Origin of the sequence: Legionella massiliensis, from assembly GCF_000756815.1 — a bacterium.
Lineage (GTDB): Bacteria > Pseudomonadota > Gammaproteobacteria > Legionellales > Legionellaceae > Tatlockia > Tatlockia massiliensis.
The window spans coordinates 346028-461370 of the sequence record NZ_CCVW01000001.1; the positions used below are offsets into that span (position 1 = coordinate 346028).

Here is a 115343-nt window from a genome sequence, read left to right on the forward strand (position 1 = left end):
ACTATGACTGGCTTGAGTTCAAGCCTCAGCGAAACCGAGATCAAAGAATTAGCAGAGTTTTATGCCCGCCAACACCTGCCAAAGGGCAGCACGCCAGAAAAATATTTAAAACGCGGCGAACTCTTGTATCGTGGCGGTGATTTTGCTAAACACATAACTGCTTGTATAGCCTGTCACGGCCCCCAAGGGACAGGTAATGCACAGGCAGGGTTTCCAGTACTTACAGGACAGCATGCGCAATACACCATACAGCAATTGCAAGCCTTTAAGGATGGCAAACGGTCAAATGACTTAAATTCCATTATGCGCGATATTAGTGCGCGTATGAGTCAGGAAGATATGGAAGCGGTGGCCTACTATGTTCAAGGCCTACATTAACAAACGAGAAATAGAGAGAAAATAATTATGTTGAGGCGTCTTGTATCAATCATTTTGCTGGTTCTTCCTTTAATAGCAACCGCTGAAGATTTTGTTGCTGGGAAAGACTATGAATTAATTAGCAGTTCTTCTGCAACAACAGCCGAGAAAGGAAAGGTCTCTGTTCTCGAGTTTTTTAGTTATGGATGTCCCTGGTGCTATAAAATAGAACCTACTCTTATGGACTGGGTAAAAAAGCAGGGAGACAATATTCAGTTTTCAAGAGTCCCTGTCGTTTTCCACAAAGACTGGGTTTATTACGCGAAGGCCTACTATACCGCCAAATTGCTGAACCTTGATAGCAAATTCAATCCCCTCTTGTTTAAAGCCGTACAAGCTAAAAATGGTCCAACGATGAGTTCAAATGAAGCAATGATCAATTTCTTTGTAGCCCAAGGCGTTGACCCAGCCACAGCAAAGAGCGCCTTTGAAAATTCAACAACAGTCGATATGCAGGTTACACAAGGGCTAGCTCTAATGTCTCAAGACCATATTAATGGTGTCCCTGCGCTTGTGGTTAATAACCAATATAAGACTGACTTACAAATGGCAAAAGATATCAACAGACTCTTGCAAATCCTTGATTTTCTAGTTGCCAAAGCCAAAGAAAAAAATTAGTGTCTAACGCTCGCAGCTCGTTGAGGGCTGCGAAAATTAAGTAAAAAAGGAAGTGAACTAGAGATACGCTCGGCACTAACTACCTTAGGCCAGCAATTATGTTCATTAATAAGCTTCTCGTGCTGCCCAAATACGTCAGTAAAGGCAGTACGCATGGCCTCAGAGTCGGACCAGATGACTATGGGAAGCAAGGGATTTGTTAGCCATATAAGATTAGCAAGAGCAGGACCATTACAATGCAATCCATCGCTAACCCCCAAATCACCATCCAGGATTACCAGAGCCGGGTTATTTTCTCTAAGATATGAAAGTGCAGCAAAACTAGAGTTGACAATTCTTATCTCTAACTTCTTGTTAATAAATGCAAAAAGACGAGATAAACAATAGGCATTGAACGCATTATCCTCGACAATTAATATCTGCATGGTAGCTCCCTCCAACAATGACCAGCAGTATATTCTGTAAACCTTAAGAGAAAATTAAGAAACAAAACCAACTTTGTATGAGAAAAAGAAATCCTCTTACTTATACCGAATTCCTGGGATTACATATTTTTGACAACAATTAATATTCTAAATACTGGCTATTCGAAATTACCAACCTTTATTAAGCCTCCTCTAAGTTGTATACCGCATAATTATCCCTCATAAATGGTCATTTTATTTGATCACAAACAGAGCGACATGTTAATATTTGCGACTATTTTTAGAGCCAATATTTTCTTGCAAGACTAATAACCGATTTGGGGAATTTAACGATGAGATGGGCTGAATTTAAGCAAATTATAGATCTAGCTACTAATGCTTACCAAGCAGGCAGTAGCAGAGACAAGGCGACTCCTGCCTATAGGCTTTATATGAAAGAGTCTAGAAAAATACTTGGTTCTTACGCCTCATCAACCAGCTCCAAATCAGAAAAAGAAATGTATGAAAGTGCAAAAAGGCATGCGGATATGGCCAATAAAAGTGTTCGAGCTTTCCAAGAACAAATGGCGAGGGAAATAAACTTCTCCTATGGCCAAACACACTCCCTAGATGCTCCCCCACAAGAGATTCATCAAGTTCAAGATGTTCCATTGCCAGTTGTAGAAGAGGTGGAACAAGGGAGCCATCAGACCCAAGATGATCCTCTGTTTGTACTCAATAACTCTGAATCTGAATCTGAGAGCGACTCTTTGGGCAGCATAGTTAGAGACGAAGAAGAGGAAGAAATCGAAGCCGATATCGTAATTGTTGGTGGAGGCCCCATTGGATACGCGCAAGCGATGGGATTTAAAAAGTTAAATCCTAACTTGAAAATTGTTGTCCTGGAAAAATACCCCGAGTTTCAACGTAAGCATACGCTAGTGATGCAGGCTAAATATCTTAAGAGCCTAATGCGTGCTACTGACTCAATAAATGATCCCGAATTACAAGCTCTCCTTGAGTTGTTACCCCATATTCGTACCAACGTTCTGCAGGAAAAATTTAAGGCAATTGCAGAAAGAGAGGGGGTAATAACTAAAATAGAGACTGTTAACCCAGAGACCATTCAACAGCAGCTATCGCGATTTAAGCCTAAATTGATCATCGGTGCCGACGGGACTCACAGTGTGGTCAATCAAACGCTATTTCCTAAAGGTAATCAGGAAAAGCACGAAGTTGATTTTGCAATGCAAATTCGTTATGAAATTGATGGTGATGCCGAACATAGCATGGATAGCACCGCTAGATTTTATCAAGCTCTGGCACGTCAAGGTTTGATTGCAACCGAACAAATTGGCCGCCCTTCTGAGACAACTGGCAAAACGCCTGTCACCGTGCAACTTATTATTCCTAAAGAAGATTATGAGAAACTCACAGCAGCTACTGCTAAAAAACCGCTCAGACCTTTTGCTCATGAAAATAGAGAGAGCGCAGAAAACGAAGAACCCAGTTTAACCTTCAATGAAGTTCCTGCTCATCTGCAAAAATATATTACTAGCTATTTTGCTGATAAGGTTCGTGCTACCAACAGCGCCTCTCCTAGACTAGGAGACATTCGCATTAGTGTAAATGAATTACCTGCTTCACGAGCTCGTCAAACAGTAGCTCATTTTGATGGTGTGGATGTTGGACTAAATGGTGACTCAGCCTTAGGTTTATCTTATTTCAAAGGCTTAAATGCAGGACTTGAAGCCCTTGCAATGTTCTTTACCTTATTAAAACCGGCCATTAAACAGGGTTTAACTGATAAAAAACTGCTAGAAAAGAAAATGGATGAATATCAAAATTGGTTTTCACCCTATGCTGATAAAAAGGTAGAAGAGGTTAAGCAATATAGTACTTTCAAGGTACGCTCTGGGATGAAGCTCATTAAAGTCGTTCAAGGTTTTAAAAATGCATCTCATTGGCATATCGAGGGAGATGAGCGACCTGTTATTGAAACCTATCATCGTTTACTGGCCAAAGCAGGAGCGGATGAAAGAGTTGCCTTCATTCCCTACCCTCATCGCAGCTATGACCCTAATATTCGCTTAGGGCAATTTGCTTATATACCAATCAGCTATACGCTGAAAAAAATAGCTAAATTGTTCATTGACTATTTTAAACCCTATAAAGGGGACTATCAGTTCTATGATGACTTTAAACAGCCTTTTAGCGGCCTTAATAACACTGGCATGGGTATAGTCAAAATAATAGCGGGTATTTTTACTCTCAATATCCCCCGTTTTGGCGATGGTATTTTCACTTTATTACGCGGCGTAATCGAGCTGGCAACAACCCCTCTTGCCTGGTTTGTAAAACCCTTTACTCGTGGTTTTGTATCCTTCTTCTTTGACGAGCCTAAAATTGAAGAAGGCAGGGGCATCCAAAAACTGGTCGAGCTTGGTGAGCAATTACTGAGTGAGCAAAGCGATGACGATTTTTCCCTAGTCAAAATGCAAAATTTATTGGGCGTATGTAATGATTTGCACCGTAAATATGACAAAGGTCAACAACGTGAGCGGTTTAGCGATATTGATAAACAAAAGGAAACGAAATCTATTACAGAGCTTACAGATACAAGTCAGCCTTTAACTCGTCAAAGATTCAGCGATTATTTATCGCTCTTCGGTGGTCGAAAAAACAATTTTTCTGAGTCGGAAGATGAAGGCTTGGAGCTTGTCTCTTCAAAAGTGCTCTAAATGTCATTTTATTCTAAGGAAAACCTTGATTACGCTGCGCTACATCAAGGTTTCATTAAAACGTAGTAACTCCTCCCTCAGTGCCAACTATCACCTTATCAGCCAAGCGTTTTGCAAACAGCCCGCTTTCAACAACCCCTGGAATTAATTTAAGTTTTTCTTCCAGGCTAATTGCTGCGCTGATCTCAAAGTTCGACACATCAAGAATAATATTGCCATTATCCGTTACAAAACCGTCACGATATTCAGGGTCACCGCCTAGTTTCACAATTTCTCGGGCAACAAAGCTTCGGGCAATAGGCAGAACTTCAACTGCCAGAGGAAAGGCGCCCAAGCGTTTAACCACTTTGGATTCATCAACAATACAGATGAACTGACGAGCAACTGAGGCAACTATTTTTTCACGGGTTAGAGCCCCGCCGCCACCTTTAATCATCTCATAGCGCTCATTCACTTCATCAGCACCATCGATGTATATTGGTAAATCAGAGGTTGCATTTAAATCAATAACTGGGATGCCCGCAACCTGTAATCGAGCCTCTGTAGCCTTAGAACTAGCAACACAAGCATCTATGCGATGCTTAATTTTTGCCAATTCGTCGATGAAATAATTGACCGTAGAGCCTGTTCCTACACCAATGACCATATCATCTTCGATATAGGCCAGTACGGCCTTGGCCGCATTAGCTTTTAAAATACTCATGGTATAACTCTCTTATCCATAACTGCCGTTAATCTAATGCCACAAATTTGATTTGACTAGATCCAATACCTCTGTACCTTGGCCATTGATAATAGCTTTCATCATATACAAGCTAAACCCTTTAACCTGTGCGGCATTGATGGTCGGCGGCATCACTAATTCATTGCGATTAACTCGAACATCAACAAGAGCAGGGCCATTGTGGCTAAATGCTGAATTGAGGGTCTTAGCCAACTCAGCGGGTTCATCAACACGAAAGGCCTTGATACCTATTGCCTCAGCCATTTTGGCAAAGTTGGGGTTATTCAGTTCTGTACTATATTCCATCATCCCGCCAACATGCATTTCCATCTCAACAAAGCCCAGGGTTCCATTGTTGAATATCACAATCTTAATCGGTAATTTTTGTTGAATCAGGGTCAAAATATCACCCATCAACATAGAAAATCCGCCATCACCACAAAGCGCAACAACCTGGCGCCCTGGATAGGTCGCTTGCGCACCGATAGCCTGCGCTAAGGCATTTGCCATTGAGCCATGGTTAAATGATCCTAGCAATTGCCGCTTTCCATTCATTTTAAGATAGCGCGCAGCCCAAACGGTTGGTGTGCCGACATCGCAGCTAAAGATCGCATCCGTTGCCGCCTCTTCATCAACCAGACGTGCTAAATACTGTGGGTGAATTAGTTGTTTTCCAGGCTCGCTATGAGCAAGGGCATCCAGGCCAGCACGAGCGTGCTTGTAGTGAGTTAGGGCTTGCTCTAAGTGGCTAGAATCATTTTTCGTGTGCAATAAAGGCAATAAGGCTTGTAAAGTGCTATTGACATCGCCAACAGCGCCTAAGGCTATCTCACTGCGTTTGCCTAGCTGTTCACCATGGAGATCGATCTGAATTATTTCTGCTTTGCTGGGATAAAACTGTCTATAAGGAAAACTGGTTCCCAATAATAGCAAGGTATCACAGGCGTCCATTGCATAATAACCAGAAGAAAAACCAATTAGCCCGGTCATACCAACATCATAGGGATTGTCGTACTCAATAACTGCTTTGCCGCGTAGGGTATGTACTACGGGTGAACGCAATTTAGCACACAAAGCCATCAAGGATTGATGAGCTCCTGCTGCACCGAAACCACAAAAGACGGTTACTTTTTTTGCAGCATTTAACCGTTTGGCAATATCTTCAAGAACCGGCTTGGCAGGTATTACCTCAGTTTTTGGATTAATCGGCCAGGGAACTGTTGTTTGCTTGCGCATTTCCAGTAAAGCTATATCGCCTGAAATCACTAAGACAGCAACTCCTCGCTTGGAGATCGCTGTTTGCATGGCAATTTTCAATAATCGCGGCATTTGCTCAACAGAGCTAATAACTTCACAGAAGTAACTGCATTCTTTAAACAGAATATTGGGATGTGTTTCCTGAAAATAATCCCCACCAATTTCTGGCGTGGGAATATGCGCAGCAATAGCAAGTACTGGCGCATTGCTGCGTTGGCAATCATATAATCCATTGATCAGATGAACATTGCCTGGGCCACAACTGCCTGCACAGACAGCAAGCTCGCCTGTCAGTTGAGCCTCTGCACCTGCGGCAAAGGCAGCGACTTCCTCATGGCGAGTATGGACCCATTCAATCGTCCTCTTTTTCTGTAACGCGTTTGTCAAACCATTCAAAGAATCACCTACAATTCCATAAATACGCTTAATACCAGCACCTTCTAAAGTATCGATAAAAACATCAGCGACGGTTGTCATAGCAAATCCTTGAAAAATAGTAGCTAAGTTATTGAGCTACAGTTGGTGGAATCATAGTAGGTCCGCTAGAGGGGGCAGCAGGCACCTTAACTGTTGTACTAGTGGAAGTTGATTTAACAGCGCTATTAGTAGTCGATACGCCTGAAGAGTTAACAGTTGGCGCTGTACCAGGTACTGAAGTTGCCCCAGTATGAACAGATGGGGCCTCAACAGGAACGCCAGAGGTTGAAGTACTCCTTGTTACTTTATTTGTCGTTGTCACAGCTCGAGATGCAGAAGAGCCAGAAGATGATTGCGCTCCAGCATGATGCTGTGAAGTTGTTGTATGCGGATAAGTTTGATGATTGTAGTTTGGCTCACCAAAGAATTCACCCATTGATTCACAACCCGTCATTACTAGAGGCGATAAGCAAACAATCGCACAAGCTAATTTTGACAATAAAGCGTTCTTTTTCATATTACCATCCTTGAAAGTTAATGATTTATTCGCTTTGGCATTCTAGCTGGAGTCTGGCAACTTGTAAAACTTGGCCAATGAGCAACCAGAAGTTGGGGAAATTGAACGCCTCTCAGGGAAGGGTAACTCACACTGGCGACAAATCCCTAACATTCCATCCCCCACCCAAAGCCTTAACTAAACCAACAGCAGAAGTCATTTCTAAACCGATAACATCGTAGGCAGCTTTCTGGGCATTGTAAGCTGCAATCTGCGCTGTTATCACAGAGGAATAGGGTACTGTACCTGCTTTATATTGATTGATAACTAGCTTCAGAGCCTCTTGTGCACTTGCTGCCGCCGCATCCTGGACTACTGACTGCTCTTTAAGAAGACGCAGGGAAACTAAATTATCCTCAACATCCTGAAAAGCAGTTAAAACAGTCTGACGATAAGCAGCAATTTGTGCCATATATGCCGCCTTTGCTGCGCCTACTGTTGCATTGCGTAAGCCTGCGTCAAAAATAGTTTCCGCCAATTGCAAGCCTGAGGACCAGCCCAACGCGGGGGTATGAATCAGTCTATAAAAGTTTCGTCCAGAAGCGCTGGCAGTTGCTGATAAGCTTAAAGAAGGATAGAAGGCAGCAACCGCAACACCAATCTGTGCGTTAGCCTGCTGCATTAACCGCTCTGCCTGAGCAACATCAGGTCGACGTTCCAACCAAACACTAGGTATTGTCACTGGAATAACGGGAGGCCTAGCTCTTAGGGGCAGGAAGTGCATTGCAAAATTGGCTGGTGGACGCCCAATCAATACAGCAATCGCGTGTTCATATTGGCTTCGCAAGATTCCATTATTGATAGCCTGGGCTTGGGCTGTTTCAAGCTGGCTCTGAGCCTGAACAATATCGGCACGGGAAGCAACACCCGAGTGATAGCGATTTTTGGTGAGTGCTAAGGCTTTTTTATAACCAACAACGGTATCATTGAGCAGCTGTTGATCGCGATCCAAGGCACGCAACTCAAAATAAAACTGTGCAAGCGAGCCTTGCATCGATAAGGCGGTCACTGCTAATAAGGCTTGATTAGCTTGGGCTGCGGCAACATCTGCTTCAACTGTGCGCCGTACCAAACCCCAGATATCAGGTTCCCAGGACGCGGTTAAGAAGGCGGAATAGGTCGTATTGGTTCTTGCTCTGGGGATTACGGCTCCTGTAACTGCTGTCTGTGAGGAGGTTGTGCCATTTGAGGAGCTGAAAAATGAGGTTGCGCCCCCTGCCTGCCTTTGGCGGAAAATGTTAAATGCGCTTGCTACAGTAGGAAAATAATTTGCACGTGCTTCGTCAACGATGTACTGTGTTTGATAATAATTGGCTACGGCATTCGCAATATTCTGGTTATAAAGATTCAGCTGCTCTTCCAAAGCATTTAGCTCAGGATCATGAAATATTTTCCACCACTCGCCACGATTAACCTCATCTTGCGGCTTAGCCAGTTTCCAACCATCCTTAGGTTCAGGCTTAAATGCACTCCCCTTCGCTTCTTTAAATTTGGTTGAAAGAGTCACTCCCGGACGATGGTAATCAGGACCAACCGAACATGAGGTCAAGAATAAGCTAATTATTAATAATACCTTCTGCTTCCCGCACATCATTAATTCCTCATTTGCAGATCTGCCGGTTTTCTAAAGCGAGCCAAGAAATGGTGAAACCGGATAGTAACATTTTCCATGGCTAGATAAATCACCGGTGTGGTGTATAGGGTAAGCATTTGACTCACAATCAGTCCGCCAACTATTGCAATCCCCAACGGCCGGCGCAGTTCTGAGCCTAAGCCAAAACCAAAAACCAAGGGCAGAGCACCAAACATAGCGGCGACGGTAGTCATTGTAATCGGCCTAAACCGCATCAGCGCAGCCTCATAAATTGCTTCCTGCGGTGATTTATTTTGCTTTCGCTCAACCTCCAGAGCGAAATCGATCATCATAATCGCGTTCTTTTTAACGATACCAATTAATAAAATCATTCCTATCAAAGCAATAATACTAAAATCCGTTCGGCTTAAAAGCAGCGCTAATAAAGCACCGACTCCCGCTGAAGGCAAGGTTGAAAGGATAGTCACTGGATGAATAAGGCTCTCATAGAGCATACCCAAGACGATATAAACAGCTAATAAAGCGGCCAGAATCAGATAAGGCTGAGTCGCCAATGAATCCTGAAAAGCTTGTGCCGTTCCCTGAAAAGCGCCCTGTATAGCCGGTGGTAGCCCCATGTTAGCCACTGCTGAATTAATCTTTTTGACTGCGCTATCAAGCGCCGTTCCTGGCAATAAGTTAAAAGCGATCGTCGCAGCGGGTGCCTGGCCTTGATGGTTCACCGCTAATAAGGTTGTTGAGGGGTCAAAGCTGGCGAAGGCAGAAAGCGGGACAGCTTTTCCTGTTGTTGAAATAACATAGATTTCATTGAGTGTCTCTGGCCGTTGCCAATATTGCGGGGCAACTTCCATAACCACATAGTATTGATTCATATCCGTATACATCGTTGATACCAGACTTTGCCCGAACGCATTGTAGAGTGTTCTATCAATCTGGGCTGAAGTAATACCAAGGCTTGAAGCCCTATCCCGATCAACCTTCACAAAGACCTGCAAACCGTGATCGCGCTGATCGCTATTAACATCAGCAATGCCCTGTAGTTGACTCAATCGTTCTGTCACCAAGGTAGCCCATTTATTAAGCTCTGGTAAGGCATCCCCGGCCAAAGTGTATTGAAATTGCGCGCTAGCCTGGCGGCTACCAACCATCAAATCTTGGGTTGCCTGCAAATAAAGACTAGCCCCCGCGACTACAGCTAATTTTGGCCTCAGACGATTAACAACTGCGTCAGCCGAAATCTTGCGCTCTTCTAAGGGTTTCAAGGAAACAAATAAAGAACCCTGAGTCGTGCGGTTCGTCCCACCGATGAACCCTTCGACGATTGCAACCGCAGGATCTTGCAAAATAATATCCGTGAACTGCTTAAACTTTCTTTCCACTGCCTGGAAAGACAAGGTTTGGTCAGTTTGGATATTTCCTCCCAATTGCCCCGTATCTTGTTGAGGAAAGAAGCCTTTGGGTACAACAATAAAAAGTAGAACGTTTAGCAGAAGAGTTAAAAAGGTTAGAAATAACATTAGCTTAGAATGACACAGCGACCAGGCTAAACTTTTTTCATAATAGGCTCGTGTCAGGTTCATAAAACGAATAAAGGGCGTCTCGCGATGGCTACTTTTCTGATCCAATAAACGCGAACACATCATTGGCGTTACCGTTAGGGAAACAACCATAGAGATGAGAATCGCCAAAGAGAGACAAACCGCAAATTCGCGAAATAGGCGCCCAACCAAACCGCCCATTAATAAAATGGGAATAAAAACTGCAATCAAGGAGATGCTCATTGAAATAACAGTGAAACTTACCTCTTTTGCACCATCTACAGCCGCCAGAAAACGATCTTTTCCCATTTCCAGATGGCGGGAAATATTTTCCAAAACGACTACTGCATCATCAACAACAAAGCCAGTCGAAATCGTTAATGCCATGAGCGAAAGATTATCCAGGCTATAGCCAAGCAATTTCATCGCAGCAAAGGTTCCCAACAAAGACAGGGGAACAGCAACACCGGGAATTAACATCGCCCGCATGCTGCCTAAAAACAGATACGCCACCAGGATAACCAAGAGCATGGAAACAACCATGGTTAACTCAACATCGTGCATAGAAACACGGATGGTCTTGGTCCGATCCAAGCCAACAATCAGAGTAATCCCTGTAGGCATAGCGGCCCTAAGCTGTGGCAAGGCGGCCCTGATCGCATCGACCGTCTTGATCACATTGGCGCCAGGCTGTTTAAACACGACAACCAAGACCGCTGGTTTACCATTCTCCAATCCTGAATTGCGTACGTCCTGTACTGAATCATGCACTGCGGCTATATCAGAAATACGTACAGGGCTATTGTTGCGATAAGTGATGATTAGCGGTTTATATTGATAAGCCTTGAAGATCTGATCATTGGTCGTAATTTCAGATAGGGTTGTCTCTGCAATATTCACCGCTCCCTTGGCTTGATTGACATTGGCCGCAGCAATAGTAGAGGCAACCTCTGGCAAACTAATTCCATAACTGTTTAGTGCTGTTGGGTTTAACTCAACACGTACTGCCGGTAAAGAGCTCCCTCCCACAAAAGCTTGGCCCACCCCGTTAATCTGCGAAAGCTTTTGCTGCAAAATAGTTGAGGCAGCATCATAAATTTCACCCGTCGAATATTGATCCGAAGATAGCGATAAAACCATGATTGGCGCATCTGCCGGATTTATCTTTCGGTAAACAGGCTCATTCGGCAAATTTGTTGGTAATTGACCACGAGCTGCATTAATAGCTGCCTGCACATCACGTGCTGCACCATCGATATCGCGTGCGAGGTCAAACTGCAAATTGATTTGAGTTAGGCCCAAAACACTGGACGAGGTCATTTGTGTAATGCCAGATATTCGCCCTAGTTGACGTTCTAAGGGCGATGCAACCGAAGTAGCCATGGTTTCCGGACTCGCACCCGGTAAAGAGGTCGTAACACTTATTGTCGGGAAATCTATCTGCGGCAAAGCTGCGATGGGTAATAAATTAAAGGCTGCAATACCTGCTAGCGCTAAACCAATTGCCAATAAGGTTGTCGCAATGGGGCGGTGAATAAACAAAGAAGAACAACTCATCGTTTGTTACCGTTCAAAGGCTCCGAAGAGACTGTTTGTTTTCCTGATAATCGCTCTAAAATTCGAGCAAAATAAAGATAAATTACCGGTGTGGTATACAAAGTTAGCAATTGACTAACAATAAGCCCACCAATAATAGCGATACCTAAGGGCTGACGTAATTCCGCACCCATACCAGAACCAAAGGTCAGAGGTACCGCACCCAGCATAGAGGCCATAGTCGTCATCAAAATTGGCCGGAAACGTAATTGACAAGCCAGATAGATCGCCTCGCGCGGCGGTTTTTGATAAAGCCGTTCTTGTTCTAAAGCAAAATCAATCATCATAATAGCGTTTTTCATGACGATACCGATAAGCAAAATAATGCCTATCAAGGCAATAATACTCAAATCATTATTGGTCAACTCTAAAGCGAGCAAAGCCCCCATGCCTGCAGAGGGGAGGGTAGATAAAATGGTAATGGGATGTATATAGCTTTCATAAAGCACTCCAAGCACAATGTAGACAACAATGATCGCCGCCAAAAGCAGCCAACCTTCATTATGCAGCGAGCTTTGAAATATTTTTGCAGCCCCCTCAAAACCCACTTGAACACTCATGGGCATAGCCAGTTCAGCACTTGTATCATCAATTGCGCGAATCGCTTCACCCAGGGCAGCGCCGGCAGCTAAATTGAATGAAAGAGTCGTCACTGGGAATTGATTTTGCCGATTAATAACAATCGCCCCTAATTTTTGCGCTACCTGCGTGAAAGTGCTTAGAGGAATAGAGTTACCATTAGAGGCATTAAGGTAGGAATTTTTCAGGCCTAGGGGATTAGTCTGCAATTTGGGTAGCACTTCAAGAATGACTCGATATTGATTGCGCTGGGTAAACATGATGGAAACTTGTCGCTGGCCAAAGGAGTCATAGAGGGTGTCATCAATCATCTGCATGGTAATACCCAAGCGAGAGGCCGTATCCCGATCGACCTTGACCTCTGTTTTTAAACCAAGGTTTTGTTGATCAGAGGCAACGTCTTCTAGCTCAGGCTGCTTATCAAGTTTCGCCAACATTAGGTCACTCCAATGAGCAACCTCTTTGGCATCAGGCGAACTCAGACTATATTGATATTGTGTGCGACTTACCCTGGTATCAATTGTTAAATCCTGCACAGGCTGCATATACAAGATTGCACCAGGAACATTCGCCAATTTGTCCTGTAAACGTCGGATAATCTCCTGGGCAGATTCCCGCCGCTGCGACAGTGGCTTTAGGGTAATAAGAATACGTCCGCTATTGAGGGTAATATTGGTGCCATCAATGCCAATGAACGAGGAAATATTTTCCACACTAGGATCAGCCAGTACCACGCGGGCTAGGGCCTGCTGCCTCTCACTCATTGCCTTAAATGAAATCGATTGCGGCATCTGCGAAATCCCTTGGATCACCCCCGTATCCTGGATTGGAAAAAAGCCTTTGGGAATTAAGTACAACAAGGTCAGAGTAATAACAAGGGTGAGTACGGCAACAATTAAAACTAGAGGCTGATGGTCGAGAACCCAATCGAGGGAACGACGATAATTTTCAATAATTTTATCTTGAATTAAGGCAGAACGACGCTGAAAGCGATTCCCTTCCTGAGATTCCTGATGACGTAAGAGGCGTGCACAGAGCATAGGCGTCAAAGATAGCGACACAAAGGCTGAGATAAAAATCGCTATTGCCAGGGTCAGGGCGAATTCACGAAACAAACGGCCAACCAAGTCTCCCATAAAGAGTAAAGGAATAAGTACGGCAACTAAGGAAACTGTTAGGGATAAGATTGTAAAACCAATTTGCTTGGCTCCTTTCAACGCCGCATCAAAAGGCGTCTCACCATTCTCAAGATAGCGCGCAATGTTTTCGATCATGACAATGGCATCATCGACCACAAAACCAGTGGCGATGGTTAGAGCCATCAGGGTTAAATTGTTTAGACTAAAACCAAATAAATACATCGACCCAAAGGTACCAATCAAAGAAATAGGGACAGCAATACTTGGAATTAAGGTCGCCGATAAATTACGCAGAAACAGGAAAATAACCATCACCACCAAGGCAATAGACAGAATTAACTCAAACTGCACATCATGAACAGAAGCACGAATAGTAATGGTACGATCGGTCAAAACGACGATTTCAATCGCCTGTGGAAAATTAGGCTGCAATTGCTTGAGCAAACGCTTCACTCGTTCAACAACCTCTATTACATTTGCACCTGGTTGGCGCTGAATATTCAAGATAATCGCTGGCTCATTATTCATCCAGGCCGCCTGCCTCACATTTTCAGCACCATCTATCACCTCAGCGATATCTTGTATGCGAACCGGGCTATTATTCTGGTAACTAATAATGATGGGCTTGTAATCCTCACTCGAAAGTAACTGATCATTAGAGTTAATTGTGTAAGCAAGGCGATTTCCATCAAAGCTTCCCTTTGCTGCATTCACATTGGCGGTACTGATTGCGCTACGAACATTTTCCATAGTCAAACCATAGGACGCCAAAGCATCTGGATTAACCTGTACCCGCACAGCTGGGCGCTGTCCACCACTAATACTGACCAAACCTATTCCAGGTAATTGCGAAAGTTTGGGCACTAGGCGGGTATCAGCAAAATCTTCTACCTCAGGCAAGGGCAAGGTTTTTGAAGTTAAGCCTAGGGTCATAATCGGTGTATCAGCCGGGTTAACCTTACTGTAAATAGGAGGGTTTGGCAGATTGGTTGGCAGATAATTATTGGCTGCATTGATCGCTGCTTGTACCTGTTGCTCTGCAACATCCAGACTAAGATCCAAGGTAAATTGCAAGTTAATGATGGATGCCCCATTAGAACTAGTTGAGGTCATATTATCCAGGCCAGGCATCTGGCCAAATTGCCTTTCAAGCGGCGCTGTCACTGATGAGGCCATCACCTCCGGGCTCGCCCCTGGGTAATAGGTGGTAACTTGGATCGTTGGATATTCAATTTGTGGCAAGGATGAAACGGGTAATAATTGAAAAGCCAGGATACCGACTAGTAAAATTGCCAGCATCAGTAGGGAGGTAGCAATCGAACGCTGAATAAAGGGCGCGGAAATATTCATAATTCTTTGCCGTTTAGGCTTTCCTCCGACCTTTGCTAGCAACTTGCTCTGACAACTCAATACCTTCTGCTATTTTTACTTTCGCACCATTAACCAATTTATCCGCTCCATCGACAACGACCTGCTGCCCTACACTAAGCCCTTTCACAACGACTGTCAGATCCCCAAAGGTCACTCCTGTTTTAACCGCCTGTGTACTCACCGTAAAATCGGGATTTAGTACATAGACAAAATCACCCTTGTTACTATGCTGTATTGCCGCCGTTGCGACTGTTGTCGCGTTGGGCAAGGTTTTCACTAGTAATTTGATATTGACAAACTGATTGGCGAAAAGCTTGTCCTCATTATTATCGAAAATAGCCCTTAGTTTCACAGTACCTGTTGTCGTATCAATCTGGTTATCTATGGTCAGCAGTGCCCCCGTTGCCAGCAATTTATTTTGCTGTCGATCATAGGCTTCAACCTTTATATTCTTGCCAACAAAAGCCTGGGGTAAGAGCCTGCTTATGTCATCCTCAGGGATAGTAAAGATCACGGTAATTGGATTTAAGGTTGTGATAACAACAATGCCTGTCGTATCAGAGGTCTGTACAAAATTCCCTGGATCAACAAGGCGCAAACCAGCTCGTCCATCGATGGGCGAAATGATTTGGCAATACATCAGATTCACCTTTGTGCTTTCAATCTGCCCCTTATCAATCCCCACTGCTCCTTGATATTGCCTAACCAAGGCTTCTTGTGTTGCCAAAGTTTGTTGGGAAACTGAGTCTTGTTTCCATAAACGCTGGTAACGCTCCAGATCAACAAGCCCATTAGCAAGCAGGGCCTCATCACGCATCAGCTGCCCCTCATATTGCCTTAGCTGAGCTAAGAGAGGCCGCTGATCGATTTCTGCCAATAACTCCCCTTTCTTAACGAGTTGTCCTTCTCTGTATAAAACCTTCATCAGCAAACCATTGATCTGGGTTTTTACCGTCACAGTGTAGATCGGCACAACATTGCCCAGGGCGGAAATATAGATAGGGACGTTCTGGTTCTGCACAACAGTGAGCATTACAGCTGCAGGTTTCTTTGACTCTTCTTGCTTTGGGTTGCGATGCTTAATGAAATAGACCAGGAGAAGAATTATAAATAGTGCGAGTAATAGCCATAGACCAAAACGTCGATTAAGCACCTCAGGTTTTTTCGAAGTATCCGGGAAATTATTCTCATCCGAAGATAAAGGCTCGTTCATTCGCGTTTACAATCCCTACTGTTGAAGCATCTCGAAGGCTCTCCGTAATCTACCCTCTATAAGGGTCACTGCCATTAAGTTAAGGGTATTTGTCATTCCCGCGAAGGCGGGAATCTATCACCACATTGGCACCGTGCTAAATTAGAAACAGATTCTCGCCTTCGCGGGAATGACAAAAATTTTACTTAACTTAACGGCAGTATCTATAAGAGTACCTAACTAAAAACCCTTACATATTGCCCTGTATTCAACTAGTCTTCAACCGCGAAACACCTGGGTCTTACAGAAAACCTTGTTTCAGCTTATACTGATTCGCAAAATTTCTTAAAAGGCTTATCTCATGATCTATCAGAATATTCTCACGACTATAGGGCAAACACCGACAGTAAAAATCAATCGTCTCGGTAAAAACCTGGCCTGCGAACTTTATGCTAAATGCGAATTCTTCAATCCCGGCGGTTCTGTTAAAGACCGTATTGGTTATGAAATGGTAAAAAATGCCGAGAGTGAGGGACGCATTAAACCAGGCGATACCTTGATTGAACCCACCTCTGGTAATACAGGAATTGGCATTGCCTTGGCTGGCGCGGTCATGGGGTATAAGGTCATTATCACGATGCCCAATAAAATGAGTATGGAAAAGCAGGTTGCTCTCGAGCGCTTAGGAGCGATCATCTATCGTACTCCTACAGAGGCAGCTTGGAATGATCCGGATAGCCATATTTCCCTAGCTAAAGATTTACAGCAAAAAATCCCGAATTCCCATATCCTTGATCAATACTCAAATCCCGATAACCCTAATGCCCATTATCGTGGTACAGCTCAGGAAATTATTGATGACTTCGGTAAGGACCTACACATGGTCGTCGCAGGCGTCGGTACTGGCGGCACGATAACTGGAATAGCCAAACGCTTGAAGGAATACAATCCAGCTATCCAAGTTGTAGGCATCGATCCTGTCGGTTCTATTTTAGGTGGCGGTGACGAAATAAAACCCTACCTTGTTGAAGGCATTGGCTATGATTTTTTCCCGGATGTTTTGGACAATAAGCTCATTGATCGTTATATAAAAACCACCGACGCCGATTCATTTCGTGTTGCCAGACAACTCATCAGCGAGGAAGGTCTCTTAGTTGGAGGTTCCTCTGGTGCAGCAATGTGGGGTGCTTTGGAGGCTGCAGCATCATTAACCGCAGGGCAAAAATGCCTGGTGATACTTCCAGACTCTATTCGTAACTACATGTCCAAATACGCGAATGACGAGTGGATGAAAGAACAGGGATTTATCTGATACTCAGACGTCATCCTGAGCGCCAAGCCCCTTTGGGGCAAACATCGATAAAGACCTCGTCATCCCGAACATAGTGAGGGATCTCCGGGATTAGCACAGTGCTACACATCAGGAGATGTCTCTCTACGCTCGACATGACGTACGTCTTTGGGAGCGCAGCGAAGGATGACGGAATGCTGTTACATACTCAGAGAAGGCTTTTCTTCCGCTTCATAAACGAGGGAAATATCCATCTGGCCTGTGCTCACTTTCCGAGCTACAGCGCGAACTAGCTCACTAGTTACTTGCTCTTCATGATTTGCACCTGCAGATTGCATGGGGAGCAGCATTTTACGCGCAGTCAGGAGCTCCTCAAATAAATGCTGAGAACCGTGCTCAATACCGACATACTTTGTTTGCTCTTGATGCTCGCTACCCAGGTTTTTTATATATCCATTCAGCAAAGACTCTTTGCTCAGCTCACCAACTTGCAACCATTTGTTTAAGCGCTTTACTGTATGCTCATACTCTTGGACTAAATACTGATCTTCAGCAGCAATTTTCACATGAATCTCTTCAAGCAAAGGATCCTTGAACGATACCGCCTTTGGATGAATTGGCTCAATTTTCTGTCTATTCATCATTGAAAAATATTCTGGTCGATTGAGCAGTGCAAAATTATCGTCACCATGACGTAACAAGGCAATTGGGCTGGCTGAGTGCAGCTGTAGTCCCGCATTATAAACGGTAAGTTTTTGACCTTCTTTATTAGGTTCCACTTCATGAAGCTCAACTGGAACCTGCATAGCCGTTGATAAGGCTGCCATAGCACAAGGATGTAACTTGGTGGATTGCTGACGCATCTCTTCTGGGCTAAGGTTTTTGTTCGCTACAAAGGCAGGACGATACCTTACAGGATTGTTAACCATTTCACTCACAGTTTCCTGGCGCAAAGCATAGGCTAATTCATTAAGAAATTTAGCGCGAGACTGAGGTGCTTCTAACAATTTCGCCAAAATCTCTGCATGAGTCATTAAGCGTACTGGAATCTGTGTTTGCTCAAAATGGGTAGCATGTATTTCCAACAACTTCTTGGCAAGATCCTGATTAGCACGAGATCTAACAAGTAAAATATTATCAATCATTGCTGCAGCAACCGATCTGAAATCAGAATCAGCATCGCCACCAACGTCAACATAAGTTAATTTGGATGTCGTATTTACCGCACGTGTATTATGAGGAAGGTCTGTTTTAAATTTAGAACCAAAAAATCCTGATGTAACCGGCGTACTTATTTTCTCCGCCATGTTAATCTCCTAGCCAATTTCATCTATTAAGAATCATTGTAAGAAATTTAAATTAAGGAAATATTAACCAGTATAGTGCAAATACGAATCATATTTATATGAAAAAAAACAGATATACCAAAAAGAATTCGAATTCCCACAGATTGGCCACGTGGATTCGAAATATCTAAGAAAATTAAGCACAATATGTCTGAATAAAATGAATAACCGTTTTAGCAAAATCATCATCCCAAAGATTATTATGACCCTTATTATCAGGAGCAACCAGCCTCTTAGGCTCATTGGCCTGATTATAAAGCTCCAGCCCTTGCTCAAAAGGAACAATCTGATCCCGCTTACCATGTAAAATCAGTACAGGGGCTTTTATTGTCGAGATTCGTGCTAACGAGTCAAATTTGTCCAAGGGAGGGATAAAAATCCAGGGATAGTGATAACGAGCGACAGCTGACAATGAGGTATAAGGCGATTGCAAGACCAATGCGCAAATAGGAAATTCCGAAGCCATTTTTACAGCAACACCTGTTCCTAAAGACTCACCATAGAGCACCACTGAGCGCGAGGAATTGGTTTGCTCTTGCAAAAAATGCATTGCAGCTCGAGCATCTGAATATAAACTCTCCTCGGCTGGCTTGCCCTTATTGCCACCATAACCACGATACTCAAGAAGCAAGGCACCAAATCCTGCACGTAGAAACTGGCGAATTAAAGGCATTCGATTGCCAATATGGCCAGCATTCCCATGTAGAAACAATAATGTGGGTTGATTAGCTTGGGCTGGCTTATACCAAGCCAGCAAATTGAGCCCATCCGAGGTTTTAAGCCAAAGCTCTTGCATATCTTCCGCATGAAATACTTGGCGACTTGGCATCTCCCTTGCTGGAAAATAAATTAAATTTCTTTGGAAGAGATACATTAATAGAGTAAGAATAATCAGAATAGAACAACTAACAGTAAAAATGGCTTTAATCATTTTCAAAACCCAGAGAAAGGGCTCCTATGTGGCTTTTAATTTTAATAGTTATCGTCATTATTGTTGTAGCGTTTCTTTGCAACAAAAATAGTCGACGCAAACTAAACATTATCCGTTGGCGCAAAGCCTTGTCGCTCAATAAGCATGCTGCTGTCTTCGAACAACTTTATGCTGATGTTGACGGCTTTAGTTTATCGCGTCAGGAAAGAACTGTCTCTGATTCCCCAGAATATGTCTATGGCGAAATTATCTTTGAACCCTTTATTGCTTTGCTCTCACTATGCCAACCAAACCCCTCGACTGTTTTTTATGATTTAGGCTCAGGCACAGGTAAAGCTGTTTTGGCTTGTTCTATGGTCTTTAATGTCAAAAAATCTTGTGGGATTGAGCTCTTCCCCGGCTTACACAATGCTGCCACCTCACAACAACAGCGTTTAATGCTAAAAACAGAGTATCAGGAAAATGGCTCTTGTATTGAATTTAAGAACAATGATTTCCTCCAAGTTGAATTAACAGACGCATCCCTTGTTTTTATCAATGCAACCGCTTTTTTGGGTGAGGTCTGGCTCGCAATATCCAAACACCTAGAACAACTAAAACCAGGCGCCCTAGTCATTAGCACCTCCAAGCCGCTACGCTCCAAACAATTCCTCACTATCCACAAGACTAAGGTAGCAATGACTTGGGGCATTGTTTCAGCATTCATTCAACAACGCCAGACGATCAATCATCCCTAGAGAAATCATAGAAAGACGTATTTTTTTTACAAGTCACTTGTAATTTTTCTTAATCCCGCATGGGAAGGGGATTGCATTGCAATAGATTATATTGCTACAGTTAATTGATAAGATTGAATAATTTCTTTACCCGTCTATACTGAAATAGAGTAGTAAAGAAAGTCATCACCTTTGCTGTCTTGGTGCTGACCCCTATCAACGCGGCTAACCGAGGTGGGTATGATTAAATCGGAACTCATTGCAAACCTTGCTGCAAAACTGACACATCTCCCAGAGAAGCAAGTGGCTGACTGCATTAATCGTATACTTGAATTAATGAGTGAAGCTCTAATTAATAATAAACGGATAGAGATCCGTGGATTTGGTAGTTTTTCCCTACATTACCGGCCTCCCCGAAACGCCCATAATCCCAAGACGGGTGAAAAAGTGGTTACTGAAGCCAAATACAGCCCTCACTTTAAACCAGGTAAGGAATTAAGAGAACGGGTTGATGCCTCTCGCGGGAAAATCCCTTTAAAAGATGATGACTAGCGAAAATGAACTAAAACAGGGTCTTTGTTGTAAACAAAGGCCACGGTTTATGTGTTTTGCGTAGAAATTCAAATTCTGGATTTTTTCTAGTATTCCTCGTTATTGCTATTCAAGGAGTATTATAAAGAAAGATTGTCTCTGGTATTATTGCGTCCCAATCCCTGATCCTAAAAGCGCAGACGAATCATCGCGAGAGGAATTAATGTCAAAGGCTAAAGTGTTCTCTTTGTTATTGGCTTGGTTAATAGCCCTTGGTGGCATTTTTGCCAATTTAGGGAAATTACCTTTAATAGATCCCGATGAAGGACGAAATGCCGAAATTGCCAGAGAGATGAGAGAAGCTCACTCCTATATCGTTCCTCTATATAATGGCCTGCCTCGTTTGGACAAACCAGCATTCTATTTTGACACCGTTGCCCTCTCGTTTAACTTTTTTGGCGAAAATGAAACCGCGGCAAGACTACCATCAGCGATATTTGGCCTTTTCACTTTAATTTTGGTCTGCTTATTCTGTATTCATGTCTATGATCTAACCGTTGCAACACTTGCCGTATTAATTTTAGGAACCACACCACTCTTTATTATTTTTTCACGCACCACGATCTTGGATATGGAGTTAACTTTTTTTGTCACAGCAACCTTGTTCGCTGGTTATATAGCTATAGAACATTTGCTGAAGAATAATCAAACTAGGGTTAAAATCTGGACGCTGTTAACTGTGGTAAGCGCCGCTTTCGCGACCTTAGTAAAAGGTCCAGTGGGCTTTATTTTACCGGTGATTGGTTTATTCGCTTATTTACGCAGTTCTAAGATGAAAGGGGGTAAATACTTCCTTTCCCCCTTGAATATGTTTGTTTTTTTTACAATTGTCTCCATATGGTTTTTCTCCGTTCTTTGGCATAGACCCGATTTTGCTTACTACGGACTTTTTACCGAAACCTTCGAGCGCTTTTTTTCAACAGGAAAAATGCATCGAGCAGGTTCCATTTATTACTACATCCCAGTCCTTTTAGCAGTCTTCTTTCCTTGGAGTTTGCTCTTAACAGAGATGGGTATACATGGGTGGAGAGAAAGATCTAAAGCTTTACGGGCAGATCGTTTGTTGACCGTTTTTGCAATAATTGTCGTCCTCTTTTTTTCAGTGTCCAAATCAAAGTTACCGGGATACATTCTTCCAGCCATAATTGCTCTAGGGATACTCATGGCACGCGCCTTTAGTATCGCCCTGAAAAATCCACATGCGATTGCAAAGCAGGCCATTCAACGCTCTACTATGCTACTAGTATTTGTCTGCGGCCTTGCAGCCATAGCCTTAGCAACTTACCACTTTGATGTGTTCAATCTGCAACAATTGATTCATTTACAAGAAAAAATCTCTGCGCAACTGCAGTTGTTATCGCCATCCATGTTAGTTGTATTACCGATAATTTGCCTGGCAGGAATAGGGGCAAGGCTGAGCCGCAACACCCTCGCTATGCTTACTGTCTTTACATTAACCCCTATTTTATTGGGCATTGTAGGTACCCCAGGAATCAAAGAGTACGCAGAGCAGATTTCTTCGCGTCGATTAGCAGAAAAAATTCACACACTTATGCCGGAAGGAGGCAAAGTAGTGTGTTATAAATGCATGCCAACCGGGTTACCCTTTTATTTACGACAAAATGTGGTTGTTATTAGCACGGATGGTAGCGAATTAACTGGAAACTATATACGTTTCTTCTTGGAAGAAACACCGCAATGGCCTGCGCAAATAGTACATTTCAATAGCGCATTTCAATGGTTTTCTCTTGAAAAGGCACCTCTTTTCCTCCTCATTCACAAGCAATATAAACCAGGAAAAATTTTTGCAATGATGAACAATGTTGATTTGCAAAGAATAACGCCACGCTGGCTTGGCGGTCTTCATCCTCCTCTAGAACAACAGTCCTGATTGGTCGTTTTTTTGACAAAACCTAACTCCTGGCCTAAGGTTAACGTCAGTTATGGATAAGAGTCATTTAACATCGAGAGAAATCAAAGTAATCGAGGCAAAAGCGCAGGACTAGCAGGGCTAATTCGAGCATTTTTGGGCACTTTTAGCGTAGAGTACTTTAATTTATCGAAGATTTTAAATGACTCTTATCCATAACTGACGTTAAGGTTAAATCGAAATTAAAAAATGACTGAAGGAGCTAAATATGGCTACTATTCATGAATATCGCCAACGAATAGATCACCGATTAAGTTATCTAGAAATGGAAGCAACTGCCCTCGAGGATGATTTAACACATACCCATGAGCAAGTCTTGCAAAAATATGAAACCCTAATAATGTCTTTACGCAATAGCCTGGTCACTGTGAAACGTAAATTCAAAGAATACAAGCAGCTAAGCACCCAACAAAGGAACTTACTTCTTGATAAAATTGATAGAATTCAGGTACATCTCACCCATGCACAGGCAGAAACAGAACAAGGTATTAGAGACAAGCGACAACAAATCATGACTGAACTTAGGGAGCTTGAGCAACATATTGACAGCTGCTTCAAACAAAAATCGACTGAACTCACTGAAACCATGCTGCAAGCTATCGATAAATTAAACGCTGAGTTCGCTGCTTTGGAAATTTTCTTTAGTTTGCAGAGTAAACGAGCCATGGAGAGCTTTCTTAACAATAGAGAAAAACTCGTCAATCAACTCCACGAATTCAATCACAATCTGCTAGAAAAATATAATTCGGGAGCACGAAAATCCTTACAAATCGAAAGAGAACTAAGCAAGGGCTTAAATACCATTAAGAGTGCCTTTTTGCACTTAAAGGATTAAGCCATACCTCGTCATCCTGAGCGCAGCGAAGGATCTCCTGAATGCAGCACTGTGCTAATCTCGGAGATCCTTCGCTGCGGATGACAAAGGGGAATGGCTATATCTCACGTACGTGGCAGTGTTACGCCAGTCTGACCTTGATATTTACCACCTCTATCACGATAAGAAACAGCGCATACCTCATCTGACTCTAAGAACAACATCTGAGCTACACCTTCATGAGCATAAATTTTGGCCGGTAAGGGAGTAGTGTTTGAAAACTCCAGAGTTACATGTCCCTCCCATTCAGGCTCAAGAGGCGTAACATTCACAATAATACCGCAGCGTGCATAGGTCGATTTACCCAAGCAAATGGTTAACACTGTGCGCGGAATACGAAAATACTCAACTGTTCGTGCCAAAGCAAAAGAATTAGGTGGAATAATACAAACGTCCGATTTCACATCAACAAAGCTATTTTGATCGAAAGCTTTAGGATCAACTATTGCTGAATTTATGTTTGTGAATATTTTAAACTCATCTGCACAACGTACGTCATAACCGTAGCTGGAAACACCGTAGGAAATAATGCGACCACTATCAGTCTCTCGAACTTGACCTCGTTGAAATGGAGAAATCATTCCATGTTCCAACGCCATTTTTTCTATCCATTGATCCGACTTAATTGCCATAAATGCCTGCCTAATATATTTGACAAAGAACAACCTTCTACCACAAAGCATTTAGTAGGGGAAGCTGATTTCTTAAAATTTATCTAAAATTTGACCATTGTTAACCCTTCGCTTTACTTTCTCCTAGCTTCCGTAACAACTCACCTAACTCAAGTGGCATTGGAAAGATCACTGTCGAAGCATTTCCATTTGCTAAGGTGTTTAGTGTTTGCAAATAACGTAGCTGCATAGATTGCGGCTCCTGCGCCAACACCTGTGCTGCTTGGAATAATTTTTCTGAAGCCTGTAATTCACCTTCTGCGTTAATCACTTTTGCTCGCCTGTCACGTTCTGCTTCAGCTTGTTTGGCAATCGCCCGGATCATACTTTCATCAAGATCAATGTGCTTAATTTCCACGTTAGATACTTTGATCCCCCACCCATCCGTTTGAGCATCAACTATCTTTTGCACATCAGCATTGAGTTTATCTCTTTCAGCCAGCATTTCATCAAGCTCATGCTGTCCTAAAACCGAACGTAATGTCGTTTGTGCTAATTGGCTAGTCGCTTCAAGGTAGTTTTCCACCTGAATTATTGCTCTTTGCGGATCAACAACACGGAAATAAAGCACAGCATTGACTCGTACAGAAACATTATCTCGCGAAATCACATCCTGACTAGGTACATCCATAACCACGGTTCGCAGATCAACACGCACCATTTGCTGTACAATAGGGATAAGAACAACTAAACCTGGGCCCTTAACTCGCCAGAAGCGACCAAGCATAAACACAACTGCACGCTCATATTCACGTAAAACTTTTAATGCGGACATCCATAAAAAAGCACCAATAATAATCAAAAATCCTAAAAATGAAATCATGACATCCTCCTTATCCTTGGGCGCTTATTTCTTCCACTTCCAATTGCAAACCGTCTGTAGCAATTACCTTTATCCTACTATCTGCTACGATACGATCTTTAGCATGCACACTCCAAATTTCACCCTTGATAACTGCTTGCCCATACACATTAATTTCCCCTAAAGCCCTTCCTTCTGCACCAACTAGCAAATTTACCCCATGCTGCAATTGCTTTTTCCTCGCTTTAAGGGTCATTGTCACTATTCCTAACAGGATAATGAGATTCGTAACAGCCATTGCTAGAATGGCCGAGCGGGCAATTTGATAACTTTGCTGGTCACTATCGATCAATAAAATTGAGCCCAAAACAAATGCCAGGGTACCACCTAGCCCCAAAGCGCCAAAGCTCGGTGTATAAGCTTCCGCAATGATAAAGATTAGCCCAAGTATAATCAGGCCTAAGCCAGCATAATTAACAGATAGGAGCTGTAGTGCATAGAGTGCTACTAGCAAAGCGATCGCACCTACAACACCTGGCAGGACAAATCCAGGACTTAGAAACTCAAAGAAAATACCATAAATACCCAACAGCAAGATCATATAAGCAACCGTAGGATTTGTTATTGCCTCCAAAAATCTGGTTCGCCAATTGGGTGATCTGCTTTCAATCTCTGCATTCTTAGTTTGTAGCTGAATTTTCTGACCATCTTGCATAACCATTTGTCCATTTAATTGCGATAGCAAGTCTGTTTGGTTATTAGCAATAAAATTAATCACCTTTGCATTCAGCGCCTCACTAGCAGTCATGGTCGCTGCATTTTGTATCGCCTTCTCAGCAAAGATTGGATCACGCTCGCGTAGTTGAGCTAGCGAGCGAATATAGGCAATACTATCATTGGTTATTTTTTTATCCATTGTCGATTTTTCGGAGCCACCTTGCTCATCCATTTCAGACATTAAGTTAACTGGGCTTGCAGCACCTAAATGGGTACCGGGTGCCATTACAGCTAGCGTACTAGCATAAAGTAAAAACGTGCCGGCACTCGCGGCACGCGCACCATTTGGTGCAACATAAACCACAATTGGCACCTTTGAACCTAAAATTTCCTGTACAATTTGCCTGGTTGAACTATCTAGCCCTCCTGGTGTATCAAGATTAATAAGTATCAAACCAGCATTTTGTGCTTCGCCTATACCTTGTGATAAATAATCAGCCGTAGCAGGGCCAATAGCCCCATCCACAGTAAATTCCACTACTTTTGTAGCGCTACTGTTGGGTAAAATAAAGAAGACTAGAAAACAGATGGTCAGTAGGTAGCGGAGCAAGTTAGATCCTATCATCTTGCATTCCTTAATTAGATTTATTTGGTTTCTGTTCTTATGATGATAAGCATAGCAGCATTTTATGCTGAAAATGATTATTTATTTTTTGCTGGAAGACGTTTGCAATGAAATAGGCTCTTATCCCGTATGAAGCGAACCTCATACGGAGTTTAAGTAGAATTTAGAAATATACACCTATCTGGCCTATCAAAGCATCTGCTGAGCGGCCCGTTCCAAAGGTAGGCAGATTGTTGAAGCCCGGTGCTGAAATACCATTGGCAAACTGAGTGGTTCGGTAATCAACATCATGGCGATATTCAAGACTTTCAACCGTGTCTTTCCAAATGGAAATATTAAATACCCCACTAATTCGATGTTTTGGCAAATTAAGCGCTAAGGTATCCTTCGTCCACTGGTAGCTTGCTGCAAATGATGCAGGTTTTTTGAAAGCCATAAAGGTGACACCAGCTTCAAGTTGCGCCGCCTGAGGCTTTGCGCCTCTACCCATAAAGCTCAAATCTCTTGTTTTAAAGCCTCGAGATGCTCCTACCCACTCAGCGGTTAAGCTATAGCGGTCAAAACTGAGGTTTCCATGGACATCAACACCAGCTACTTTATGAATCAGCTCACTACCATTAGTTGCTGAAGCAAAACCACCAAAGGTTGTAAAGGGAGCAGATCCCGTATTTTGCATTCCTGCTGAATCAGTTAAAGAACTGATATAACTCACGCCAAGATCCCCTGAAAGCTCGCCTGATTTAACGGTATATCCTAAATTTACACCCCCAATCCCAGAGTGTCCTAAATCTGTATCAGACTTAAACCCATAAACAGCGGCATAGGGTCCATGATCGGCTTGTGACTTATAACCCACAACGAAAGGCCTTGACTTGGTCCTTGCCAACCGCAGTGGTAATGACGAACTGATCATAGAAGTAGAGTATCGTCCAAAGGGAACATACATCTGACCAGCAGTAAAATAGAAAGGTGTTTTATCTAGATTACCAACGTTGACAAATCCCATATTCAAACTGAAGACAGAATTATCAACACGAGGCCCAACTGGTGGTGGTGTATCATCGTATGCCACAGACATAAATGCCTCAACCTTATCATTTAAGGCTGCAGCAACATCAAGCTCACTTGATCCTAAATTGACATCGGACTGATATTTTCCAACATAGGGTTGATTAATCATTGCAACAGGTTCAACTTTACCGCTGATAGCGATAATAGGCATATTTGGTTTGGGGTAGCCTATACTTTCATACGCCCTATATAGACGCCTTCTCTGTTCCATCAGACGAATATCGCGATTAATACTTGAAATGTTGACAATATAATCCGAACCATCAAAAGCCGGCCTATCTCCAAGATAAGGTGCGCTAACTATAGGGGTCCCAGCAATATAGCTAATTACCCGACCATCTGCGATTAATGCGGTTGGGAAGAAGCCTGTTGTACTCTTGTCTTGATCAACTACATGCACCATTAGCTGACTAGAATGATAAGTCTTACCTTCTTCTTTTATTAGTTGAGGCGTCGATTTAGGTGGAGGACCTTTAGGTGTTTTCGCTGCGACCACCTGTTTTGCCTGTGATGGAGGAGGAGTTTTCGCTTTTGCTGGCCTAACAGGCGCTTTCTTAAGCGGTTTTGTAGCTGTTTGTGCTACTAGCTTTTTTTGCAAACGATTTAATTGAGATTGCAATTGTCTTGTTTGCTCTTGTAAAAGTTTAATTTCACGCTGTAACTCTTCATTGTCAGCTGCAAATAGTGAACTAGACAAGAGAGAAATGGCAATTACTAGTGCTATGTGCTTCACACGAGATACTCCTGACTATTTTTTTTACTTCCTGGATTTTATGGAAGAAGGAGTATATCGCGCAAAAATCGCAGTGCCTAGTATATAGACATATTTTTTAGTTATACTTTTAGAAATAGAAAACTCATAAAAAAAGCCCACTGTATTATGGGCTTTTTTATGGAGCATTCTTTTATGCTACGAGTATCTATTATTTAATTTTACTATCTTGCTTAGCTATTCAGGTTTTAAGAACGGGACAAGATAGTAGAATCACTTAGATTAGATTATACATTTCCTACCCATTTAGCACCAAAATAGGGTCCATAGAGGCCGAAGTCGTTATTAAATGTACCTGCGCCAAACCCTACTTGCCCTCTTGATTCAAATGCTTGGAAGTAATTTAGAGCCTGGAAACCACCTTCAATATTTAAAGTTCCTTGCGCACACTCGTGTACATATTTAAGCCCTAATTTAGCTTCTAAGCTAGGTACAACTACTTTGCGAGAACGAGTGCTATGAAACTGTATTAACCCTGATGGCGCAAAAACATAGCCTTCCGAGTAGCGGGTTGTTCCGTAAAGCAATGAAGAGGCGGTATTTGCAGTAACGCTAAAGCCTTTCACCAAATCATAGGAATAATCAATTCCTACTACTGGACCGACACCATCAACATCTGAGTTGCGATATTGTTCGAATCCTAACACACCTTGTGCTAAGAGAGCCGTTGGAACTGCCCTATAGTTATTAGCGATATCAACGCGAATTTTCGCATACTGCAAACCACCATAGAAGCGAGCTTTTTTCCACTCCCCCATATCTACGTGCTGCCCAAGAACTAAGTTTACTTGGTCAAATTTATTTTCTTCATGTATCCCATAGGGGACACTGGTACGTGCAAATCTTGTGGATCCAATAAAACCACCGATATCAGAATCTATATCATAGTGCATTAAGGTCATTGTTATATCGTTGCCAGTATGGAAATGATAAGACCCTTCTATACGATAACCCCAACCCCAATCTGGTTGAGTGCTTTTGTAATTAAAGTTTGGGCGAAGATCAACAAAGCGGCTTTCATAACCTTTTGCTGTAGTGTATGTGGGCTGCAAATATAGGGCTTGTACTCCAAGATCCCACTTTCTTTCTTCACATGGGACGGTAACATTACCCGGGGTACAGACGGGACCCATTGTACCAGCAAATACTGCACTGCTACTTAAACCAAAAACAGCTACAGCTGATGCGAAGCCACTGACGGCTAAGTTACGAATTGCTAAGGTTGTTTTTTTCAACATGATCACTCCATTTATCTAAAAAAAAGCCCATCAACAAGTGATGGGCTTTACTAAAGCATTGCTAGTCTAGCAATTATACGTTACCAACCCACTTCAGACCAACGTATGGGCCGCTCAGAGCAAAGTTGCTTTCTCGAGAACTGTAAGTACCATCGCTATGACCAACTAGGATGTGGTTAGCATTCCAGTAGTTAACCCACATGTAACCAGCGTCCAGAGTTAAATCACCTTGAGCCATTGCGTAAGTGTATTTAGCACCTAACTTGGCTTCCATTTCTGGAACCATAGTAGTTTTTGAACCATGACCTGGGATACCAAACAACGGAGTTGTCAGTGATGGAACATAACCAAATGAACTTCTGAATTTGCCTTGACCAATCAACAGAGCAGTTGCGCCATTTGCATAGACAGCGAAACCATTGCCGAGGTTGTAAGACATGTCAGCACCTACACGAGGACCGAAACCGTTGAACTTAGTTTCAGCAGAAGCTAAACGGAAAGGAACTCCTGCAACAACACCGTATCTTGGGAAAGAAACTGGAGTAGTTAGGTTCGCGTCATAATCGTGCTCGATTCTAGCGTATTGAACACCACCATGGAAACGGATTACTTTCCATTCGCTGAAATCAACATGCTGACCTAATTCTACGTTAACAGCATCCCACTTAGGTTCGAAACTTGTTCTCAAAGAGTTACCAAGTTGAATACCGTTTGCAGTGACGATGTTCAGGTTAGGCAGAACGAAATCACCGAAATGATTGTCAGTTGACTTGTTCATGTGGTACCAGCTAACAGTCAGATCGTTGCCAGTATGGAAGTGGTAAGAGCCTTCTAACTTGAAGCCCCAACCCCAATCAGGATCGAAATCATGGTAACGTCTTACACCATTGAAATCTGTATTGTAGAAGTCGTAACCGTTACCAGCGCTCAACGTAGGTTGAAGGTACAGAGCTTGTACGCCGAAGTCCCACGCAGTTCTTTCACAAGGTACGGTAACATTACCAGGGGTACAAACAGGTCCCATGGTACCAGCAAATACTGCACTGCTACTTAAAGCAAGAACAGCTACCGCTGCTTTCTTCAAATTTAACATGCTTCATCTCCACTTTTTTATTATTAATTTCCCGTTTAGCCGTCAAACCACATCATGGGATTGACCACAGTACGCAATCATCGCTCTATCCGAGAACGTACATAGGCAAATTATCAAGTGCTACTTTCTCAAAGTCAACACTATTTCCACATATTTTCTCTATTAATTCGATAAATTATTTAGCTTTGCAATCGACAATGTTTTTTTTATGCCCACTGTAATTAATTCTCTACCAATCATGTGATAAAGCAGATAACCATAAGTAGCACCTTTTTGAAAATTGTGACTGGATTGCTGATATAATTCAATTTTTCAAGCTATTTAACTAATTGGAATCAACAGGTTGGCTAAACCTGGACAAACTGTAACAGATAATAAAGTGAATTGCCAAGAATTTTAGATAAGATAATATTCTAGTAGACTTATGGCTTTAGTTACCCATTGATTTATTTAATTATTTTTATTATCACACGACGATTAATCGCCTTTCCAGCTTCCGTATCATTCGGTGCCGCTGGATTTTTAATGCCATACCAGGTTATTGATATATCCTCTTCCTGCACCCCCAGATCAAGCAAATACTCCTTAACGGCCTCAGCCCTGTCTTCTGATACAGCATTATTATAAGATTTACGCCCAGTATCATCGGTATAGCCGGCAATCTTAATACGCTTGACGGAGTGATCCGCATGGCTGTATTCAGCAACTTTTCTTAGTTGTTTTTTCGCAGTTTCACTGAGTTCATAGCTGTTATTTTCAAATAATACAATAGATTCTCTCACGCTTTCATAATCGAATGGTAGAAGTGCTCCAAGGCACCGCTGATATTTAGCATAGACCTTTTGAAAACGAATTGGAGATAGTGAGACAGAGGTAGGAAAACCTTGCTCTGACATATACTGGAAACTGGTTTGATACCCCTCTGCTAGATAATTTAACAATTTAATTGCGGGATCTCTTGGTAGATAAAGCGCATATTCTCCCGGGGTAATCGAAGTTTTTGCTACCAAGAATACTTGCCCGCCCGGCTTCCATACAGGAGGTTTAGCAACGACTGCCGTAGGACGTGGATTTTGCACCTGCTGCCAATAACTCATAATAAAGTGTGCAGGTCTTGCGGCATATTGTTCAAAATAAGCTATTCCATAGTTGGGGATTGTCAACGCCAGGCCGCAGCGTAGGCGATTGCCACTCATATGCCAATTTTCTGTTCCCATTGGGCTTATATAATTAAGGTTTACAGCCGCATGAAGACTATTTATCGATAAACTGTATACAATTGTCAACTTAGCTAACCATTGTGTGCATCTCTCCAATGCCATTTTTGCGCATCCCGCCTAAAATCCGTGTTATTCTCTATTTATCGGCAATTTTACCGGAACCTTTATTGTGCAATCCTTATTAATTACTCGACCCGATGATTGGCATGTCCATTTTCGTGACGGCTTGGTTCTTGAGAACACAGTTTCAGCCACAGCCAAACATTTTGCTCGTGCTCTGGTAATGCCTAATTTAAAACCAGCACTTATTTCGCTCGACGCTTTACTTGCATATCGGGAGCGAATTCTTTCAGCGCTGCAGCAAGACTATTCTTTTAATCCCTATATGACCTTCTATCTAAACGAACAAGTAAATCCTGAAGACTTGCAAAACGCAAAAAACTTTCCTTGCATTTTAGGTGCTAAATTATATCCCGCTGGTGCAACAACCAACTCTGATGAAGGAGCGCGCTCTTTGAAAGCACTCTATCCTCTATTGGATATTATGCAGCAACAAAATCTGGTATTACAGATTCACGGTGAGGTTACGCATGGGGATATCTTTCATAGAGAAGCTGAGTTTATTAAAACCTGTTTAGCGCCATTAGCAGCAAACTTTCCCAAGCTCCGTATTGTATTAGAGCATATCTCAACAAAGTCTGCAGTTGAGTTTGTAACCCAAGCATCAGAGAATATTGCCGCGACAATTACTCCTCATCATCTGTTTTATAATCGAAACCAACTTTTAGCGGGGGGTATTCGCCCTCATTACTATTGTTTACCTATATTAAAGAAGGAAACCGATCAAAAAGCTTTGCAACAGGCCGCAACTAGTGGTAACCGTAAATTCTTTGCCGGCACTGATAGTGCTCCACACGCCCAAACTTCGAAAGAAAGCGCCTGTGGTTGTGCTGGGATCTATTCAGCCCCTTATGCTGTCGCCATGTATGCACAAAGCTTTGCAGAGCTAAATCAGCTTGATAGACTTAACGCTTTTCTTGGGCACTTTGGTGCTGAGTTTTATCAGCTTCCTATTAATCAGTCAGAACTTTTATTAAAAAGAATTTCACAATCCATTCCCAAGGAACTCCCTTTGGGAAAGGAACAAGTTGTCCCTGTCGCCGCTGGCGAAGAATTGGAATGGAGCGTTTATGAATCTGCGTGATATTGCCTTTAGCAAACAATTAAAAGATAGATTTCGCGGATTTATGCCCGTTGTAGTGGATGTAGAAACGGCTGGAATTAATCCCCAGAAAAATGCCTTGCTAGAAATGTCTATTGTTTTAGTTGATATCGATGAGCAAGGTTTTTTTATTCGTGGCTCTACTTATTTTGAGCATATTCTGCCTTTTGATGGTGCGGAGCTCGATGCAAAATCGCTTGAATTCAACCAAATTGACCCTTTTCAACCACTTCGATTTGCTGTCGATGAAAAGCAAGCCTTGGAAAAGCTATTTATCCCTATTCATCAAGCTTTAAAGAAATCTAAATGCCAACGTGCCGTTTTAGTAGGCCATAATGCTTGGTTTGATTTGTTATTTGTCAAAGAAGCCATTAAACGGACTGGTGTAGCATCACCATTTCATTCATTTACCTGTTTTGATACGGCAACTTTGGCTGGTCTTATCTATGGGCAAACTGTTTTGGCGAAGGCGGTAAAGGCAGCAGGAATTAGTTTTGATCCTAATGAAGCTCATTCTGCCATTTATGATGCAGAGAAAACTGCGGACTTATTTTGTGCGATGCTAAATACTTGGCGTGAAGTTCATAAAGAGTAGACGTACTCGTCTTTATAGATGAGTACGTCCCAAAAACTTATAGATTTTCTGAATGTTCAGCAAGGTATTGAGCAACCCCTTTAGGTGAAGCCTTCATTCCTGCTTTACCTTTTTGCCATCCGGCTGGGCATACTTCTCCGTTTTCTTCAAAAAACTGTACTGCATCAATAAGACGAATAATTTCATCAATATTGCGGCCGATCGGCAAATCATTAACGATCTGTGAACGAACCATACCGTTCTTATCAATAATAAAAGCACCACGGAATGCAACACCTGCAACAGGATGCTCTACACCATAGGATTGACAAATTGTGTGAGTCATATCAGCTGCCAATGTGAATTTCACTGGTCCAATTCCACCATCTTTAACTGATGTGTTGCGATATGCATTATGAGTAAATTGTGAGTCAATAGATACAGCAACCACAGCAACTCCACGTTGATTAAATTCATCCATACGATGATCAAGAGCAATAAGTTCTGAGGGACAAACAAAAGTGAAATCTAAAGGATAGAAAAACACTAATCCGTATTTACCTTTCAACTCTTCATGCAGGTTGAATTTATCTGCAATTTCACCATTACCCAAAACTGCAGGAACTGTAAAATCGGGGGCCTTTCGACCAACCAAAACGCTCATCTATATTCTCCTTGATTAAGCACACTGTCTGTGTGTTAGATTAAAATTACGCTTGAGACTCGACCGCTTCACGCAATAAGGTCTCTAACTCGCCTTGTTGGTAAAGTTCTACAATAATATCTGAACCGCCAATTAATTCACCTTTCACGAACAATTGTGGAAATGTTGGCCAATCTGCATATTGTGGGAGGATTTGGCGGATATCGGGATTAGCCAAAATATCGACATAAGCAAAGGTTACTCCACAAGCATCGATACATTGCACTGCTCTGGCAGAGAAACCACATTGAGGCATTTTTGGGGTACCCTTCATATAAAGTAGTATCGCATTTTCAGCAATTTGCTGTTTTATTTTATCAATTGTTTCCACTAAGACACCTATTTCATAAGAAAAAATAAAAAACATCTCTAATTATGGCGAAAAGAGAACCATGAAGCAACCACGTTTGCCCAAAATTAGAGCAAACGTACTAAATGAGACTATATATTATAGACCTTTCTCAATTTTCTGCTTCCCGTTACGGCTCAGTCCACAATGAAAAGGGAAACCACCCCTAGCACTTATAATGAATCCTGCTAAACTTACAACTTCACTAAAAACTAGGAGTTTTTTCATGGCATTCACTTTACCAGCTTTACCTTATGCGAAGAACGCTTTAGCACCTTATATTTCAGAAGAAACGCTCGAATACCATTATGGCAAGCACCATAACACCTATGTAGTCAATCTTAATAAGCTCATTGCTGGAACTGAATATGAAAATCTGAGCCTGGAAGAGATTATAAAAAAAGCACCAGCAGGTGGATTATTTAACAATGCCGCACAAGTATGGAATCATACTTTTTACTGGCACTGCTTGAGCCCCAAGGGAGGCGATGAACCAACAGGAAAATTAGCTGATGCGATTATTAAAACCTTTGGCTCCTTCTCTGTCTTTCAAGAGCAATTCACACAAGCAGCAATCGGCACCTTTGGTTCAGGTTGGGCCTGGTTAGTTCAGGATAAAGCGGGTGAACTTAAAATTACTAGCACTAGCAACGCAGGAACCCCTATGACTGAAGGTCAAAACGCGTTAATGACTTGTGATGTTTGGGAACATGCTTACTACATCGATTATCGCAATGCGCGCCCTGAGTACCTCAAAGCATTTTGGTCTTTGGTAAATTGGGATTTTATTACATCTAATATGCGTTAATTGCAAAAGCACTGCCCAAATCCAAGATTTATAAGGATTGGGCGTGTGGTCATTGAGTATTAAGGAGTATACATGGCACTTGTCACAAGTTATAACCCCTTGCCAATTTCCTTTACCCATGGTGAAGGGGTTTGGCTCTATGATGAAGAGGGCAAAGCTTATTTGGATGGCTTAAGCGGTATTGCTGTCTGTGGTTTAGGGCATGCCCATCCAGATATTACCCGCACAATTCAGCAACAAGCAGCAAAACTCTTACATACATCGAATGCTTATATTATTAAAGAACAGGAACTGCTTGCTGCAAAATTGACTTCACTTTGCAACATGGATCAAGTTTTTTTTGGCAACTCAGGCGCAGAAGCCAACGAAGCCGCAATCAAGCTTACCCGTCTTTACGGCCATAAAAAAGGCATCGAAACACCATCAATCATTGTTATGGAGCGAGCTTTTCACGGCCGAACAATGGCGACTCTAACCGCATCGGGAAGCCGTAAGGTCCAAGCAGGATTTGAACCCTTTGTTCCTGGGTTTATTCGCGCTCCCTTTAATGATATTGATGCAATCCATACCATCGCGGCAAATCGGGATGACGTCGTTGCTGTCATGATTGAGCCTATTCAAGGAGAGGGCGGTATCTATGCTGCGGATGATTCCTATTTACGTGCCTTAGCCCAGCTATGTAAAGAGCATGAATGGTTACTTATCATGGATGAAATACAAACTGGTAATGGTCGTACAGGAAAATTTTTCGCTTCCATGCATGCCAATATTCAACCAGATATTATAACCACAGCAAAAGGTTTAGGAAATGGCATCCCCGTAAGTGCCTGTCTTATGCGCAATAAGGCTTGTGACCTTTTTAAACCCGGCAATCATGGCTCAACCTTTGGCGGAAATCCCTTTGCTTGTGCAACGGCATTAACCGTTCTAGATGTTATGGAACGTGATAAAATTTGTGAGTTGGTTACCCATAACAGTGCAATCCTAAGAGAAAAATTAATGCAAGCCTTTGGTGAGCACCCCAATGTCCAGGCAATACGCGGCAAGGGATATATGTTAGGCGTTGAACTCGATAGACCTGCCAATGATGCCCGTCTCATTGGATTAAAAAACGGCCTGCTTTTCAATGTGACTTCTGAGACTGTTATCCGTTTGCTACCACCTTTGATCATTAATGAAGAGGAAATCGATGAGCTTGTCAGCAGATTAACCATGACAATTAATCAATTTATCGGAAAATGAAGCTCATCAAACAATGGCGTTATTCAAACGCCATTGTTTGGCAAAACTCAGCAAAAACCTGCTTAATTTGCTCAGGATTATCGAACCAGGGGTAATGAGAGGCTGCAGCAATCTCTCGAATCAAAATATTATCTCGCTGAAAATCAACTGATTCAGAAAATAATTTAAGCGGTGTGAGGTTATCTTGCTCCCCAGCAAAAATTAAGGTAGGAATCGCTTGTGGCACCCATTTAGCTTCATAGGTTTGATCAAAATTGCTTTCTGACCAGAGATGGCTTTTATGATTAAAGGATAAGGTTTTAAGCATAGCCTCCATTTTTTCTCTGCTTTCAGCCTTAGAAAAATAAGGTAGGCAAGCAATAGTCAGTTCCTTTAACAAATCATTTGAAGGGCTTTCCTGATAGCGTTGTTGCAAAGGAGCGATTCCTGGCAAGGGATGCTTTTCTACATACTCAATAAAATACTGCTGCCAACCCGTATGAGGAGCAGAATCCATCAATACCAAACCAGTTAAATTAGCTTCTAAACCAGCGGTAGCCAAAGCAAACATTCCTCCTGAGGAGTGAGCCACCAAAATGACATTGTCAACCTGTTGTGTCGCTTCAATGAGCCCTTGCTGCCAATTGGAAAAATCCCACTGATCGGAATTATTTGATCCATCACCAGGCAAATCCAAATACCACAGATTACCTGGAAGGGTTAATAACTCGACAAGATTTGCTAAGGATTCTGAGCCCAACCCAGGGCCACCGGCTAAAAATAACCAGTTGAGCTTTTTCTCATTATTACTACTAATTAAGCGCATTCGCGCTCCGGACTCTGTCCAAAATAATGTTTTTTTCATATTACCTACTGTTTGTGTTAAACAACGAAACTTTCTCCACTATAACTAGCGCTTGTAGCCAAGGCAGAATCACTTTCTGACGGAGTGATACTTATTGTAGGCTCACTTGAGTGTGTCGCTATGAAATTGGAGCTGGAGTTGAAAAATACATTTCTCCCCACGCTTTTAGCAAATAAAAAAATATCTCTAAAGCTTTTAACTAGATGAGGATAACTGAAAAATATAGTTATTATTGAATAAACAGCAAGCTTAGCGCTTTTTATCTTTGATGATTTTTGCAAACTATAGAGAACGTTGTCGAACAACCTCATAAAGACAGACACCTGTCGCCACTGAAACATTCAAACTCTCAACGCTACCCAGCATTGGCAAAGCAAATAAGCCATCGCAATGCTCCCGGGTTAAACGACGCATCCCCTCACCTTCTGCGCCCATAACCAAGGCAATAGAAGACTTACAATCGAGATTGTATAACGTTTCATTGGCTTCACCAGCAGCGCCATAGATCCATACACCTTCTTGTTTAATAATCTCCATGGCCCTTACTAAATTGGTTACACGCACCAAAGGAATAGACTCTGCGGCACCACAGGCTACTTTGGAAACAACAGGGGTAATATCAGCATTTTTGTCTTTAGGTATCAGAACAAAATCTACACCAGTCGCATCAGCAGATCTAAGGCAAGCCCCTAAATTATGTGGATCAGTTACCCCATCCAGGATAAGAATTAAACAGGGTTGTTTAGACGCAGCCAATAATGCAGGCAAATCACTCTCACCATAGCTTGGTAATACACCAGCACTGGCGACCACGCCTTGATGTTTAAACTCTGAGAAACGTTGATTCATTTTCTGTGAAGACAAGCGCTCTATAACAATCGAGTAAGTCTCTGCAAGTTGAAGCAACTCTTCAAGGCGCTTATCAAGTCGCTCTTGATTTATATATAATTTTTTTGTGGGGCGATGACGATTTGCAAGAAGAGCCTTCACTGCATGTACACCATAAACATATTGTTCACTCATCAATATTTCCATTCTCGGCGGGTTCAAAGTCGATTTTACGCTCATCTAAATCGACTCGCGCCAGCAAGACTGTCATCTTGTCTCCTAAACGATAAACATGCCCACCACGCTCACCAACTAAGCGATGTTTTACCGGATCAAAAGCATAATAATCGTTTCTAAGTGAGGTCACATGCACCAACCCTTCGACATAAATATCATCCAATTCGACAAAAATACCAAAGCCAGTCACTGCAGAAATGGTGCCCTGAAAAACTTGACCAAGCTTATCTTGCATATATTCACATTTAAGCCAGGATACTACTTCGCGCGTTGCTTCATCCGCACGTCTTTCGGTTGAGGAGCAATGTTTACCGAGACGATTCATATCCTCGTGATTATAAGCAAAGGTCTCTATACTCTGATTATCGATAAGATGAGCGACCGCACGGTGAATCAACAAATCAGGGTAACGTCTAATTGGTGATGTAAAATGGGTATAGGCTTGATAGGCCAAACCAAAATGCCCATCATTTTCTTCAATATATTGCGCTTGTTTCAGCGAACGTAACATGACAGTCTCAATCAGGTGTTTTTCTGGCCTATCACCAAGCGTTGCTAATACTTTTTGAAAGTCTTTGGGGTGAGGCTTCTTACCGCCACCAAGTTGTAAACCAAGTTCTCCAAGGAAAAGTCTTAACGCGGTAATTTTATCTTCGTCAGGGGTAGCATGAACTCGATAAAGTGTCGGAATTTCTGCTTTTTCCAGAAAACGAGCAGTAGCAACATTGGCAGCTAACATACACTCTTCTATTAAGCGATGCGCATCATTACGTATGACAGGGACAATCCGTTGAATTTTCCTATTTTCATCAAATTCAATGCGTGTTTCTGTTGTCTCGAAATCCATTGCACCACGGCCTTTACGAGCCTGCTGTAAGGTACCATAAAGCGCATTAAGCGATTCTAACATTGGCCATAGAGACTTGTGTTTTTCATCTGTGCGGCCTTCTTGTAGCCATTGTGCAACCTGAGTATAGGTTAAACGAGCATGAGAGTGAAAAACGGCGCGGTAAAAGCGAGAACGACTAATCTTGCCATCCGCAGTAATAGCCATTTCCGCAACCAGACATAATCTATCTACCAGCGGATTCAGTGAGCAGATTCCATTAGAAAGCGCTTCAGGCAGCATAGGAACAACCTTTCCTGGGAAATAAACTGAATTTCCACGCCGCGAAGCTTCTTTATCTAAAGCAGAATTCACCCCAACATAATGACTTACATCGGCAATTGCCACATAGAGCTGATATCCGCCCTTAGGTTTCCTATAACAATAAACAGCATCATCAAAATCTTTTGCATCCTCACCATCGATAGTCACAAAAGGTAAATCGCGTAGATCTGTTCGCCCCTGTATTTGTTCATCTGTGACTGATTGAGGAATTTTAGCAACCTCAGCGCTCACATCATCTGGCCAATCAGCGGGAATACCATGAGCATGAATAGCAACCTCTATCTCCATACCTGGTGCCATATGTTCACCAAGAATGTGGATAACTTTGCCTATTGCCTGGTTGCGCTTAGATGGGAACGCGATGACTTCCGTCAGCACCATCTGACCGTTTTTGGCATTTGCTGCAAATTCAAGTGGAATTGAAATATCTTGGGTTAAGCGCTTATTATCAGGAATTACAAAACCAACCCCATGTTCAGTAAAGAAGCGCCCTACAACACTTATATTGGCATGCTCAATAACTTCGTGAATTTTACCCTCTGGTCTACCACGTCGATCCACTCCTGTCTGATACGCAAGAACCAAATCACCATGCATTACTGCCCGCATTTCTTTGGCGGACAAGATCATATCATCCGTACCATCATCTGGAATGAAGAAACCAAAACCGTCAGGATGGCCTTGCACTGTACCTCGTTGCAAATTAATCCGGCCCAACAAACAAAACCGGCCACGGCGATCTTGCATAAGTTGACCATCACGCAGCATTGCCTTTAGACGAAAGCCTAAGGCTTCTTGCTCAGCCTCATTATCTACCTCTAATTTGCTTATTAATTGAATGCGAGACATAGGACGGCCGTACTCATCCAGCACCTGCATAATCAATTCGCGGCTAGGTATTGGCGTCCCATATTTTTCTTTTTCCCTTTTATAAAAGGGGTCTTTCTTTTTTTTATTCACATTCACCACTTTTTTAACAAAATTCTATTTGAGTCTAGCACTTATTGCGTTAAAGCGGGTAATTCAAACCCACGCCCACCCAAATGGCTAGCCAGTGCGGACAAGGTCATATTTTCCCCGGCCCAAAAAGTCCCCTTCTCTTTTTCAGGTACAGCAATAGTGGACCACTTACAAATCGCAATAACGCCACTACAGGGTACCTGCTGTTCGTGCCCAGGTTTTGATTCTATGCAACTTAATTCAAAACCATCTTTGTCCAAAGCCAAAGCAGACCAGTTACCTGCTTGTAAACGACTGGACCAACCAGCACTAGCACTTGGATCAGAAACAGGATGAGTAATCCATAAATCAGTGCTTGATAAATTATGGATCATTACTAACAGAGGTTTTTTAGCAGATAGATTAGCAGATGCTTGCTTGATCCGCACAGGCTTACAAGTTGCAGGAAGGGTACTATTATCCGCATAAACGCCACCGACCAAACCAAGGAAAAAAATAAACAAAACAGCTTTCATAATAATCTCTCAGTAAATTGATGTGGAAATAGTTGCACAAAAGCGTGGCGCTGTCATCAATTCGAAATTGCTTTTGCGGAAATAAAAGAAATCAATGTTTTTCTTACCAAGGACGTAGCAATGTCACAATACCCTTGTAAAATAGAAAAAATATCTCAATTTGATTTAAAGGACTATTCTTGTGCGAGTACTCATTCTACTGCTCACCTTGTTACTATCCCCCTTTCTACAGGCGGAAAGACTAAATATCGGGACCCTGGTTTATGACCCTCCTTTTGAGGTAGAGGCCGATAAAAAGGAGCATTTTTTCGGTTTTGATGTCGATATTATGATGGAAGTCTGTAATCGCCTACACGCTGATTGTCATTTTACCCCCTTACTTTTTCTCAAATTTTTTCAGACCTATTAAGTAATCATATTGATATAGGGCTAGCTGCCATCAGTATCACCGAGTTAAGACAAGAGACATTTTTATTCAGTCTGCCGTATTTAGCCTCTAGTGGTCAGTTTGTAACAGCAACTTCCTCATCAATTTCCAGCCTTGCGGGCTTACACGAAAAAAGAGTGGGCTCAGTTGAGGGCACCCTGTTTAAAGCTCTAGTACAAGAGCGTTTTAAAAATTTAGTACAAATTGTTGAATATCCAACACTTACTGAAGTTTTCCAAGCCTTATCAAATGGTAAGGTTGATGCGGTGATCACGGACGAAGCAGCTGCAAAATATTGGGTTGCCACTAATAGCACTATGTTTAAACTAGTTGGAAATGGTATCCCTGTGGGAGTTGGTTACGGCATTATGGTCAATAAGAGCAAGGGCGAATTAATTGAAAAAATAAATAAAGCCCTTTTAGAGATGGAAACGGACGGCGCCTACCTAAAAATATATAATCGCTATTTTTCCAAATTTTCTAATGAGCAGTGACCATCTGGATTGATATTGATACCTGCCTAATACTGTGTCAATCCAGCAGTAAGCATGGTAATATGGCCGCTTTTTGCAAAGTTGATTAGAGGGGATAATGACTAATTTAGTTCAAGCAACTGAAATTGCTATTATGCAGCGTGATTGCATTGTTCTCTGGAAAAAGAGCGGCCTCAAGCTTAGTCAACAGGATTTTTTGGCACTGGCAGAAGAGAATCACTCATTTAATTACCAACTTTGGCATGCTGAGGATCGCGCCCGTCGCGATGATATGGGGCATGAATTTGTTTATTTAGCCAAACGCGAAATTGATCACTGTAACCAGCAACGTAATAATCGCATGGAAGCAATGGATGAATGGCTTTATAACAAGCTGCAACCCTCTACATCAGATGAATGTTTCGTACATTCTGAAACACCGGGAATGATGATAGATCGCCTGTCGATTCTGGCACTTAAAGCCTATCACATGAATTTGCAGAGCCAGCGTCAAGATGTTGATGAGACACATCGCCAGCATTGTCAACGGAAATGGCAAACCCTTATTACTCAGCAAAATCAGCTAGTTACCTGTTTACAGCAATTATTTGATGAGATAAGAGACGGTACTCGCACTTTCAAAGTTTATCATCAGTTCAAAATGTATAATGACCCTACATTAAATCCTCAGCTATATGATGCTAAAGTGTGACTGGACCTAGGGCTATTGGGCTGACTAAAAGCAGCATTTTCCTGGCTTTCATCTTGAATAGCACCATTAGTTTGAAAATTTCTTCTTACTGCTTTCCAACGACTTACTGGCTCTTCCGACGCCAAGCTAGAGTCCTCAACAGGATTGGTCTCCGAAACATCTGCCTCGCGCTGCTGCTTTCCACCACAGAAAAATGAGTACATAGAGCCAAAAAATGATTCTTGCCGCGGCGCGCTCACAGTTTGCTGCTCAGTATTATCTTGTGGTGTTAAGTCGTCTTCTGTTTTTGAGCCAGGGGTCATTTCCTCCAACTCTATCGCAGTATCATCATTTATCTTACTAGGAACTTGATCAATAGGAGGACGCCCAAAACCGCGAGAATGGGCTCTCAGGCCAAAGGCGGCGGCGTGTACAATTGCGCTTACAGCTATAAAACCCATCATAATTGGCGTTTCATGATAATGGCCATCTGTATCAGTTTTCTCTTCGAAAGAGTTCATAGCAAGATTTATTGCCTTTGCCCCTTTACCTACCCCTGAGGAGGATGATCGAAGTATTTCAAACCACTCTTGGAAAAAGAATTGAGGGGAAGGATCAACAACCATTCCATCAAGAATTGCCGTTCTGACTTCCTCTGGCCTAAGATCCTTAACCTGTTGTTTAGCATCCTTAAATAAGGGACCAATTTCAGCTAGCGAAACTTCTTTTGGAGTAATTTTTTCTTGTTGAATAACTTTTTCTTGTAGAATAACTTTGCTTTCTTCATTTTGCTGTTGTTCTACTTTTATACGATGGTAATAGGCATGAACTAAGGAATGGACAATAAAGCCGATCATAAAAACCATGCCAAAGGAAATACAACTTATCAATAAGGCAGGAGGGAAAGCTATCGACGATAAAGCAAGAATTGTCCCTACGGCAAATATTACGCTGGCAAGCGCACCATAGGCTGCCAAGCCATTTTTTGCACCTGCCAAAAATGCTGAGGTATAAGACAGGGTAGACAGGTCAAGAAGTTTCTTGCGTTGTTCTTTAAACTCCCAAGCCGCAACCTGAAATAAGTTGATAGCTACCTCTTGCTCATTAAGTAAATCGTGATTGTCGGGAGAGCTGGATAACTCCGTAGTTATCCTTTGTAACTCAGCGAATAATAGCTCTATTCGCTTGCCTTCGTAGGCCAGTTCTATTTTAGTTTGTGAAATCAATAGCTTACGTTGAAAGTCGTATTCTTCATACATCCTAGTAGCAATACAGGCGGCTAGATATATAGAACAAAATACCGTCATAGCAATTAATGCTGGTGGCGATAACGAACAAATACCTAATACTCCAATATAGAGATAAAGGCCATCAACAACCCCCCCGTAGGCCGCAGAAAGCATAGCCATGCTTCTGATGCTATCCGATTGTCTCTTTATGTCCCCTTTTAATTCCTCGAGGCGTTCAAGTGTAATGTCTGGAGAATTTTGAATGTCGTCTAATATCTTGGCATTCGCCTTCATCATTGCCTTGCGCTCGTTCACCATCCAACGAAACCATATACGGTTAATGACAGATAGGCCACCTAGCAACAAACCAACCGGCACAATAAGATACGAAAAATCGCCTCCACCAAGTATTTCGGCTACTTGCAGAGTACTTTTCAAGCCCTTATAAGCGTTTTTAAGGCCTTTCATGGTATCCCGACAATAAGGCCAGATCACCGCTATATAGCGTTTAAATACGTTCTGGTCTTCATCATCAAAATGGTTTGCAAGCATCGAGAATACAATGAGCGATATCGAGGTTGTTGCAGCAATTGCAGCCCCCTCGGGGGACGTCATCCAATCGTGCATTTCATCAGAAGAAGAGAGATCGCTATTTGCAAGGAGCATGTCAAAGTAATACTTCATCATGCTATATGAGAGGCTCAAGCCATCTAGCGCACCAAAAAGTACGTATATATAACCAAGTTCATGTAGTTTCTTTGCCAGAAGTCGGCTCTGAGCATCCATTCTCCCGGCAAGCAAGTCTAAACTACTTGGTTTGTGATTTGATGAGTCACCTTCAGAGAGAGTCTCGGTCGTCATGCTTATTGTCTGCAGCGGCTAAGATGGGGGAGATTGTACTCAATCAGACGCGAATTGGCAACTAAATTTTCATCCTGACCTAAAATAGATCAAAAATGGCATGCCCATCAACGATTTTATCACAGAGGAGGGATAAATATAGCCTTGAATAAAAGTATAGAGGGTGGTTTTACGTACTTATTACTATTTAATGAACAAATAATGACCAGAAAGCCTATCTCACAAGCGTATTTCTTCCTTAGATAGTGGTCATGAGAGATTATTAAAATGATTTTCCGGTTAGGATTTAAGTTATGGGTTAGTTTGTTCTGATGAAAATAGCTGTTCTAATTGCTAAATTAACGTCGGTTATGGATAGCAGTCGTTTAAAATTGAGAGAAACCAATATAATCGAGGCAAAAGCGCCCAAAAAGCGCAGGACTAGCAGGGCTAATTCGAGCATTTTTTGGCGCTTTTAACGAAGAGTACTTTGATTTATCCAAGATTTTAAATGATTCTTATCCATAACTGACGTTAAATTACCGGCGGCCTGTAATTCAACGCTGGGCGTAGACTAACAAATCTGCTAGCATTAACGGTATTTGCCCCGTTTAAAAGGTTTTTTGATGAGTCTGCGCAGCTTTTCTTTTATTCTTTTATTATTTTTTTCAGGGTGTTCCATGGCAGCCAACACAAAGATAGTCTATGGCTATGTTGAAAAAGCAACCCTTGTTGATAAAGGAATGGTCTTATCAGCGAAATTGGACACCGGTGCAAAATCGGCGTCATTAAGTGCGATAAACATTAACGAAATCGTACAAAATGGTAAAACTTATCTACATTTTACTGTTCTAGGTAAAAAGGAGCAGATGGAATTTACCGCTGAATATCTCGGCAAAGTAAAAATAAAGGCGCGTGCAGGCGAAAACCAATCACCACAAAACAAAATTGCATCTATAAGACGACCAGTTGTATTGATGACTGTTCAAATTGGCGATAAAATCCGCAAAATTCCTGTCAACCTAACCAATCGCAAACGCTTTAATTACCCTCTGTTACTTGGTAGAGACGCAATTATTGCCTTTGATGGTTTGATTGACCCAAGTCACGCATTTTTGATTAAATCTCAACAAGTTAAAGAAAATGAAGTCAAATAAGCGCCATGTTTATGGTTTAATTATCAGCCTTTTTGTTGTAGGTATAAGCCTGTTTTTATATCGACATCTTATACTTGATGTACCTCTAACCGATACAGAAACAGTGAATAGCTGGACGATTGAAGCTAATCTGCGTTTCATCGCGGATCGCAATGCTCCGGTGAAGGCAAGTTTCAATATACCTTATATGCCACCCTATTTTGCAATTCTCGATGAATATTTTGTCTCTCACAATTATGGTGTCACCACTAATCTAAATGGCTATAACCGTCAAACTGTATGGTCGCTCAGACGTAGCTCGGGAGCACAATCACTCTATTACCGCGCTATTTTTCGCGAAATAAATTCTAATGAATCCTCTTTGGCAAAACCACCACAGATCAAAGCTCAGCCACTTGATGAGACACAAAAATCTGCTGTTGATGCTATAACCAATCAAGTTCGCCAATCATCTGCAGATATACAAACCTTTGCCCAGGGCGTTATTAAAGAATTGAATAAAAAGGATGGGAATGCCAAGTTGCTTGTAGGTACTGACTTTAATGACGATAACGTAATCAGTGCAGCCATTACTGTATTGAATCAAGCGAAAATCTATGCCATGCCAGTAAAGGGGATCTACCTAAGCCAACATCAAAATCGGGCTGATTTTAAGTCCTTTATGGTTGTTCATAATGGCAAAGAATGGACCTACATTAATCCTCGCACCGGAAGTGCTGGCTTTCCTAAAGATTTTCTCGTTTGGCAATACGGCTTTGATCCAGTCTACGATGTGATTGGTGGCAAGAAGCCCATATTTAACCTTACTGTTTCGCCTACACCTGTTAATGCCTTAACTATTGCTAAAGCGAGAGGCTTACAGACTGATTCACAATTACTGCGATTTTCCTTGTTACAACTACCCGTTAATGTCCAGGAAACCTATAAAATTTTACTCACCGTACCAATTGGTGCCTTCATCATTTTATTGTTACGGAATTTTGTTGGGTTAAAAACCTTCGGTACATTCATGCCTGTTTTGATTGCTCTAGCCTTTCGCGAAACGCATGTGATTTGGGGGATAACTCTTTTTACCATCATTGTTTCCTTTGGTTTGCTCGCACGTTTCTATCTGGATCAACTTCGCCTCTTATTAGTGCCGAGGCTAGCTGCTATTTTAACTGTTGTTATTTTGCTGATGATCTTCATTAGTGTGATCTGCCAGAATTTAGGCCTGGACTCAGGCTTATCGGTGGCTCTCTTCCCAATGGTTATTCTTACCATGACCATTGAGCGCATGTGTATAACCTGGGATGAGCGAGGAGCTTCTGATGCAATCAAATCTGGTGTTGGTAGCCTTGTGGCTGCAGTCATCGCTTTTGGTGCGATGAATTACCCCCCGATGCAGTATCTGATCTTTGCCTTTCCAGAGCTTTTACTCGTCTTGCTTGCCCTGATTTTATGGTTCGGCCAATATCGCGGTTATAGGCTTTTTGAGCTATTTCGTTTTAAAGTATTGGGCGGGAAAAACTGATGTGGCATTTATATAGACGTTTACGTAAACGCGGAATCTTGAGCATTAATCAGCGTAATAGCGACTATGTCTTACGATATAACAATCGTAGATTGTACCCTCTAGTTGACGATAAGCTACAAACTAAGCAATTGGCGATTAAAGCAGGGATCGCTGTGCCCAAGCTCTTTGAAATTATTGAAAGTGAACATCAGATCAAAGAACTCGAAAAACTGTTAGCACCTTATAAAGACTTTGTTATCAAGCCCGCCCATGGCGCAGGTGGTGATGGCATTTTGGTCATTACGGATCGGGTATTTGGGCGCTATCGGCAGATCAATGGCAAGTTAACGACTACCACTGAACTGGCCTATCATTTATCTTGCCTTCTCTCAGGAGCTTATAGCCTGGGAGGACATGCTGATTATGCAATTGTTGAGCACCGTGTAGTTGTTGATCCCATTTTCAAAGAGGTTAGCTACGAGGGGATTCCTGATATTCGTATCATTACCCTACTTGGTTACCCGGCTATGGCAATGGCTCGCCTACCTACACGCCTATCAGGTGGGAAGGCAAATTTACACCAAGGAGCAATAGGCGTGGGAATCAATCTCGCGAATGGCAGAACCTTGGGAGGTGTTTTTCACAATGATGCCATTGATTTTCATCCAGACACCTTAGCACCTATTAACGATATTACTGTCCCTTATTGGGATAAAATTTTAGAAATTGCTGCCAGTTGCTATGAGTTAACCGGTCTTGGTTATCTGGGTGTCGATATTGTTTTGGATAAAGACCATGGCCCCTTGATGCTTGAACTGAATGCGCGTCCTGGCCTTAATATTCAAATCGCTAATAGAGAAGGCGGACTTTCACGCTATAAAATGATAGAAGCCCAAGCAGCCAAAGGTAAACAGACTGTAGCTGAGCGGGTTGCGTTTAGTAAACATCAATTTGCCCGCTGAAAGCTCCCCATCCTTTTGAGCATACAAATCTTTGAGATGATGCTAACCCTCTTGTATATTAAATTTAATCACGTTAGTCTTTGAATTATTGTAGCTTAATGGCTATATATGACCTCTACCCCACTTCAGATGGAACATGTTAATTAAAAGGAGAGATAAATGAAATTAAATAAGAAAGGTAAAAGTTTAAACTACTCAAGATCCATGATGGGAATATTGTTTGCATTAGCTAGTATAAACGGGAATGCTGGCACGATGGGCCCAACAGTAATCAATGTACCAGGAAAAATCTATTTCGGTGTTTTTGGTGGTGGTGGTTCATCCGAGAAAGTTGATATTAGACAGTATGGAACCGCCTTTTTCACAGAGGCAAATGGAGGTCCCTTAGCTGTAGATGCCTTTGGCCGGGCACACACTAGTTCTGTAGGCATGGTCGGCGGACATGTTGGGTTTCAATGGTTAGATATGTCTTCCAATCTTTTCAATTCGCAATGGAACCTAGCACCTGCTTTTGAATTAGAAGGATACTATCTTGGAAAAGACTCATTGACTGGGCATGATATAAACAATGATACCGCAAGATTGCCTGAGCACGACTTTTTAGTTAAATATCCAACAACTACAGGCGTTTTCCTTGTTAATGCAGTCTTAAATCTTAATTCCGCAGACAGCCGATTCCATCCTTATATTGGTGGGGGTATTGGTGGTGCCGTTCAATCTGTCTCCAGGGCAAAAGCCATACAGGTCTCACCACCTGAAATAGGCGTTAATCATTACAACTCAAGAACAAGTAGCACTGATTCGGCATTTGCAGCACAAGGAAAAGTTGGTTTAGGTTTTGATCTAAACAAAAATTTTAGTGTCTTTGCCGAATATAGGGGATTATATATTGCTGATACCAGTTATGTATTCGGTTCTACAGTATATCCTGGCCATGCTCCTACAAGTAGCTGGCAGGTGGAAATGGACTCCAAGTACTACAATCTGGGGGCTGTAGGGATCCATTATACAGTTTAGATTGTTATGTCTTTATTTAATTCCATGTGCCGACTTTGTTCGGCACATACTTGTATATAGTTTAAGCAGACTTACTCAGAAGTAATAGGTCACCCCCATCCCGAATTCCCACGGCTTGACCGCGGGAATTCAATATTGGAGCGGGGGTCGACCTATTACATCAGGTTTTTAAATGTAACCGCTCAATATTCGCCAGATCAAGATCAGGTAGGCTATTTAAGCTACCGTGAGACCTAGAAAAGGCATCGAGAATCACAGGAATATGGACATCAGGAAATTGCTTGAGAAGCTCTTCCTTCTGCATGAACAGGGAGAATGTTTTGCCATGCAATAAAGGAATTTCCTGGATTGTCAGTTTTTTCTCAATAATATTAAGGGCCAGCCAGGCTGCCGTATAGCCTTGCTCTAGGCTGGAAATTGCGATTGCCAGCATTCCGCCATCAATGATGAATCCTTCATAAACACCAACAACCGGAATTCGGCTATTTTTGTTCATCCAGCTTACTAAGCGCTTAGGATCGGCCCCCTGCTCCCCCTCCGAAATCGAGTGGTATACCGAGACAAGTAAAATATCCGCCGTTTTATTCGCTTCGTTCACAGCAGCCTTCCACTGTTCAAAAGTCTCGACACGCTTATGGGCAACTAGCTCAAAGGAGCCCCAGTCCTCATCGGTAATTGATTTATCAAGAGTTTGCGAAGCGGCAGAGTTATCCGAGAGGTAATAGATTCGTTTTTGATTGCGAAACATTAAGGATAAAATTTCGCGAATTGCTTTCACAGGAATTTGCTCGGTAATCCCGGTAATATTAGGGGTATTTTCATACTCCAACCAACGTCTTGAATCAGTAATTCCAGCGAGAATCACTTTGCTATCTTGAGAATTGGCAAATTCCAGTAGTGCCAAATTATGCGCATCATCATCAAAGGCGACAACAATATCCGGTTTCCAGTTCTTTATTGTTGCGTGCAAAGCTTTTGCAACATGTTCGATATAGCTTTGCGAGTAGCCGCGTTTAGTATCCATATAAAAATAGCGCAAGCTGATATAAGCCTTATCACCAAAGATCGTTCTGACGCCTTGGTTCAAGCTTTGCACCCATGGCATGTTAACATTGTAGCTGTGTAAGATAAGGATTCTTGGCTTATGTAGTCGCTGATAACCAAGGAAGGAAAATACAATAAGCAAAAACAACCCGGAGCAAATGAATGTTAAAGGTTTCAGATTCATAAAACCCCTACCCGATGCCAAAAAGGGATGCTAAGTAAAATAGCGAAAAGGCGTAATAAGGAGAACCAAGCATTTATCGATAAGGTTTTTTTCAAATCGTAAGACTTCGATTCTTTTACCCATTCTTCAAAACAGAGGTAATAACTGGACTGATAGGGAAAGATCCAGGCCTCTGTCGCCATTAAAATGATAAAAGCGACAAGCCAGGTACTAATAAACGCTTGCTGAGCTACTGGCATTAATAGAGTAAACATTAAAGCCGGAGCAGCCATAGTCCCAAACACTAATCCGCCGACCCAACTAATTATATAGATCAAAATAATAAATAAGACTTGTTGCTCATGAGCAATATCACCCAGCCAGTATAAGTAATTATTGATCCAGGCATCGATACCAATTTCCTGAACACAACGCATAATGCCGATAATGGCTCCAAGATAAAACAAAAAAGGCCAGTTAATACGATTTTTAAAATCGTCTTTGCCTAATACACCAGAGGTTAGCAGAATAAAGAAAATTGCAAAGCTAATCCAAGCACTGGGAATCTGGTGAACCGAAGAAAAGGCTAGCCCTAAAATGAGGGCGAAGATACTGAATATGGCAGCCCACTCATGAACCGTTAAGCGCCCCATCAGTTGTAGCTCATGTTTTATAGCGACAAGATTAACCTGCAAAGCATCCTGGTTGCGGAATTGTAAATTCAATAAAATGAAAAAACTAATAATCAAAATCGCGCCAGGTACGGAAGAAACGATAAGCCAGTTCATCCAACCAAACTGCCATTGTGCTTGTTCAGGTAGCATACCAAAAAGAACAAAATTGCTAGATTTCCCAGTCAAAAACATCACAGATAATAAGATACAACCATTAAAGGCTGAACAAGCGAGACTATTTGCGGCAATACTTTTAGGACTTAGACCAGCGGTTTTCCGCATATCTTCTAACAAAGGAGCTATCAATGACACGCGTGCGCTTTGAGCTGTCATCACTGGAGTCATCAACGCACCAATAGCAAACAACACAATTTGCAACAAAAATTTATTTCTAGGTAAATGATTCAAAATAAGCAAAGACAGGCGGTAAAAGAGACGAGACTTAACCAGGACCGCACCTATACCAAATACACCCAAGGCTAAAAAGAAGCTATCCGAGCCAAAGCCTGACAAAAGAACGGTTTGTTGGGCTAAACCTAATAGCATTGTGGCCAAGATCATAAAAACCGCGGGGACATATTCTGGGAGTAGGCGAAAAATCCACATAACCAAGGCGGCAGAGAAAATGACAACAAAATTGCTACAAGCCCAATTCATTGTTGTTTCTCTGAGAAAACACATTAGCAATGCAGGAACAATCAAAGCCATTAACCAGCCAATCACGTCAAAAGCATAAATGGGGAATCGCAATAATCGCATTCTTGAATCGCCAAACTAAAAGACTGTCCATTTTATTTCCAAATGGCTACAAATGCAAAGCAATTAATGTTCATAATGAGTATTAATAGCTTCTGAAGGTACTGTTTTGCCCAATTCTACGAATCAATTCACGTGGATCTTGTTCAGAGCAGCGAGTCGATTTAGTATTAGCCCCAATTTATTAAATTTCTATATAGATTCAAAAATGAAAATTAAATTCTCACTAGCAGCTATTCTGCTAACGCTTAGTTGCACAGCGTTCACCGCCCCCCAGATAATTAAATCAGCAAGTACAACTAATTGTGATCTTTTACTAAACCAAAGCAAAAACATACCTGACTCAACTTCGCAAATTATTGTCGTTAGATCGCTTGGGGATGTTCAAGCAGAAATGACCGCTTGCCAGCGCAAAAAACAGATTTGGAAACCGGTCTTTAAATCCGATTTTAAAGTTGTCATCGGTAAAAATGGAGTTATTCTTCCCGATGCGAAACAAGAGGGTGACCTTAAAACGCCTGCTGGCTTGTACCCCTTAGGTGAAGCCTTCGGCTCCGAACCCCTAGCACTCAAAATGGACTACCGCTACCTTACACCTGATGATAAATATGTCGATGACATTGAAGCCAAGGACTATAACCAGTGGGTGATTGGAGAAACAAAGGCAACAAGCTATGAAACTATGCTGATTGCCCCTTATAAAATGGGTATCGTTGTGAATTACAATAAAAACCCAACTATTCCAGGTGCCGGTAGTGCTATTTTTATTCACCTCTGGCGTAACCCCAAAACTGGAACTCATGGTTGTATCGCGACAGATGAGCGCCATCTTCTAGAGATACTCCACTGGCTTGATAAAAATCAGCATCCTTATATTTTTATTCGCTGAGAAACCGGGTTAAAGGCAATGCCCTTAAGGGTTTTGTCAGGAGCGAAAAGCGCTACTCTTAGCCAAATTAGCGCTTTTGTAGCCCAGCAATAACCTTAGGGGCCTTGCCTAGTGCCTTATAGATAAATTCATTAATTGGGACTAGATAACGCTGGATATAAGGCGATAAATACATAGCGCTTGCGGTTGCAACTAGAGCGACAAATACTGCGCCAATTATATCGAAGGGAAAATGAACCCCCACATAAATTCGAGCCCAGGCGATACAAGCCGTTGAAATTAGCAAGAGAGAACCCACGATGCTTTTGACCGCTTCCCGCCATAAGAAAACAAAGCTGATAGTACATAATACTGTTGTGTGGTCGCTAGGAAATGAGCTATCAGGCGCATGATTCAGATAGGTATGCCCTATCCCCATGACAAAGGGGCGTGGATGATACCAGAAATGGCCAATTAACCAACTTAATCCAGAGGCAATTAAGACCGCGCAAAAGGCCCATAGGAGGGTATTACGATGCTCTGATGTTCCCCATAGCCACATTGCAGCTAAGGCCATAAAAATAAAAATGATGAGATATTTTGCGATAAAAATTGATAGCCATAGTTGATAACCATGCAAATAAGCACCTGCATTAATATCAGCAAACCATAACAGATTTAAATGTTCCATACGCAACCAATCTTAGTGAAATTGTTCATATCCTAGAGGGAAAAGCGATAAAGGGTCAATCATTTAACTTGCATAACCTCTCAAGATCTTTACTTAATAGCTGTTTTAATAATTCAAGCGCTATCGCCCCCTTCTCTTGGGTTGCCAAGGTTGGGTTGCCCCAAACTCCAGAAAATGAAACCGTCCTATCCTCCCTGTTTTCTCGACTTAGAGGGCCTGGCTTATCAGGATTTTCTTCCGCACAGGCCTTTGCCATATCAACAACCTCAGGGCGTATAGCCAGTATAATTGATGTTTCAATTTCATCAGCATGAGAGCCTCTTTTCTGTTCACTGACTCTCTTTATTTCCTCAAGTTCATAAAGCATTGAAAAATCAAAATAGCTAAAATCTATTCCTCGGCGTTGTAAATCATTAGTAGCCTGCGATAAAACCGCATTGGTACTTAGCCCCGTATTTAAAACATAAAAGCGCTTGGCGCCTTGTTTGTACCAGGTGTTGCATAGTTCGACAAAGAAATTAACAGCCGTTTCATAAGACAGGGTTGCTGAACCAGGATAGTCGCTAAAAGCAGGAAAATAGCTATATTGAATTGTCGGGGCGATAAGCACCTGGTAATGAGCCATTACCCAATTTGCCAGGTATTCAGCAATAATTAAGTCAGTATTCATTGGCAGATGATATCCGTGCTCTTTACAGCCCGCACCCAAGGGAATAATTACAGGAATATCCTCTTTAAATGCCAGCTCAATAGTCGGCCATTTAACCTCGGCCATATTGATTCCTGATCGCATGTTGTCTTCATCTCCATAACTGACGTTAAATTAAAAGCCGCTTTGCTTGTTGTATCACTGTTTCAATAAAAATTTGATAGTGGCGTGCAGGTAGCTGCCAGTAATGCCAGTAAAGCGGCATTAACCAATGCTTATCAGGGCAAATTTCTAGCAACAATCCTTCAGCAAGTTCTTTTTCAATATCAAGGCGCGGAATTAATCCATATCCATAACTGTGTAAAACAAAATGCTTATAGCCTTGTACTGACGGTACCTTATGATAGTTGTTAAATATAAATGGTTTTTGAAAGAAATGGTTAACATATTGCTCTGGCATACGGTCGCGATTATCAAAAATTAGTACCGGTGCATTAGCCAAATTCTCTTGAATTGTTTTTTTATTATGAAAATGGCGTTGAATAAAATCGGGAGTTGCCACTAGCAAATAATCCATATGTCCTAGTAATACACATTCACAGCCTGGCAAAGCTTTCTCATAGCTGCTAATACAAGTAGAAACCGAGCCCTGGCGAAAATAATCAATCGTAACTTCCTGATCATCAGTAATAATATCGATATTGATTTTTTCAAGCAGATTTAATTCATGGAGAAGATGAATAAACCAAGTTTCTAAGCTATCGCGATTCAGAGCAATTGATAGGCGCGCGGGAATCTCTTGATGAATTTCTTGCAATAAATGATCTTCGAGTAACCGCGTTCGGCGCAACAAACTTAATAACTTTTCTCCTAGCAGTGTTGCCTTATAAGGCATTGTCCTTATGAGCAAAGGCTGGCCAAACTGTGCCTCCAATTGCTTAATGCGTGAACTAACTGCCGGTTGCGTAATAAACAGTTGCTTGGCTGCCGCTGCAAAATTTTGGGTTTGTATTACCGCATCCAAGGCTTCAAGACCACGTTGTTCAATTCTCATAAATGAAATTTATTGTTCATAATAATTATTAATTTTAATTATATTCAAAAATGGTTAATAATTGCCACCCTTGCTCATATATTTAGTGGTTTATCATGCTAATTTATTTCAATGGCCTACTGTTAGGTCTATCACTCATTACTGCCTTGGGACCGCAGAATGTTTTCCTGATTCGCCAAGGTGCGTTAAAAAAACATGCCGTCTTATCTGCGCTTGTCTGTTTTGTTTGCGATATTATTTTGGTTGGTGCCAGTGTTGCTGGCCTTCACCAAATTCTGAGCCTACATCCAACCTTACAAATCTGGATTACCGTCTTGGGTGTTGCTTTTCTTCTCTACTATGGCAGCTGCGCCTTAAAAAAATCGCTGAGCAAACAAACCCAGGCAACTATCCGCGAACAAGAAAATACCAGTCGCCTGCAAATTGTCATGCTGGCCTTAGGCTTTAGCTTACTTAACCCACATGCCATTATTGATAGCCTGGTGATCATTGGTAGCGGCAGCAGCCAGTTTCCTGAGAATCCCCAAGCCTTTTTGTTTGGAGTACTGTCAGCGAGCTTTCTATGGTTTACTTCCCTGACATTCACTACACATTATTTCTCTGACATACTGGCACGCGTTAGTGTTTGGCGACGAATTGAATTTTCCAGCGGATTACTGATGGTTTTCCTGAGTATGAAATTAGCAGCTAGCCTTCTGTGACGGCTAAGCAAACCTAAGGGAGCAATATTTATGACCGAAGCGATCAAAACTCCAACCCTAAATGAGATTAGCGAAGCTAGAAAGCGTCTAGGTGATAAAATTTTGCTAACACCCGTTTGGGAATGGAAGGGGCAAGAAAAAGATCAGCTTTTTGGAAAAAATACTGAATTATTCCTAAAGCTTGAAACACTTCAATATGGGGGTAGTTTTAAGCTCCGTGGCGCCTTATTAAATATGATGGCTCTAAAGGCGAATGAATTGGAAAACGGAGTTACAGCGATAAGTGGAGGTAATCATGCGATTGCCGTCGCCTATGCTGCAAAACAATTGGGAATTTCTGCGAAAGTTGTTATTCCCAAAACAGCCAACAAATTTCGCATACAACGTTGCCAATCCTATGGTGCTGAAATAGTCTATTGTGACACTATTCATGAAGGCTTTAATTTGGTCCATGAAATCGCAAGACATGAATCTCGCGTCTTAATTCACCCTTTCGAGGGATATCATACAGCCCTAGGAACAGCTACCTTAGGTTTGGAGTTTGCCGAACAGGTTAAGGGATTGGATGCTGTAATTATTGCGATAGGCGGAGGCGGTCTATGTGCTGGAGTTTCAACTGCATTCAAACAAGCCCAGCCATCCTGTAAAGTTTATGGCGTTGAGCCAGAAGGCGCAGATACCATGAATCGAAGTTTTATAGCCAATAAGCCCATGGCTATTGATAAAGTTCAAACTATTGCAGATAGCCTGGGGTCTCCTAGAGCAGAACCTTATAGCTTCCATTTGTGTAAAACAAATGTTGATCAATTAGTAAGAGTTAGTGATCAGGAACTTATTTCTGCAATGAAAATAATCGCAGAAGAACTCAAAATGATGATTGAACCCGCTTGTGCCGCTGGCGTTGCAGCCTGCCTTAATCCTTTAAAGAATGAACTTGGGGGAAAACGGGTAGGAGTCGTTTTTTGTGGATCCAATATGGATATAGCGACCTTTTGCAGTCATTGCAATTGACCTGGTCTTGGGGAAAAACTTTGGATAACTCTAGCGATCCCTGTAACAAGGGCGCTACCATTCTCCCAGTAGCGTTGTAAATGCTCAGCAAAATCGCCAATTCCAGTTTCGCCATAAAAGCGATAAAGAGGGTTAGACGTTTGCTTTCCTGATGCAAAATCAGTCAGTTTTCCTTTAAACTCAGGGTTGAGCTCTTCTGCGTGGCGCATAAGTCTTGTTGAATTCCTCACAGTTTCCGGGATATAGCCTGGTTGCAAATCGGCCTCTTGCCAAGTCGCGATAGTTTCTTTGCTAACCCAAGGACCCAATGTAAGAATCATCTGCTGAATATTTTTATGCCGTATTGCATACCAATAATCATCCGTTCTTTGACCCATAGCCCATTGGTAGGCTTCCTTTAAATCATCCAGTGCTTCTTTATATTTTTGAAAACAAAATGAACGGCGGCCAATACTATAGCCAGCAATGCCACAACCCAACATCGCAACAGTCATAGTAAAAGGAAGAAGGGGTATATAATTCGTAGTCCATCCGATGGAAGCCAGAGTCAATCCAGAAATAATTCCCTTATCAACGGCTTGAATCGCCCCAAGCGCTTCCTGAAATCTCGCAATCCTAGCATTAATAATCGCTATATGGCTTTCATCTGCAGAACTAAAAAGACAATGTTTTTTATCGTCTGAGTCATGTTTAGGTATTGGTATACGAGCTATTTGAAAATTATGATTGAATAAACCAGACATACTAATACCCATCCCTTGAATATTATTATTTCATAGTTCTATCGCAATGTAGAAAAAATAGCAAGATTTGATGATTATTGAACGTATTGGGAAAAATAGAAAGGGTCAATCAGTGTGTCGCCAATTGACCCAGTGGAATGACACATAGCAAGTCCAACCTCGCGGGACGGAATATCGCATATCTTGCGCAGGATTGTCAACATTTATTCGATTTATATCTTTCGTAAAGACTATACCCAAGTAACTTCAAGATGCATGATTTTATGCGACTCGATTTTTTGTCCTGGGAATTCTTTAAAAATGAGTAATAGCCAGCTCTATTGCGAATTTTTAAAGAATTCCCAGGGCGAAAAAGTGATAGCAGAAAACATGCATCTTGAAGTTACTTGGGTATATATCTCTATCTAGCGCTTTATTATTAAGCAAGGCCTGCGTTAGACTGCAGGATATTTGTTTCTAATAAGATAGGTCTTTATGTTCTACGGCAATAGCATTCAAGATACCAGGCAGCTCTTTTTCACTAGTTGGCAAAAATACCGGAAAAAGCAACCGCTAGAACCTATTGAGCAGCAACTGGTTGCGGTCATTATTGACCATCCTGAATACCACTCCATGCTTGAAGCGCCTGCGGGCATGACTGAGCAAAGTTATTTTCCAGAACTGGGGCAAACTAATCCCTTTTTACATATGGGACTCCATTTGACCATACGAGATCAGATCAGCACGGATAGACCTGAGGGAATTTTGCAAGCCTATAAAAAGCTCTTGGAAAAATATTCTGACCAGCTAACTGTAGAGCATCTTATGATGGAGTCTTTAGCCGAATGCCTATGGCAGGCCCAACGTAATAGTAGCCCTCCAGATGAAAAAAATTATCTCTTTTCGCTCATGCGTTTGATTGATTAGACAACTTTAACAGACTGAAAATGTTAGGATTTAGTAAAATTTGGTCATTTATGACAATAAATGACTGAAATTTTTTTTTGCATTGTTTTTTTTATAAATTTCAAGCTATATTGTTATGTAACTCTCGTAATCCAAATTGTGATTTTCAATTTTTTGCAGTTCACAAAAGGATAAAAAGTGTAGGGCATTTCTAGCAAGGCACAATTTGAATTACGAGAGGAATTTTGCATTATGACTAATCGAAGGAGAGTTCAGATGAAGAAAGTAGTAGCGTTATTGGCAATGTTGTTTGGTGCCTCTGTATCTATGTTAGCACATGCTGATGCTAATCAACCTGCGACAGACAGCAGCCAGCCAACTCAGCAACAAGCTGGCACTAGTGATCAAGGAAGTACAGATAACTCCCAAGCTGGTAGTACAAACGGATCAACTGGTTCAACCGGTTCAACAGGTTCAAGTGCACCAACTACTGATGATTCTAATGACGATGACGACACAGCTTCCTAATCGTTAGTCGTAATTCAAATCAGTTTTTTATTGGGTCTGCTTAGCAGACCCAATTTCAATAAGCTAATCGTAATAGATCACTCCGTACATTTTTCTCTCGACCTGGGCTAAAAATTGAACTTCCTCCAAGATTTTTACATCCCACGTGAGCTATTACAGCTAATCAGGTCGCTGTGGTGAAGCCTCAGCCGATTTGCGAAACAATTTTATTAGTCCCATGATACTAATCGAACACCAGGCAAGTTCTATTAAAAAAGAAGATAGGTTCCAATGATAAATCAGGGAAAAGGTTATCAATAAAGAACCAAAAAGATTGCTGAGTAAATAACCAAGTGATTCAAAGGTAACTCGCCCCGTTTGCGAAAAAAAATAGGCGCCTAAAACTAGGGTTACCCCAATAATCCCTACATAATTAGATAGCTCTTGCATATCACTTTCTACTCTTCATTAATAAAAATATAGATTTGATTATAACTGAATATGATTTCCTAATACCTGGCATTCAACATCTTAAATTGTCTTGTTATTGATTGATTGATACAATGTTTAAACATTCTGCATGGATATTTGAAGATGCCCAGTTCAGAGCAACAGAGCGAACACAGCCAACAAGAAGATAAAGTTTTAGAAACTAGAGAAGATTTAAAGTTCCCCCACGATTTAGATACTCAACCCACGCAGACGGAACCTTTACAACCTAGTACTCAATCCTCTAGTAGCTCAAGCTATATCTGGACTGTCCTTGGCAGTGGAAGTTATAACAAAGTTTGGAGGTCTGATTTTTCTGAACCTATGCCCTTAGTACTAGGGGAGTCATACCCAGGCCCATGGGTTCTAAAATACCCTATCCCTTCTGGGGATTCTGTAACAAATGCCATGAATAGCTCAGAGAGAGCAGTAAGAGTTTGGAATGAGATAAATTCCCAATCCCTTCCTAAAGCGGGCTATTACAAAAAAGGCTGGGTTGCTCCTTATATCACAAATACAAGACCAGCAACCGATAATGAAATTGCCTTAAAATTAATAGACATATTCTGTAAGCAACGACGCATTGTCATTGATGCCGCCATCAAAGGAAATTTCCTCACGCGTAATGATACTGGAGAGGTTTTATTGGTTGATGTAGATTTAGCACTCAAACGTAGTAATTCTCTAGCAAGCATTGATTTTGCAAAAATGCTGGATAGGCGAACTGCTCATTACTGGTCTGACCCCTTGCTTCAACAAGAAAAACCGAAGACTCTGGAAATTACAAAAAATTTACTTTATCTGGAAGATCAATTCGATAGTCCTTTGATTGATGAATTATGCAAACAGGGGCTACTCACTCTAAAAAATATTCAGGCTTTAACTTGGCTATCGGTCAATAGACTACCCCTAACCCCCTCTCTATTTCAAAAAATTGCCACCTTAAATAATGATGAGATTGAAGTCACCGATATACTTTTGCGCACTTTATACAAGATAGAACAGGCAAGTCAGAGAACCAAATTTATCTCGGGAGTAACAAGTATTCAATTTTTTCCTATGACAACTTCATCTGTAGATGAAAATATGGAAAAGCCTGAGAGTGCTGTTATCAACCACCCCAAAAAATAATCACTGAATTTTTCATAAAACAAAAAATGAATTTAGCAAGTAAGCTAAATTCATTTTATCCGTGAGCATGACTTTTAGGATGAAGGAGAAGATGAAGAGCGATACTCAACAGCAGGTTTGAACATTTCCAATAGACACTCCACTTGTTCTTGCAATCTACTTCTCAAACCAGGCATAGAAACATAGTCCCAATGTTGATTGGAATTAACCGCTTCTTCCAAGTTATTTATATCAGAGCTCCCCTCTAATACGGATAATGCTTGTGTGATAACTGCTACCTTATCCTGAAATATGCTTCGATCTAGTCTATGCTCACCACTTTGTTGGTTCCTAACTAAGCGATTTAGTTCATCACCCAGCTCCTGGCGTAGTCTAGTTACTTTTTCTTCAGCAAGATCCACGACTGCTTGCTCAACCATGGGTGCTACAAATATTTCCTCCTCATCATTAGGCATAAATATCTTTTTCAAATCAACGTTGTCAAAGTCAATTTCCGCTATTTTCTCACCGGGTTTTCTATCTCCTTGAGGAATTGCTTGCCTAAGATCAACATCACCATTTGCCTGCCTTACTAAAGCGATTTCCGAGCCCAATCCCCTTGAACCATTCACTTTAACCCAGTCTACCCAGGCATCCAATTCAACAGGGGAATTTTTTACCCATTCAACTAATTTATTGAGTAATGGAGCACCAAGTGAATCTTCTGTTGAACCCGTTTGCAAGGCAGGTAGCTGGCTAATCATTTCTCTGATTGCTAGCTCCATATTAAAATCAGAATGAAAGCGTTGCCCATCCAGTGGCTCAAGCTCCAAGTTTTTTTGAGCAGTGCGAAGTGTGTGATAAAGAGTAAGTCCTTTACGAAAATCGTCTAGACTTAAATCTTGCAAAAGTTTTTTATCAATACTCTGACAATGCTTTGTTAACTCATCGGCAAAAGCATGGAACTCGAGTTCATCAATTTCGTCTAATTGCTGATCTTGCCCTGTTTCATATTCTTCTCTTGGGCTTGACTTAGGACTACTAGATGTTGATAAAGAAACACCATGCGGCTCAAGAGAAGGATCCAAATATGCTTCTCTTGCAATCTCAGGTGCGGCTTTAAGAAATATTTCTCGATACCTACATTTGATATATTCCTGTGCCTCATCTAAATTTTGGGACTCCAGACCATAGGCCTCTGCAAGTTTTAATATGTTCTTTCCATGCTCGGATGCAAAAAACTCATCCAGTTTCTTATCCGCTTGTTCAGGCGTGAGTGTGCCTAATTTAGCTATACTTTCCAGTTGATAATCGACTGCTTCAACACCACCTCCCACACTCATTAATGATAAGACAACATAGCTAATATCAGCATCATAATCAGCCCAATACATTGCGTATTTTAAAATGATCTCATTTCGCTCTCTTTCAGTAGGAATAAATTGCCTTCCCTCTGTTTGTGCATAAAAAGCCATAAGATGTTCATAAACTTCGACTGGTGTAATTGGACCATTATTCGCAGTTCGATAATGATTATGGTTAAATTCTGACTCACCGGCAAAACTATGCATTACTCTTAAATGATAATGGTTGGTACCACGATAATAGGTTTCACATGAATTTTTAACACAGGCATGTGCTTTCGCAGCCGTATTAAAAACCAAGTCACGAAATGATTGATGAGTTACATCCATAGGAGCAATAAAGGCCCAAGTAATGACTGAGTTTTTAACCTGAAATTTTACTGGAACATCTATGGTTTCATCCTGATCAATCAATTCATAGATCATACCTTTGGTTCGTGTGAACATATGTGAGCCAGCTTCAGGTTTAGATAATTCGATTAATCTATGGCCATATCCATGCCTATCTCCAACATCTAATAAAGCCTGGAGCTGAGAAGCTTGTTCTGTTTTAACAAAAGTCCATTTTTTAGTCTTCTGAATGGTATTTAAGGTCATATTGAAAGGCATAATTCTCTCCATAATGATCAAAACATACTCAAATTATAAAGGGGAGCGAATTATGGGATTATTATGGACACAAGTAGATATTTAATAGTCACAATGAGCGTTTTAAGGTCAACCTGGGTGCCAACAGAGGTAAGGCGCCTTTATAGTAAAAGCTGGTTTACAAAGTCCTGATGTAATTTAATTGGGGATCGGTATTAAATCGGGTAAGATAGGCAATTTGCATCAGCTCAAGAAATACTCAATGACCCATCAAGATAAAGAAACCCACTTTGGCTTTGAATCTGTCGCCTGGGATGAAAAGGAAAAGAAAGTTGGCGAAGTGTTCGCATCAGTAGCAAAGAATTATGATCTGATGAATGACCTAATGTCCTTAGGTATCCATCATCTATGGAAACGCTTTACTGTTGGACTAAGCCAGGTCCGCCCTGGACACAGTGTCCTTGACCTTGCCGGCGGCAGTGGCGATTTGACTCGCCTGCTGAGTAAAAAAGTTGGCCCCAAAGGCATGGTTATTCTGGCTGACATTAATTCTGCCATGCTTGCCGTAGGCCGTGATCGTCTCCTAGATCAGGGCTTGTATAACAATATTGATTTCGTTCAGGCTAATGCACAAACCCTGCCCTTTGCTAGTAATAGTTTCCACTGTATTACCATTGGATTCGGCCTACGCAATGTCACTGATAAGGAAGAGGCCTTGCGCTCTATGTATCGCGTTTGTAAACCTGGAGGGAAGGTGATGGTGCTGGAGTTTTCCACACCCACACTACCCGGTTTAAAACCGGTATATGATTGGTATTCTTTTAACATCTTACCCAAGCTTGGGCAGTTATTTGCCAATGATGCTGCCAGTTATCAATATTTAGCAGAATCAATTCGCATGCATCCAACACAAGAGGGTTTAAAGCAAATGATTGAAAAGGCAGGATTTGAAGACTGTCATTATCATAATTTAAGCGGCGGCATTGTAGCCCTGCACATTGCCCATAAGTATTGAGATAGCTATGATTAAAAAATATTCTCTAAAAGCACTACAGAAAGCGATAAACCATGCTCTGGCCCTTGATGAGTCCATGCCCGCTAAAATTGCTGCCTTAGAAGGCAAAGTGCTTGAAGTCATTGTAGCGCCGCTTGGAGTTAATTTTTATATTCGCTTCGACCAACAGCAATTACAACTACTCAGTGACTATGACGGTCAGCCAGATACCATCATTCATAGCAGTCCTCTCGGGTTAATCCGCTTAAGCTTTTTGCCTGCATCAAAAGCTCGCTCCCTATTTAACGACAAAATTCGCCTGTCTGGTGATGTGGAATTAGGGCAGCAAGTTAAAAAATTATTTGATGAATTGGATATTGATTGGGAAGGACATCTGGCGCATTTTACCGGTGATGTCGTTGCTCATCAGCTAGGTTCTCTCTTTCGCCAAGGCATAGCCTTTAAAAAACAACTGAGTGAATCAATGCGCCATAATCTTAGTGATTATTTACAAGAAGAATTGGGCTCATTCCCTCCGCGTGAAGAAATTGACGATTTTTTCTCCGACATTGATAAGCTATCCCTTGATGTTGAACGCCTACAAGCTCATGTTAATCAATTGTTGGTCAAGTCATGAAGTCGATTCAACAACTATTACGATTACTGCATATCAATACGATATTGGCAAGAAATGGCCTGGATCAACTAATCGTTTCTATTCGCCTTTTTTCCCCTTTTCGCTTTATGGTTTATTTGAACCCCTGGAATTGGCTACGAAAAGAAAAACTAACTCGTGGAGAGGCCCTACGCAAAACCTTGGAAGAACTAGGTCCTATCTACATAAAATTTGGCCAAGCCTTATCGACTCGCCCCGATGTTTTACCCCCGGATATAGCCCAAGAACTATGTAAACTACAAGACAACGTTCCCCCTTTCGCCAGTGAAAAAGCCTTAGCTATCATCGAAGAAGCTTATGGTCGCTCGGCTTTTGAAGTTTTTGCAAAGTTTGATCCTGTCCCGCTTGCCTCAGCATCAATGGCTCAGGTTCATGCGGCAACCTTAACCACTGGTGAAGAAGTCGTTGTCAAAATATTGCGCCCCAACATGTTAAGGATCATAGAGAATGATCTAAGCATCATGTACACCATTGCCAATTTGGCTGATAGATATTGGACCGAATCAAGACGTTTGAAACCGAGGGAAATTGTTAGCGAATTTGAACACAATTTGCTTGATGAACTTGATTTACAACGAGAAGCCGCCAATGCAGCGCAGTTAAGGCGAAACTTTACTAATTCACCGCAGCTTTATATCCCTGAGATTTTTTGGGACTATACCCGTAAGAATATTATGGTCATGGAGCGAATTAACGCTATTCCCATTGCTGACCTAGATTCGCTACGAGCCCAAAATATTAATATAAAAAAATTAGCTGAACGTGGTGTTGAAATTTTTTTCACCCAGGTTTTTAGAGATTGCTTCTTTCATGCTGACATGCACCCAGGCAATATTTTTGTTTCACCCTTAAATCCACAAGACCCTCAATATATCTGCATTGACTTTGGGATTATGGGGACCCTGAGTGACTTTGATAAGCGTTATTTAGCAGAAAATTTATATGCTTTTTTTAATCGTGATTACCGTCGTGTCGCACAATTGCACGTCGAATCAGGCTGGGTTGCAAGGGATACCCGGGTAGCAGAATTTGAGAGCGCAATTCGCACAGTCTGTGAGCCTATTTTTGAAAAGCCCTTAAGCGAGATCTCCTTTGCCCAAGTTGTTCTGCGTCTTTTCCAAGTTGCTCGCCGCTTTCATATGGAAGTTCAACCCCAGCTCGTACTATTGCAAAAAACCTTGCTAGCCGTAGAGGGCTTAGGCCGGCAACTTTACCCTGCTCTTGATCTTTGGGAAACAGCCAAACCTTTCCTGGAAAAATGGTTGAAAGAGCAGATCGGACCCAAAGCCTTTATTCTGAGAATGCGCGAAAACCTGCCCTTTATGGCAGAGCATCTACCGCAAATGCCGCGCCTAATACACGAAGTCTTGGAACTTACCAAAGAGCAGCAGATAAGAACACTTGAGCAGCATCAGCGCAGAAAGCGATCGTTCAGCTCTAAAAGAAATTGGTACACGGGTCTTGGTGCTGGAATTTTTGGCGCAATGATATCGATCAGCTTTCTCAGTTATTTTGATTTGCTAAATCATGATAAATTAGCAATTATTACTTTATCTCTAGCCATTATTGGCGGTTTTATTAGCCTTATTACTTGGTCAAATAGGAGTTAACATGGGCTTAGGCGGTATTAAACCTCTCTCTCTCTTACTTATTTTACTCATAATTGCCGCCTTATTTGGCACAGATAAGTTAAAGAATATTGGCAGCGATTTGGGTAATGCGATTAAAAATTTTCGCCGCGCCTTAACCGAAGACGAGAATAAAAATCATGAGCAGTAGTGAGCTCTTACTAACCTTTCTCGTGGCTCTTCTTGTATTTGGTCCTAATAAATTACCTATGCTAGCTGAGCACCTAGGTAAATTATTACGCCAGTTGAACTATTATAAACAACAAGCGAATCTATTCTGGCAAACACAGCTTAACGAACAACATCTACGTGAAAACAGGCAAAAGGCAGAGCAAGCAGATAAGGTATATCTGTATGAAAAAGCGATAGTAGAAAACAGCTCAAGGAGAAAAAATGGCTCGGGAGATAATTAATATTGTCCCTTTTTGGTGGTTAATCATCTTCACCATGGTTTTCTTCATGATCATTTCTTACGTTGCTGCGCACATTTCCACTTATTTTTTTCATAAACCAATTGATAAGGATCATAGAGACCTGGCAAATACCCTGATTGGGATCCTAAGCGGGGGTTTTTCTATTTTGCTGGCTTTCGTCATTATCAATACATGGAATTATTTGCTGGAAGCCAAAAATGCAACATCTAAAGAAGCTGATTATCTTGCACTGATTGTACGCAACAGCAACGTCTTCCCTGAAGATGCAAAAAATAAAATAACGCAGGCAGCAGGCGATTATGCCGTGGCTGTTCGAGTTAATGAGTGGAAAAAGATGAGGCATGGCAAAGAAAGCCCCTTAGCTTGGCAAGCCATTGAGAATTTATACCAGACTATTCAGTCCATAAACCCCGATAGCGATCATGATAAATATTATTACAATCAAATACTTATTGATGTTAACGAGCTCTTAAAAGCTCGTCGCGAACGTCTTAATGAGCTGAGCAGTATAATACCCCCTCCTTTGAGAGAGGCACTTATCGCCGGTTCGATTCTACTTGCCATTATTCTGGGTGCGATAAGAGGCGAGGGTAATTTTTTCTACCTAATGCCTGTCTTACTCTTTTCACTAGTACTTGGCTTTAATTTAGCCTTGGCCCTGAATTTTGATTATCCCTTCTCAGGCGAAATAGCTGTAAGCAATCAGATTTTTTATTCCGGCGCTTTAAGCCAGTTTTCTGATTAACACAGAGTAATATCGAGCCCCAGAGAACAGCCGGATTTTATTTGGTTTTCTCGGAAGCTGCGCCAAATACGGCTGTTCACTACTAGCCAAAGCGGGGCTCGGGTCTATGGCAGTATGGCGCCTTACTATGCTTTCCATAGTAATTTTGATGATAACCCTCAGCCGGCCAGAAAGGCTGTACCTCTAGCAGCCGAGTCGCCACATCATAGCCACGTGAACGCAAGATCTGAATCAGGGATTGGGCTTCCTGATGCTGTTCATCATTGTAATAAAACACCGCACTCTTATATTGATCGCCAATATCTGGTCCTTGCCCCGAGCGTTGTGTTGGATCGTGTATTTCAAAAAAGCGCTTCAATACCGTGTAATAATCTGTTTTTGCACGATCATAGACAACCCGCGCGACCTCATAATGTCCAGTATCGCCGTGACATACCTGGTCATAGCTAGGATCTAGAACATGCCCGCCTGAATAGCCAACCTCAACCTTGAGCACACCAGGCACAAGACGGAGAAAATGGTCAATTCCCCAAAAACATCCGCCGGCAACAATCGCTTCCTCGGTATCCAGTACCTCAGAATCGGCGACAAAATCGATAGAGGCGGAATTAACACAGTGCCTAAGGTTTTTATGAGTAAAATGTTCGCCGACAAAAACATGGCCTAAGTGCGCATCACAACGCTCGCAGAGAATTTCCGTACGCTGGCCATCCTTATCCGGGATTTGTTTGACTGCCTGCACGATATCATCGTCAAAACTGGGCCAACCACAACCAGAATGAAACTGACTTTCAGCACGAAACAAGGCCAAGCCACAACGCCGGCAAAGATAAGAGCCTTTTTTGGCCACTGTATTGTATTCACCAGTGTTAGGGTATTCCGTTGCTTTATCGCAAATAATTCGTTTGGCAGCCGGTGTTAAGCTGGCTGTCTTATCTAGATAAATTTCCATCTACACATCTCCTGTTGAGGTTGGACCCTATTCAGCTCCTAAGTTATTGCCCTCGGTTACAGATTTTATCTGCCATATAACCAATAGCTCCTGCGTAATATATAGAATTATTGTAGCGCAAAATCATTTTATAATTAGGATAAGCTAGGAATACAGGCCCGCCATAGGGTTGTACAATACTGGCGCTCAAATTCTGATAAGGCAAGGGCTCGCCACTTTCAGTTCTAACACCCATTGCATTCCATTCACTCACAGGTTTAACAATTGTTTTTCCTTCAAGACTCATATCAAATTTGGCAGGTAATTTGACTTGAACCGCCCAAGGTTCGCCAGTTTGCCAACCATTTTGCTTCATATAATTAGCAATTGACGCGAAAACATCCGCCTTAGATTCCCAGATATCTTTTCGACCATCATGATCATAGTCAACAGCAAATTTTACCCAGCTTGAAGGTAGAAATTGTGGCTGACCTGAAGCCCCTGCCCATTCACCTTTGAAATGATCTAAAGAGACATGACCATCATTAAGAATATGTAAGGCTAAGAATAATTCTTTGCGGAAAAAATCTTGTCGCTTTGAATCGTAAGCAAGGGTCGCTAAAGATTTAATCACAGGGAAATTCCCCATATAGGTGCCATAGCTACTTTCCATACCCCAGAATGCCACGATGAAGCAGGGATCCACACCATAGTCTTTGCCCACGTTTTCCAAAAGCTCTTTATTCTTATCATATTGTTTGCGCCCCATAACAATGCGATAACTATCTGCTCGTGAATGCAAATATTTACTAAAGGTTAACCGATGCTCTGGCTGAGAACGCGCCAGACTTTTTACTGTTCGACTAGGTTCATGTATATCAGCAAAGGCTTGATCAAATAAGGTAGGGGATATGCCCTCAGAAAGTGCTTGCTCCCTGACACCGGCAACCCAGCTGCTCCAGGTTTGCTGAGCGGCAAAAGAAAGCGGTGACAAGACGAGTAATGATAAGGTCGCCAGTTTTAGACCCCATTTTTTCATGATCTTCCCCTTAAAGTTGTTCCTATAATTATTGAAGAGATATCCAAGCACGAATCATGCCCTTTTGGCAAGACTGAAGTTAGGCAATCTCTAAAAGGCTGATTGAACAATTGTCATCTATATATTTTTCCGCGGTTAATTCTTCTAGCAACTCATCAGACAAATCTATTGCTAACAGGTGAAGCTCTTTGGCATCAAACTGATCCTCGCTGCATTCTTCATCCTTTTTATGCTTGTTTATAAAAGACTCTATCTTCGTCTCTAATGCTTTATGTAAAAGACTATTTAAGGGGATATAGAAATCAGATTCGTCCTTCGCACATGTTGGTCTATATAAATGACGTTTGTAATGTAAAGCCTCAGACAAGGCTTTGATTGTGGGTTCTGACAATATCGGGAATGAGAAAAAGAGACCGCTTAAAGCAATATAATCAGCAGGCGGTGCCCCTTTTTGCATCGTTAAGGCCAATTGGTTAATTGCTTGTTTCGATTGTCCAGCGCAAAGAGCGGCCAAGGCTGTTTTTTCTTCCAATTCCTTAAGTAATGCCTCGTAACGTTCAACATTTATACGAGCAACGATAAAGGGCAAAATAATATTAAAAGGTGGCTTAAACTGTTTGGCTCGGTGAAAACACAAAGGTTGTATTCGATGAAGAGCTTCAACCTTGAAATGAAACAGTTCATCGTCAAATACCATGGATTGAGCGCTATAGCGCTTAGATTTTGTATCTTCAGTAAAACATAGCATGACGCCTTCCATGCAGCGCTGAGCATAGTGATAAAATGCGCTCATTGCTTTCAAAGACTCACTATCATCTAATTCAATCAAAGCCCCATATTGCTGAAATGCAGGACTAAGCATTTCATCAAATAGCTCCCGCAGCAGCTTCATTTCGCTATTCGCCAAAGCTTGCAGTTGCAAACTTAATAAAGTCGTTTTAAATTCCAGCAAACTTTGCTTGCTATGCCAGGGAAATTGGCTCTGCTCCGAAAATCTATTGCCTCTTACACTAAGCCAAAATTCATCACCTAGGGTTTTCTGCCATAAGCTCAGATACTCACTCCTTGCGATTAGAGAATCCAATTTAACACCTAGTGTTGAGCTTTTCTTGATGTTTGAGAAGGATGGTTCAGACTCCGATGAAAAATCTATAATTTCTGCAGACTCTTCATCTTCGAAGGAAAAGCTATTGCTTTGACTATGCGTAGCGCTAGCCTGACTGGAAGAAGGAGAAAAGAAATAAGACAATATAGAGAAGTTTAAAAACGAAGCAAACCCTTTTTTGCCAGATTTAGCCTTGCCACTCCTTTCTTGCGAAGACACGAACTCCTCTTTCTCTGCTTTCTTCATAACTAATCCCTTTTCGGATTTAAGGTTTAATACCTAGTCCAATATAGTTCTCTTTTTTACGTAAAATTAATTGCAAAACTATTCCATAAAGCGGAACAAAGGTAAGTAGACTAATACTTATTTTAAACAGCAAGTCAATCATTGCAATCTCTGGCCAATGAGCACTCAAGAAAGCATTAGAACACTGATAGAACGCAGTAAAAAAGAATACATAGGTATCTAATAAATTACCAAAAATATTCGAAACGCTTGGTGCAACCCACCATTTTGAATTTTCTCGGAGTCGTTGAAAAACGATGATATCGAGCAATTGCCCTAATACATAAGCACAAAAGCTAGCCAATGCGATTCTTAATGCAAAAACATTTGCTACAAATACATTGCCATAACTAAAGAAATTAGAAATAAGATAAGAACAGATTAATCCGGGAAACATAGCAAGAAAGATTATTTTTCTTGCTTTTTCTTGCCCAAACAAACGAGTCGTTAAATCCGTCAGAATAAAAATGAGTGGATAGCTGAAAGCGCCCCAGGTTGTATGGAAGCCAAATAAAACAAAGGGATACTGCACAAGTGTATTGCTTAAACAAATGAGGAGAATATGCGCTAAGGCTAGCCAATATAGACTAAATTCACGAGAGAGCATGTTGGTCTGTTTAAAAATAAAACATTATGTCATGGCTAGGATAATGATTTCAAGATGACAGCATGCACATTGCATCCTTGTTCATTATTGTCTATGGTTATATGCATCAGTATTTTATGCAAGGATGAGAAAATGACTGAATACGACTATAAGAGTTTTAAGATTCATTATGAGATTCACCCTGATAAAACAAAGAAGAATTTATACACCGCTGATGGTTATATTTGCTGTACTCTAGACCAAGGAGTCCCTGTTTTGCCACGGCAATTTCATACGGAATATATAACTCGAGATGGTGTTCAAAAAGAAATTAGAAAACTAATTGAAAATTATATTGATTTTGAATGGCAGGAATTTCATGACATGCAAGGGGAAAAAATTAGTCGCGGAGATTAGATGCTTGCTTTCAGCAAGGATTTTGCTCCTGTTGGTCTCATTATCCGTTTCTTCTTTTGCCTGTGCCTCATCAAGCAATGAAGAGCAAACAGAAACTAGTCCTGCCCCATGTACCAACTGCACTCAGAGTAATGCAAATAATGATTGTCATGACACCTTGGATGATCCAAACAGCCCTTATCCAGCAGAGCTTGGAAAGGCCCCCACTGGTTATTAATTTATAACTCATTGACTCAACAGCAAAATTTTGCATTAATAATTGTTTCTACACATTTAAAAGGATCTTAAATGTCTGGTTTCTTTAGCGGATGGTTTCCCTCTGTAAGACCAATCTCTACCCCTGCACAGTTAAATACGCAAGTTGCCAATGGCGCTTTACAGGTAACTAATCAGGCCGTGCAAGGATTTTCTGGCCCTTTAAACCCCTGGTCTATTTTAGCCACTGCCTTTCCGCAGTTACTCATTTCGGGCTTTGCAATATTTCGCACAGACATTAATGGGCATGAACGATTTATTCAGATTCTTCAAACACTATTTGAAGGTGCTGAAATAGGTCTATCTATTGCCCTTATTTTTCAACATGAAACCTGTGCATCTTGGATGACTAGTGATATCTGTACTGCCCTCGCGCTTTTCCAAACCCTCAACGGAGTAACAGTAGTTGTAACAGGGGGAGTCGCCCATTTTATGTCTGGCAATGCACCAGCAACAACAGCGCAAGTAGTACCACATACAAACAATCTAGCAGGAGGGGAAGGACATCATGATGACGATGAAGAAAGTCAGCATCATGCGTCGATAAATCTATAAGCAGCTCGAATTAATAAGAAGCCTCTAATTCGAGTGGGATTGCACATTTTGCCCAGAACGAAAGCAAGAATTCGGAAAGCTTAAAACTCTTAATATTTCCTTAATATTTCTTAATTAAGATGCAAGCTTCATAATCTAGAGTCAAGCAAAGATGATCTCTTATAAAGGTAAAAACTTAACTAAATTTAAAGACAAAACTGCAGGTAAAAATAACTCTGAAGTCGATGGTTTTTATATTGACGATGAAGGCAAAGAGTATTTTATTAAAAAGCCTAAAGACAAGAGGGAGCTATTTACCGAATTGTTTGCAGGGCTGCTCCTAAAAGAGTTCATGGCACGGGGCTTAATTGATCCTAATTATTTTGACTCACTTATTTGTGCTGACTACATCCAGTTTGAAGACGGTAGCTATGGGCTTATCCAACCCAAGGTATCATTCACCGTACTCTATGACATTATCGGTACCGGCTATAAAGATGGTTCAGACCGTGATCCTCTTTTTGAAATGATTGCCGGTCCAAGCCATTACCCCACGTTGACCCAACAAGGCCGATACTATGGTTTATCAATGGCCCTCATGTTCTCATTACTCTTGGGTGATTACTCTGTTCATAGTGGTAATGTTGTTGTTTTAAACAAATTTTTTGACGCTGATACTCTAATCAAACAATTTGCTCGTATTGATTGGGGTGCCGCCTTTCGTTATTTTGCCCAAAAAGAGAACAATGAAGATATCCTCGTCCCCTACGAATACCAGGGATGGCTTAATTTGAAATGGCTTACCAAAGGATATTTCGCAAACTACAAAAATATTTATGGCTTATTTTCAGCGATAGCTACTAAGGCAAGCGATTTGGTAGGGGCAATGTCTGAGGTTCCAATGAAAGATATTGTGAACTCTGCCCTAAGCCAAATTCCCGCCGATATGCTTGATAAAGCGACTCAAGTCGAATTAGCAAAATATATGGCGATCGACTCCTTCGCGGATGCCAGCTTTGGGCCAGAGGGCGACTATCAGCAAGTTGCAGATATCTTTAGTTCTGTATTAAATGATCGTCTGGCAAAAATCACCGTTTTAAAAGAGCCGGTTACCCAACAAGAGTCCTCTGCGGTTCATGCTGAAGTTGATCCCCCTGCTTCAATGTATCAAAGTATCATCGTTTCTGAGTACAAACCTGTCAGCATCACTATCGATCCAGAAGGTGCGCTTCCTGAGCAATTTGAGCTTTTACATCAGATTATCCAAAAGACCAAGGCTCTTGATTTTAGGCAAATTGACTTTACGCGTCTGGCTCAGCAATTTAATCATCATCTTGATCTTCTCGCTCACCAGACTGAGGTGCTTAATCTCTGGCAGCATAAGCCTAACTCAAATGTCAATATGTTTGCCCCCTATTCAAGCGGTAGTACAAAAGCGATTTTAGGGTCAGCCTATGTCGCACAATATCGAGAAAGCACGATACTAAAGCGTTTATACACCATGAGTGAGGACGGCTCTTTAATCAGTTTACGTTTTGGCGCCTATGAAGATGCCGTAAGAAATTATGCCAGAGACCCTGTCAAAGTCGAATCATTGTGGCTGAAAATTGAAGCTTTATTAACAAATAGTTATGCGGTTATCAATGAATTACATCTATTACAAAATGCCCAACTATCAAGCGATAGAGATGTTAATAATCTTGAAAATATCGGCCATCATGTGCAAAATTTAAACACATACCTGGGAGCCTTTGCCGAATCGAAACGCTTATTAGATCAATTCTTTGAAAAAAGCTCCATTGCAATTAACAAGACTGCAACAACCTTTGATAGTACGTGTTTTTATTCGATTAGCGACCCAGAGCTTCTTGATATGAGCGGCGAGCAATTAGTGACTATCTGTCTTGATGAACTCTTTGCAGCAACCCCGAGTCCTCTGGTTGTTCGTATCGTTAAAAATGACATCTTATGGCAAAGACTCTTAGAAGGTTATTCCGACGGAGCCTTCGAGCAGCGTGTCGATAAGCCTCAGGATAAGATGATTTGCCTACAACAATGGCGCCAAGAGCTTTCAAGATTCTGGACATATAAAAATAGTTTTTATTTAAACACGTCAATGATAGGAAAAGATCTTGATGCTGAAGAGATGGGTTTACATTTCCAAGCCCTGCCAGCCGCCTTTCAAGCTGACGAGGAAATTTATCAAGCCAATAAAGGCGTAGTGGATGTATTAGCCTTATGGAACTCTAGCAACAAGAATTTTCTTAGCAAAGAACAAAGATTTCTTGCTAAAAAATCGGAGCAAAGCTATAGCGAGTTGCAAACAGCGTTTAAGAATCTTCCCTCTGATTTAGGACAGCATTACCAAAGTAATATGGAACTCTATGAAAAGGAAATGCACTACCGCCACACATTAGCACTTCATAAGGAACAAGCAGATTTTGACGAAGCGGCCAGAACCTTTGCTGAGCTTAGCCAAGCTCTCGACCAATTGAGCCCCGATCAAAAACTAATTTATCAAGCAGAGTTTGCAATTTTGCAGGCCATACTTCTCAATTGGCAACTACAACAGCTTTTCATCGCACAAAAATTAAACTTTGAACGAGCAGCGACTCCTCAAGCAAAGGTGGCGATGTTCTCAGGATTAAATGTGGCTTTTTTAGCCTTACCCCCAGAGTTGAGCGTACAATATCAAGAGCAAATCAATGCATCTAATAAAGAAGTTGCCTATCTGCGCCAATTAATTGCTCATCAACAACAAGACACGATTAGCAAGAGCCGCACAACATTTCCAGCACTCAAAACGGCTTATGATGAATTACACCCCCAACAAAAAAATAGCTATCAACAGAGTTTCGAAACGTTAGAGCAAAACGACACAAGCTATAAGCTGTTATTAGCTAATCAAATTATAAAGAATTCCAACAATATTCAGACTATCAACGGAGTTTTAGAGGCTTTGAAGAATGATGGAACCCTTAGAAATGCAGCCTTCAAAGATATAAGGCTTTGGTCTGCCATTAGCAAAAGCAAAAAAGAGCTGCTTGAACCAGAAGTAATAAGGAAAGATTTACTTATCATACAAAAATTTTATGCAGATAGGGCGCTCCCCGAAAATGACGAAGAGTTTGGTGAGGAGTATAACCAGTCTCTGATTAATTTTTATGAAAGAACACTGGAAATTCGATTGTCAAACCTCTCGGTAAAGGCACAAGCAACAGCAATTATTGCAGCAGCTCATGAGGAGTTTGGTCATCGACACAAAGCAGCACGCTACCTTGCTGATGGGTTAATGTTAGCGAGTATTTTATTCTTCGGCTTAGGCCTCGCTATCATGGGTGCACGATATGCGACAAGCACCTCAGTGTTTTTTAGCAACGCAGCTACAAAGAGAGAAACTATTTTAACTCAAGAATGGATGAAAAAACTCGAGGACTTGCCTGACGACGATGAGGCTATGCAAGCTCACCAGCTCTTTAATACGCCAAGCGCTGCATCAGCAGCTTAAGGTTAAGGTCTGGGTAACGCGATTTCATTTATAGGGTGAAGATGGCTCCATCATTTGCCCTTGGAGCACCAATGTACAAATTGCAAAAAGCATAGAAATAGGTCAGCCCTCTCCAGTACTGGAGGGAGATCTATTACAAAGCATATTGAGTACTTGTATTGCCAGTTGAAAACCTAAACCTTGCTTGTTTCTACTCCCTCTCGAAAAAATATGCCCTAAAGCATAGTTTTTTTAAGCAACAGATCGGCACACTATGGCTTAAACACTCACAATAAAAATTCCTTGTATTTACATAAAAAAAATAAAAATTACTGAATATTTTTTAACCATAAAAAATCTCAATAAGCGACTCTTAATATTTCATTAATATTTACATAATATTACGTTAATAATCTCTTAATTCCCTCTTAATAATAGTTTTTTATAATGGTCAACATTATAAATTTATATGATTACTTGTTGGGGATTATAATGAAATTATTAAAAGTATCCGAGCTGAAATCATTGCCAAATATGGATGAAAATTCATTACATATTTTGAAGGCAATTCTAGGAAACAAAGAAATTAGAAAGCTAATAAAATCAGCCAATGGGAATCCTATACCTTTTGAATTAATGAAAGAAAAATTTGGCATCGATTGTCAGATTATATTTGTAAAATCAGATGAAACTGCAGAACTTAAACCTGTTGTTGTCCCTGCTGAAAATAGAATTTCAGGTGGCGGAAAATCTTTTTGCAAACAATATAAAACCTATGGCTTGGATGATGGGAAAACTTATTTTCTTAAGACAATTAAAATCAGTGATGAAAGTTTACCAGAAGCGCTCAATGAAGAAGAAACCTTGGGCAAAACAAACCGTTTGATTGGAACTTATTTTTGTAAAGAAACAGAGGTAAAATACCTTTTGACAAGCTTTGTAAAAGGTATCGATTTATCCAAGTTTAAAGATATGAGACCTTTGAGTGTTGAATTAAAACATTTTTGGGAGACCTGCGGCATTATCATTTCAGCGAGCTCCCAAATGAGCACTTTCCATGGATTAGACTTAATTCATCGTGATATAAAGCCTGGCAATATTATGCTGGATGCAGATAACCAGTGTCATTTAGTGGATTTTGGTAGCAGTTCTTCCGATGAAGAACCAAAACCCATTAGCTGGGGAACTGGCCCTTATTTGGCCCCTGAAATTAGGGAGCAAGGCGAGCTCTTATCGTTCTCCAAAAGTACTGATATTTACGCTTTGGGGTGTTCTTTTAATGAACTTTTCGAGATTTTCAAATCAGTGAAATTTGCGAAAGTAGTTATTGGAGCAAAAAATAAGCATCTAGTACAGCTGCACACTGAAATTAGTTCTTGCATTGAGGGCATGATGTCTGACAGTGAATCACTGCGTATGAGCTGTTTCAGTAGAATGAACCAATTACAAAGAACCCCAGAGAGTTTTAAATCCAGACCAGAGGCTTATACTTATACAATAATGCTACTGACTCAATGGCTGGATAGCTATAAAGACGAAGCAGAACTCACTGCGCTGAACAATACGATTCAGGCAATCAAAGTCGCTTATGAAAATCATCAGCAGGATACAGGAACAATTACCGCTTTGCTGGATGACTTGCTGGGGGCTGATTGGCTATTGTCACCTCATAAAGCAGTCCTTGCGGTTTTAAAGAATTCCTATACCAAAATAGATAGACCTGAGCCAGGCCATGATGATATTTTGCCACGCCGTTTCGAGTCTGATTTTGTGAGTCATTGTATTCAAAAACCAACGGCTAAAACAATGCAGGCAATTAAGCTGGTATCAGATGCTATAATACAGATTTTAGTTGAATATCAGGATAGCCCAAGCGAGAGTATAGAAGGAAAAGCAATACAAGAATTTTTAGCTGAACTTGTTAAGTCTGATATTCTTTTTGGTGCGCCACGTCAGTCGATATCGATTGAGGAAATTATCAAAATATTGTCAGATAATAAACCTGAGGATTTCGTAAAAATTCAGCATATTTCTTTTAAGTTTGCCCAAAAAGCTCTGCGCCAATTAGCCTTAAATAATCTGCCAGGTCATGAGCCAACAGGCCCATTTTTAGAAATATTGAAAAAATATCAAGCTAAATACCCCTCAGATACTAAAGAAACACCCTCTGAACTTTATCATCGTTTGGCTGCTGTCCGTGATGAAACGGGCAAAGGGGAAGGTTATCGTTTCAGGGCATTTATCTGCGATGAGCTCTTTTATGGCGATGAGATCTTTACAACAGCGGATAATCGAGGACGTTCCGGTAGCCCGAATCAGGCGTTACATACCAACCAAGTTGGATTAATGAAGTTCGAACACTCAGCGCACACCCAAGGATTGCTGAGCCTTGAAGAAGGCTCATGGTATGCCGATTGTAAAACACAAAAAGCAAACCCAGAGTCAATTCATTATACTTCCGCTTTGAATACAGACTGTCCCTATATCACTGGCCCTTCTGGAATGACATCATTATTTATGAATATGATGTTTGTGCTTGTCAATCCAAATGATTCAGAAGTAATTTTATCCTACAGCCTTGGTGTAATGACTTATGTAGTTGGTGCTGGCTACCATAGCATAAAAGAAATACTGATTCCCATGGTTAAATGTGTTGATGCTATACCTGGGTATCCACAACTTGAAGGTATGGATTATCTGACAACTCCTCCCTTATATAACCACTACTTCAGTGAAATTGAGAAATTTGATGGAGAATTTGCTGAGATGCATCAAAATATTTGGGCTAGTCATCTCACCTATTTTGAAAGCACGTTCATGCCAATATGCATGCGAGAAAATTGTCATCCCTCTCAAATTTTTGCGGAAGCAAAAATCTCTCACCAAGTATTTGAAATGTGTGGAGTGGTTAGTAAGTCAGTAGAACTTTGTTTGGCAAAGTATAATTCAGATAGTACAGGCAGCCTAAGCCTTTTCACTCCAGTGAAGGATGCTCAGAGTGATGCGCTTGTATTGCTGGAAAGTGTTTGCCAAAAACAGTTAACATTGACCTCCGTATTCAGACAGATTCAGTCCTATTTCAAGGGTAGTTTTGAAGTCGGGGAAGGAATTTCGATTAAGAGAACGATGCAATTATCTTTTATTGGCCATTTCTTTAATGTCTTGAAAGATAACCCTGTGCTCCTTTCTCATCTAAATTTGACTCTGAAAATAGACAGTACGATTGGTATAGATTGTTGTAATGAAAGTGGTATAAGTGTAAATCTCTCTTTGTTGCAGAAGATGAAATCTTCGACAGATGCTGAAGAGCTTCATGTTCAGGAAGCTCCTGAGTCAAACCAACTGCCGAAAGTTTTTATTGTTGGCTATTAAAGGTATAGATATAAATGTTAGCTACGGAAGAAATAGCAAAACTCCTTAGAAAGCGGGATAGGAGTAATAGTAGTGATACTATTACTCCAGTGTCTAAGAAAGTGAGGAGATCTAGCCTTATGAATGATATGCATTTTAGCTCAAAACCAGAGGCCTATACCTACATTATTTATACTTTAACACAATGGTTAGATTCTTATTCGGCTGAAGTTAGTACTGTCATTAACCAGAGCATTGAGTCAGTAAAAATTGCTTATGAAAATCATGAGCAAGATACTGACAATATACGCCTAATAATTATGTCGCTATTAAGAGACGATATTCTGTTTCCTCATCATCAGAATGAAATAGAGGTATTAGCTTCAAGTTTAAGCATTATTAACGATAATAAGACTAATGATAACAATGTTCTTCAAAGAAGATTTGAATCAGAATTGGTTTCTTGTCTGATACAAAATCCCACTCATCTAATGATGTCATCTATCCATTTGGTCTCTCACGCAATTATCAAGACTATTAACGAATACAGACAATATAGTACTGATTCAAAAGAACAGGATATTTTGAATTATTTTTTAAGTGAATTAGAGGGTTCTGATATTGTATTTGGCTGTTTTAAAGAAAGGCCAACGCTTGATAAAGTCATTGCTATTTTAGAAGAAAATAATCCAAACGATTTTATTAAAATTCAATTTATATCATTCATGTTTGCTCGTAGTGTTATAGGTCCGCTACCTTTAAACAATTTACCGCCTCAAACACCGACAGGGCTTTTTGCTAGAATTTTAGAGCTCTATTTAAAAACCAACCCAATTCCTGAGGACGAACAGCCTTTTTCTTATCAAAGAATGGCGGCAGAAAAAAATAATATTGCGGTTGCCACCGATTTCAGAACCTTTATTACATCTAAACTATTTTATGGTGATGAGCTCTACACCCAAGGGCAAAACAGAGGCCGCTTGGGACCACGTAAAACGCATCTAAATACCAACCAGCTAGGCTTAATGAAGCTGGAGCAGTCTGCGCATAGCAGAGGGCTTCCTATTATCGCTGATCAAGTTTGGTGTGCTGATGCACAGGCGCAAGAGGCGCAAGAAGATTCTATTTATTATCAAACAGCCTTATTGAATGATTGTCCCTATATTACCGGCCCTTCGGGAATGACTTCCATATTTATGAATATGATGTTTTTGTTGTTAAATCCGCAGGAAATAGAATTAATACAGGCTTATAGTCTTGGGATTACTGCCTATATTGTTGGTGCAGGCTTCCATAGTGTGAATGAAATACTCATTCCTTTAGTTAAATGCATCAATATGTTACCTGACTATCCCGCTTATCAAGGCTTAGAGTATTTAATTAAACCACCTCTTTATAATCTTTATTTCGATAGGATTAGTCAATTTGACTCTGAATTTAATCAACGAAGACATCAAGTGTGGGCAAATTATCTTAATTATTTTGCATCCTGCTATATGCCCTTATGCATGAACGATTTTTGTGAAGCAGAACAAATTGCAGCCGCTCCCTGCCTTTCTCCTGAAGTAGAGGTATTAAAAGAAATAGTGGCGAGTTCAATTGATGATTGCATTCAATTTCATAATAACAGCAAAGGAACTGATTTTAGATTTTTGGCCGCAAAGCCTCAGGAGTCTACTGATCTTAATCTATTAAAAGAAGCTTGCCTTAGCCAATCGTCGCTTATTGCAATTATGGCTCAATTACAAAAATATTTTGCTGGGGAATTCGAAACGTCACCGACCGCCATGCACAAATTTGATAATCGATCTTATTTGCGATTTTTCCTTTATACCTTAAAGGATTACCCACAGGTTTTATCTCATATTAATGAGCAACTAGCACTAGAGCCCCCATTAATTATTGACACAACCAAAGATATCTTTTCACAGGAATATCGCACAGAGTGCTTTAAAGTTCATAAAATGCTCAAAGAAGAGCATCACCCTGGTGGGGAGAATTTAAACAATGAAGGTTTTATTAATTCATCAATTGTTCTATAATAGAACACATTTTCTTTAAATAGGCAGACCTAAAATGACTTTAGCTATTATTAAAGAGCGAATTTTTCAAGGAATAGAGCGACCAGCAAAACGATTTCTTGCGAGTAATCATCCAGATGTACCCATGGAAGTAGAGTATTATGCAGGAGCAAATTATGAGCAATTTTTTGAGAATTTTCTAATTACAACTGTTGGTGATGATGAAGAAAGACAGCAAGTATTAATAAATGAATTGAATCAAGGTGCCGAAAAATTTGCACAAAAGGTTATATCTGTGCTTTACACCCAATGGGGCGATAATAATTTACCCAGGGCAATTAAGAAAATTGCTAATTACTCAGAGCAATATCCTCAGGTAAGTGGGCTGTTAATGGGCTTTTTTAAACAACATGTAGCCTCTGTTGATGTTGTGGATAGTTTTGGTGAGTCAGCCTTTGTTAAGATATTAAAAAGTAATAAGCCACAACTCAAATCGCTTCTCTTTTTAGCGAACCAAGGGGCAAAACACTGTACACTTCCCTCTAAAATGCAAGATTCATTAATAATCAATAATCATGATATTTATGAACAAGCAGAACTCAATACTGAGCGCTGGATAAGATCGGTATGAAATTGCTGGTTGTGAAGGATCTCCTGAATGATGCACAGTGCTAATCCCGGAGATCCATCGCTGTGCTCTGGATGAAGGAATGCAGAGATTTGAGGTAGGTGACCTATTATTTGTTATAAGGGAAGGAATGTATGACGATACCTTACTCCGCTCTTAAGGAAACCATCGGCTCTAGCTTTGCCGCTCTTCTCGCCGGATAAAAACCAAAAAATATTCCCGTTGCAACGGAAACGGCAAAACCGGCTAAGGGTGGCATTAGGAAAATCGTAAAATTCCAATTAGAAAAATAGGCAACAACTCGGGTAAAAATTAACCCCAGGATTACACCCAAAATACCGCCTAAGAACGATAACATCACCGACTCAGCCAAGAACAAGGCTTGAATTTCGCGATTGCGGGCGCCAACTGCCTTGCGAATACCAATTTCTTTTTTACGCTCGCTGACTGAAACCAGCATGACATTCATTACCCCAATTCCACCAACCAATAAGGAAATACCTCCAATCACTGCTAAGAGCAGAGTAAAAATTTGCCCCTGACTTTCCATGGAAGCAATGATCTGTTTAGCGCTGCGGGGAAAAATATTCAATTTGGGTGCAATGGAACTAATGACTTGTTTTAACTGCTCAATGACCTGATCGATTGGGCTATCCGGCTTTAATTTGATGACTGCATTATTAATTTTGCTGTCTTTGGCCACCAGAGCCATTCCGCCAATTGGGATAATAACTGAATGGTTGATATCTTCATTAAAGAAACCATTTTCCTTCCATGGCGCAGCAATCCCAATAATTGTGTACAGTGTTTTACCTATATGTATTTGTTTGCCAATTGGATCGTCAAAACTTACCTGTTTCAGCTCTTGTGCGACACTATCGCCTATCACACAAAAATGCTCAAAGGATTCAACAAAGGACACAAAATGGCCACGTAGCAACTTGATATTAATAATCTTTGCCAGTGACTCATCAGCACCGATTATTGCACCCTGTATTGTTTTACCTTCAAAACTTAAGGGCTGATAGACCGTGGCATAAGGTGCTATTTCTACGGCAGCGGGAATATGATCGGGAATCTGCCGCCATTGCTCCAAGCTCACTTGATCTTCGCCAGAAATCGATTTTTCTTGCCCCTTTTGGAAGGCAGAAACTGCGAGCAAATCAGTTCCCAGCGCCTTAAATTGCGCCAAAGCCTTTTCTGTCGCCAATTGCCCACAGCTGATTAACGCAACCACGGCTGCAGTGCCCACTAAAATACCTAAGACCGCAAGAAAGGAACGAAGTTTTGAGGCAGATAAATTAACCAAAGCTTGCTGAAGATGAGTTAATGCAGTCATTGTCAGCTCTCTGCAATAATCTGGCCGTCAGCCAGAGTAATACGGCGCACACATTGTGCAGCGACCTGCTCATCATGAGTAACCATAATAATGGTGCGCCCCTCCTGGTGCAGAGTTAAAAATAAATTCATTACCTCTGCGCCAGTGCGCGAATCGAGCGCCCCCGTGGGCTCATCAGCTAAAATGACCCTCGGTTCGCCAACCAGAGCACGGGCAATTGCAACCCGTTGCTGCTGACCACCTGATAACTGCGTTGGCTTATGTTCTCCATAGGCAGCCATCCCGACGCGAGCCAAAGCCTGGTGTACCTGCTCTTTAATTTCTGCTTGCGGGACATTGCGATAAATTAGGGGTAGAGCAACATTCTGGCTAGCATTAAAACGTGGTAACAAATTAAATTGTTGGAAGACAAAGCCAATCATCTGATTTCGCAAAGCAGCCAGCGCATCATCATCCAAGCCGGCTATATCACGCCCCTGTAATAAATAATGGCCGCCATCAGCCTTATCAAGCAAACCAATAATATTCATTAGCGTTGATTTCCCAGAACCTGAAGAACCAACAATTGCAAGTAAGTCACCCTCGTTAACCTTAAGGGAAACCTCTTTTAAAACCTTGGTTCGCTGATCGCCAATCTGATAAATCTTGGCAATATCGTGCAGGTCTAGCAATGACTGATTAGTCATAAACCACCACATCCCCTGCCCGTAGTCCTGCGGCAATGACAACCTTATCCGCTAAGGCGGCGCCTGTTGAGACAATGCGAGTATCTGTTGAACCATCCTTCGTTTGCAGCTTAACTATCGAGCGCCCTTTTTCCTGCTTTAGCGCAGCAATTGGGACTAGAAGTTGTTTATCGCTATCAATTTCGATTTCGATAGAAGCGCTCATTCCAACCTTAACCCAGGGACGCTGAAGCTCATTAAGGTGTTTGACCTCTACAACAGCGCTGAATGAGGGCAAATTACTACCTGAATGGGATGAGGCCTGGGCATTCACAGCAACAAGCTCCCCCTCTAGGACATGTTTGCCTAAGGCAATACCTGTTACCTTTGCGCGCATTCCAGTGTGAATTTTATCAATATCAATTTCTGGTATATCAATTTCAACACTCACCCCCGATAAATCGCCAACTAAGGCTACAATCTGTCCTGACTTCAAGGCTGAACCCACGCTCAATTTACCCGGCTTGTCCTCCCCCGATTTTGGTGGATAGAGTATTACCCCATCACCAGGTGCTTTTAGCTTGATCAGGTTATGGTTGCCAGTTAGGGCTTGTCTGACCTTATCAAATTCGGCGATGCTTAATTTCGACAGATTTTGCGCACCCTTATCATCCATCTTTTCCAACATTGCCGTGAGTCTGCCCGCTGCTTGCATCAAACTGACTCTAGCTGTCGCCAAACTTGATTTTTCACTCAAAAAATTATTTTTGGATAATAAACCAGCATTCCAGAGATCTTGTGTCCCGGTGAATTTTGCCTGGGCAATGGTGTAGCTATCTTTGGCTTTGAGATATTCAGTCAGGATATCGTTGTATTGTTTTTGTAATTCTGAGGAATTTAAAGTAAAAACAACCTCACCTTTTTTCACTTGCTGGCCATAATGGTAATGCATCGTTTCAACGATGGCATCCATTGGGCTGGTTAGCGTGCTTTCATGCAGGGGCTGGATCGTACCCGTAAAAAACAGATTTTTGTGCATGGACTCTGTTTTAACGACATAGGTTTGGGTCTGGTTTTTTTTCTGATCAACAGGACTGCTGCAAGCGCTAAGCAAGCATAAGCTAATAAAAATTAATAGAGCTAGGTTCTTCATTCGCCGTACCTGAGTTTGATTCGCCAATGTTCAAGAGTCTTTCCTAAAATACGATCAAGAATGGATAACTGATTCAAATAGGCAATCTTGGCGCTGATTAAACCCATTTGTGCCTGAATCAATTGATTCTGCGTATTGTTAACATCCAAAGCACTAGAAATCCCGGCTTGCTGTTTTTTCTTTTCCAATTCGTAGGATTTTTCTGCCAATGTCACCTGTTTTTCCGCAAGCTGATAACGTTTTGCCAGACTTTCAATGCTATTTATAGTATTAGTAATCGTTGTTTCCAAGGCTCGCTTAGCCGCAATAAGGTTTAAGCGATCTTTTTCCAGTTTCACCTTAGCAGAGATTAGTTGATTTCTTCGAGTAATATCATGTAGGGGAACGGTTAAGGTGACCCGCGCAGTGTGATTAATATTCTGACCATTATAAATAGCGGGTAAACCATGATTACCATCCACATCGCTTACCCGACCACTTTGTATATTGCCACCAACATCCAATTGCCATAGCTGCTGGTTTTTTGCCACCTTATAAGCTCGCTCATCAGCACGCTGCTGCATTTTGAGGGCAAGGTATTGGACATTATGCTGCAAAGCCCAGTCGATAGACTCTTGCAGCTTGGGCACAGTAATTTTATCCATCACAACATCACTAGGTACCGCAAGGCGCATTTTGGGGTCAAGGCCTACTGTTTGTAATAAATCCTGAGCAGCTGTCTTGAAATCATTTTCAGCTTGCTCGACCATCAGGCTAAGCGATTCAATTTGATAGGACTGCTGAATATTACCCGTCGGTTCCAATTGTCCCGCTTCAATTTTTTTCTCATTGGTTTCATAGGTCTTTTGTGCTTCTTCTAATTGTCGTTTTTGATTTTGTAAATTATTAGCACTCAGGATTAAGGCGCGATAAGCGCTTATCACCTGGGTAATCTGATCGATAACCGCCTGCTGTAAATTTAGCTTATTTAGCCATTCGTTATCGATAGCATCTAATAAGCCAGCTTCGTTTGCTGCCTTGCCAAAACCTCGCAATAAGGGCTGACTCACGGAGAAGTTGAGCACGGGGGCATAGCTATTATAGTTGGAGACATTATTATCAATATTTAAACCAATTTTTGTTCCTAGCTTGGTTTTCATATTAAACTCTGGCGTGGCCATATAACTCTTATTCGTTGTTGAGCCAACTCCGCTATAGCGGCTTCTTTCTATTGCAGCCGAACCACCGAGGGCATATTGCAACTCGAATTCATTATGTGCCAAACGCAATTGATAACGCTGGATAATCCGATCAAGTTCGGCATTCTGGATATTAGGGTTGTAACGCAAGCTGAGCAAAATGGCTTCGCGTAAGCTCAGCTGTTGTACTTTCTTGTGACGTACATCGGGAGAAGTTGGTAAATCGATCCAGTTATGCAACATGTATTCAGGATTAGTAATGGCTTTTTGTAATCGCGCCGCTGCCTCAGCAACTTGCGAAGCTTCCTCTGCGGGGTTGTCAACCCAGCGGTAAAGTGTTGTCGACTCTGCGGGTGTATTAGGCAGTGGCGGAGTTACAGCATGAATTGGAATGCTATAAATAGTCACTGCGCAAAACAGAATTAGTCGCCAATTATTCAAAAATAACACCAAGACTCAACCTGTTAAATTTTCATGTTTAAAATTGAGCCACATTTTAGCACAGTTTAGGGGTTTTTGATTAGGGTCTGTTGTCAACCTTAGGGGGTACTGTTGCCAGAGGACTCATTTATGATGTCTTTATAACCCGCTAAATCCAGATTCACCCAGCGATAACCTAAATTTCGAGCTTTTTTGACCAATAAATCACGTATTTGCAAAATAGCTGACATTTCCTCAGGGGCAACTTCTATTCGAAAATACCGCTTAGTTATCGAGGGTTCAGAAGGATAGCTTTCCTCGTGAACACGCACACGATAAAGCGAAAAACCTTGGCCATTTAGAAAACTTTCCATTTCGTGAATATGCTGTAATTTTTCTTCTGAAATTCTTACCCCTGTGACAATACGTGAAGCTAAGCCGGGGCTTGTAGGTTTATCTGCCAAATTAAATCCTAGTTCTCGCACAAACTCCCTTATATCAGCTTTCTCTAAGCCTGCCTGTTCTAAGGGAGAGTAAATATTGGATTCTTGGACAGCTAGATGACCCGGGCGGCTATCCCTTCGATCACTTGCATTATAGCCATAGGCAATTGCTTGATAACTTCTTTTTATTGCTTCTTTTCTTGCCAGATTACATAGTTCTGTTTTGCAGAAACAGCAATGTTTACTATCATTTTTAGCGTTAATCTCATCACTATTAACGATTAAAAGTTCCGCGCCAATAGTTTTACTAAAGTCTTTTGCGCTCTCAATTTCCCATAAGGCTACGCGGGGACTTACAGAAAGCAAGGCTAAGACGCGCCCTTTTCTATGTGAGGTTTTTAAAGTTCTAATAGCCGCCCATAGAAGAAAGCCGCTATCAACGCCGCCAGAAAAGGCTATGATTAAACCCTTTTCGATAAGCGGGGCAAGCATTGATTTCAGTAAATCAAGCTTGACTGATTTTTGCTTTGAGTTCGTTTCCTGTGTTTCCATGTTTTTTTCCTATTCATACGATATTAAATAAGAAATACCCAAACTTACACTTTAAAACTCTTTTCTTGTTATCAGCTCTTATTTATCCTCTTCTAAGCCTTTCGCACACACCTTATGTTATAGGCGATATCTTTATAATCAACGTTAGCCCCATTCGTGGCAGTCGTAAAGTTGTAATACCAAGCTTTGCCAATATCACTTTGTGTTGAGCTCCAGTAAAAAGTTGAAGCAAAATTTCCAAAGCCAAGTGTAGCCAAGCCTGAATAGATCGTAGCGAGCTCTTGGATTGCTGGTAAATACCAATCCGTTTCAAATGAACCTGGATAGCTCTCACAGAATGCAGCCGCTGGTGCTGTTGGATCTGCGGCAAGAATTAATACCTGGTTAGATGCGCCATCTGTTTTTGATGTGGCTAGAGTATCTAGATACCCCCCCCAGGCAAGCGGGCTAGCAGATGAATCATTAAGATCAACTACACTAACTCCGTTACTAAGATCGTAAATAAGCCCGCCACCTGATTGGAAGGCAACATTGGCGGTCAGAATATTTGTGTTATCTGCACTAATTGTCACCGCACCAGCAAGATTTGGTGTTGATGAGGTGAGGTTAATAGTACAAGTAGGCGTTGGTGAAGAGCCAACAGCCAAGCTAGAACACTCCGAAGAGTATGTTGCTGTAACACCCGTCCAGGTAGAAGGTAGTGTGGCAGTAATGTTGTCCGTTGTAGGCGAGGGGGTAGTAGTAGAGCTATTTACGATTTGCAAGGTTAAGGTGCCGCCACCTGATGAATCCACATCAATAGTACCAGTGGTAGTAGGTGACGAGGAACCTGAAAAACCTATTAGCGCAGTACTTTGACCACCTGAAACGGCTGTAAAGCTAGTGGGATTAGTTGCTGTAACACCAGCACTCGTTAGCCCCTGGAGTGTAATTACCTGGGTTTCAACTAAAGGCCCACCAATGAATTCAATAGTACAGCTACCAGTGCTAGGGCCGCTCCAGGCAATACCCGTCGCACAACCATTATTAGCAACAGTAATGGTGCTACCTGGAGGTATACCGATCATCATTCCTTGAAAGCCCCCTTTTGTTATTGACAGACCTGAAGCAGTTACTGTTACTGTTCCAGGATTACTTGCCCCAATGGTAATTGATGAAGGAGAAACGGAAATTGAGTACGGAGCAATATAAAGATTAGCAGTGGTTGTGTTAGTACCCTGAATCGGAACTTGCACAGCTGTCTGCAATCCTGTCAAGGAAAAGGAAGAATAGTTAAAATTCATCGTACAGGGTGTTGCTTGAGATATTGCAGAGCAACTAGTTGCAGAGATATTCGCCGAAGCAGGGATAGTTGCTGCTACATTTACAGCATTGCCTCCGGCAGAGGTATTCGATACGGAAGTAGACCCTATAGCATAAGGAGGGATAGGTTCGGCAGAAGCAATTACAGTCGAAGGATTCAAGCTCAACACGGCTGGACCTGCGTTGATACGCACTCCCACCCTGTTTGTATCAGTTCCATGAATAAGGACTGACTGAGAAGTTGTTGCCTGACCGGTGGCAGCCAGAATAGTGATTGTGCAGCTCGCAGGGCTAGCAGCCAAAGGACCTGAGCAAGTAGTAGCAGAAACTGACAGCGGTGGTAGGAGAGTCGCTTTCACGCCACCAGGAATTGCCACAGCAGAGGTATTCGTTACGGTTAAAACTACTGAATTCCCATTGACAAGAGACACATTTGTAGGAGAAACACTAATTGTTGGCATTACTGCTGACAATGACACGCTAGTGGTGGTTGTGTTGGAACCTGCGATAGGAATTGTTACCGGGCTTGTTGTCTGCGCTGTAGCCTTAAACTTTATCGTACAGCTGCTTGCAAAATTTGAACAAGTAGTCGATGAGAAGGTAAAGGGGGCTCCTTGCGGAATTTGCGGCTGCACATTTAAGGCATTCCCTGCGACAGGAGGCACATTATTGATAGTGATGTCTTGCTCCTGCCCAACTGCAATAGAAGCACTTGCCGGAGAAGCTGTAATCGTTGTTTGCTGAGCGGTTAAATTAATAGTTGTGGGATCAGTATTTAGCCCCTTAACTATGGCTGTCCCGTTTACCACTGGAGCATTGGTATTGGTATTGACAGTAATCGTACAAGAACTACCTGGAGGTATTATACCGCCGCAGGTACTAGCAACGACAAAGAAGGGCCCAGAAGTTATCGTGGCGGTCACATTGTCTGCAGAGGCACCATTAAGACTTGTATTTGTTACGATTATTTGCCCGCTAGTTGAGCCTGGTAATCCACCATTTCCTACAATAAAAGTCGGTGGCGCAGTAACTGCGATAGTTGGCTTTACAGCTTCCATCGACACCGTAATCGCATTGGTATTTGTCCCTTGAATTGTCGATTGGGCGGTACCTACAACTGCTGAGTTATAGATTACCTGACAGCTTTGATTTGGCAGCAAGTTCGCAGGGCATTGTGACGAGACTGTAAAGTTAGGATTCGTTGGGAGAGAACCTGTTATATTTTGCGCCGTGAAATTTTGGCTAGTATTAGTAACCGTCACTGCACCACCGGCAATTATACTAAATAACAGCTCACTAGGAGGTGAAGGATTCGCAGCTATAGTAGCTGGCTGAGACGGGCCTAAATTGAACTGTAATCCTTGACTCGGATCAGTTTGCGAACAAAGGAAGGGATCAGGGCGATTATCACCTGGTCCCATAGTTTTACAAACAACTATGTTTGAATGCACACCGCCATAAGTTGCTGTAGCAACAATTTGCAGTATAAGCATGCAGGATTCATTATGTCTCAGGAAAAAGGGATATGCGCAAGCACCAGGAAAAGCAGTAATCTGATTAATCCCAGTTATAGGCGACATTGTCAGAACTCTTGGATCCTTAGTATTATTAGTAACAACATAGGCTACGTTCACTACTTCATTACCTGCTATTTGCCCCTGAGGTAATGGGGAAAGAGGAGTGATGCTAAATTTGGGCATAGCCGCATAACCCAACACCACATTAAGAGATAAAAGCAGAACACCAAGAATTCTCTGCATTAAATCTTTATTTTTCATATCCTAGATTCCCTTAATGAAAGTAATAAACCACCCTTTGGCACCTAGTTCTGTCATTAAGTTAAGGATATTTACATCCGTTCGCGCTAAGGTCTGTGCGTAAGCAGATGTCTCTAAGCGTTACTATGCAAGGCTTCGAGACGGCCTAAAGGCCTCCTCAGCCCGAACGGTTTTGAGATAGCGTCCTTAACTTAATGGCAGTACAGACTGGGATGACCTACTTACTAATGTAGTGTTACCTCTTCTAAGCAACATAACTCAGGCTTATCAGCAGCTCATGAGCCTGCAACACCCCTAAACGTATACTTTTATCGCCGACCGTTTGATCTAAAGCAGGCCCCAAGGCACTCTTGCCCCAGTCAAGAAACTCATAACCCAAACCAAGCCGCCAATTCGTTTCAAGAGCCACTTCCAAACCAACACCAAAACCATAAGAAAACTCTGTTTCGTTGTTATTTCTAAAAATTGGGTGGGGTACCTCTTCGTAGATTTTGGGATTGATAGAAAAGCCGGACGCATGGTTGTAACTTAATCCGCCGTTAGCGCTAAGGTATGGATAAAGGTCGTAAAAGCCAGTGTCATATAAAAGCTTTGCCTTAACTGCGATACGAGTATTACGCACACCGTAGGAGTAATTGTAATTATTGAATAGAGGATCGGCGTCTTCGTAAACATCTCCCTTCAACTTGGCCTGTGAAGATGCGCCTATAACGACACCAAGTTGCCCCTCGACTACGGAATTAATTGCACCACGATAACCGGCAAACAATTCACCAGTAATCAAACTGTCAGTTCCTTTTCCAGTGGTAATTAGTTTCATCGTGCGCTGAGCAGGGAGTGGTACATACGCTTTGCGAACATCAGGTTGGATGGTAAGAACCTGGCTATCACCAGGCCGAGCCCAGGCGGGGCCTAAACTTAAGGTTGCAAAAAAACCAGGACCACCAAAACCCGATTCATATCCCATTGAACCAGCAAATACATTGGTTGAGAAAAGACATGCTAAAGCAACTACCCGTAATTTTTTTATTATCATTTTACATCCAGGTATTTAATTAACTTTTTAGCGCCATCGAATGGCGTTCACCGTATTAGCGACAACCGCGCTTTAGGTTTATACCTTATTCAGAAAAACTTTTCTATGGTAATTAATAGGTTTCTATTTTCTTGCCTGCTGCATGTTCAATAAACAGGCGTTTGAGGGGTGAAAAACCATTACAAAGTCTTAATCCTAAGCCACGCAAGGCTATAACGGGTGTCAGAGGATTAGTAAATAAGGTCTTAAAGCCATCCATTAAGGCGATAATTTGCCAAACCTCATATTTCCGTTGGCGTTGGTAGGCGCTTAAGATTCGCTTCGATGTGAGTAACCGGTTTGCCTTATCAAGACAGTGCAACCAGGATGCAACATCCGCCAGACCAACATTAAGCCCCAGTCCAGCCAAAGGATGAATGGTATGAGCCGCATCACCCAGCAAAAGCCAGCGAGTGCCTACATAACGTTGAGCATGACGCATAATGAGAGGGAATCGATAACGTTTACCCAGCACCCTTGCCTCGCCAAGTTTAGCGGCAAAGGCCTTAGTTAATTCCTGATTAAAATCATCGTCAGAAAGAGTCATTAGCTCCTTTGCTCGGGTTGCCGTTGTTGACCATACAATGGAACAAAGTTTTTCATTTACCATAGGTAAGAAAGCCAAGGGGCCGTCGGGATTGAACACTTGGTAAGCCGTTTGCTGATGCCCTTTCTCAGTATTTACTAGGGCAACCAGCGCTTCTTGATGGTAAGGCCAGGAGGTCATAGGAACCTGTAATAATTCCCGGCAAGGCGAATTAGCGCCATCGGCAATCATTAATAATTGCGCCTGCCATTGATGATTATCGCTAGACAGTTTGATGCTGTCATCTGTCCACTCGAGCTTGGTCACCTTTGTCTTGTTAAATACAGTCAAGCCTGTTTTGTGCTTGTTTAAAGTATGTAAAAGGGCATCTTTGAGTACCGACTCTTCAATAATTGAGCCTAAATGATTAGCAGCTATCATCCTTGCATCAAACTTAATATCAGCCCCATTGGCCGCATCCCAGACAAACATATGTTGATAAGGTGAAATACGTTCAGGTTGCAGATGCTGCCAAACCCCTAATTGGGTTAACAAATCCTGCGAAGCTTGATTGATTGCATACACGCGTGCATCTGGGTTACTTAAATCAACGGTCATAGGGCCCGCATCAATCAGAGCAACGGAAAACCCTCGTTCAACCATTGCCAGGGCAGCAGTTAATCCGACTACACCGCCACCTATCACTGCCACATCAAATTGTTGGCTCATTTAGGCTCCTTCTGATCAAGACTGATACCGCAAACCAAGTCAGGGGTAACCCCCGCAAATCCACGGGTATAATGGGTCAAACATCGTTTGAGAACAGCAAAATTATCAACCGCGAGCAAGCCCAAGTTACGTGCCGTCGCCATCCCAGGCAAGCGGCTGGTAAACACGTCGATCAAGCCGTTGGTAAAATGAGTAATCGCCCACTCATCATGCTGCCGCATTTGCTGATAGCTATGCAACATCGCCTCACTCAGGCCGTCCTGAATAATGCATTGTGCCAAACTCGCTACATCACGCAATCCAAGATTAAACCCTTGTCCAGCAACTGGATGAAGGGTATGTGCGGCATTCCCTACGAAGACTAAAGGCCAGGCAACCTTTTGCGGCATAGTCACCTGCCTTAGAGGATAAATCACTCGCTTGCCGACGCGAATAAAGCGCCCCAGGCGATAGCCAAAAGCCTTTTGCAGACTATGCAGAAAAGAAGCCTCATCAAGGGCTTGAAGCTTTATTGCTTCTTCCGGTGACAGCGCCCAAACCAAGGAGGATCGCTGCTCAGTCATGGGCAAAAGCGCTAGGGGGCCAGAGGTAGTAAAACGCTCATAGGCAATATTGTGGTGCGAGCGCGCTAAACCAATATTAGTTACCAATGCTTGTTGCTGGTAATCTTTAATTTTTAGGGTTAATCCACTCAGTTTGCGTACTGCTGATTCAGTTCCATCAGCAGCGACAATCAGCTTAGCCTGTACCGCCAACTCGCCTTTCGGCGTATTAATCGTAGCTAGTCTTTGCTCCACATCCAGAGCACTGAGTCGCGCCGAGGCCAGGATATGACTTTTATCAACAACATGATCAATAGCCCGGTTGATATGCTGCATTTCTACCACATAGCCCAAAGGTTGCTCGAGCTTGCCTCTAATATTCGCGCCACCAAAACGGCCTTGCTCTGATACGTGAATTCTTGCTATCGCGGTCGCTTCTGAGGCTAATAAGGGCCAGAGAGAGAGCATCTGCAAAATACGGACACTAGCTGGAGACAAAGCCAGAGAACGAGCATCAAAATCAGGATTGACCTTGGCATCTAAGGGATTTGCATCGACAACTAAACATCTATAGCCCGTAGATGCCAAAGCCAATTGCAGAATAGCGCCTGTTAGGCCACCGCCGATGATTAGAATGTCTACCTGTTTATCAGCCACGCAATAATGCCTCTATTTCAGCGACCTCTACCGGCAAACCAGCGGTCAAATTTTCATGGCCATCTTGGGTCACCAGAATATCATCTTCAATACGAACACCAATATTCCACCAACGAGTCTCTACCCCTTCAATACCTGCGCTAATATACAAGCCTGGCTCAACCGTCAATACCATCCCGGCTTCCAGCGGTCGCCACTCACCGTTAATTTTATAACGGCCGGCATCGTGCACGTCTAAACCAAGCCAATGCCCAGAATTATGCATATAAAATGGCTTATAGGCTTCTGCTGCAATGAGCTCCGTAACGTTCCCCTGCAACAATCCTAGCTCACAGAGACCTGCTGTTAAAATGTGCACTATTGTTTTTTGTACTTCATTCCACGCTAATCCGGGTTTGATAAGAGCAATTCCTGCCTTTTGTGACTTTAGCACCAGCTCATAAATAGCGCGCTGCTCCTCACTAAAGCGGCCACTCACAGGAAAAGTCCTTGTGATATCAGCGGCGTAATTTTCATACTCGCCACCAGCATCGATTAACAGAAGATCGCCCTTTTTCAGCGGCTGATTATTCGCTGTATAATGCAGGACACAGGCATTTTCCCCGCCGCCAACGATTGGATCGTAGGCTACTGCACGACAGCCACCATAGGTAAATTCATAAAGCAACTCGGCCTCTAGCTGACATTCATTTTCTGATTTAGAGCAAGCCCGCATAGCCCGTTTATGAGCAGCAACAGAAATCTGCGCCGCGCGCCGCATCAAGCGGATCTCTGCTTCAGATTTAAACAGTCGCATCTCACTGAGGAGAGGCTCAAGATCACAGAGAGCTTCTGGCGCTTTAAGGCCTCGTCTGACCTGTTTTTTGACCTGCTCTAATGCGTCCATTATTTCTTTCTCAACCTCAGGGTGTCGGCCGAATAAATAGTAAATTGCTGTTTTTCCACTCATCAATTCAGGTAAGCGGGAGGATAAACTCTCAATGGGATAGGCCTCATCAACACCAAGAACCTGGCCTGCCTCTTCCTGACCTAAACGCCTGCCAGTCCATTGCTCTTCTGCGGGATTGCGCGGACGATTGAATAAATAACTACGCTCTGGTTTACCCGTCACAATCACTAATAGTGCTTCAGGCTCACTAAAACCCGTTAAATAGTGAAAATCACTGTCTTGGCGAAAGCGATAATGCGCATCACCGTTACGTAATAATTCGTTTGCAGCAGCAATAACTGCAATTGAATCTGCAGGCAAACTCGCCGCTAACTTTTGTCGTCTCACCCGATACTCTTGCTGACTAATCATCGAAATATCCTATCCAATTAGAATCGATCAACCGCTCTTAGTGTTTTGTCTTGACCGAACCATGTTCACCATCGCTGGCAACCAAATCACCGTACAACCGTAACACTGCCATACGAGCATATTCACTAACTTCCATCAAGGCTTTTTCATCCTCTTCGTCAACTTGCAAGGTCTCATATTCTAACTGAGCAAACTCAAGTAAATGCTGCAAAGCTTCTTGAGACTCCTCTTCCTGAAGTTGCTCATAGCTAATACCAGAAATAGTCATCCCTTGGGTAAAGCCCTCACACCACTCGCTAAAGGCTTGTGCGCGATCGATTAAAGGCTCGTGCTCTGCAGGCAACATGAGTTGAAATTCAAAATCAAAGTTCACCAGTTGATGTTGCGAAATATTATAAACTTCAAAAATAGCCCGGATAGCCGCACGACTAGATTCATCTTTCCTATTTACAGCCAAAGCCCGCAAGTAAGACTCACCCTCAATAGCCGCACCCGCGCATAAATAACCACAGATTATCCCATGCAGCTCGCTAGCTGAGATGGGTAAGTCCAATACCGCAATCACATCGATGAAGGTTTGATAGGCGGGTAAATGGATAGGATGATTTTCAGCGGACATAATAAACTCATTAAAACAAATTACTTATAATAACCGATTTGCTCGAGCATTCCAAAGTTGCTACTATTTAATAATAGCATCACATATCAGAGGCCTAATAAAATGACAACCTCAAAACCATGCTCTATAAAGTTGCTGAATAAAACCTATGAAATCAAATGCCCTGATACTGAGATAGCTAATCTCCAGCAAGCGGCAGAAAAATTGAATGAACAACTTTTACAAAGCAAAAAAAAGTTTAAGCAACTTGATGAATTTCAAGCATTACTTCTGGCTGCGCTTAATGTCAGCCATGAACTGATAACCTGCCAACAGCAACAAGAGCAACAACGCCAACAGGTTACCCGATTTATTAATTCTCTTGAAAACAAGATTCATCAGGTGGTGCATGGCAATATCGATCAGGATCCACAAACTGATTAACGTCATTGCGAAGTGCATGACTCTCATTGCTCTTGCTCTGATCAGACCATAGCCTGGATGCAGCGAAGCGAAATTCGGGCTACATTCTATCCATGCAACATGCCTTGCGAGCAGCTCTCCCAACGAAAAAAATGTGTAAAGCCCAAATTATGTTATTTACCTTAGTTGGCAGAATGATATACTGCAATTAACCCGGCAGTGAGTGATTAGTGAACCAATACTCACATCCAGGGGAGTGTCCTGAGGTTGGTGTTGAGCAAGCCCACTATGAGTGGGAAGCCTGAACCAACACATCTGCTCCCCACTTGAACTCAAGGGTTCAACATCTATACTGTCGGGCTATCTATTAGACATCGTTTTTTCATAAGTATTCAACTCATCCAAACGCCCTTGATGCAAAGCCCAATCTTCAAAGAGAGTTAATTTGGCAGGAACACCGGTCAATATCTCATCTCGCTTTTTGTCTGCAGCATCGCATTTTGTTTTTCTCGAGAATGACAGAAAGCTATGTTTACTTCGCTTATCCTCATCCCGACCCTTGGAATACTTACCTAGGCAAAAGGCATGAAGAAGCGAGTTTCCTAATCTTATTTCTTCTTCAGTCATCGAGATCATCACTTTGGACATCTCTGCCTTTGCCGTGGAAGAAAAATCCAAGGCAGCGGTGTAGGACTGATCTTTTTGCATTGCAAACTTTGTTTCAAGAAATTGTATTGACGAATTTAGAATAAGGTTAGGACTAGCGTCCTGCTGACATCGGCAATTTTGGATAAAACCATAAAGCCAATTATCCTCGGTAATCGCCCCGATAAATTGTACCCTGGAAGAGGGAACAAGAGCACTAGCAGCAGATAAGACTTCTAGCTCTCTAAAGCTTTTTATATCAAATACATTCTTATGCTCAAGAAAGAAATTTTGAAAGTCCAAAGGATTATTTATTATAGATTTTACTATAGCTGTTTCAGACCGCCGTTCCTCATCGGTTGTTAATGCTCTGTAGTGAATAAGATAGGGCAATAATTCTAATTGCTCAGCCGTACAGTAGTGATGGATTAGATAAAAAGCTGTACCGAGTAAAGCATAAATCGCCTTAAATTTTCCAATCTCATATCTTGATTGAAATTGCTGCTTTCGTTGCTGCAAATGCTTTAAGGGATAATTGTCGGTAGAACCTTTGTCTGCGTAGCCCATCATCCTGCTTGAACGAACCACAACCGCCAGCAAGTTGCTTAAATCGAGCAATGCAGGCCCTGCATGACCATATCGCTCCTCTAGCATGCGATACATCATAGGATGATGAAAATCTTCTGCCAGCGCGCCTGTCATTCTAATTGTTCCCCCAGGTGGCGTCTGCCCAGGCCCCAGAGCCGCGGTTAAACGCTTATATTCCTGGGCCAGATTCTTTTGAAATGCTAGCCAGGGCTCAACTTCTTTACTATTCAACCATTGCTCATAAGGTAAATTTACAGTTACCCAAGACCAGAAATTTTTTAAAATATTACTCACAGGGACTATTAATTCAGCTGTGACCTCTTGCTCTTCGCCCATTTCGCCCAGTAAACCATGCAAGCTTGAGGCTAACCCGTTTACATCTACAGAATTTTTTACCAAATCATTATTAGCAATCAATTCAACAAAAAGCCTTTTTAGGTCGCTAACTTTCATCTTATCCTCCATGAGTGATTAAACCTTGCTCTAAATTAGCATGAGGCGACATGGAGTTCAATTTTTGATCGCATGGTTGTTTTCTTGAGGTTTTTGAGGCTGTTTAACCCATTTTGAGCTGTTCTTTAAGTGCTAAAAACTCATCCCGAACTTTTGCCGCCAGTTCAAACTCCATATTTTTGGCATGTTCGTACATTTGCTTTTCTAGGATTTTTATCTGCTTGGTCAACTGCTCGGTCGATAGGAGTTGATAACTAGCCTTAGGTTCTGCCACCTTTGATTTGCGTCTCGTACTATAGGCGCCTTCCATAATATCAGTGATTGATTTCTTGATCCCTTTCGGTGTAATGCCATGTTTCTTATTAAAATCAAGCTGTTTATTGCGGCGACGCTCTGTTTCCTCCAAAGCACGTTGCATGGAGCCTGTTATTCTATCAGCGTATAAAATTGCCCGCCCATTGACGTTTCGTGCAGCTCTTCCTATCGTCTGAATTAAAGAACGATCAGAGCGTAAAAAGCCTTCTTTGTCGGCGTCAAGAATAGCAACCAAGGCAACCTCCGGCATATCCAATCCTTCACGCAGCAAGTTAATACCAACCAAGACATCAAACTCACCTAAACGCAGATCACGGATAATTTCCACTCGTTCAACAGTATCAATATCCGCATGCAAATAACGTACGCGCACGCCATGCTCACGCAAATAATCGGTCAAATCCTCAGCCATTCTCTTGGTAAGGGTTGTAATCAGGACACGCTCACCCTGAGCAACAACCAAGTGAATTTCAGAGAGTAAATCATCAACCTGGTTTTTGACTGGTCTTATAGTAACTTGCGGATCAATAAGACCAGTTGGACGAACAACCTGCTCCGCTACATTATCTGCCTGTTCTAATTCGTAGGGACCAGGGGTTGCTGAAACATAAATCGTCTGAGGCGAGCGTTCATTAAACTCTTCAAAACGAAGCGGGCGGTTATCCAAAGCCGAAGGCAGGCGAAAACCATAATTCACCAGGGTCTCTTTGCGAGCCCGATCCCCTCGATACATACCTCCGATTTGCGGCACGGTCACATGTGATTCGTCGATAATTAGCAAGGCTTCTGGAGGTAAATAATCAAACAAGGTTGGCGGCGGCTCCCCCGCATTTCGCCCCGATAAATAACGTGAATAATTCTCAATCCCCGAGCAATATCCCAGTTCAAGCATCATCTCAATATCAAAACTGGTTCGTTGCTGCAATCTTTGCACTTCTAAAAGCTTGTTTTGTTCGGTAAATTCTGCAAGTCGTTCCCTAAGCTCTTCTTTGGCAAGATCAATGGTCTGTAATATTCGTTCACGCGGCGTGACATAATGTGTCTTGGGGAAAATGGTGACCCGTGGTAAGCGCTGTATAACCTCACCAGTTAACGGATCAAAACGGGAAATATTCTCAACCTCATCATCAAAAAGCTCAATCCGAATAGCCTCTTTTTCAGAGTCAGCAGGAAAGATATCAATCACATCGCCATGAACACGAAATTGGCCTCTTTCCAGTGATTGTTGGCTGCGTATGTATTGCATTTCAGCAAGGCGCCTTAAAATTTTGCGTTGATCAGATTGTTCTCCTCTGGATAGATGTAATAACATACGCAGGTATGAATCGGGATCACCCAAACCATAAATAGCCGAGACGGTTGCGACAATAATAGCATCCCGACGTTCAATCAGCGCTTTGGTAGCTGATAAGCGCATCTGCTCTATGTGCTCATTAATGGAAGCGTCTTTTTCTATGAAGGTATCCGAGGCTGGAACATAGGCCTCTGGTTGGTAATAATCATAGTAAGATACGAAATACTCCACGGCATTGTCAGGAAAATAGGTCTTGAATTCGCCATATAGCTGAGCAGCCAGAGTTTTGTTAGGCGCCATAACCAGCGTTGGACGTTTCATTGCCTGAATGACATGCGCAATGGTATAGGTTTTACCTGAACCTGTTACCCCTAAGAGTATTTGGCGTGCTAAACCAGATTCTAGGCCATCGATCAATGAGCTTATTGCGGTTGGCTGATCGCCGGCAGGCTGATAATTTGAGTAAATTTTGAATATATCTTTCATAATATAAACTATAACCGATCAACAGAGTGTTTCAAACATTCAATGGTCAGAAACATAGCACGGGAGTAAAAAAATGGATATCGCACTGGCAGCGCGGATACAACAAGTAAAGCCATCACCTACACTTGCTGTAGCAGCAAAAGCCGCAAAAATGAAGGCAGAAGGTCTAGACATTATCGGTCTTGGCACTGGAGAGCCTGATTTCGATACACCAGCACACATTAAACAAGCAGCTATCGCAGCAATTGACGCAGGTTTTACTAAATATACTGCTGTCGATGGTATCGCTGAGCTTAAACAGGCCATTAAAGATAAATTCAAACGAGACAATAACCTCGATTATCAATTGAACCAAATTCTGGTATCGGTTGGTGGCAAACAAAGCTTTTATAACTTATGCCAAGCCTTTATCAATGAAGGCGATGAGGTCCTGATTCCAGCCCCTTATTGGGTTTCTTACCCTGACATGGTTTTATTAGCAGGCGGAACTCCCGTAATTATGCCTTCGACACCGGCTGATCATTACAAAATTTCACCAGCACAGCTTGCTAAAGCAATTACCCCCAAAACAAAACTGGTCGTATTAAATAGCCCATCGAACCCCTCCGGTGTAGCCTATAGCCTTGACGAACTCAGAGCGCTTGGCGAAGTGTTAGAACAGCATCCGCATGTATTTATTGCAACAGATGATATGTATGAACACATTATCTGGACTATGCCCTTCGCAAACATTTTAAATGCTTGCCCCAGTTTGTACTCACGGACAATCGTACTCAATGGCGTATCCAAAGCCTATGCAATGACCGGTTGGCGCATCGGCTATGCAGCCGGCCCTGCACCACTAATTGAAGCGATGAAAACTGTACAGTCGCAATCAACATCCAACCCTTGCTCTATCGCACAAAAAGCAGCTGTAGCAGCATTAAATGGCGGTAGCGAGTCTGTAGAACATATGGTTGAAGCCTTCCATAAACGTCATGATTTTGTTGTTGAACGCTTATATGAAATCCCCGGCGTTGAAGTTATTCCAGCCGATGGAACTTTCTATATATTCCCAAACGTGCAACCCATCATCGAAAAACGCGGCTTCGCCAACGACGTACAATTTTCCGAAGCACTCTTACAAGAAGTAGGCGTCGCCCTGGTACCAGGCTCCGCCTTCGGAAACGAAGGTTGCATCCGCCTATCTTTCGCAACCAGCATGGAAATCTTGCAAGACGCATTAGCTCGCTTACAACGTTTCTGTAAATAAAAATCAAGAAATAAAGGAAAAAAATTCTGTAAAATCCTCTTGACCTCCCCGCGGAATCCATTTAAGATTCCGCCTCATTCCCCGGTAGCTCAGTCGGTAGAGCGGATGACTGTTAATCATTAGGTCACAAGTTCGAGTCTTGTCCGGGGAGCCACTCCCAGTCTGGGTTTTGGCGGAAATCAAATCAAATCTTAAATTTTCGTGTCGAATATGTGTCGAAGTTTGAACGCCTCTTTCTCATAGTTTCCTAAATATCCAAATGTTTATACGTAACATAGAATTGTCAAATTTTCATGTAGACAACTTATTCGGTATAGTCCTTTATGTTTAGGTGTTTATTTTCTTTATAAGCAATGATCCATTGATGTCTGTTTAATTTACCATTACTAATTATTTGTATTATCACTTTTGCCCATCCTTCTTGATAAACATAGTCATTATGTACTTCATCAAAATTACAAAATTCTGTATTCGTATCAAATGGGTCTTCTTTATCAGAAGTAAGGGGACGGATTTTAAAAATTGAATAAAAACATCTATGGTCATAATCAGAAAACTTTATTTCACATCCTTTCTCAACAAGCTCACGAATTTTCTTAGGTTTCATCCCCCCATAATTAATAACTGGTTTTTGAATAACTTTATCTTTGATAATAGTAATAAGCTTTTCATAATTTCCTCTATCTTCAACGCTTAATGAAGACCAATTGACAAATTTAATAGCTAAATCATTTCGTTCAGTATTCGAAATTTTAGGAATTTGAATAAGCTTAATGCTATAAAAATTAGAATTAAAAATATCCTGAGATAAGGAGCTACGATAGTTTTCTATAAATCTTTTTAGATCTTTTAAATCAGCTGACAATGCTCTTTTATTTGCAATTTCCTGAGTGTTATTTCGTAATACAGAAAACTGTAATGAAAATGCTAAGGTTTCATTTATACAATACTCATATCCAAACCATTCAATTAATTGGGACTCAAAATTGTAAAGCAATGCCTGACACTCACCGAATAGCATCGTATCAAATTCAATTTTTTCAACATGCCTGTGCTCAACTTTATTTCTAAGTAAAATAAAAAAATTTAAATTAGCTTTAACAGCTTCAGATAAATTACCGTACTCTTTTATACAATTACTTAAATCCCAAGCCATTCTTTCATTATCTTTTTTAAGATAGCGATTAGACTTTTTATCTCTATAGTAATACTTATCCCCAATACTTTGGTAGAAATAACAATGAAATAATCGTGTCCAAGCAATAATCATTAAAGATATAAATGCCTCCGTTCGGAATGTTGCCCTTGGCTTGTTATAGATTTCCACAGCTAATAAAGCTGAATCTATAGAAGAAGCTAATATTGATTTTGCTCTCCCTTTTTTCATATCAAACTTAACATTTATTCATGTTATTTTTTATTATAGACAACGCATAAAGAACAACCCTTATGCTCTACAATTGATTAATATCTGAGAGACTTAATAATTAGGAGGAATTATGGCTATTGAACACAGCATAGAATATCAAGAAAGAGAAGCGGCAAAAGAAATACTCCCAGAACTGAACGAACATTTAGATTACAGTACTAAAATCTATAATTCCTGCTTTAGTATTCAGCGCTTTTTAGATGGAAAAACTATTAACGATGTTGGTCAGTTACTACGTAGTCAAATGATGATTTTAATGAGAATTACTGATTTTTTAAGATGCATTCAACATATAGTTATACTTGGTTATCCAGAACAAGCATGTACATTAGCAGCTTCAATTTTTGAGTTATCTCATACCGCTGTATACTTCTCATATGACAATGCTGCGATGCTAAAATGGCTGGCTAGTTCTGATGGCGAAAAGAATATGCCAAAGCTCATTGGAATAGATACGTATAAAAAACTAGTAGAACATAATTGCCAAAAAGTAGGAGTACCATCAGAGCCTGAAGTTTCAGTCTACAGACAATTATGCTGGATGAAACACTCTCACCCAATTATGCAAGATATTCAGATAAACAATGATAAAGCAAAGTTTCTTATAGGACCTTTTACAGATGAGAGATCAATTAGTCATGCATGGTTTGCTATTGAACAAAGTGGTAGATTAACTGAAATGCTAATATCACACATTGTATTTCCTAAGGGATTATTATCCGATTCAGACTTAAACGTGAAAAGGCAAATGCTACTCGATCTTACAAATATGAGAGATAGGCTAAACAAAAAAGCTCAAGCGAGATTTAATATTTTAGCCCCGGAGTAAACATATTTCCTGCGTCGCGGCAACTCAAAAGGGTCTTGCCTTTTGCTTTTCACTAACTTAAAGCAATAGGCAAGACTTGACCCTAATTTGTTACAAGCAATAGATTATGATTAAAAATATACCTATATTGGATTGAATAATATTGAAAGGAAATCTATATGAATACAAAAGTTCAATTTAAATGCGCGCTCTGCCCTGAAATTGCAACAACTAGAGAGCATTTAATTAAAAAAACAATTGTTGATGAATTGATGTTTGATAAGCCTATATCTAAGAGACCCTTAAAAATATTAAGGCCCCGATCATGTAAAATTGTCCAGGGCTCCAAATCTGATGCAATAAAATATCCTCCAAATCTTTGTCAATCATGCAATGGGCATAGAAGCCAACCTTTTGATAGGGCGTATCACCTTTTTATGAACTACGTAATTAGTAATGAGAAAAATATTTTTTCCTCGAATAGAATCAATCTGAATGTAATTAAAGGGCTAAATAAAGAACATTTATTTAAATATTTCATAAAATCTTTTTGTTGCATGATTGATAGTACTCAACACACTAAAGAAAAAACTTTATTTTCACCGTTAGAACTTGTCAATGCATTCCATGGAGGTTCCTATGGGAAAAATCTATTAATTCAATTTATTTCTCGTGGCTCTCTAAAAGAACATCCCATGAGAAAATATATTCTGGTCAGTAATCCTATTTATACTCAATTGCCAGGGAATTCGTTTTCTTTCATGTATAGTGAATCTTTTGGTTGGTTTCAAATCCGTTATATTTATCATAAGTTTCATAATAAAGCTGAAATAAGAGCCTGCTTACCATTTTTTCCTAATTACTGGGTTGGAAAAAGTAAAGAAATTTTAGTAAATACAATCTAAAAATTTACGACAAAATAATAAAAAAAATATGCAAATTATCTATGATCCGAATATCTCTTCAAATTATTACTTTCTAATTGAAAAATTATTAATTCAGGTGGTGCGAGGGAGAGGACTTGAACCTCTCTCTGGCTTTTCCTGGCAGATTTAAAACTACAGTTAATGCAAAATCTCTTATTTAGATTGAAAGCACCCTACCTAGCCCCGCAAAAACCATGCCTCGCACCAAACACAAATTACAATGATTGAATTAATATTAAACATAAGCTTCTCCATAGACATTTTCATGAAAGGCCATGCTATCAACCCAAACAAGATTTCTACATTTTCCTGAATCTTAATCCTTATATCCAAGTCATTATGCAAAATAGCTCGATTACATTTGCATGTTTTATATATTATAGAACTAAAAATAAAACAAAGCTGTCCAATTAATAAGTTAAAGAGATATAGTTACAATTTCTAAAGAAAGATAAACACAATGCGTCACTGCAACTTCTGTGCAGTGACGCAGGAATTCCCTCACGCTACAACCCAATAAAATCAAGCTCTAAACACTTCTCTGTCCTAACGCGCTACTCGCGATCGGATAAAATAATGTCCTAAAACCCCTTGTTCCCAGATCCCTGCTTTGCTAATTTGTAAGCGAAGCATTACTAATGAGCAGATGAGAACTCTGCGAAACGCTTAGGCGTCTAATGCTAAGCCTTATCATTCCCTTAACCTTAGGGCTGGACGTTCAGTTGGGAACCGTGTCAAGGAACTCTGTCATTCGGCAGAGCGTGTCGAAAGACTCTAAGTCATCATTACAATGACCATGGATTAGAGATAAAGCCACTTAGTTTTGTCGATCTTATTTAATCAATAAACAAAAGGAGAAAATCACTAAAAAACTGTTGTACCTTGGCGAGATCGTTTGCCTTATAACGATTGCTTTGCCCCCTTCTTCGAGCATTACGGCTTTGCCGGGTTTCATCCTTTGAAATGAACCGCTCGACCAACACTAAACTCAAACAGGGCAAATAACTTTAGATTAACCACTTTTTCGGGGTGGGGTAATGACAGCAAATTCTTTAAGAAAACAAGCTACTCTTCTTATGAAGACTAATAAAGATGGAAGCTATAAGGAAAGGCAACGCAGAGCTTTTGTCCTTAACAAAATGCTGGATGGGCTCTATACCATCAAACAAACTCCTGCTTCATGGCAGGAGTTGAATACTCAGCAAATTCATTCCCTAGTCAGCAGCTGGAAAGCACAAAGAGTGAAGCCTGCAACTATCATGCGTTATATGACCATCATCCGCAAAGTTCTTGCAGACCTTGGCTGTCATGTTCGCTATATCGACAACAAGAGTCTGCTATTATCTCGCTCCAAACCACGGAAGAAGCGTATCAAAATATCGGCTGATTCCTGGCAATCTCTGACTAATCCTGCCGTGCGTCTTATCATGGCTTTGCAAACTCATTTTGGTCTTACATTTCAAGAAGCCATTCATTTTAAAACTTCTACGCAGCTCCAGAATAATCAATTAATGATTTCTGATCGCACTATTCCAGTGCTTACCAAAGAGCAACGTGCCATTTTGAATGAATTTAACCTATTGGTAGATGAGGATAAGAGTCTTATTAAAAATATGGCCAGCAATATATAAGAATCTATTGGCATGGTGATTTAAAACGCCATAAGCTACCTGGTAATAGAAGCTGGCGGTATTGGTACGCTAAACAACGGCTTGAATTATTACGTCCAGAAATAGGGTATACCCAAGCCTGCCAGACTATTCGCCAGGAAATGGGTATAAAGTCTCGAAATACTCTGTGTTTGTACCTAAACAAATAATTTGCTGGGACACTTGGGACATCTTGGACACCTTGTAAATAAGGGGCTTTCTGTGTCCCAACTTGTCCCAAGCAGTTTTAAAAATTGGGACAGCTCTAGCCCTTGATTTTACTGCTGTCCCAAGTTGTCCCAGATGTCCCAGATGTCCCACGATTTTATTCATCATCTCAATTTTTATGGGTAAATACATAAGCTCTAGGGGTACTAACACCCGGTATCCTTGGCTTCTGGCTTGGGTTTACCATCACAATTCGCGCTAGCACAATAAATCACTCACACCTTAATCAAAAACCTTATGCGATATTAATAAAGTCTTGCTTAGCTAGAAAACGATTTATTTTCAACATAATTAATTGTTAAATAATATTCTTTTTCAATATTATGGTATTTTTTATCAAATAAAAGGAGCTTCAATGAAAGGGTATTTTCTCGCATCTTTACTAGTTTTCTCCACAACTTGCTTTTCTCATACATATTCTAATCCCACTCATATGGAGCAATTTAAAAAAACCGGGGTTTGTGAAAATTGTGATTTAAGCGGTATAAATTGGCTTAGTACTAATAAGGAAGGAGCTATTATTCTCAGCAATAGTAATTTAATTCGCTCGTCATTAGATTTATTAGGTAGTTTTAATCGGCAGTATTCCAATTTTAGCAACATAGTTGGTCTACGTTTGTCGATGAGCTACGGAGATTTTTCTTATAGTAACTTCGCTAATGCGGACTTAAGGAATGCACATTTAATCAATAATAATTTCACATCTGCCGATTTTACAAGTGCAAATTTAACGGGTGTAAACTTCTCAGGGACAAATCTGTACAAAGCAAAAATATCTCAAGAGCAGCTAAACTCTGTTAGTGAGCTTTGCAATGCTGTACTCCCCAATGGACAAGAGAGTGAATGTTAGCGGGCTGTTTCACAAATAGGAAAGAGCAACCGTCCAATCTCTTTAGTTTATATTTATTCTAAAAGTTCTAGTAATCCTCGAAGTTTTACAGAAAAACTAAACTTTAGTTTATATTTTTGCTAATATTTCTAGTATGACTAGAAATAATGAATCAAAAATAAACTATTTTATGGTTACTGCCCCTTCAGGGGTGGTATTAACTTCTGCTTGGCTTAAGAATCATGGAGTATCAGCAAAGCTGGCATGGTGGTATGTCCACTCTGGATTACTGGAAAAGCTAGGTACGAATGCATATAAAAAAGCCGGAACTCGCATCACTTGGGCGGGCGCTATAAATGCATTACAAAGCCAGCTAGATATCCCTATTCATGTAGGGGGTAAAACTGCATTACATTTATTAGGACTAGGACATTTTATACCCATGCAAGGAATGCAAGAAGTGATGTTATTTGCTCCTCCAAACACTAAGATACCTAAATGGCTATTAGCACTGCAATGGGATGCAAAATTTGAATTATATAAATCCTCGCTATTTAATGATGCTAATAATGAAATAGGGTTTATAGAACGCTCAATCAATGAAATAAATTTAAAGTTATCAAGTCCTGAAAGAGCAGCAATGGAATTACTTTACCTATACCCTAAACATCAATCATTCGATGAAATAGCTTATCTAATAGAAAACTTAGGCCAATTAAGGCCAAAGCTAGTTCAAACACTCTTGCAAAATTGTAATTCAATCAAAGTAAAAAGACTTTTTTTACACTTAAGTGAGCAATTTAATCATTCATGGCTTTCCAGCCTAGACATAACAAAAATTGATTTAGGAAAAGGCAAGCGAGAGTTAGGTGATGGAGGCAAGTACTATTCTAAATATAAGCTATCTCTACCTGAAATAAAGGAATCATAAATTGAGTTTTGAAGAAGTTTATAAAAATCAGGTAGCGCTATTGCTTGAGGTATTACCAGTAGTTAGTCACTTTAAATGTTTTGCTTTAAAAGGTGGTACAGCAATCAATTTATTCATTCGAGATATGCCGCGTTTAAGCGTTGATATAGATCTAACTTATTTACCGATTGAAAGTAGAGATATTTTTCTTGTAAATATTAAAACTGAGCTGATAAAAATGAAACAGTTCATAGAGAACCAGGGCTTAGTGGCCAAAGAAGTAATCACAAAAAAAGGAACTCTAGCAAAACTGCAAGTTTTTGCCAAAAATGCCATGATTAAAATTGAGCCTAATTTTGTGCTTAGAGGCTCTGTTTTTGCTTGTGAAGAACAGGAATTATGCGAAAAAGCGCAGGATCAATTTTTAAAGTTCATGCGTATCAATACCTTATCTATTGCTGATCTATATGGAGGCAAAATCTGTGCTGCATTAGATAGATATCATCCTCGAGATTTGTTTGATTTAAAGCTTTTATTGGACAACCAAGGCTTAACTGAACAAATCAGACAAGCATTTATTGTATATCTTGCTAGCGGTTCTAGACCCATGCATGAACTTCTTGATCCTAAAATCAGTGAAGTATCAAAACAGGAGTTTGAAAAAACATTTAAAAATGAGTTCTTAGGGATGACCGATACTCCCATTTCTCACGAAGAATTAAGCAACATTAGATCGAATTTACCAAGTTTACTGCTAACTTCTTTTACAGATAGTGAAAGAAAATTTTTACTTACATTGAAATCGGGCAGTCCAGATTGGTCGCTACTTCCCGTTAAAGGGATTGAAACTCTTCCAGGAATTCAGTGGAAGCTAAAAAATATTAATAAAATCCCTGATGATAAAAAGAAAGAACAGCTTAATAAGTTAAAACATATTTTAGATATGTAAAGATGGTTTGTCTTCGATGACCATTAAGTCTAAATTTATTGGGTGTCTGTTGTAAGTAAGCAGAATTATCAAACATCCTTGAATTACCAATGTAGTAATTGGGGCACAACCTGTGCCCTAATTTTGAATTCGGGATAAGCTCCCCTGCTATATCCCGTGCTTTATATTTTAAAAATTCACTAATCTCCTTTTGTCGACTCATTTAATTCAGCTTCAATTTCCTCAACTATCGGTAAACTGCCCTTCAAGTCAGTCGGAATTGATTTAGATAAGGTATATTCTGAAACACCTATGGGAGCACTAATGTTTCGCAGCGCATATTCTGCAATGACTTTATTTTTCGATTTGCATAGCAAGATTCCAATCGTTTGGTTATCTCCAGGCTTTCGAAATTGATCATCAACAGCGGCAAGATAAAATCCCAATTGCCATGTATGTTCCGGTTTAAATTTTGTATTTTTCAATTCGATGACTACAAATGCTCGCAATTCGAGGTGGTAAAACAATAGATCAACAAAAAACTCTTGCTCATCAAAGGTTAGGGGGACTTGAGAACCCACAAAGGCGAAACCTTGGCCGAGCTCAATGAGAAAATCACGGATATGGGTAATTAGTGCATTTTCAATAGATCGTTCATGGGCTTTGCCTTGAATAGTCAAAAAATCAAAGTTATAGGGATCTTTTAATATTTCATTGGCTAATTCAGATTGTGCTTCGGGTAAGTACTTATGGAAATTGGATGTTTTTTTACCATCCATAGCTTGACGTTCATACAACTCGCTCTCAACTTGCATCTCTAAAACAGCCCGCGACCAGCCATTCTTAATGGTTTGAACTGCATACCATTCGCGCGCGTTCTCATCTTTAACCATCTGAATCAGCCGTACAATATGCCCCCATGGCAATTGCGGCACAGCTTGTGCCGTAATTGAAAAGCTAGGATATAAGGTTGCAAATTTCTTCATCCGTTGAAGATTACTAACAGAAAATCCCTGCATTTCAGGAAATGCTTCGCGCATGTCATGCGAAAACTGCTCTAAAAACCCAGTACCCCATTGATGGCTTTTTTGCTTCTCATTAAGCTAAGTACCAAGCCCCCAATAGAATTGAATTAATTCACTATTGGCGGCAAGAGCTGCACGGATTTGAGCCGTCTGTAACCTTGTTTTGATATCAGTGAGGAAATGCCTGTAATCTTGGTTTAAACGTAATACGTCATCTTGAACTTTAACTTCTTTACTCATGAACTGCTCCTTGTGGTTGGATTGTTATTAGTGTTGCGGACGGTTGGACACCCATACACTTCAAAAAATAATCGGTAATCTGCTGCATCGGTTTTCTTAGCCGCTCAACATCGGTCACGATATATCCGGCAGTGATATCACCGTTCATTTTATGGTTCATCAAACGCTTTAACGCATAAGCTGAGATATCCAGCCCCTCGGCAATGGTAATAAAGGTTCGTCTTAAATCATGAACCGTAAAATGAATGCCTGAGAGCTTGGTTACATTGGCCATTTGCTTGCGTGGCTCAATAATATGACCTGCGGCTCCCGTGCCAGGAAAAACATAGACACTAATCCTTTTTTGGCTGCGTGATAATAGCAGCTCATAGAGATAGCTTGAAAGCGGGAGGGTATGGGATTCATGGTTCTTGGTATCAAGTACGGTTAAGGTTTTCGCGTCTAAATCAACTTGATCCCAACGTAATTTAGCGGCTTCCTGACGACGTAACCCTGTAAGGAGTATCAACAGGAGATAATCCCGAAAGACTTCATTCTGTAATTGTTGTACTCCAGCGTACCAGGGAGCTAATTCATGGGCTTTAATAAAGGTTTGGCGACGTTCGACCCGATACCAAGCACGGGTTTGTGATAAGCGTTTGACAGGATTTTCGGTAATCAATGACTTACCTTGGATATCTTCATATTGACCGGCAGCAAAATTAAAAAGTGCGCGCAGTAGACGCATGGCTCATCCCCATTTCCGGGGGCACGAATCAAGAACCTCTCCAATATCCTCAATATATGAGCCCCCGTGCTAAACTAACGTCATGAATACTTCTGAGGGTTATCGCTTTTTGCATCACAGCAACCGCTTGTTCACGAATGATTAAATACAGGAAGGGATTCATAGGATTGAGCTTCAAAATACACTTTAATGAGAGATCTAAAATGAAAAGAGAATCACACCTATTTGCCTGTCATAAATTCCTTGAAGAGCAGGGAAGTCAAATCTTGATTTGTTTGGCCAAAGTTGATTTTCGCAATACCTCAGAAATCGAAATCCTTCACAAGCAACTTGAAGATTATTTAACAACGTTGGCGAATCATGCCCGATGGGAAGAGGAATTTATTTTTAATAAATTTTTTACCAAAGACGAGGTTTCATCGCTTTTTGGGGAGCATTCGGAACTTGAGAGTTCTGGTGGAAAATTAATAGAAGCGCTTAAAGAACTTTTGAATTTATCCCCGCAATCAAGATTATACAAAGGTAAACTGTTCTATTTAGAATTTAGAAAATTCCATGCTGTTAATCTTATTCATTTCTATGATGAGGAAACAGCCTTCTTAAGCTTGTTGCAAGAAAGGGCGACCGATGCTGAAATCAGAGCTATAGACAAGCCTATTTATCAGGGCATGAGTGACAATGATATGGTGGAAATGCTTGAGCTGCTCCTACCTCCAACCAATATTTCGGAAAAGAAGAATATTCTTGATGACTTGAGAGCCTTTAATGCCAACAATTTTGAGTTGGCTCTCCCCAAAATACAAAAGATTCTTACATCAACGGAAGCGGCAGAGATTTTAAGGGTATAGCAGGAAACGCCCGCATTTCGCTCTCTAGTAAATTAAAAATTAGATACCAGGAATAAATTGATGGATAACACAAGGTTGAATCAAACCCTCTCTACTATTCAGACCTTTGAAGGCTATGAAAAACTCAAGCAACACATTGAAAATGATTTGGCTAGAGTAATTATTCATAAGCACCAATTACCTGAGGCATCATTAGCGCTATTTTCTGATGGCACAAATATCGTCTTTTCCTACGGAGAAAAAGTCATTAAGATTTTTCCACCCGTTCACCAAGACCAATTTGAAAGCGAACGATTAGTATTAAAAAGTTTAGAGGGAAAACTTTCGATAAAGACGCCAACACTCGAGCACGAAGGAGAAATATTTGGCTGGCCATATCTCATCATTAGTAAGCTCGAAGGAACAAATCTAGAAACCCTCTGGGAAACTATGCCCTACAGCAATAAAGTAGTCATTCTTCGTGAATTGGGAGCGCTTATTCGAGAGGTTCATGCTTTACCAACTGAAGGACTTGAGACAATTGATTGCTCTTGGCCACGGTTTCTTGAAAAACAAATAGCAAATTGCGTAGAACAACACCGAAGCAAAGGACTTCCTACAGCATTACTGCAACAGTTGCCCACCTACCTTAATTCAGGCAAAGAAATATTACCGGAGTTCAAAAAGGCAGTTATATTAACGGGCGAATATACCCCGATGAATTTCTTAGTAATTAACGTGGATGCTGTTTGGCATATCAATGGATTGATTGATTTTGGAGATGCCATGCTCGGTTTACCACAATATGATTTGCTAGGTCCTGGTGCTTTTCTTATCCAGGGCGACAAGCAATTACTAAGAGAATTTTTAGCAGCTTATGGCTATTTACCTCATGAGTTAACGGATAAATTGAGTCATCAGTTGACAACCTTAATGCTGCTCCACCGATATAGCAATTTGAATATTCAAGTACGAATTCCCGATTGGCAAGAGAGAGTTCAAAGTTTGAAGGATTTAGAACGCTTAGTTTGGGGACTTTGAAAGCAATCACTTTAGCAATATTGGTCAAACACTCCATTTAAGATAGGTTTAACCTTAGTTTTGTGAATGAAACGATAATTTGAGTGAGAACAGTATGAATTATGAGCGCCAATTAAAAAAGGTAATCGAGTTTATTGGTAAACATCTTGACGACAAACTCACTTTAGCGCAATTGAGCGATGTAGCCTGCTTTTCAAAATATCATTTTCATCGTTTATTTACAGCGTTTACTGGCCTATCTTTGCAACAATATATTCGTTGGCTTCGTCTAAAAAGAGCAGCTCATCAATTAATTGTTAATAAGGATACATCCATTATTGAAATTGCAATCAATGCGGGGTTCGAATCGCATGAATCTTTCACGCGAGCCTTTAAACAAACTTGTAATTTAGCCCCAAGTGAGTTTAGAGCTCAATCAAGCTGGCAAGCCTGGGAGCAGCCACCGTATTGTTTGCCTAAACAAGGTGAAATGACTATGAATGTTACTATCAAAAATATAAAAGCGAGACGCTTAGCTGTATTAGAACATCGCGGCGATCCTCAAAAAGTGGGCGATAGTGTTAATCGATTAATTAGCTGGGCTAAAGCCCAAACTATTAACCTGAAACCTAAAGCCGGAGAGGCGTTCGGGTTTGGATATGACGACCCTCAAACTACACCACCAGAAGAGTTTCGTTTTGATCTTGGTATAACTGTGCCAGAACAATTGAAACTTCAAGGCGAGATAATTGAAAAACGATTACCCGAAGGTCGATATGCAGTAGCTATACATAAAGGTTCTCGTAATAACATGGGTGAGACTATCTATGGCTTATATCGTGATTGGTTACCAAAATCCGGTGAAGAGCTAGGCGATTTGCCCTGTATTTTTTGTTATTACAATTTTGATCATGAGGTTGCTGAAACCGAACTAATAACGGAGTGCTGGTTACTTTTAAAATAATCAATAAATTGGACGAGCGGTAAAATAGTAATAGGCCACGTCATCCTGAATGAGACATCGTGCTAATCCCGGAGATCCCTCACTATGTTCGGGATGACGGGGTCTTTATCGATGTTTGCTCCAAAGGGGCTGGGGCTCTCAGGATGACGACCGTTCGATTCATTAACAGTAACAATTTGAGATACACTCAACGAAAAATATCTCCTCAGCTAAAGGATTAGTACATGGCTAGGCTAAAGAAAAGCTCGCTTAGAAACTTGAATAGATATTCTTGGTCTATTCTTATTGCATTTATTTGTGCAAACTTTTCAATGCAGTATCATGCACCCTATGTTTCCTTTGAAGGTTTTTTACAGACGTTCCCCCTGATTGTTCTAGTGGTTTTTCGATGCGAAAGGTTAGCACCTCTTATCAGTCAACCGGAGTATCACTTAAATAAACAAGAGTTATTTCTGCGAGATTCATTCATTCTAAGTTTCAGTTTCTTATTGGCTTGCCTTATTTCATTATTATTTCAGTATGACAATAGTGATGTAAGAGGCTGGTGGTCATTCATTATTTACCTTTTCGCCTTGTACGGTTTATTTTTCTCCCTTACTTTTTCAATCATGGCTCTTTTAATAAAAAACCATAAAAGATATACCCTAATTTTTTCATTCCTAATAATATTCTTCATCTCATTGGGTAAATTTTTCCCTCATTATATATCCATCCCATTAATAGGAGAGGTTGATTCTTTCTTTGCATTTGCAGGCTCATTACTAATCTTTCATTGCTTATTTGCTATCAGTTATAAAATTGCTTGTAAGCTATAATGCAGACAACAAAGCCTTTAACCTGGATAACAATGAAACAATCTCTAACACAATTTACCCTTAATATCCTCAAGCCCTATAAAGGTTATCTCGCTATCTTTGCTTTTGTCGCTCTAT

General features: G+C 41.2%; 100 protein-coding genes, 1 tRNA gene, 1 other RNA gene and 3 pseudogenes (2 of these 105 running past the window's edge). 51 read left to right on the forward strand and 54 right to left on the reverse strand.

The window, feature by feature from the left end:
• Together BN1094_RS01460 and BN1094_RS01465 are read left to right on the forward strand one after the other, a co-directional pair.
• On the forward strand, window positions 1-378 hold the 3' portion of the coding sequence (locus tag BN1094_RS01460; RefSeq protein ID WP_043872647.1) for a c-type cytochrome. Its footprint begins 210 nt before the window's first position; 378 of the gene's 588 nt are visible here — the last part of the coding sequence; the start codon falls outside the window, past its left edge; it ends in the stop codon at window positions 376-378.
• Between the two features lie 27 nt (window positions 379-405).
• Window positions 406-1035, forward strand: a complete 630-nt coding sequence (locus BN1094_RS01465; RefSeq protein ID WP_043872648.1) for a thiol:disulfide interchange protein DsbA/DsbL — start codon at window positions 406-408, stop codon at window positions 1033-1035.
• Here BN1094_RS01465 and BN1094_RS01470 read toward each other — a convergent pair.
• Window positions 1032-1460 carry a response regulator gene (locus tag BN1094_RS01470; protein ID WP_043872649.1) on the reverse strand — a complete coding sequence of 143 codons (429 nt, stop codon included), beginning with the start codon at window positions 1458-1460 and terminating at the stop codon, window positions 1032-1034. The genes BN1094_RS01465 and BN1094_RS01470 overlap by 4 nt on opposite strands.
• Before the next feature lie 332 nt (window positions 1461-1792).
• Between BN1094_RS01470 and BN1094_RS01475 the strand changes: the two genes are divergently transcribed.
• The gene (locus BN1094_RS01475) at window positions 1793-4180 is read left to right on the forward strand and encodes a hypothetical protein (RefSeq protein WP_052403070.1); all 2388 of its coding nucleotides are present in this window, start codon (window positions 1793-1795) and stop codon (window positions 4178-4180) included.
• Window positions 4181-4235: 55 nt separating this feature from the next.
• On the opposite strand, the gene rpiA is transcribed toward BN1094_RS01475, so the two are convergent.
• From rpiA to BN1094_RS01510, 7 genes are all read right to left on the reverse strand, one after another.
• Window positions 4236-4883 (reverse strand): ribose-5-phosphate isomerase RpiA, encoded by a 648-nt coding sequence (rpiA, locus tag BN1094_RS01480; protein WP_043872650.1) that lies wholly within the window; start codon window positions 4881-4883, stop codon window positions 4236-4238.
• A 33-nt stretch (window positions 4884-4916) separates the two neighbouring features.
• Entirely contained in the window at window positions 4917-6638 is a 1722-nt protein-coding gene (gene poxB, locus BN1094_RS01485; RefSeq protein ID WP_043872651.1) for a ubiquinone-dependent pyruvate dehydrogenase, read from the reverse strand.
• A gap of 28 nt (window positions 6639-6666) precedes the next feature.
• Complete coding sequence (locus BN1094_RS01490; RefSeq protein ID WP_043872652.1) at window positions 6667-7095, reverse strand: hypothetical protein; 429 nt, start codon at window positions 7093-7095, stop codon at window positions 6667-6669.
• A gap of 127 nt (window positions 7096-7222) precedes the next feature.
• The gene (locus BN1094_RS01495) at window positions 7223-8728 is read right to left on the reverse strand and encodes an efflux transporter outer membrane subunit (RefSeq protein WP_043872653.1); all 1506 of its coding nucleotides are present in this window, start codon (window positions 8726-8728) and stop codon (window positions 7223-7225) included.
• Entirely contained in the window at window positions 8728-11823 is a 3096-nt protein-coding gene (locus BN1094_RS01500) for an efflux RND transporter permease subunit (protein WP_043872654.1), read from the reverse strand. The genes BN1094_RS01495 and BN1094_RS01500 overlap by 1 nt, the downstream gene beginning before the upstream one ends.
• On the reverse strand, window positions 11820-14930 hold the full coding sequence (locus tag BN1094_RS01505; protein WP_043872655.1) for a multidrug efflux RND transporter permease subunit: 3111 nt from the start codon (window positions 14928-14930) through the stop codon (window positions 11820-11822). Before BN1094_RS01505 ends, BN1094_RS01500 begins: the two co-directional genes overlap by 4 nt.
• 13 nt (window positions 14931-14943) lie before the next feature.
• Window positions 14944-16164 carry an efflux RND transporter periplasmic adaptor subunit gene (locus BN1094_RS01510; RefSeq protein WP_043872656.1) on the reverse strand — a complete coding sequence of 407 codons (1221 nt, stop codon included), beginning with the start codon at window positions 16162-16164 and terminating at the stop codon, window positions 14944-14946.
• 340 nt (window positions 16165-16504) lie between these two features.
• Between BN1094_RS01510 and BN1094_RS01515 the strand changes: the two genes are divergently transcribed.
• Window positions 16505-17455, forward strand: coding sequence for a pyridoxal-phosphate dependent enzyme (locus BN1094_RS01515; protein WP_043872657.1), 951 nt, complete (start codon window positions 16505-16507; stop codon window positions 17453-17455).
• A gap of 179 nt (window positions 17456-17634) precedes the next feature.
• On the opposite strand, the gene BN1094_RS01520 is transcribed toward BN1094_RS01515, so the two are convergent.
• A complete protein-coding gene (locus BN1094_RS01520) occupies window positions 17635-18741 on the reverse strand; it encodes an OTU domain-containing protein (RefSeq protein WP_043872658.1) in 1107 nt (368 codons plus the stop codon).
• 175 nt (window positions 18742-18916) lie between these two features.
• Window positions 18917-19711, reverse strand: coding sequence for an alpha/beta hydrolase (locus tag BN1094_RS01525; RefSeq protein WP_043872659.1), 795 nt, complete (start codon window positions 19709-19711; stop codon window positions 18917-18919).
• Between the two features lie 26 nt (window positions 19712-19737).
• Between BN1094_RS01525 and BN1094_RS01530 the strand changes: the two genes are divergently transcribed.
• From BN1094_RS01530 to BN1094_RS01545, 4 genes are all read left to right on the forward strand, one after another.
• Window positions 19738-20448: a class I SAM-dependent methyltransferase gene (locus tag BN1094_RS01530; RefSeq protein ID WP_043872660.1), complete on the forward strand. Its 711-nt coding sequence runs from the start codon at window positions 19738-19740 to the stop codon at window positions 20446-20448.
• A 219-nt stretch (window positions 20449-20667) separates the two neighbouring features.
• Window positions 20668-20979: an integration host factor subunit beta gene (locus BN1094_RS01535; RefSeq protein ID WP_043872661.1), complete on the forward strand. Its 312-nt coding sequence runs from the start codon at window positions 20668-20670 to the stop codon at window positions 20977-20979.
• 202 nt (window positions 20980-21181) lie between these two features.
• Window positions 21182-22909 carry an ArnT family glycosyltransferase gene (locus tag BN1094_RS01540; RefSeq protein ID WP_052403071.1) on the forward strand — a complete coding sequence of 576 codons (1728 nt, stop codon included), beginning with the start codon at window positions 21182-21184 and terminating at the stop codon, window positions 22907-22909.
• A 247-nt stretch (window positions 22910-23156) separates the two neighbouring features.
• Entirely contained in the window at window positions 23157-23783 is a 627-nt protein-coding gene (locus BN1094_RS01545; RefSeq protein ID WP_043872662.1) for a hypothetical protein, read from the forward strand.
• A gap of 104 nt (window positions 23784-23887) precedes the next feature.
• Here the strand turns inward: BN1094_RS01545 and dcd are convergent, their stop codons facing one another.
• From dcd to BN1094_RS01580, 7 genes are all read right to left on the reverse strand, one after another.
• Window positions 23888-24454 (reverse strand): dCTP deaminase, encoded by a 567-nt coding sequence (gene dcd / locus BN1094_RS01550; RefSeq protein WP_043872663.1) that lies wholly within the window; start codon window positions 24452-24454, stop codon window positions 23888-23890.
• 100 nt (window positions 24455-24554) lie between these two features.
• Entirely contained in the window at window positions 24555-25316 is a 762-nt protein-coding gene (locus tag BN1094_RS01555) for a slipin family protein (protein WP_043872664.1), read from the reverse strand.
• A 10-nt stretch (window positions 25317-25326) separates the two neighbouring features.
• Window positions 25327-26637 carry an NfeD family protein gene (locus BN1094_RS01560; RefSeq protein ID WP_081934930.1) on the reverse strand — a complete coding sequence of 437 codons (1311 nt, stop codon included), beginning with the start codon at window positions 26635-26637 and terminating at the stop codon, window positions 25327-25329.
• A 163-nt stretch (window positions 26638-26800) separates the two neighbouring features.
• Entirely contained in the window at window positions 26801-28441 is a 1641-nt protein-coding gene (locus tag BN1094_RS01565; RefSeq protein WP_043872665.1) for a FlxA-like family protein, read from the reverse strand.
• Window positions 28442-28707: 266 nt separating this feature from the next.
• Window positions 28708-29718, reverse strand: a complete 1011-nt coding sequence (locus tag BN1094_RS01570) for an Lpg1974 family pore-forming outer membrane protein (RefSeq protein WP_043872666.1) — start codon at window positions 29716-29718, stop codon at window positions 28708-28710.
• Window positions 29719-29791: 73 nt separating this feature from the next.
• On the reverse strand, window positions 29792-30811 hold the full coding sequence (locus BN1094_RS01575; RefSeq protein WP_043872667.1) for an Lpg1974 family pore-forming outer membrane protein: 1020 nt from the start codon (window positions 30809-30811) through the stop codon (window positions 29792-29794).
• A 446-nt stretch (window positions 30812-31257) separates the two neighbouring features.
• The gene (locus tag BN1094_RS01580; RefSeq protein ID WP_043872668.1) at window positions 31258-32133 is read right to left on the reverse strand and encodes a flagellar protein MotY; all 876 of its coding nucleotides are present in this window, start codon (window positions 32131-32133) and stop codon (window positions 31258-31260) included.
• A 67-nt stretch (window positions 32134-32200) separates the two neighbouring features.
• Between BN1094_RS01580 and pyrC the strand changes: the two genes are divergently transcribed.
• Both pyrC and rnt read left to right on the forward strand, forming a co-directional pair.
• On the forward strand, window positions 32201-33235 hold the full coding sequence (pyrC, locus tag BN1094_RS01585) for a dihydroorotase (RefSeq protein WP_099908954.1): 1035 nt from the start codon (window positions 32201-32203) through the stop codon (window positions 33233-33235).
• A complete protein-coding gene (gene rnt / locus BN1094_RS01590) occupies window positions 33222-33848 on the forward strand; it encodes a ribonuclease T (RefSeq protein ID WP_043872670.1) in 627 nt (208 codons plus the stop codon). The genes pyrC and rnt overlap by 14 nt, the downstream gene beginning before the upstream one ends.
• 37 nt (window positions 33849-33885) lie before the next feature.
• On the opposite strand, the gene BN1094_RS01595 is transcribed toward rnt, so the two are convergent.
• Both BN1094_RS01595 and grxD read right to left on the reverse strand, forming a co-directional pair.
• Complete coding sequence (locus BN1094_RS01595) at window positions 33886-34491, reverse strand: peroxiredoxin (protein ID WP_043872671.1); 606 nt, start codon at window positions 34489-34491, stop codon at window positions 33886-33888.
• Window positions 34492-34537: 46 nt separating this feature from the next.
• Window positions 34538-34861 carry a Grx4 family monothiol glutaredoxin gene (gene grxD, locus BN1094_RS01600; protein WP_043873645.1) on the reverse strand — a complete coding sequence of 108 codons (324 nt, stop codon included), beginning with the start codon at window positions 34859-34861 and terminating at the stop codon, window positions 34538-34540.
• Window positions 34862-35105: 244 nt separating this feature from the next.
• Between grxD and BN1094_RS01605 the strand changes: the two genes are divergently transcribed.
• Together BN1094_RS01605 and BN1094_RS01610 are read left to right on the forward strand one after the other, a co-directional pair.
• The gene (locus BN1094_RS01605; protein WP_043872672.1) at window positions 35106-35687 is read left to right on the forward strand and encodes a superoxide dismutase; all 582 of its coding nucleotides are present in this window, start codon (window positions 35106-35108) and stop codon (window positions 35685-35687) included.
• A gap of 72 nt (window positions 35688-35759) precedes the next feature.
• Window positions 35760-36929 carry an aspartate aminotransferase family protein gene (locus BN1094_RS01610; protein WP_043872673.1) on the forward strand — a complete coding sequence of 390 codons (1170 nt, stop codon included), beginning with the start codon at window positions 35760-35762 and terminating at the stop codon, window positions 36927-36929.
• Window positions 36930-36948: 19 nt separating this feature from the next.
• Here the strand turns inward: BN1094_RS01610 and BN1094_RS01615 are convergent, their stop codons facing one another.
• From BN1094_RS01615 to BN1094_RS01630, 4 genes are all read right to left on the reverse strand, one after another.
• A complete protein-coding gene (locus BN1094_RS01615) occupies window positions 36949-37734 on the reverse strand; it encodes an alpha/beta fold hydrolase (RefSeq protein ID WP_043872674.1) in 786 nt (261 codons plus the stop codon).
• A gap of 321 nt (window positions 37735-38055) precedes the next feature.
• Entirely contained in the window at window positions 38056-38796 is a 741-nt protein-coding gene (rlmB, locus tag BN1094_RS01620) for a 23S rRNA (guanosine(2251)-2'-O)-methyltransferase RlmB (protein ID WP_043872675.1), read from the reverse strand.
• Window positions 38789-40969: a ribonuclease R gene (gene rnr, locus BN1094_RS01625; RefSeq protein WP_043872676.1), complete on the reverse strand. Its 2181-nt coding sequence runs from the start codon at window positions 40967-40969 to the stop codon at window positions 38789-38791. The genes rlmB and rnr overlap by 8 nt, the downstream gene beginning before the upstream one ends.
• Before the next feature lie 41 nt (window positions 40970-41010).
• Window positions 41011-41484 carry a hypothetical protein gene (locus BN1094_RS01630; protein ID WP_043872677.1) on the reverse strand — a complete coding sequence of 158 codons (474 nt, stop codon included), beginning with the start codon at window positions 41482-41484 and terminating at the stop codon, window positions 41011-41013.
• A 181-nt stretch (window positions 41485-41665) separates the two neighbouring features.
• Here BN1094_RS01630 and BN1094_RS01635 point away from each other — a divergent pair.
• Both BN1094_RS01635 and BN1094_RS01640 read left to right on the forward strand, forming a co-directional pair.
• Window positions 41666-42405, forward strand: a pseudogene (locus BN1094_RS01635) (transporter substrate-binding domain-containing protein).
• A gap of 97 nt (window positions 42406-42502) precedes the next feature.
• A complete protein-coding gene (locus BN1094_RS01640; protein WP_043872678.1) occupies window positions 42503-43096 on the forward strand; it encodes a DUF4254 domain-containing protein in 594 nt (197 codons plus the stop codon).
• Here BN1094_RS01640 and BN1094_RS01645 read toward each other — a convergent pair.
• The gene (locus BN1094_RS01645; protein WP_141650402.1) at window positions 43072-45165 is read right to left on the reverse strand and encodes a hypothetical protein; all 2094 of its coding nucleotides are present in this window, start codon (window positions 45163-45165) and stop codon (window positions 43072-43074) included. The genes BN1094_RS01640 and BN1094_RS01645 overlap by 25 nt on opposite strands.
• Before the next feature lie 659 nt (window positions 45166-45824).
• Between BN1094_RS01645 and BN1094_RS01650 the strand changes: the two genes are divergently transcribed.
• The 4 genes from BN1094_RS01650 (at window position 45825) to BN1094_RS01665 (ending at window position 49775) form a co-directional block, all read left to right on the forward strand.
• Complete coding sequence (locus BN1094_RS01650; protein WP_081935063.1) at window positions 45825-46301, forward strand: ATP-dependent zinc protease family protein; 477 nt, start codon at window positions 45825-45827, stop codon at window positions 46299-46301.
• On the forward strand, window positions 46288-47814 hold the full coding sequence (locus tag BN1094_RS01655; protein WP_043872680.1) for an inactive transglutaminase family protein: 1527 nt from the start codon (window positions 46288-46290) through the stop codon (window positions 47812-47814). Before BN1094_RS01650 ends, BN1094_RS01655 begins: the two co-directional genes overlap by 14 nt.
• On the forward strand, window positions 47814-48758 hold the full coding sequence (locus BN1094_RS01660; RefSeq protein ID WP_043872681.1) for an alpha-L-glutamate ligase-like protein: 945 nt from the start codon (window positions 47814-47816) through the stop codon (window positions 48756-48758). Before BN1094_RS01655 ends, BN1094_RS01660 begins: the two co-directional genes overlap by 1 nt.
• A 159-nt stretch (window positions 48759-48917) precedes the next feature.
• Window positions 48918-49775 (forward strand): outer membrane protein, encoded by an 858-nt coding sequence (locus BN1094_RS01665; RefSeq protein WP_043872682.1) that lies wholly within the window; start codon window positions 48918-48920, stop codon window positions 49773-49775.
• A 160-nt stretch (window positions 49776-49935) separates the two neighbouring features.
• Here the strand turns inward: BN1094_RS01665 and BN1094_RS01670 are convergent, their stop codons facing one another.
• Together BN1094_RS01670 and BN1094_RS01675 are read right to left on the reverse strand one after the other, a co-directional pair.
• Window positions 49936-51003, reverse strand: coding sequence for an ABC transporter substrate-binding protein (locus BN1094_RS01670; RefSeq protein ID WP_043872683.1), 1068 nt, complete (start codon window positions 51001-51003; stop codon window positions 49936-49938).
• Window positions 51000-52415 (reverse strand): SLC13 family permease, encoded by a 1416-nt coding sequence (locus BN1094_RS01675; protein ID WP_043872684.1) that lies wholly within the window; start codon window positions 52413-52415, stop codon window positions 51000-51002. The genes BN1094_RS01670 and BN1094_RS01675 overlap by 4 nt, the downstream gene beginning before the upstream one ends.
• A gap of 205 nt (window positions 52416-52620) precedes the next feature.
• On the opposite strand from BN1094_RS01675, the gene BN1094_RS01680 reads away from it, so the two are divergent.
• Complete coding sequence (locus BN1094_RS01680; RefSeq protein ID WP_052403074.1) at window positions 52621-53301, forward strand: L,D-transpeptidase family protein; 681 nt, start codon at window positions 52621-52623, stop codon at window positions 53299-53301.
• Between the two features lie 67 nt (window positions 53302-53368).
• Here BN1094_RS01680 and BN1094_RS01685 read toward each other — a convergent pair whose 3' ends face one another.
• From BN1094_RS01685 to BN1094_RS01695, 3 genes are read right to left on the reverse strand one after another with little or no spacing between them, the layout of a single operon-like run.
• Entirely contained in the window at window positions 53369-53971 is a 603-nt protein-coding gene (locus BN1094_RS01685; protein ID WP_043872685.1) for a phosphatase PAP2 family protein, read from the reverse strand.
• Between the two features lie 55 nt (window positions 53972-54026).
• On the reverse strand, window positions 54027-54746 hold the full coding sequence (locus BN1094_RS01690; protein WP_043872686.1) for a creatininase family protein: 720 nt from the start codon (window positions 54744-54746) through the stop codon (window positions 54027-54029).
• A 43-nt stretch (window positions 54747-54789) separates the two neighbouring features.
• A complete protein-coding gene (locus BN1094_RS01695) occupies window positions 54790-55674 on the reverse strand; it encodes an ArgP/LysG family DNA-binding transcriptional regulator (RefSeq protein WP_043872687.1) in 885 nt (294 codons plus the stop codon).
• Between the two features lie 95 nt (window positions 55675-55769).
• Here BN1094_RS01695 and BN1094_RS01700 point away from each other — a divergent pair, with 95 nt between their 5' ends.
• Window positions 55770-56375 carry a LysE/ArgO family amino acid transporter gene (locus BN1094_RS01700; protein WP_043872688.1) on the forward strand — a complete coding sequence of 202 codons (606 nt, stop codon included), beginning with the start codon at window positions 55770-55772 and terminating at the stop codon, window positions 56373-56375.
• Between the two features lie 30 nt (window positions 56376-56405).
• The gene (locus BN1094_RS01705; protein ID WP_043872689.1) at window positions 56406-57386 is read left to right on the forward strand and encodes a threonine ammonia-lyase; all 981 of its coding nucleotides are present in this window, start codon (window positions 56406-56408) and stop codon (window positions 57384-57386) included.
• Here BN1094_RS01705 and BN1094_RS01710 read toward each other — a convergent pair.
• Complete coding sequence (locus tag BN1094_RS01710; protein WP_043872690.1) at window positions 57374-58129, reverse strand: hypothetical protein; 756 nt, start codon at window positions 58127-58129, stop codon at window positions 57374-57376. The two genes, BN1094_RS01705 and BN1094_RS01710, sit on opposite strands and share 13 nt — an antisense overlap.
• Before the next feature lie 474 nt (window positions 58130-58603).
• Here BN1094_RS01710 and BN1094_RS01715 point away from each other — a divergent pair, with 474 nt between their 5' ends.
• Entirely contained in the window at window positions 58604-59035 is a 432-nt protein-coding gene (locus BN1094_RS01715; protein WP_043872691.1) for a DUF1841 family protein, read from the forward strand.
• Between the two features lie 255 nt (window positions 59036-59290).
• Window positions 59291-59542, forward strand: a complete 252-nt coding sequence (locus BN1094_RS01720; RefSeq protein ID WP_043872692.1) for a hypothetical protein — start codon at window positions 59291-59293, stop codon at window positions 59540-59542.
• A gap of 159 nt (window positions 59543-59701) precedes the next feature.
• Here BN1094_RS01720 and BN1094_RS01725 read toward each other — a convergent pair whose 3' ends face one another.
• A complete protein-coding gene (locus tag BN1094_RS01725) occupies window positions 59702-59971 on the reverse strand; it encodes a CBU_0592 family membrane protein (RefSeq protein ID WP_043872693.1) in 270 nt (89 codons plus the stop codon).
• A gap of 144 nt (window positions 59972-60115) precedes the next feature.
• Between BN1094_RS01725 and BN1094_RS01730 the strand changes: the two genes are divergently transcribed.
• On the forward strand, window positions 60116-61141 hold the full coding sequence (locus tag BN1094_RS01730) for a hypothetical protein (RefSeq protein WP_043872694.1): 1026 nt from the start codon (window positions 60116-60118) through the stop codon (window positions 61139-61141).
• A gap of 74 nt (window positions 61142-61215) precedes the next feature.
• Here BN1094_RS01730 and BN1094_RS01735 read toward each other — a convergent pair whose 3' ends face one another.
• Entirely contained in the window at window positions 61216-63093 is a 1878-nt protein-coding gene (locus BN1094_RS01735) for a hypothetical protein (RefSeq protein ID WP_043872695.1), read from the reverse strand.
• Between the two features lie 241 nt (window positions 63094-63334).
• Here BN1094_RS01735 and ubiE point away from each other — a divergent pair, with 241 nt between their 5' ends.
• The 6 genes from ubiE to BN1094_RS01765 are packed head-to-tail and all read left to right on the forward strand — an operon-like array spanning window position 63335 to window position 67549.
• Window positions 63335-64087 carry a bifunctional demethylmenaquinone methyltransferase/2-methoxy-6-polyprenyl-1,4-benzoquinol methylase UbiE gene (gene ubiE / locus BN1094_RS01740; protein ID WP_043872696.1) on the forward strand — a complete coding sequence of 251 codons (753 nt, stop codon included), beginning with the start codon at window positions 63335-63337 and terminating at the stop codon, window positions 64085-64087.
• Between the two features lie 7 nt (window positions 64088-64094).
• Entirely contained in the window at window positions 64095-64703 is a 609-nt protein-coding gene (locus BN1094_RS01745; protein ID WP_043872697.1) for a ubiquinone biosynthesis accessory factor UbiJ, read from the forward strand.
• Window positions 64700-66352, forward strand: a complete 1653-nt coding sequence (gene ubiB / locus BN1094_RS01750; RefSeq protein WP_043872698.1) for a ubiquinone biosynthesis regulatory protein kinase UbiB — start codon at window positions 64700-64702, stop codon at window positions 66350-66352. Before BN1094_RS01745 ends, ubiB begins: the two co-directional genes overlap by 4 nt.
• Before the next feature lies 1 nt (window position 66353).
• Window positions 66354-66521, forward strand: coding sequence for a twin-arginine translocase TatA/TatE family subunit (tatA, locus tag BN1094_RS01755; RefSeq protein WP_043872699.1), 168 nt, complete (start codon window positions 66354-66356; stop codon window positions 66519-66521).
• Window positions 66511-66783, forward strand: a complete 273-nt coding sequence (locus tag BN1094_RS01760) for a Sec-independent protein translocase subunit TatA/TatB (RefSeq protein WP_043872700.1) — start codon at window positions 66511-66513, stop codon at window positions 66781-66783. The genes tatA and BN1094_RS01760 overlap by 11 nt, the downstream gene beginning before the upstream one ends.
• Window positions 66764-67549 (forward strand): bestrophin-like domain, encoded by a 786-nt coding sequence (locus tag BN1094_RS01765; RefSeq protein WP_043872701.1) that lies wholly within the window; start codon window positions 66764-66766, stop codon window positions 67547-67549. The genes BN1094_RS01760 and BN1094_RS01765 overlap by 20 nt, the downstream gene beginning before the upstream one ends.
• Before the next feature lie 82 nt (window positions 67550-67631).
• Here BN1094_RS01765 and BN1094_RS01770 read toward each other — a convergent pair whose 3' ends face one another.
• The 4 genes from BN1094_RS01770 to BN1094_RS01785 all read right to left on the reverse strand — a co-directional run bounded on the left by BN1094_RS01770 (window position 67632) and on the right by BN1094_RS01785 (window position 71516).
• A complete protein-coding gene (locus tag BN1094_RS01770) occupies window positions 67632-68501 on the reverse strand; it encodes a bifunctional methionine sulfoxide reductase B/A protein (protein WP_043872702.1) in 870 nt (289 codons plus the stop codon).
• Between the two features lie 43 nt (window positions 68502-68544).
• On the reverse strand, window positions 68545-69519 hold the full coding sequence (locus BN1094_RS01775; protein WP_043872703.1) for a lytic murein transglycosylase: 975 nt from the start codon (window positions 69517-69519) through the stop codon (window positions 68545-68547).
• Between the two features lie 79 nt (window positions 69520-69598).
• Window positions 69599-70870 (reverse strand): hypothetical protein, encoded by a 1272-nt coding sequence (locus BN1094_RS01780; RefSeq protein ID WP_043872704.1) that lies wholly within the window; start codon window positions 70868-70870, stop codon window positions 69599-69601.
• 19 nt (window positions 70871-70889) lie between these two features.
• The gene (locus BN1094_RS01785; protein WP_043872705.1) at window positions 70890-71516 is read right to left on the reverse strand and encodes a 7-cyano-7-deazaguanine/7-aminomethyl-7-deazaguanine transporter; all 627 of its coding nucleotides are present in this window, start codon (window positions 71514-71516) and stop codon (window positions 70890-70892) included.
• 132 nt (window positions 71517-71648) lie between these two features.
• On the opposite strand from BN1094_RS01785, the gene BN1094_RS01790 reads away from it, so the two are divergent.
• The 7 genes from BN1094_RS01790 to BN1094_RS01820 all read left to right on the forward strand — a co-directional run bounded on the left by BN1094_RS01790 (window position 71649) and on the right by BN1094_RS01820 (window position 82191).
• A complete protein-coding gene (locus BN1094_RS01790; RefSeq protein ID WP_043872706.1) occupies window positions 71649-71912 on the forward strand; it encodes a hypothetical protein in 264 nt (87 codons plus the stop codon).
• A gap of 31 nt (window positions 71913-71943) precedes the next feature.
• Complete coding sequence (locus BN1094_RS01795; RefSeq protein WP_141650403.1) at window positions 71944-72129, forward strand: hypothetical protein; 186 nt, start codon at window positions 71944-71946, stop codon at window positions 72127-72129.
• 71 nt (window positions 72130-72200) lie between these two features.
• Window positions 72201-72722 carry a hypothetical protein gene (locus BN1094_RS01800; RefSeq protein ID WP_043872708.1) on the forward strand — a complete coding sequence of 174 codons (522 nt, stop codon included), beginning with the start codon at window positions 72201-72203 and terminating at the stop codon, window positions 72720-72722.
• Between the two features lie 151 nt (window positions 72723-72873).
• Complete coding sequence (locus BN1094_RS18650; RefSeq protein ID WP_052403075.1) at window positions 72874-76209, forward strand: LepB GTPase-activating domain-containing protein; 3336 nt, start codon at window positions 72874-72876, stop codon at window positions 76207-76209.
• 471 nt (window positions 76210-76680) lie between these two features.
• Entirely contained in the window at window positions 76681-79560 is a 2880-nt protein-coding gene (locus BN1094_RS01810; protein WP_052403076.1) for a protein kinase domain-containing protein, read from the forward strand.
• A gap of 119 nt (window positions 79561-79679) precedes the next feature.
• The gene (locus BN1094_RS01815; protein WP_099908955.1) at window positions 79680-81581 is read left to right on the forward strand and encodes a hypothetical protein; all 1902 of its coding nucleotides are present in this window, start codon (window positions 79680-79682) and stop codon (window positions 81579-81581) included.
• Window positions 81582-81615: 34 nt separating this feature from the next.
• Window positions 81616-82191: a hypothetical protein gene (locus BN1094_RS01820; RefSeq protein WP_043872710.1), complete on the forward strand. Its 576-nt coding sequence runs from the start codon at window positions 81616-81618 to the stop codon at window positions 82189-82191.
• A gap of 142 nt (window positions 82192-82333) precedes the next feature.
• Here BN1094_RS01820 and BN1094_RS01825 read toward each other — a convergent pair whose 3' ends face one another.
• From BN1094_RS01825 to BN1094_RS01875, 11 genes are all read right to left on the reverse strand, one after another.
• Window positions 82334-83527 carry an ABC transporter permease gene (locus BN1094_RS01825; protein WP_043872711.1) on the reverse strand — a complete coding sequence of 398 codons (1194 nt, stop codon included), beginning with the start codon at window positions 83525-83527 and terminating at the stop codon, window positions 82334-82336.
• Between the two features lie 2 nt (window positions 83528-83529).
• Window positions 83530-84213, reverse strand: a complete 684-nt coding sequence (locus BN1094_RS01830) for an ABC transporter ATP-binding protein (RefSeq protein WP_043872712.1) — start codon at window positions 84211-84213, stop codon at window positions 83530-83532.
• Window positions 84206-85345, reverse strand: a complete 1140-nt coding sequence (locus tag BN1094_RS01835) for an efflux RND transporter periplasmic adaptor subunit (RefSeq protein WP_043872713.1) — start codon at window positions 85343-85345, stop codon at window positions 84206-84208. Before BN1094_RS01835 ends, BN1094_RS01830 begins: the two co-directional genes overlap by 8 nt.
• On the reverse strand, window positions 85342-86973 hold the full coding sequence (locus BN1094_RS01840) for a TolC family protein (RefSeq protein ID WP_425411899.1): 1632 nt from the start codon (window positions 86971-86973) through the stop codon (window positions 85342-85344). The genes BN1094_RS01835 and BN1094_RS01840 overlap by 4 nt, the downstream gene beginning before the upstream one ends.
• 89 nt (window positions 86974-87062) lie before the next feature.
• Complete coding sequence (gene larE / locus BN1094_RS01845) at window positions 87063-87938, reverse strand: ATP-dependent sacrificial sulfur transferase LarE (protein WP_043872714.1); 876 nt, start codon at window positions 87936-87938, stop codon at window positions 87063-87065.
• 92 nt (window positions 87939-88030) lie between these two features.
• A complete protein-coding gene (locus BN1094_RS01850; RefSeq protein WP_043872715.1) occupies window positions 88031-91018 on the reverse strand; it encodes an Lcl C-terminal domain-containing protein in 2988 nt (995 codons plus the stop codon).
• 244 nt (window positions 91019-91262) lie between these two features.
• Window positions 91263-92054 (reverse strand): outer membrane protein, encoded by a 792-nt coding sequence (locus BN1094_RS01855; RefSeq protein WP_052403077.1) that lies wholly within the window; start codon window positions 92052-92054, stop codon window positions 91263-91265.
• Between the two features lie 112 nt (window positions 92055-92166).
• Window positions 92167-93348: an FAD-dependent oxidoreductase gene (locus BN1094_RS01860; protein WP_043872716.1), complete on the reverse strand. Its 1182-nt coding sequence runs from the start codon at window positions 93346-93348 to the stop codon at window positions 92167-92169.
• Entirely contained in the window at window positions 93345-94547 is a 1203-nt protein-coding gene (locus tag BN1094_RS01865; protein ID WP_043872717.1) for an FAD-dependent monooxygenase, read from the reverse strand. The genes BN1094_RS01860 and BN1094_RS01865 overlap by 4 nt, the downstream gene beginning before the upstream one ends.
• On the reverse strand, window positions 94540-95847 hold the full coding sequence (pepP, locus tag BN1094_RS01870; RefSeq protein ID WP_043872718.1) for a Xaa-Pro aminopeptidase: 1308 nt from the start codon (window positions 95845-95847) through the stop codon (window positions 94540-94542). The genes BN1094_RS01865 and pepP overlap by 8 nt, the downstream gene beginning before the upstream one ends.
• A gap of 37 nt (window positions 95848-95884) precedes the next feature.
• Window positions 95885-96466 (reverse strand): UPF0149 family protein, encoded by a 582-nt coding sequence (locus BN1094_RS01875; RefSeq protein ID WP_043872719.1) that lies wholly within the window; start codon window positions 96464-96466, stop codon window positions 95885-95887.
• Between the two features lie 102 nt (window positions 96467-96568).
• Here BN1094_RS01875 and BN1094_RS01880 point away from each other — a divergent pair, with 102 nt between their 5' ends.
• Entirely contained in the window at window positions 96569-96889 is a 321-nt protein-coding gene (locus tag BN1094_RS01880; protein WP_043872720.1) for a cell division protein ZapA, read from the forward strand.
• 186 nt (window positions 96890-97075) lie between these two features.
• Window positions 97076-97234: non-coding RNA, 6S RNA (gene ssrS / locus BN1094_RS19105), on the forward strand.
• Here the strand turns inward: ssrS and BN1094_RS01885 are convergent.
• Window positions 97229-98554, reverse strand: coding sequence for a hypothetical protein (locus BN1094_RS01885; protein WP_043872721.1), 1326 nt, complete (start codon window positions 98552-98554; stop codon window positions 97229-97231). The genes ssrS and BN1094_RS01885 overlap by 6 nt on opposite strands.
• A gap of 103 nt (window positions 98555-98657) precedes the next feature.
• Window positions 98658-100649: an excinuclease ABC subunit UvrB gene (gene uvrB, locus BN1094_RS01890; protein ID WP_043872722.1), complete on the reverse strand. Its 1992-nt coding sequence runs from the start codon at window positions 100647-100649 to the stop codon at window positions 98658-98660.
• Between the two features lie 73 nt (window positions 100650-100722).
• On the opposite strand from uvrB, the gene BN1094_RS01895 reads away from it, so the two are divergent.
• Window positions 100723-101901 carry a pyridoxal phosphate-dependent aminotransferase gene (locus tag BN1094_RS01895; protein WP_043872723.1) on the forward strand — a complete coding sequence of 393 codons (1179 nt, stop codon included), beginning with the start codon at window positions 100723-100725 and terminating at the stop codon, window positions 101899-101901.
• Window positions 101902-101979: 78 nt separating this feature from the next.
• Window positions 101980-102055 (forward strand) — tRNA-Asn (locus BN1094_RS01900).
• A gap of 150 nt (window positions 102056-102205) precedes the next feature.
• Here the strand turns inward: BN1094_RS01900 and BN1094_RS01905 are convergent.
• Window positions 102206-103288: a DUF3644 domain-containing protein gene (locus tag BN1094_RS01905; RefSeq protein WP_043872724.1), complete on the reverse strand. Its 1083-nt coding sequence runs from the start codon at window positions 103286-103288 to the stop codon at window positions 102206-102208.
• Between the two features lie 112 nt (window positions 103289-103400).
• On the opposite strand from BN1094_RS01905, the gene BN1094_RS01910 reads away from it, so the two are divergent.
• From BN1094_RS01910 to BN1094_RS01935, 6 genes are all read left to right on the forward strand, one after another.
• Entirely contained in the window at window positions 103401-104159 is a 759-nt protein-coding gene (locus BN1094_RS01910) for a hypothetical protein (protein WP_043872725.1), read from the forward strand.
• A gap of 158 nt (window positions 104160-104317) precedes the next feature.
• Window positions 104318-105043, forward strand: coding sequence for a hypothetical protein (locus BN1094_RS01915; RefSeq protein ID WP_043872726.1), 726 nt, complete (start codon window positions 104318-104320; stop codon window positions 105041-105043).
• A gap of 1058 nt (window positions 105044-106101) precedes the next feature.
• Window positions 106102-106695: a phage integrase N-terminal domain-containing protein gene (locus BN1094_RS01920; protein WP_052403078.1), complete on the forward strand. Its 594-nt coding sequence runs from the start codon at window positions 106102-106104 to the stop codon at window positions 106693-106695.
• A 601-nt stretch (window positions 106696-107296) separates the two neighbouring features.
• Window positions 107297-107791, forward strand: a complete 495-nt coding sequence (locus BN1094_RS01925; RefSeq protein WP_043872727.1) for a pentapeptide repeat-containing protein — start codon at window positions 107297-107299, stop codon at window positions 107789-107791.
• A gap of 133 nt (window positions 107792-107924) precedes the next feature.
• Window positions 107925-108701 (forward strand): type IV toxin-antitoxin system AbiEi family antitoxin, encoded by a 777-nt coding sequence (locus BN1094_RS01930; protein WP_043872728.1) that lies wholly within the window; start codon window positions 107925-107927, stop codon window positions 108699-108701.
• 1 nt (window position 108702) lies between these two features.
• On the forward strand, window positions 108703-109629 hold the full coding sequence (locus tag BN1094_RS01935) for a nucleotidyl transferase AbiEii/AbiGii toxin family protein (protein WP_043872729.1): 927 nt from the start codon (window positions 108703-108705) through the stop codon (window positions 109627-109629).
• A gap of 179 nt (window positions 109630-109808) precedes the next feature.
• On the opposite strand, the gene BN1094_RS01940 is transcribed toward BN1094_RS01935, so the two are convergent.
• The 4 genes and pseudogenes from BN1094_RS01940 to BN1094_RS01945 all read right to left on the reverse strand — a co-directional run.
• The gene (locus tag BN1094_RS01940) at window positions 109809-110423 is read right to left on the reverse strand and encodes a PDDEXK nuclease domain-containing protein (RefSeq protein ID WP_342666468.1); all 615 of its coding nucleotides are present in this window, start codon (window positions 110421-110423) and stop codon (window positions 109809-109811) included.
• Window positions 110406-110693 (reverse strand): annotated as a pseudogene (locus tag BN1094_RS20190) (DUF1016 N-terminal domain-containing protein); the annotation flags it as partial. The pseudogene BN1094_RS20190 and the gene BN1094_RS01940, both read right to left, overlap by 18 nt.
• An 18-nt stretch (window positions 110694-110711) precedes the next feature.
• Window positions 110712-110873 (reverse strand): DUF1016 N-terminal domain-containing protein, encoded by a 162-nt coding sequence (locus tag BN1094_RS20025; RefSeq protein WP_245614125.1) that lies wholly within the window; start codon window positions 110871-110873, stop codon window positions 110712-110714.
• Window positions 110866-111603: pseudogene (locus BN1094_RS01945) on the reverse strand (tyrosine-type recombinase/integrase); the annotation flags it as partial. The pseudogene BN1094_RS01945 and the gene BN1094_RS20025, both read right to left, overlap by 8 nt.
• A 200-nt stretch (window positions 111604-111803) precedes the next feature.
• Here BN1094_RS01945 and BN1094_RS01950 point away from each other — a divergent pair.
• The 4 genes from BN1094_RS01950 to BN1094_RS01970 form a co-directional block, all read left to right on the forward strand.
• Window positions 111804-112448 (forward strand): hemerythrin domain-containing protein, encoded by a 645-nt coding sequence (locus BN1094_RS01950; RefSeq protein ID WP_043872730.1) that lies wholly within the window; start codon window positions 111804-111806, stop codon window positions 112446-112448.
• Window positions 112449-112508: 60 nt separating this feature from the next.
• Window positions 112509-113468 carry a phosphotransferase family protein gene (locus BN1094_RS01955; protein ID WP_043872731.1) on the forward strand — a complete coding sequence of 320 codons (960 nt, stop codon included), beginning with the start codon at window positions 112509-112511 and terminating at the stop codon, window positions 113466-113468.
• Between the two features lie 94 nt (window positions 113469-113562).
• Window positions 113563-114411 (forward strand): AraC family transcriptional regulator, encoded by an 849-nt coding sequence (locus BN1094_RS01960; protein ID WP_043872732.1) that lies wholly within the window; start codon window positions 113563-113565, stop codon window positions 114409-114411.
• A gap of 847 nt (window positions 114412-115258) precedes the next feature.
• On the forward strand, window positions 115259-115343 hold the start of the coding sequence (locus BN1094_RS01970) for an ABC transporter ATP-binding protein (RefSeq protein ID WP_043873654.1). Its footprint extends 1679 nt past the window's final position; only the first 85 of its 1764 coding nucleotides appear in the window; it begins with the start codon at window positions 115259-115261; its stop codon lies beyond the right edge, outside the window.

Bases quoted from the DNA above. Each gene is read 5' to 3' on its own strand.
- BN1094_RS01465 (WP_043872648.1), top strand. From the start codon at position 406: ATGTTGAGGCGTCTTGTATCAATCATTTTGCTGGTTCTTCCTTTAATA.
- BN1094_RS01470 (WP_043872649.1), bottom strand. From the start codon at position 1,460: ATGCAGATATTAATTGTCGAGGATAATGCGTTCAATGCCTATTGTTTA.
- BN1094_RS01475 (WP_052403070.1), top strand. From the start codon at position 1,793: ATGAGATGGGCTGAATTTAAGCAAATTATAGATCTAGCTACTAATGCT.
- rpiA (WP_043872650.1), bottom strand. From the start codon at position 4,883: ATGAGTATTTTAAAAGCTAATGCGGCCAAGGCCGTACTGGCCTATATC.
- poxB (WP_043872651.1), bottom strand. From the start codon at position 6,638: ATGACAACCGTCGCTGATGTTTTTATCGATACTTTAGAAGGTGCTGGT.
- BN1094_RS01490 (WP_043872652.1), bottom strand. From the start codon at position 7,095: ATGAAAAAGAACGCTTTATTGTCAAAATTAGCTTGTGCGATTGTTTGC.
- BN1094_RS01495 (WP_043872653.1), bottom strand. From the start codon at position 8,728: ATGATGTGCGGGAAGCAGAAGGTATTATTAATAATTAGCTTATTCTTG.
- BN1094_RS01500 (WP_043872654.1), bottom strand. From the start codon at position 11,823: ATGAGTTGTTCTTCTTTGTTTATTCACCGCCCCATTGCGACAACCTTA.
- BN1094_RS01505 (WP_043872655.1), bottom strand. From the start codon at position 14,930: ATGAATATTTCCGCGCCCTTTATTCAGCGTTCGATTGCTACCTCCCTA.
- BN1094_RS01510 (WP_043872656.1), bottom strand. From the start codon at position 16,164: ATGAACGAGCCTTTATCTTCGGATGAGAATAATTTCCCGGATACTTCG.
- BN1094_RS01515 (WP_043872657.1), top strand. From the start codon at position 16,505: ATGATCTATCAGAATATTCTCACGACTATAGGGCAAACACCGACAGTA.
- BN1094_RS01520 (WP_043872658.1), bottom strand. From the start codon at position 18,741: ATGGCGGAGAAAATAAGTACGCCGGTTACATCAGGATTTTTTGGTTCT.
- BN1094_RS01525 (WP_043872659.1), bottom strand. From the start codon at position 19,711: ATGATTAAAGCCATTTTTACTGTTAGTTGTTCTATTCTGATTATTCTT.
- BN1094_RS01530 (WP_043872660.1), top strand. From the start codon at position 19,738: ATGTGGCTTTTAATTTTAATAGTTATCGTCATTATTGTTGTAGCGTTT.
- BN1094_RS01535 (WP_043872661.1), top strand. From the start codon at position 20,668: ATGATTAAATCGGAACTCATTGCAAACCTTGCTGCAAAACTGACACAT.
- BN1094_RS01540 (WP_052403071.1), top strand. From the start codon at position 21,182: ATGTCAAAGGCTAAAGTGTTCTCTTTGTTATTGGCTTGGTTAATAGCC.
- BN1094_RS01545 (WP_043872662.1), top strand. From the start codon at position 23,157: ATGGCTACTATTCATGAATATCGCCAACGAATAGATCACCGATTAAGT.
- dcd (WP_043872663.1), bottom strand. From the start codon at position 24,454: ATGGCAATTAAGTCGGATCAATGGATAGAAAAAATGGCGTTGGAACAT.
- BN1094_RS01555 (WP_043872664.1), bottom strand. From the start codon at position 25,316: ATGATTTCATTTTTAGGATTTTTGATTATTATTGGTGCTTTTTTATGG.
- BN1094_RS01560 (WP_081934930.1), bottom strand. From the start codon at position 26,637: ATGATAGGATCTAACTTGCTCCGCTACCTACTGACCATCTGTTTTCTA.
- BN1094_RS01570 (WP_043872666.1), bottom strand. From the start codon at position 29,718: ATGTTGAAAAAAACAACCTTAGCAATTCGTAACTTAGCCGTCAGTGGC.
- BN1094_RS01575 (WP_043872667.1), bottom strand. From the start codon at position 30,811: ATGTTAAATTTGAAGAAAGCAGCGGTAGCTGTTCTTGCTTTAAGTAGC.
- BN1094_RS01580 (WP_043872668.1), bottom strand. From the start codon at position 32,133: ATGGCATTGGAGAGATGCACACAATGGTTAGCTAAGTTGACAATTGTA.
- rnt (WP_043872670.1), top strand. From the start codon at position 33,222: ATGAATCTGCGTGATATTGCCTTTAGCAAACAATTAAAAGATAGATTT.
- BN1094_RS01595 (WP_043872671.1), bottom strand. From the start codon at position 34,491: ATGAGCGTTTTGGTTGGTCGAAAGGCCCCCGATTTTACAGTTCCTGCA.
- BN1094_RS01605 (WP_043872672.1), top strand. From the start codon at position 35,106: ATGGCATTCACTTTACCAGCTTTACCTTATGCGAAGAACGCTTTAGCA.
- BN1094_RS01610 (WP_043872673.1), top strand. From the start codon at position 35,760: ATGGCACTTGTCACAAGTTATAACCCCTTGCCAATTTCCTTTACCCAT.
- BN1094_RS01615 (WP_043872674.1), bottom strand. From the start codon at position 37,734: ATGCGCTTAATTAGTAGTAATAATGAGAAAAAGCTCAACTGGTTATTT.
- rlmB (WP_043872675.1), bottom strand. From the start codon at position 38,796: ATGAGTGAACAATATGTTTATGGTGTACATGCAGTGAAGGCTCTTCTT.
- BN1094_RS01630 (WP_043872677.1), bottom strand. From the start codon at position 41,484: ATGAAAGCTGTTTTGTTTATTTTTTTCCTTGGTTTGGTCGGTGGCGTT.
- BN1094_RS01640 (WP_043872678.1), top strand. From the start codon at position 42,503: ATGACTAATTTAGTTCAAGCAACTGAAATTGCTATTATGCAGCGTGAT.
- BN1094_RS01645 (WP_141650402.1), bottom strand. From the start codon at position 45,165: ATGACGACCGAGACTCTCTCTGAAGGTGACTCATCAAATCACAAACCA.
- BN1094_RS01650 (WP_081935063.1), top strand. From the start codon at position 45,825: ATGGCAGCCAACACAAAGATAGTCTATGGCTATGTTGAAAAAGCAACC.
- BN1094_RS01655 (WP_043872680.1), top strand. From the start codon at position 46,288: ATGAAGTCAAATAAGCGCCATGTTTATGGTTTAATTATCAGCCTTTTT.
- BN1094_RS01660 (WP_043872681.1), top strand. From the start codon at position 47,814: ATGTGGCATTTATATAGACGTTTACGTAAACGCGGAATCTTGAGCATT.
- BN1094_RS01665 (WP_043872682.1), top strand. From the start codon at position 48,918: ATGAAATTAAATAAGAAAGGTAAAAGTTTAAACTACTCAAGATCCATG.
- BN1094_RS01670 (WP_043872683.1), bottom strand. From the start codon at position 51,003: ATGAATCTGAAACCTTTAACATTCATTTGCTCCGGGTTGTTTTTGCTT.
- BN1094_RS01675 (WP_043872684.1), bottom strand. From the start codon at position 52,415: ATGCGATTATTGCGATTCCCCATTTATGCTTTTGACGTGATTGGCTGG.
- BN1094_RS01680 (WP_052403074.1), top strand. From the start codon at position 52,621: ATGAAAATTAAATTCTCACTAGCAGCTATTCTGCTAACGCTTAGTTGC.
- BN1094_RS01685 (WP_043872685.1), bottom strand. From the start codon at position 53,971: ATGGAACATTTAAATCTGTTATGGTTTGCTGATATTAATGCAGGTGCT.
- BN1094_RS01690 (WP_043872686.1), bottom strand. From the start codon at position 54,746: ATGGCCGAGGTTAAATGGCCGACTATTGAGCTGGCATTTAAAGAGGAT.
- BN1094_RS01695 (WP_043872687.1), bottom strand. From the start codon at position 55,674: ATGAGAATTGAACAACGTGGTCTTGAAGCCTTGGATGCGGTAATACAA.
- BN1094_RS01700 (WP_043872688.1), top strand. From the start codon at position 55,770: ATGCTAATTTATTTCAATGGCCTACTGTTAGGTCTATCACTCATTACT.
- BN1094_RS01705 (WP_043872689.1), top strand. From the start codon at position 56,406: ATGACCGAAGCGATCAAAACTCCAACCCTAAATGAGATTAGCGAAGCT.
- BN1094_RS01710 (WP_043872690.1), bottom strand. From the start codon at position 58,129: ATGTCTGGTTTATTCAATCATAATTTTCAAATAGCTCGTATACCAATA.
- BN1094_RS01715 (WP_043872691.1), top strand. From the start codon at position 58,604: ATGTTCTACGGCAATAGCATTCAAGATACCAGGCAGCTCTTTTTCACT.
- BN1094_RS01720 (WP_043872692.1), top strand. From the start codon at position 59,291: ATGAAGAAAGTAGTAGCGTTATTGGCAATGTTGTTTGGTGCCTCTGTA.
- BN1094_RS01725 (WP_043872693.1), bottom strand. From the start codon at position 59,971: ATGCAAGAGCTATCTAATTATGTAGGGATTATTGGGGTAACCCTAGTT.
- BN1094_RS01730 (WP_043872694.1), top strand. From the start codon at position 60,116: ATGCCCAGTTCAGAGCAACAGAGCGAACACAGCCAACAAGAAGATAAA.
- BN1094_RS01735 (WP_043872695.1), bottom strand. From the start codon at position 63,093: ATGCCTTTCAATATGACCTTAAATACCATTCAGAAGACTAAAAAATGG.
- ubiE (WP_043872696.1), top strand. From the start codon at position 63,335: ATGACCCATCAAGATAAAGAAACCCACTTTGGCTTTGAATCTGTCGCC.
- BN1094_RS01745 (WP_043872697.1), top strand. From the start codon at position 64,095: ATGATTAAAAAATATTCTCTAAAAGCACTACAGAAAGCGATAAACCAT.
- ubiB (WP_043872698.1), top strand. From the start codon at position 64,700: ATGAAGTCGATTCAACAACTATTACGATTACTGCATATCAATACGATA.
- tatA (WP_043872699.1), top strand. From the start codon at position 66,354: ATGGGCTTAGGCGGTATTAAACCTCTCTCTCTCTTACTTATTTTACTC.
- BN1094_RS01760 (WP_043872700.1), top strand. From the start codon at position 66,511: ATGAGCAGTAGTGAGCTCTTACTAACCTTTCTCGTGGCTCTTCTTGTA.
- BN1094_RS01765 (WP_043872701.1), top strand. From the start codon at position 66,764: ATGGCTCGGGAGATAATTAATATTGTCCCTTTTTGGTGGTTAATCATC.
- BN1094_RS01770 (WP_043872702.1), bottom strand. From the start codon at position 68,501: ATGGAAATTTATCTAGATAAGACAGCCAGCTTAACACCGGCTGCCAAA.
- BN1094_RS01775 (WP_043872703.1), bottom strand. From the start codon at position 69,519: ATGAAAAAATGGGGTCTAAAACTGGCGACCTTATCATTACTCGTCTTG.
- BN1094_RS01780 (WP_043872704.1), bottom strand. From the start codon at position 70,870: ATGAAGAAAGCAGAGAAAGAGGAGTTCGTGTCTTCGCAAGAAAGGAGT.
- BN1094_RS01785 (WP_043872705.1), bottom strand. From the start codon at position 71,516: ATGCTCTCTCGTGAATTTAGTCTATATTGGCTAGCCTTAGCGCATATT.
- BN1094_RS01790 (WP_043872706.1), top strand. From the start codon at position 71,649: ATGACTGAATACGACTATAAGAGTTTTAAGATTCATTATGAGATTCAC.
- BN1094_RS01800 (WP_043872708.1), top strand. From the start codon at position 72,201: ATGTCTGGTTTCTTTAGCGGATGGTTTCCCTCTGTAAGACCAATCTCT.
- BN1094_RS18650 (WP_052403075.1), top strand. From the start codon at position 72,874: ATGATCTCTTATAAAGGTAAAAACTTAACTAAATTTAAAGACAAAACT.
- BN1094_RS01810 (WP_052403076.1), top strand. From the start codon at position 76,681: ATGAAATTATTAAAAGTATCCGAGCTGAAATCATTGCCAAATATGGAT.
- BN1094_RS01815 (WP_099908955.1), top strand. From the start codon at position 79,680: ATGAATGATATGCATTTTAGCTCAAAACCAGAGGCCTATACCTACATT.
- BN1094_RS01820 (WP_043872710.1), top strand. From the start codon at position 81,616: ATGACTTTAGCTATTATTAAAGAGCGAATTTTTCAAGGAATAGAGCGA.
- BN1094_RS01825 (WP_043872711.1), bottom strand. From the start codon at position 83,527: ATGACTGCATTAACTCATCTTCAGCAAGCTTTGGTTAATTTATCTGCC.
- BN1094_RS01830 (WP_043872712.1), bottom strand. From the start codon at position 84,213: ATGACTAATCAGTCATTGCTAGACCTGCACGATATTGCCAAGATTTAT.
- BN1094_RS01835 (WP_043872713.1), bottom strand. From the start codon at position 85,345: ATGAAGAACCTAGCTCTATTAATTTTTATTAGCTTATGCTTGCTTAGC.
- larE (WP_043872714.1), bottom strand. From the start codon at position 87,938: ATGGAAACACAGGAAACGAACTCAAAGCAAAAATCAGTCAAGCTTGAT.
- BN1094_RS01850 (WP_043872715.1), bottom strand. From the start codon at position 91,018: ATGAAAAATAAAGATTTAATGCAGAGAATTCTTGGTGTTCTGCTTTTA.
- BN1094_RS01855 (WP_052403077.1), bottom strand. From the start codon at position 92,054: ATGATAATAAAAAAATTACGGGTAGTTGCTTTAGCATGTCTTTTCTCA.
- BN1094_RS01860 (WP_043872716.1), bottom strand. From the start codon at position 93,348: ATGAGCCAACAATTTGATGTGGCAGTGATAGGTGGCGGTGTAGTCGGA.
- pepP (WP_043872718.1), bottom strand. From the start codon at position 95,847: ATGATTAGTCAGCAAGAGTATCGGGTGAGACGACAAAAGTTAGCGGCG.
- BN1094_RS01875 (WP_043872719.1), bottom strand. From the start codon at position 96,466: ATGTCCGCTGAAAATCATCCTATCCATTTACCCGCCTATCAAACCTTC.
- BN1094_RS01880 (WP_043872720.1), top strand. From the start codon at position 96,569: ATGACAACCTCAAAACCATGCTCTATAAAGTTGCTGAATAAAACCTAT.
- BN1094_RS01885 (WP_043872721.1), bottom strand. From the start codon at position 98,554: ATGAAAGTTAGCGACCTAAAAAGGCTTTTTGTTGAATTGATTGCTAAT.
- uvrB (WP_043872722.1), bottom strand. From the start codon at position 100,649: ATGAAAGATATATTCAAAATTTACTCAAATTATCAGCCTGCCGGCGAT.
- BN1094_RS01895 (WP_043872723.1), top strand. From the start codon at position 100,723: ATGGATATCGCACTGGCAGCGCGGATACAACAAGTAAAGCCATCACCT.
- BN1094_RS01905 (WP_043872724.1), bottom strand. From the start codon at position 103,288: ATGAAAAAAGGGAGAGCAAAATCAATATTAGCTTCTTCTATAGATTCA.
- BN1094_RS01910 (WP_043872725.1), top strand. From the start codon at position 103,401: ATGGCTATTGAACACAGCATAGAATATCAAGAAAGAGAAGCGGCAAAA.
- BN1094_RS01915 (WP_043872726.1), top strand. From the start codon at position 104,318: ATGAATACAAAAGTTCAATTTAAATGCGCGCTCTGCCCTGAAATTGCA.
- BN1094_RS01920 (WP_052403078.1), top strand. From the start codon at position 106,102: ATGACAGCAAATTCTTTAAGAAAACAAGCTACTCTTCTTATGAAGACT.
- BN1094_RS01925 (WP_043872727.1), top strand. From the start codon at position 107,297: ATGAAAGGGTATTTTCTCGCATCTTTACTAGTTTTCTCCACAACTTGC.
- BN1094_RS01930 (WP_043872728.1), top strand. From the start codon at position 107,925: ATGACTAGAAATAATGAATCAAAAATAAACTATTTTATGGTTACTGCC.
- BN1094_RS01940 (WP_342666468.1), bottom strand. From the start codon at position 110,423: ATGCAAGTTGAGAGCGAGTTGTATGAACGTCAAGCTATGGATGGTAAA.
- BN1094_RS20025 (WP_245614125.1), bottom strand. From the start codon at position 110,873: ATGAGTAAAGAAGTTAAAGTTCAAGATGACGTATTACGTTTAAACCAA.
- BN1094_RS01950 (WP_043872730.1), top strand. From the start codon at position 111,804: ATGAAAAGAGAATCACACCTATTTGCCTGTCATAAATTCCTTGAAGAG.
- BN1094_RS01955 (WP_043872731.1), top strand. From the start codon at position 112,509: ATGGATAACACAAGGTTGAATCAAACCCTCTCTACTATTCAGACCTTT.
- BN1094_RS01960 (WP_043872732.1), top strand. From the start codon at position 113,563: ATGAATTATGAGCGCCAATTAAAAAAGGTAATCGAGTTTATTGGTAAA.